Raw genomic sequence first — 115343 nt, 5'->3', positions numbered from 1 at the left:
GCCACTAGGGGCAGAAACAATATAAAGCGTGCCTTGAGCCATGAGAGTCTTTTGTATGTGTTAACGAAGAAGTCCTACATACGGGCTTATTATACACGTCGCCGCTGTGTGACGTAGCCTTTGTCACACTTTTTCCCCTGCATTATTGAATTTTGCGCGCCGTTTTCAGGTTTTACAGCTGTTTTGCAGCAATAAAAATAAACGTCTGACAACGCCTCGCAGAGTGAAAGATGGCCATTAGCACGGTTTTCCGCGTCGGGTTATACCTCCACCATTGCAAAGGAGGGGTGACAATGTGGCGATGGATGAGCGGATTAATGCTGTTGTGGTGCGGCTACGGTGCAGCGGTATGTCCCGTGTGGTCTCAGGCAAAAGCAGAGAAAGAGATTGCGACATTGAGTGCGCAAGTCAAACGCTGGGATGATGCCTACTGGAAGCAGGGCGTGAGCGAGGTGAATGACGACGTCTATGACCAGCTCAATGGCCGCTTAAAGCAGTGGCAGCGCTGCTTCGGCGATATACCTTCTGAGGAGGCCTTACCGGTTCTTACGGGGAGCGTAAGACATCCTGTTGCCCATACGGGAGTGCATAAAGCGGCCAGTAAAGAAGAGCTACGCCAGTGGATGCGTGGTCGTGACACTCTCTGGATGCAGCCAAAAGTCGACGGGGTGGCAGTGACGCTGGTGTATCGCGACGGAAAGTTAACCCAGGCTATCAGTCGTGGTGATGGGCTTAAAGGTGAAGACTGGACTGCACAAGTGTATTTAATTCCCGCAGTGCCCAAAAAAGTGACCGGAGCGCTGGCCAACAGCGTCTTACAGGGAGAGCTTTTTTGGTTACGCGACAACCATCTTCAGCGACAGATGGGGGGAATGAACGCACGGGCAAAAGTGGCGGGCGCGATGATGCGGCAAAAGGACAGTCCACTTCTGAGCCAGACAGGGATATTTATCTGGGCCTGGCCGGATGGGCCGAAAGTGATGTCGAATGCGCTGTCTGAGTTATCTAAAGCCGGCTTTTCCCTGACGGCGCGTTATACCCTGCCTGTACAGACTGTTGATGCTGTCGAGAAACAGCGCTCGACGTGGCACAACACGGCATTACCCTTTGCCACGGACGGCATTGTGGTGCGGTCCGCGGATGCTCCTCCCGGCGAAAACTGGTTGCCCGGAGAAGGCAGCTGGGTCGTCGCATGGAAATACCCCCCGGTCGCACAGATTGCCGAAGTAAGAGATATTCATTTTGCCGTGGGGCGCACGGGAAAAATCTCGGTCGTGGCGGCGCTGGTCCCTGTCCTGCTGGATGATAAGCAGGTACAACGGGTCAGTCTTGGGTCCGTTGAGCGCTGGCAAAGGCTGGATATTGCGACGGGTGATCAGATACAGGTCAGTCTGGCCGGGCAGGGTATCCCGCGGTTCGATAAGGTGGTCTGGCGGGGGGAAGAGAGACAAAAGCCCACACCTCCGGCCTCGCATTATCATGCGCAGAGCTGTTTTTACGCCTCGCCGGTGTGTATGGAGCAGTTCTTTGCCCGCCTGACGTGGCTTGGTTCAAAGCACGTGCTGGATATTGAAGGAGTCGGTGAGTCAGGCTGGCGGGCGCTGTATCAGGCGCATCATTTTGAACATATCTTCTCATGGCTGACATTAACGCAGGCGCAGCTGGAGTCTACCCCGGGGTTTTCCGCAGCACGCGGGCTGGCGCTCTGGCATCGCTTTAATCTGGTACGTGAGCGACCCTTTATTCGTTGGATCATGGCATTGGGTGTTCCGCTGACGCAGGCCTCGCTAAACGCTATGGGAGACCTGACGTGGCAGAAAATGCGTGAGCGTAACGCAGCAGACTGGCAGGCACTTCCCGGCACAGGAAAGGAGAAAGCCCGGCAGCTCGTTGCGTTTATTCATGATCCTGGCATTGCCGGCCTGGTTGCCTGGCTCGGCAAGCAGGGAGTGCAAGGATTCTGACATGAGCTTGCTGTCGCTTATCGCGAATAAACGCCGCTATCTTATCGGGGAGAATAGATAGCGGCCAGTCAGTGGGTGTCCTGAGTGTAATGAAACACGGGCAGTCCCAGTTTCAAGCGCAGCGCAAGCAAGCGAGCCGTGAAGCCAAATAACAAGGTGGCGATGACCACGACGTCATGGCTGGAAACATAATGCTGTAAAGCGATATACAGAACGGCTGATGCAAAGGATATCCCGGCGTAGAGCTCTTTTTGAAAGACCAGAGGAATGCGTTTGCAGAACATATCGCGCAGTACGCCGCCAAATACGCCCGTCACGACTGCGGCAATAGTGGCAATCACCGGGCTTTCGCCCATATCCAGCGCAATTTGTGCCCCGATGATGGAGAACACGACCAGGCCCAGAGCATCAAGCACTAAAAACAGACGTCGAAGATGGGGCATTACAGGAGCAAGGATAGTGGTCAGCACTGCGGCGACAGCCACAATGATGATGTACTCGGGGTGCTTAACCCAGCCGAGAGGGTAATGCCCCAGCAGGATATCGCGTACCGATCCGCCTCCCAGCGCGGTGGCGGTAGCAATAATGATGACCCCAAACGTATCCATACGACGGCGTCCGGCAGCGAGTGCACCGGTCATGGCTTCGGCAGTGATCCCGACGAGATAAAGGATATGTAGCAGCATGTGTTCCCCCGATAGTGAGGGCAACAGGGTAGCGTTTTGTGCGGTCTGCCACGATTTAGTTTTTCTTGTGTGAGGACATTATCCTTAATTTTGATAATGACTGAACGTTGTTTGGCTGGGTTTGATGGCGATAAACGGTAATTTTCACATTACAATTATTCATGTTATAGGCGTTTGCCGCCGATAGCCTGTTCCGATAAAAAAATGGCCCCTGAACGGGGCCATGATGAGAAAGCGGCTTGAATAAAGCGTTACTCGATATTCTGGATCTGCTCGCGCATCTGCTCAATCAGCACTTTCAGTTCAATGGCGGAGTTGGTCACTTCAGCATTGATCGACTTAGAGGCCAGGGTGTTCGACTCGCGGTTGAACTCCTGCATCATAAAGTCGAGACGACGCCCTACGGCTTCTTTCTTCTTCAGGATGTTGTAAGTCTCTTTAACGTGCGCTTCCAGACGATCCAGCTCTTCGGCGACGTCAATGCGCTGTGCCATCAGCACCAGCTCTTGTTCCAGACGGGTATTTTCCAGCTGAACTTCCGCTTCTTCCAGTTTGGCCACCAGGCGCTCACGCTGCCATTGCAGGACCGCAGGCATATGGGTACGGACTTTAGCCACTTCGGTGGTCACGCCTTCCAGACGCTGCTCAATCATCGCTTTGAGGGCCTGGCCTTCAGTTTCGCGGGCAATGATAAAGTCATCCAGCGTGCTGTCGAGGGCACTGAGAATTTCAGCGGCAATCGTGTCCAGATCCTGCTCACCGGCGGCCATGACGCCAGGCCAGCGCAGAATATCGACCGGGTTGATTTCCCCTTCATCGCTTTGCATCTTGACCCAGTTCGCTGCAGTGACGAGCTGTTTCGCCAGTTTTTCGTTGAGGATCAGCTCACCCTGGGCGCTGGCATCAGGCTCAAAACGCAGGTTACATTCCACTTTACCGCGCGTCAGACGAGCACGGATACGCTCGCGCACAACAGGTTCAAGGCTGCGGAACTGCTCCGGCATACGGAAATACGTTTCCAGGTAGCGCTGGTTTACCGAGCGCATTTCCCATGTGGCGCTACCCCAGCTACCCTTGATTTCACGCCGGGCGTAGGCGGTCATACTGCGGATCATAGACATTCCCGTTTTTAAAGGAGAGATGGGGGGATTATAGCTTTCGGGGGCTTCTCAGGATAGGAATAAGCGTCCTTTATCCGTATAATGCGCAGCCACATTCGTTTCAAGCCGGAGATTTCATCATGCGTCCAGCAGGTCGTAGCGCCAATCAGGTGCGTCCCGTCACCCTGACCCGTAACTATACAAAACACGCAGAAGGCTCCGTACTGGTTGAGTTTGGTGACACCAAAGTGCTGTGCACCGCGTCCATCGAAGAGGGCGTTCCACGCTTCCTGAAAGGTCAGGGCCAGGGCTGGATCACTGCGGAATATGGCATGTTGCCGCGTGCAACCCATACCCGTAACGCCCGCGAAGCGGCAAAAGGCAAGCAGGGCGGCCGTACCATGGAAATCCAGCGTCTGATCGCACGTGCGCTGCGCGCCGCCGTTGATCTGAAAACACTGGGTGAATTTACCATTACTCTGGACTGCGACGTCATTCAGGCAGACGGTGGTACGCGTACGGCGTCGATTACCGGTGCATGTGTGGCGCTGGCTGATGCCCTGAATAAGCTGGTTGCAGCCGGTAAGCTGAAAACGAATCCGATGAAAGGGATGGTCGCGGCTGTTTCCGTGGGTATCGTTAACGGTGAAGCGCTTTGCGATCTGGAATACGTCGAAGATTCCGCTGCCGAGACTGACATGAACGTGGTGATGACTGAAGACGGTCGCATCATTGAGGTGCAGGGCACGGCAGAAGGTGAGCCGTTCACCCATGAAGAGCTTCTTACCTTGCTGGCGTTGGCCCGAGGGGGAATTGAATCTATCGTAACGACGCAGAAGGCGGCGTTAGAAAATTGATTTTAAAGGCGACTGATGAGTCGCCTTTTTTTTGTTCGTACAAAAGCAAAAGTCGGAGGAGTAAGCCCATGAAATCCTGGCAGCGTGAGTTTATTGAGTTTGCGCTTAACAAGCAGGTCCTGAAATTTGGCGAGTTTACGCTGAAATCCGGGCGTAAGAGCCCCTATTTCTTCAACGCCGGACTGTTTAATACCGGGCGCGATCTGGCATTGTTAGGCCGTTTCTATGCCGAAGCGCTGGTGGACTCCGGCATTGATTTTGACCTGCTGTTTGGCCCGGCCTATAAAGGCATTCCGATTGCCACTACCACCGCGGTTGCGCTGGCGGAACACCACGACCGCGACGTACCGTACTGCTTTAACCGTAAAGAGGCTAAAACCCACGGTGAAGGCGGTAATCTGGTAGGCAGCGCGCTGCAGGGTCGCGTTATGCTGGTGGACGATGTGATCACCGCCGGTACCGCTATTCGCGAATCGATGGAGATTATTCAGGCCAACGGCGCTACGCTTGCTGGCGTGCTGATCTCTTTGGATCGTCAGGAACGCGGGCGTGGCGAAATCTCTGCGATTCAGGAAGTTGAGCGCGATTATTGCTGTAAAGTGACGTCGATCATCACCCTGAAAGACCTGATTGCGTATCTGGAAGAGAAGCCTGAGATGGCGGATCATCTGGCTGCGGTACGTGGGTATCGCGAAGCTTTCGGCGTGTAATATCAAGCCCGGTGGCGTTCTGCTTACCGGGCCTGAAGATTATTGCAGCTGTGCCGCCACTAACGGCCAACGGGCGTCAAAATCGTCCGTTGGACGGTATTTAAACTCGCTGCGAACAAAGCGGGAGAGCATGCCTTCGCAAAACGACAGGATCTGACTTGCCAGCAGCGTTTCATCGGTGCTGTAACCTTCACCCTCACGCATTTTTTTCTCGCGCAGTACCTGGCGCAGTTGTGCTTCAATACGCTCGAAGAGCTGGTTAATACGGCCCTGCAATCGGTCCTGCTCGAACATCAGCGCGTGGCCAGTCAGGATACGGGTTAAGCCCGGATTGCGTTCACCAAAGCCCAGAATGAGCTGCACAATCAGACGCAAGCGCGCAGTCGTGTCTTTTTCGTCTTTCAGAATCAGGTTGATGCGAGTGATCAGACTGTCTTCGATAAATTCGATCAGACTGTCAAACATCCGGGTTTTGCTCGGAAAATGACGATACAACGCCGCTTCAGACACGCCCACGGAGGCGGCCAGTTTTGCGGTGGTGATGCGTTGACTACCATCGCTGGATTCAAGCATCAGCGCCAGAGATTGAAGTATTTCTTCGCGACGGTTCCTTTTCGCGGTTTGTTTTTCTGCCATGTTACAAAATACCCCTGAAAATAAGCACTTGCCAGGCTGGCATCCACACAGCGACCGCAAACTGACGTTTGCGGTTTGTTATTGCATTATGGCGCTGTGAGATACGTGTTGGTCGGGCGGTTATTTGCGCCCGGAATGGCCGAAGCCGCCTTCGCCACGGTCGGTGGCGTCAAAGTCTTCCACCAGGTTAAATTCTGCCTGAACCACCGGTACAAAGACCATCTGTGCGATACGCTCGCCCGGTTCAATGGTGAAGCTGTCCTGACCACGGTTCCAGACGGAAACCATCAGTTGACCCTGGTAGTCAGAGTCGATCAGGCCGACCAGGTTACCCAGTACCACTCCATGCTTATGACCCAGACCAGAACGCGGCAGGATCACCGCTGCCAGCGACGGGTCAGCAATGTGGATTGCCAGGCCGGTTGGGATCAAGGTGGTTGCACCCGGAGCCAGCTCTACGGCGTCATCGAGACAGGCGCGCAGGTCAAGACCGGCAGAGCCGGAGGTGGCATAGGTTGGCAGCGCAAATTGCTTACCAACACGCGGGTCCAGAATCTTAACGTCGATTTTTTTCATCATAACGGGTAACGATCTCGTCCAGTAATTGTTGGCCCAGGAGTTCCTTGCGCTCAAGCGGTAAGACTTTATCTCCATCCTGCCAGAAAAGGTGCAGTGCGTTGCTGTCGCTGTTAAATCCTTGCGTGGCCAGCGATACGTCGTTCGCGCAAATCAAATCGAGGTTTTTGCGGGTACGTTTTTGCCGGGCATATTCTTCCACATTATTTGTTTCTGCGGCAAACCCAACAACGTAAGGACGATGGCTTTTCAGTGCGGCGACACCCGCAACAATGTCCGGATTTTTCACCATTTTTAGTGTTAATTCATCGCCTTGCTTTTTAATTTTTGACCCGGAAATGGTTTCGGCACGGTAATCTGCAACAGCCGCACAGCCGATAAAAATCTGCTGGTTCTGCGCATGCGCCTGTACGGCGGCGTCCATCTCCAGGGCGGTGGTGACATCAATACGCTGCACGAACGGTGGTGTCGGTAACGAGACCGGGCCGCTCACCAGCGTGACCTTTGCACCGCGTTTTGCCGCCGCGGCAGCAATCGCAAAGCCCATTTTACCGGAGCTATGGTTGGTAATGTAACGCACCGGGTCCAGCGGCTCGCGCGTTGGGCCCGCGGTAATCATGATGTTGAGATGTTGCAGATCGTTGACAGGCGAAAAATGGCCGGCGGCCAGCTCAACGATGGTCAGCGGGTCAAGCATACGACCAGGACCCACATCACCACATGCCTGGCTACCGCTGTCCGGCCCCCAGATGAGCAGGCCGCGTGAGGCCAGCGTCGTCAGATTATGTTGGGTGGCGGCGTTGCGGTACATCTGCTGGTTCATCGCGGGGACGACGGCAACAGGTGCGGGCGTGGCCAGGCAAATGGTCGAGACCAGATCGTTTGCCATGCCGGCTGCTACGCGGGCAATTAAATCTGCTGTGGCGGGGGCAAGGATAACCAGGTCTGCCCATTTTCCCAGCTCAATATGGCCCATCGCGGCTTCGGCGGCCGGATCAAGGAGGCTGTCAGAGACGGGGTACCCTGAAACGGCCTGCAGGCTCAGAGGCGTGATAAAGGCTTTGCCGCCTTCCGTTATCGCGACCCGCACATCCGCCCCGCGCTCGCGCAAACGACGCACCAGCTCCGGCGCTTTATAGGCAGCGATACCGCCGCTCACGCCAAGAACGATTTTTTTACCGGCCAGGCTCATCATGATTCTTTCCTGTTGGGTTTCACCAGAGAGCGGGCATTTTATCACAATCCCAAAAAGGGGGTGATTTTGTCCTTCGGCCAGTTTGCGAGGCGTTACGCAGGAATGAAAAGTGGGCGTCGAGCGCCGGGGGTGGCTGTGGCAGCATGATGGCAAACCGAAGGAGACAGGCATGGAAGAGACTGAACTGCTGCTACCGCGTGAAAAAATGCTGCGCTATGGCGTCACGTTGTTAAAGGACGACGAGTTGCTGGCACTCTTTTTACGCACCGGAACGCCCGGCAAAACGGTATTTACGCTGGCAAAGGAGCTCATCGACCATTTTGGTTCGCTGTATGGCTTATTGACGGCGGATCTGACGGAATTCAGGCACGTCGAAGGAATTGGCGTGGCGAAGTTCGCCCAACTGAGGGGGATTGCTGAACTGGCCCGCCGTTTTTACGACGTCCGTATGGAAGAGGAAGATCCCATACTCACCCCGGATATGACACGCGTATTTCTCCAGAGCCAGCTATCAGATTTGGAGCGCGAGATCTTTATGGTGATCTTTCTTGATAACAGGAACCGGGTACTAAAACATAGCCGTCTTTTTTCCGGAACACTGAGCCACGTTGAGGTTCATCCGCGAGAAATTGTGCGGGAAGCGATAAAAGTGAATGCAGCCGGCGTGATACTCGCGCATAATCACCCTTCTGGCTGTGCAGAACCAAGCAGAGCTGACAAAGAGATGACCGAACGCATTATCAAATGCTGTCAATTCATGGACATTCGTGTGCTCGACCATCTGATAATTGGTCGCGGCGAGTACATTTCTTTTGCAGAACATGGCTGGATTTAGGCTATTTCTCGCGATCCATCGGGATCTTTGTCTGTTCGGGACTTGAGCACACCGCCGAGTCAGCGTATACTACGCCACCTTTGAGAATCTCGGGTTTGGCATTTGGGCCTGGCAATCGAGAGTTCAATAGAACTATGCGATGACCGGGCTGTAAAGCCTGACGAGGCGCCGATACCCCATACGAAGCTCGAGCTAATTTGATTTTTGGAGAATAGACATGTCCCGAGTCTGCCAAGTTACTGGCAAGCGTCCGGTGACCGGTAACAACCGTTCCCACGCACTGAACGCGACTAAACGCCGTTTCCTGCCGAACCTGCACTCTCACCGTTTCTGGGTTGAGAGCGAGAAGCGTTTTGTCACCCTGCGCGTATCTGCTAAAGGTATGCGTGTAATCGATAAGAAAGGCATTGATACAGTTCTGTCCGAACTGCGTGCCCGTGGCGAAAAGTACTAAGTACTTAAAGAGGAAATAAATCATGGCTAAAGGTATTCGCGAGAAAATCAAGCTGGTTTCTTCTGCTGGTACAGGTCACTTCTACACCACCACGAAGAACAAACGTACTAAGCCGGAAAAACTGGAACTGAAAAAATTCGATCCAGTTGTACGCCAGCACGTACTGTACAAAGAAGCTAAAATCAAATAATTTTAGCCTCCTTGTATTGAAAAACCCCGCAACTGCGGGGTTTTTTGCATTCTGCATCTTACTCCGGAGGAACCATGCCTGAATTACCTGAGGTAGAGACCAGCCGCCGCGGTATTGAGCCGCATCTGGTCGGCGCGACTATTCTTCATGCTATCGTTCGCAACGGTCGCCTGCGTTGGCCGGTGTCCGATGAAATCCATGCGTTAAGCGATAAACCGATTCTCAGCGTCCAGCGTCGCGCCAAATATCTGCTGCTGGAGCTGCCCGACGGCTGGATTATCATCCATCTCGGTATGTCCGGTAGTCTGCGCATCCTTACCGAAGAACTGCCCGCGGAAAAGCATGACCATGTCGATCTGGTGATGAGCAACGGTAAAGTGCTGCGTTACACCGACCCACGACGCTTTGGCGCATGGCTGTGGACCAAAGAGCTTGAAGGACACAGCGTTCTGGCGCATCTGGGGCCAGAGCCGCTCTCAGAGGCGTTTAACGCGGAATACCTGAAAGCGAAGTGTGCAAAGAAGAAAACTCCGATCAAACCGTGGCTGATGGACAATAAGCTGGTGGTGGGAGTAGGGAATATTTATGCCAGCGAATCGCTGTTTGCCGCCGGGATCCATCCCGATCGGCTGGCCTCATCGCTGTCATCCCAGGAGTGTGAACTGCTGGTCCGGGTGATTAAAGCGGTGCTGCTGCGTTCGATTGAGCAAGGGGGGACCACCCTGAAGGACTTCCTGCAGAGCGACGGTAAACCCGGCTATTTTGCCCAGGAGCTGCAGGTATATGGCCGTAAGGGTGAGCCGTGCAGAGTCTGTGGGACACCGATTATTGCAACGAAGCACGCCCAGCGCGCCACGTTCTATTGCCGTCAGTGCCAGAAATAGGGCTACTTTAATTTTTCCATCAACGCCTGATGGACGTTAGCCGGCAGGAAATGGGTCACGTCACCGTGATGACGCGCCACCTCTTTGACCAGCGAGGAAGAGATAAACGACCACTCTTTGGAGGGCATCAGGAACACGCTCTCCAGCTCTGGCATCAGGTGGCGGTTCATGTGTGCCAGCTGCATTTCGTATTCGAAGTCAGCCACCGCGCGTAACCCGCGGATCAAAATGTTAGCCTGCCGGGCACGGGCGAAGTTGGCCATCAGATCGCTGAAGCCCACCACCTCGACGTTTGGCAGATGTGAGATAGCGTCAGTGGCAAGTGCAACGCGCTCATTGAGATCGAACATGGGTTTCTTACTGGGGCTGGCGGCGATCGCCAGAATCACCTTATCAAACATGCATGCCGCACGGGTAATGATGTCAAGATGACCGTTGGTGATGGGATCAAAGGTACCCGGATAAATCGCTTTTGTGCTCATGGCTCACGTTTTCTCTGAGTAGCCGCGGCAAAGCGCCCACAGCTCGGTGTATTTGTTGAAAGTATACTGGGCATTCACCACCGCCAGTAACCACCCCTGTTTACCGTCCAGCACGCCGCCTCGCAGCAGCAGTGTTTTCAGAAATGCCCCCAGAGTGTGGGTGAAAATGCCGGTCAGCGTGGCCTTCTTGCCGCGCAGGTGGCGCTCCTGTGCCCATGCGGTGGCATAGTTAAGCTGTTTGCGCTGGAAGCTGGCGAAATCCCGGCAGGTCAGATGCAGCAGATCGCCTGTCAGAGGAATGACGGGGGCACTGTCGCATGCCAGGGATTCATGGACCAGATTATCGTTGTACTGATATCGCTCACGCTCGTAGAGGCGCATTACGCGGTCTGGATACCAGCCGCTGTGGCGCATAAAACGGCCAAGGAAATAGTTGCGACGTGCAATGCTGTATACCGCGCCAGGCTGAGGTGCTGTCAGCACCGCCTGAATGGCCTGGCGGAGCTCAGGTGTGATGCGCTCGTCAGTGTCCAGCATCAGCACGTAATCGCCAGTAGCATAGCGCTGCGCGCGCTGTCGCTGGATGCCGTAGCCTTGCCAGTCGGTATCGATAAAGACCTTTGCACCCGCGGCACGGGCGACATCCACCGTGTTGTCCTCGCTGCCGGAGTCGAGAAGGACAATTTCGTCAGCCCAGGCGACGGAGGCCAGGCAGTCCGGAAGCAGGTCGGCGGCGTTTTTGGCGATCATCACGACCGACAGACGCGTTGACATTAGTGGCTCCGCTGAGGCAGATAAGGTTGCAGAAGTTGCAGCAGACGAGTGAGTGCGCCCTGGTTCTGATGCAGCACTTCGACAGCATGGCGACCATACCAGAGGCGGTAGTCTTCGTCGGTCAGAAGGGTTGAGACCTCTTTGACCACCGAGTCCGCGTCGGTCACGGTAATTAACCCGTCGGCTTGCTGCAATTTAGCGCAGATATCTTTGAAGTTAAACGTGTGTGGACCCATCAGCACCGGAATGGCGTGTGCGGCCGGCTCAAGCGGATTATGGCCGCCGCGCTCCACAAGGCTTCCGCCGACAAAAGCCAGATCGGCAATGCCGTAAAGCAGCATCAGCTCGCCCATTGTATCGCCAATCACCACCTGAGTGCTGCCGGAGGGGATCTCACCGCTGCTGCGCAGGGTAAAGCTGAAGCCGCCTTTCTGCACCATCTCACGCGCATCTTTAAAACGTTCGGGGTGACGGGGGACCAGAATCAGCAGCAAATCGGGGAATTTTTCCAGCAGCTTACGATGGGCCTGCAGGATAATGGCTTCTTCGCCGTCATGGGTGCTGGTTGCAATCCACACCTGACGACGCGGTGCCCACTGGCGACGTAGCGTAATCGCACGGGCGGCGAGTTCAGGCGTGACGGAGATATCGAACTTAAGGCTACCCGTCACCGCAAGCTGGTTGCGCTTCAGGCCCAGAGCGAGAAAGCGCGCCGCGTCTTCTTCGTTCTGCGCGGCAATCAGTGTAATTCGGCTGAGCAGGCGGCGCATAAATTTACCTAACTTGCCGTAACCTTTCGCCGAGCGCTCTGAAAGGCGCGCGTTGGCAATCACCAGCGGAATTTTACGGGCATGCAGGGCGGAAATCATATTTGGCCACAGCTCGGTTTCCATGACGATCACCAGTTTCGGGCGAACGGTATTCAGGAAGCGGTTCATGGCGCAAGGCAGGTCGTAAGGCAAATAGACGTGTTGAACGTCTTTACCGAACGCCGATAATGCGCGTTCAGATCCCGTCGGCGTCATGGTCGTGACCGTGATCGGCAGTGACGGATAGCGGTGACGAAGGGCGCGAACCAGCGGGATCGCCGCCAGCGTTTCGCCCACAGAAACGGAATGCAGCAAAATACCGTCCGGCACGACTTTATTGCGGCAGTAACCATAGCGTTCAGCCCAGCGTTTACGATACGCAGGCGCTTTACGGCTACGAAGCAACAGTCGCAGCCACACCAGTGGCTGGATGATGTAGAGCAGGGCGGTATACAACAATTCCAAGCGATTATCCGTTTTTTAGTTTCGGCGGGGAAATTCTAAGCATTTAAGCCGGGTAAAGCTATCTCTTATGCCAGATACCGTTTTAAACGGAAGTAGCGTCGGCCCAGGCGCCAGCGCAAACGGGGGCTTTTGGCACTTTTCCAGATAAGCCTCCAGATACCCGTGTCGAAGAACTCTTTTATTATCATCGACTTCTTCTGCACATCCTTCATATTGTCGAAGGTATGAATGATCCCAAGCCCCTCTTTGGCGATTTGCCAGTGGCAGGCGGGGATATCTTTCACTTTTTCCGGGTAACGCTGGTTGATGGCATCCAGCATCTGCAGAATTTTCATGTAATGGCGCGCCGAGCGAATCAGCGTGTCATCATTGTCCGGCATATGGGAAACCGATGCGGAGTGAATGTAATAGTCGTAAAAACGTTCACTGGTGTACTGCACGCGGTCAGCTGCGAGCAAGACTTCGGTAGTCCACGGGATATCCTGATGACGCAGGCCGGGCTCAAAACGAAAACCGTTCTGACGAATAAAGTCGTGGCGATAGATATTCAGCCAGGTCACATGCAGAAACTTGCGTGAGTCGAGCGCTTTTTTTAACCAGGCCGCACCGGTCATGACGTCTGTCGAGGCCAGCTTGTCTTCCGGGAAAATCGGCCGTGAAGGCTTCTTATTGTTTTCCCAGACGTAGTTTCCGTTGCAGGTGGCGACATCCAGATTCTGTGTGACGGCCATATCAAGCAAGCGCTGATACATGCCGGGCTTAAAGACATCATCAATATCCGGGAAAGAGAGATATTGGCCGGTAGCGACGGCCAGACCGGTATTGCGCGCAATGGATACACCCTGATTTTCCTGTTCGATAACCTGCATTTGTGGCAGTTTTTCACGCCAGGTTTCGACTATCTGCATCGAACTGTCCGTGGAGCCATCATTGACGATGATGACTTCCATACTGTCGATCTGTTGATTCGCAAGGCAGGTAAAGAACTGATCCAGGAAAGCTTCGCCGTTATAAACGGCAACCACTACGCTTAATAATGGCGCTGAATTTTGCATAAGAAACCTGATTATTATTGATTGTCTACCAACGCAACATATTGCTGGCAAATGGCATTTATCCCGAACGACGCGATCGTTGCGCTATCAACGACAGGCGGGGAGGTATAGAGATCGGCCAGTGTTTTCGCCAGTGATTCATCATTCATCTCCGACAGCCCGCGCGCCAGCGTACCCGTGAGGATTTCAGCAGGCCCGCCAGGACAGTTCGTACTGACAGGCGGCGTCTGGCAGATGATGGATTCTACCAGTACGTTACCAAAACCTTCACAGTCAGAACTTAACACTAAAAGCCGTGCGCCTTTAATCCACGGATAAGGGTTGGACTCGAAGGGGCGGAAAATAACCTTGTCTTCGATCCCGAGTTCTTTCGCTAACTGTTTAAGCTGTTGAATTTTGGTGTCAGAACCGTTGCCCATCATCACCAGCGATGCGTCTATTTTGCTCTGCGCATAGGCACGCAGAAGGCGGTCGTGGCGTTTATGTTCATGAAAACGACCCACGTGAATAATGTAATCCTGCCCCTGCATCTCAAAAGGCGCATCCGCCAGACGCTGGATTTCAGGAATATCAAAGGGATTATGGATAACCGCTTTGCGACGAAGGTCGATGGACAGCGTCTCTGAGAGATCTTTCAGCACGGCGGCGGAGACGGCGACAACGTTTCGGTTTTCGTAGGTATGACGAATTTTGTAATGCTTAAACCAGCGTGAAAGGCCGTGGCGATGACGCAGGTAGGAGAATGAGAACATGCCATGCACGCAGAACCAGACCTTATCGCGATCCAGCGCACGACTGTGCGCCACAATACGATCGGTTTTATGCAGGTGCGAGAATATGACGTCGAACTTCCCGCTGCGCTCAGCCTGTTCAATGGCATTGTCCAGCAGCTGCGCCCGGCGCGGGATCTCGGTGAGCTTTCTCCAGGGCTTTTTACACGTATCCTGAATGACCTGATAATCAATGCCTGCCGGGATGGCGTAGTCGCACACCTTTCGCAGGGAGAAAAGGGAGACCTGATGCCCCATTTCTATCAATCCGCTGGAGAGGGTGAGAACCGTTTTTTCGGCTCCTCCACCGGGCAAACCATCAATAATCATTAGGATGCGCATTTTTAATCCAGTAATTTTTGATAAAGCGAAATAAGCTGACTTGATAATTTTTCTGGGGTCGCTTCTTTTACGCGCTCACGCGCTGCCCGCCCCATATCGTTATTCTTATCCAAAGATGGAAGGGTCATGACTGCCTCCTTCAATCTGCTGATATCAAGTGCATCACAGTAAAAGCCATTCTGACCTTGCTCAATAAACTCTGCACCACCGCAACTCACTGAAGTAATGACGGGCAAACCGCAGGCCATCGCTTCAAGAATGACGTTTGGAAAAGGATCATACAGCGTTGGCAGCAGTAATCCATCGGATACCTGGTAAAATGGTAGTGTCTCTTTTTGCATCCCCAGGAAGCGAATTTGCCCCTCACAGCCCAATGAACGGGCGAGGTCACGGTAACGACTTTCTGCTTTATCCTGTCCAACCACAATCAGCCACGCGGGTGTGCCCGCAATAGCGCGGATAGCGCTGGCCAGTCCCTTACGTTCAAAACCTGACCCGACGAAACACAACACCACGGCATCGACAGGCAATCCGAGCTGCCGGCGCAGTGCAGCGCGCTGTCCTTCGGTTGCCGGAACGAAGCGGCTGGAATCAATTGAATTATAAATCACATGTATCTTTTTTGCGTCAATATCAAAGTCTTCGATGATTTCGCGTTTGATCATCTCCGCATTGCAGATAACGGCTTTCAATTCAGGAGCCTGATACATTTCACGTTCGGCGTGCATGACGTAGCGATGGTAGCGATCGTGCATCAGAAGTTGTGCACGCCAGGCAGGCAGAATGCGCGCACGCTGCAGCAGCCAACGCCGGTGCACGCCATCCCCTGCGCGGTAAATATCGCAGCCAGGAATACGCTCGTGGCTCTGCACAATGTCAAACTGCTGCTGTTCCCACAGTGCACGCGCAGCATGTGCAAACCCGCGTTCGCGACTGATTCGGCCCCATTTACGTGGGTCGCAAATATGGATATGCCAGTCGTCCTGCTTCTCCCCCTGCCACTCACGCGTGATGACGTTGAGTTCCAGGTTTTGGTTGCTCAGTGCGGTAAGTGCCCGGGAAACGAAGCGTTCCGCCCCGCCATCAGGACGGTATTTTTGGCGAACAATCGCCAGACGATGGTGTTTCATTACAGGTATCTCCTGGCGGCGGAGATCACGACATCAACGGGAATGGCGTCGAGATAGCGTTCAGTTGTTTTGGTATCAATGGCGTCCGGATCGGGAAGTGGGCCAAAATCGCCAGCCCAGATGACTTCACCGTTGACCTGCCATGGCGACCAGAACACCCGTTTTGACGGGCCGAAGAGAGCAATGCACGGCGTCTGAAGCGCGGCGGCCATGTGCATCGGAACGGAATCGACGCCAATAAAGAGGCGCGCATGATCGATAAGTGATGCCAGCTGGCGCAACGTGAGTTGGCCAGCCAGTGAGACTACGCCCGTTTTTGGCGCCGCGGCGAGAATGCGGTCTATCATTGCCAGCTCTTTTTTATCCGGGCCTGCGGTGAGAACCACAGTGTGGCCATCCTGCTGGAGTGCCGTGATGGTTTGCGCCATCTTGCCTTCGTCCCAGCACTTAAAGAACCAGCGTGACGTTGGCTGGATCACCACGTAGTTATCAGCCACACCCTGTTGTGTCAGTAGCTGGCGCGCGCGATCCCAGTCCTCTGCGCGATAGGCCATAGTGACGGCTGGCTGAGCCGGGACGGGCAACGGTGAAAGAATAGAAAGATTTTGCTCAACGGTATGGAGAGACGGGTGATTGGCGACGGAAACCAAATCGGTATGACAAAAACGCCAGAACGCGTTTTTTCGCTTGTTAAACGCGAACCCAAGGCGTACTGGCGCGCCGGTGAAACGGGTGACAATGGCGCTGCGCCACTGATCGGCGAGGTTAATCACCAGATGATAACGCTGCGCTCTTAAGGCACAGAGTAACTGCCACTCTTTTTGCAGATGTTTCAGGGTGCCGAGCTGCTTCCATTTACGATCTATACCGTAGATGGTGCCGATCGCCGGATGCGCGGCGAGCATATCGCGTGTCTCTTCATAAAGAAGAACATCGATTTGCGCCGTGGGCCATTTTTGACGTAACGAATTAATGACCGGAGTTGTGAGTAACATGTCGCCATGATGTCGAAGTTTGATAAGTAAAATACGTAAATCAGGCGTGTCGAGTAGGTTAATCATCATCATCTTATCAGCGGTATACTGTCAGCAATTCTAATAGACCTGATGGCGACTTGCACTCTTTCTCCATAATGTCAGGAATTTCCCTGGAAGGGTTTACTCCTGCTTCGCAGAGTGCGTAACATAGCCCTCACTCTTACGTCTTACGGACTCATTATGAAAAAACCAGCGTTTATCATCACCATTGATACAGAAGGCGATAATCTCTGGCAAAACCACCGTGTTATCAAAACGGAAAACGCACGTTACCTGGCACGATTTCAGGCGCTATGCGAGCGTTTTGGTTTTAAGCCGGTCTGGCTGACCAACTATGAGATGGCGATCGAACCGGTTTTCATTGAGTTCGCAAAAGATGTGATTGCCCGCGGCCAGGGCGAGGTTGGCATGCATCTTCATGCGTGGAACAGCCCACCTGAACATGACCTCACCGGTGATGACTGGCGCTGGCAACCTTATCTGATTGAGTTTTCAGATGAAATTATGCGCGAGAAAGTGCTTTTTATGACGCACTTACTGGAAGAGACCTTCCAGACCAAAATGCTGAGCCACCGTGCCGGGCGTTGGGCGTTTGATCGTCGCTACGCAAACTTGCTGATAGAGCTGGGTTATCAGGTTGACTGTTCCGTCACCCCACGGGTGAACTGGCGAAATGCCAAAGGGGCACCGCAGGGTCACGGAGGAACGAATTACCAGCATTTCCCTGACCATGCCTACTTTATCGATACAGAGGATATTTCCCGCCCGGGAAAGAGCCCTCTGCTCGAAGTGCCGATGAGTATTCAGTATAAACACCCGGCCTGGCTGAACACCGTTAAACAGGGCTACGATCGGCTGCGTGGGAAATATCGTTCCCCGTCAGTTAACTGGCTGCGTCCGTCCGGTGGAAATGCGTCTGAGATGATTAAGGTCGCACAACAGTGCTTGTCGCAGGGCAATGATTATGTGGAGTTTATGCTCCATTCTTCAGAATTTATGCCCGGCGGAAGTCCTACGTTCAAAGATGATGCGGCCATTGAAGGGTTGTACCAGGATTTGGAACAGTTGTTTACATGGCTGTCGGACAAGACGGTGGGGATGACGCTGGCGGAGTTTTATCAACACCAGAAATAATAATGCCCGCCAGGCGGGCATTATTTATCATCGTTGTTTTGTCTGAGAGAAAGGTGTACTCAGAGCAAACAGGATCATAAAGAATATCAATGCCTCTGAACTCAACAATATGACGTCTGTCAGGCCATAGAGCAATAATAGAAGCATGGCAGTCAATAGCAGACCATTTTTGTTTCTGATGGCGTAGCCCATCATCGACACGAAGAAAAAGAGCAGTATTGCCAGGCCAGGTATTCCTTGTAATGAATACTTTTCAATGAATTCATTGTGTAGATGCACTTTGATGTAAACGAGAGCCGTTGCGAGATGCGGATGCCCATTTTGAATATATTTTTTTGTCCATGTTTCTCTCTCTTCGACTGACTGACCTAACGGATGCGCCAGACCATTTTGAATACCGATAGTCCACATGGAAAAACGTGCGCCGAGAGAAGTGCGATCGTAACCTTTCTGATATTTATCGACTTCGATTTGCGTTTGCATAATCTTAGGTGAAATCAGAGGCTTGTAGCTTACGACTACAATACCCGCCACAATACATAAAAAGATCAGAGTCGATTTCAGATGAATTCTTCTGAAATGATAAAGCGTCATGACGATAGCAAGAAGTAAATAGAGCCCCATTGCAGCACGCGTTCCGGTTAAAAGAATAACAAAGAACGATACCAAAATGGTAAAACCGGCCAGAACATAGAGCTTTACATTTTTCTGAAGGTAAAGGCTGTACACAAAGGCAAGTGACAGCACGGAGTAAACATAGGCAGAGACCGTGGCTCGATTGATTGCCATTTCAACACGAGCCATACCTTGCGATGCCTGCCACAATCCATAACCGGTTGCGAGAGCAAATCCTGTCGCAGTCGCTAAAAGAAAATATTTCTTAAAGTTTTCTCTGTCGATATAATCTTTAAAACGGTCAATATAGAAAACGAGAATACTCGCCAAAAGTAATTTTTTACTTGCACCGAGATAATCGCTGTACATGTTTAAGCCTTCGCTATGGTACTCGTAGACCATATACCAGACAAAATTCAGTAATCCAATAAGAAGTATGGGTAGTGCTATTGAGAATGGTTTTAGCGTAATTTTTTTATATTCAAACGCTAAACCGAGAATAGCGATATAAATTGCAATATAGAAAAACTCACGTTGCTTCCCTGAATTGACTAATGCAAGCATCAAAGAGATGAAGCTCAGAAAAAGTGTCAGTTGATAAAGTCGAAGTTTTATTTTTTCCATAATGCCTCAATAACCCTTTTCTTATAACTAAACCGAATATGTGTGTCCATAAAGAACGAAATCGAATAAAGCTGGCTCACCCGATCTTTTACCAGATTTAAGTGTGGCGTCGAGAGATACTTTTTATGGTTACTGTATATATCAAACCAGTGACAATTGATGAGATGTTTAAAACTGCGCGGGAAGGTTTCTTCCATGCGAAGCGTGCAATCAACAAGTGAAGAGACTTTGCTGGCATCAAGTTCGCTGGATAAGCTTCCATGACGTTTGATGTAATAATAATGCCCCTGACGCTGATAAAATATTTTATGCGCTTGCATAATCATTCCGGGGAACACAGCGAAATCTTCGTAACAGACCATCGAAGGTATAGGGTTAGCTTTATATAGGTCTTTGTGAATAAATTGGCCGATCAGATGTGCCTGAAAGTCTTTATGTCGCAAAAAACGGGAGGTCGCGTCTTGTTGTGAGATTGCCACAGGGTCGAAACCCTGCCAGGTTGAGGTGATCTTTTGAATATCACGAATTTCACGTAAGCGCGTCAGTAGCATATCTGGACGCTGTGCTTGCAGAAAATCCACGGCATCCTGAATGCTGCCCGGTTTTAGCCGGTCATCGCTGTCCAGCATCGTAATATAGTCCCCTGATGCCAGCGTAACAGCACTGTTTCGGACCCGACCCACGTTACGGTAATCCACACATCGCGTTGTTGCATGAGGTAATTTTGGTAACCACGCTTCAATAATATCCTGTGTGCCATCATCTGAGCTGTCATTAAAGATGATGATCTCAACAGCATCGCCTGCACTCCCAATCGCATTCTGCAGGCTTTCTAAAGTGGCATGAAGGGTATCTTCGGCATTATGCGCGGCAATAATGATGCTTAGAAAAGCCATAAAAATTAGTTTCCCTGGGCATCAGTGAGAGATGTGATTGTGTTAGCTTTTGGTAATTCGCGAATAAAATCTTTAAGCTCACGTAGTGATTTGTCTGTCACAGCGAAAAGTTCTTCCCGCTCTTGAGAGAAATAATATCGTGTTTCAAACACATACGAGCAAATATGCGCATCATTCCCAATCAGCAATACTTTGCCAAGCGGACGTTGTTCATAATGGCAGCAAGGGCCAAACAGCAACACCACCGGGACGCCCACCGCATCGGCAATGTAGATATTCCCTGAATCTGACGCAATATAACAATCCATTTTGGATATCGCCCACGGCAGTTCTTCGAGCGATATTTTGCCAATGAGGTTGATAAAATTGGGAATTTCACCGTAAGTGCGGGTGATGTCATCCATCCACGGCTGTTCGTTCGGTGCGCCAAAAACATAAAACTCGCAGGGCAGGTCGGCAAGATGATCGACAATACGTTTCCAGATTGCCGGGGGAACCGTCTTTGCTTTGTTACCGGCAGAAATGCTGATACCAATTCGGATAACCCCGGGTTTATCGAGAATTTGCGGGTAAACCGCAGGCTTGAACAGGGGCTTTGTGGCGTGCTTGGGTGCGTCCTGCCAGGTGAGCGCGCGATCGGCGAGCTTGAGATAGTTAGTGACGGACAGCGTCTTTTTGCCATGCTCAACGGTACCATCAGCCGTGGCATAAAAAATTCCGTGATACCACCTGCGCGTATAAGTGCTTAAAAATTGTTTGTTTTTTGCATTACAGGCTGAGGCGAAAAAGAGATTCACACTGTTGGGCTGCAGCAGATAGACATTGTCGTAGCGATTCATGATCCGGCAGGCGAAGCAGAGCTTACGCCACAGGTTGCGCTTTTGCTGCTCCACAAAAAAGATCTCTTCGATACTGTCGTCATGCTGAGCCAATGCGTTAACGCTGCGGCTGATCAGCACATCGCTTTTTTGCAGATACGCCAGTAGAGGCGTTGCATTGATAAAGTCACCGATTTTGGCTGTCTGAATGACAAGGTTTCTGCCCGTGTCTTTGCGAAACAGCTTCCGGATGAGTTTCACCGGAAAAAGTAAAATCAGCAGAAATACATAACTCATGGGTTAAATATCCCTGTTAGAAAGCCGATGGCTGCCCTGTAAAAACGAAAAAATCGCATCTGCGGTAATGTCTCTCATCTGCTGCGTCGGACTGACCATTTGATGCTGGTTTTTACCGTACCCCCCGATCAGCCCCGGGTCGGTCGGACCGAAAAGGGTGATATTGGGGCGGTCCAGCGCTGCGGTTAAATGGCTTAATCCGGTATCCACGGATACGACGGCGCTGGCGCCTGCCAGTTGCGCGGCAACCTGAGCCAGCGTGAGTTTAGGTAACACTTCCACATTTGAAAAACCCGCGGCCAAACGCTCTGCGCGTTGCCTTTCGTGTTCTGCGCCCCACGGGAGTTTAATATAGATGCCGGTCGGTTGCATTAGCTCAATGAGTCTTCGCCAGTGTGATTCCGGCCAGTGCTTATCATCGCGCGTTGTGGCATGCAGAAAGACCAGATAGGGCGGTGTGTGCGTCTTCGCATCGCGCAAAAAATGCTGCGCAATAGCGTAATCACCCTGCGTGTCCGGTTTTGCATAGCCGAGGCTTTTCGCAAACAGCTCGCGGGTGCGCTCCACTGCGTGCTGCTGTTTCGCGATATGGTGGCGGCGATTATAGAACAGACTCGCCAGCGGCTCGCGGGCGGTTTGCCAGTCCATACCGTGCTTTACGCCGTGCGCCAGACGCGTGACCAGCGCGGCGCTTTTGACCAGACCCTGTGCGTCAATGATGGCATCGTAACGCTGCGCTTGCACCGCATCACGGAAGGCTTGACGTTCAGCCTTAATCGGTGCTGAGAACCACGCTTTACGCCAGCGGCGGATAGCAACCGGGATCACGCGGTCTACTGCTTCATGCCAGGTGGGGATCTGTGCGAAGCCCTCCTCCACCACCCAGTCAAAACGAATGCCGGGAATGGCCTGCATGGCGTCGGTGAGCGACGGCAGAGTATGCAGGACATCGCCCATGGAAGAGGTTTTAACGATCAATACCCGCATCCGTTATCCTTCTTCACTCAACAGCAGCTCGTTGAGCTCTTCAAGGACACGCTCGGGCGTGATGTCGATCAGGCTCTGGTGATAGCCTTCAGCCGCATCGCCTTTTCGCACCTTGTGATAACCGCTGATCAGACGTATGACGCGCGCTTTATGAGAAAGCGGTGGCGTAAAGTCAGGGCTGCTGGGGCCATACAGAGCAACCAGCGGCCGGTTGAGCGCAGCGGCGACGTGCATCAGGCCTGAGTCGTTGGTGACGACGGCTTTACAGGCGGCAAGTAAAACTACCGCCTGTTCCAGCTGGGTTTCCCCTGCCAGATTACGGCACCATGCCTGCTGTTCTATATTCAGCGAAGCCAGAATTTCGTTACCCGCCTCGTGGTCTTTCGCCGAGCCAAACAACACGACCTGATTACCTTCATCGATCAGCTGTTTTGCCAGCTCAGCGTAATGATAATGCGGCCAGCGTTTTGCCGGGCCGAACTCTGCTCCCGGGCAGAAACCGATCATAGGGCGTTCTGATGAAATTCCAAACGCGTTGCAGGTGTGGGATTTCTCACCATCGTTGACCTGGAGCTGGGGCCAGAGCAGCGGTTGCGGCAGATCTTTTGCGCTGCGCATCACGCCTTTGTCATAGGCCAGCGCGACGTAGCGCTCGACCATGAGTGGCCAGGCGTCTTTATCGAGCACGCGCGCGTCGTTCAGCAGACCGTAGCGCATTTCTCCACGCCAGCCGGTGCGATGGGGGACGCCCGCAAAGAAGGGTACCAGGGCGGATTTAAAGGAGTTAGGCAGGACATAGGCGCGGTCATAGCGCTTTTCGCGCAGGCTATGGCCGAGCTTGCGACGTTCACCAATTTCCAGCGCGCCGTGGCCGAGCGGCATTGGGATCGCCTCGTTAACTTCCGGCATACGCGATAACAACGGACGGCACCAGGCAGGTGCCATCACGTCAATTATCGCCTGGGGATAACGCGCCTTGAGCGTGCGATAGAGACTTTGCGACATCATCATGTCGCCCACCCATGACGGGCCGATCACCAGAATTTTCATACTTACGCGTCGCGGTTCAGCCAGGCCATATATTCCGTTACGCCTTCGGCAACGGTCTTGAACGGTTTGTCGTAACCCGCTGCACGCAGGTTGGTCAAATCCGCCTGCGTGAAGGCCTGGTAACGACCTTTCAGTTTGTCCGGGAACGGAATGTATTCAATGCTGCCTTTTTTGTGGTACGCCAGGGTGGCGTCCGCCACGGCCTGGAAGGATTCCGCACGGCCTGTCCCCAGGTTAAAGATACCGGAGACGCCGTTTTCCCAGAACCACAGGTTCACTGCCGCCACGTCGCCTACGTAGACGAAGTCACGCTTGAAGCCGTCACTGCCTTCAAACAGTTTCGGGCTTTCGCCATTGTTCAGCTGCGTGTTCAGGTGGAACGCGACGCTCGCCATGCTCCCTTTGTGGCCTTCGCGCGGTCCGTACACGTTGAAGTAACGGAAACCCACAATCTGGGAATTGGCTTCAGGCAGAACCTGACGCACGTATTCATCGAACAGGAATTTGGAGTAGCCATAGACGTTCAGCGGCTGCTCATATTCGCGGGATTCGATGAAGTCTGACGTACGGCCACCGTAGGTTGCTGCAGAAGAGGCGTACAGGAACGGAATTTCACGCTCCAGGCAGTAATGCAGGATCTCTTTGGAGTACTGATAGTTATTGTCCATCATGTACTTGCCGTCCCACTCGGTGGTGGAAGAGCATGCACCTTCGTGGAAGATGGCTTCGATCTCGCCGAACTCTTCACCTGCCATAATCTGGATAAGGAAGTCTTCTTTATCCATATAGTCAGCGATGTTCAGATCCACCAGGTTTACAAACTTGGTGCCGTCTTTCAGGTTGTCCACCACCAGAATGTCGGTGATGCCTTTGTCATTGAGGGCCTTAACAATGTTGCTGCCGATAAAGCCCGCGCCGCCGGTAACGATGATCATAACTGTAACCTTTGAAGTGTGGAGTCCGGGGACAATCCCGGACGCTAATGTTCTTATCATATCATTAGTATGGCTGCCCTTCAGCCATTCACCGACATAGCGCAAGGGTACACGTGATTTATGCTGCAAAAACGAGAAGAGATAATGTGTCATCTCGTCATGGCGGCCAGGGTTGGGTAATATGTGCCAAAATTTGCCGAGTCTGGAGAATTGCAATGCGTGGTGATTTTTACAAACAGTTAAACAGCGACCTCGACACCGCACGTGCGGAAGGGTTGTTCAAAGAAGAGCGTATTATCACGTCTGCTCAGCAGGCGGACATCACCGTTGCCGATGGCAGCCATGTGATCAACTTTTGTGCGAACAACTACTTAGGTCTTGCGAATCACCCTGAGCTGATTGCCGCGGCAAAACAAGGCATGGACACCCACGGTTTCGGTATGGCCTCCGTACGCTTTATCTGCGGTACGCAGGACAGCCATAAGCAGCTTGAGAAAAAGCTGGCGGACTTCCTGGGGATGGAAGATGCGATCCTGTACTCCTCGTGCTTCGACGCCAACGGTGGTCTGTTTGAGACGCTGCTCGGCGCAGAAGATGCCATTATCTCCGACGCCCTGAACCACGCTTCTATCATTGACGGTGTGCGCCTGTGTAAAGCGAAGCGCTTCCGCTACGCCAACAACGACATGGTGGAACTGGAAGCGCGCCTGAAAGAAGCGCGTGAAGCAGGTGCCCGCCATGTGCTGATCGCCACCGACGGCGTGTTCTCTATGGATGGCGTGATTGCCAACCTGAAGGGCGTGTGCGACCTGGCAGACAAATACGATGCGCTGGTGATGGTTGATGATTCACACGCCGTCGGTTTTGTTGGTGAGAACGGCCGTGGATCTCACGAATACTGTGACGTAATGGGTCGCGTGGACATTATCACCGGTACGCTGGGTAAAGCGCTCGGCGGCGCGTCAGGGGGTTATACTGCTGCGCGTAAAGAGGTGGTTGAGTGGCTGCGCCAGCGTTCCCGTCCATACCTGTTCTCCAACTCGCTGGCACCGGCGATCGTTGCCGCATCCATTAAAGTCCTGGAAATGGTGGAGTCTGGCGCTGAGCTGCGCGACCGTCTGTGGTCAAACGCCCGCCTGTTCCGTGAAAAAATGGGTGCCGCAGGGTTTACGCTCGCCGGTGCCGATCACGCCATTATCCCGGTGATGCTGGGCGATGCGGTTGTGGCGCAGAATTTTGCCCGTGAGCTGCAGAAAGAAGGAATTTACGTTACCGGGTTCTTCTTCCCGGTGGTACCAAAAGGCCAGGCGCGTATCCGCACCCAGATGTCTGCGGCGCATTCGCCTGAACAAATTGAACGTGCGGTGGAAGCCTTTACCCGCATCGGCAAACAGCTGGGCGTAATTGCCTGAGGACGTGTGATGAAAGCGTTATCCAAACTGAAAGCGGAAGAAGGGATTTGGATGACCGACGTGCCGGAGCCGGAAGTCGGTCATAACGATCTGCTGATCAAAATTCGTAAAACCGCCATTTGCGGCACTGACGTTCATATCTACAACTGGGACCAGTGGTCGCAGAAAACCATTCCGGTACCGATGGTCGTGGGCCACGAATATGTCGGCGAAGTGGTGGGCATGGGTCAGGAAGTAAAAGGCTTCAACATTGGCGACCGCGTCTCGGGTGAAGGTCATATTACCTGTGGTCACTGCCGTAACTGCCGCGGTGGACGCACGCACCTGTGCCGTAACACAATCGGCGTGGGCGTGAACCGTCCGGGCTGCTTCGCAGAATACCTGGTGATCCCGGCGTTTAACGCGTTCAAAATCCCGGACAACATTTCTGACGATCTGGCCTCTATTTTTGATCCCTTCGGCAACGCGGTACACACGGCGCTCTCTTTCGACCTGGTCGGTGAAGATGTGCTGGTTTCCGGCGCGGGTCCCATCGGGATTATGGCTGCTGCGGTGGCGAAGCACGTTGGTGCCCGCAATGTGGTGATTACCGATGTGAACGAGTATCGCCTGTCCCTGGCGCGCAAAATGGGCGTGACCCGCGCGGTGGATGTCTCAAAAGAGAGCCTGAGCGACGTGATGGAAGAGCTGGGCATGACCGAAGGTTTTGACGTGGGTCTTGAGATGTCCGGCGCACCACCGGCGTTTCGCACCATGCTGGACACCATGAACCACGGCGGACGTATTGCGATGCTGGGCATTCCACCGTCTGATATGTCTATCGACTGGAACAAGGTTATCTTCAAGGGGCTGTTCATCAAAGGTATCTACGGCCGCGAGATGTTCGAAACCTGGTACAAGATGGCGGCACTGATCCAGTCTGGTCTGGACCTGTCTCCGATTATCACCCATCGCTTCTCCATCGATGAGTTCCAGGAAGGCTTTGACGCGATGCGCTCTGGCCAGTCCGGGAAGGTTATCCTGAGCTGGGATTAGTCATAAAAAAAGGGGCCTCAGGCCCCTTTTTTTACTGATTCTTCTTCTCTTCGTCTGTCAGGTAACGCACCTTTCGCGTGTAATCCTGACCTTTGAACTGCAGCTTATTGTCTGGTGACTCAAGATACTTCTGCCATTCGGATAGCGGGAAACCGCCGTGTGCACCAATGACCTCTTTCGGTACCACAGCCTCTTGTCCGCCAATTTTCTTAGAGACCGGCCAGTTCATCCAGTCACCCAGATTGACCGTTTTCACATCCAGCATATCCAGAAGTGCGGCGAGCGGAAGCTGATCGGTTGGGGGCTGATTATCTTCCATTAGCTCCCAGGTATCCTGGAACAGGGTCAACCACAGCGGGCAAATGCGTCGCCACGTCTTTTGGGTTGCTGCGAGGAAAGCGCCGTTCACGTGATCGACAAGATAAGGGCGCACCGTCTCTTTGTAATAGGCGGGCACTTTCTCCGCGGGAGCGCCATCGAGTTTGGCGATCATCTTACCCTGACGGAAGCTGGAGTAGATATGCATATCGGCCATGTTGATCTCAGGCATTTTGAGCAGATTGAGATCGGAGTCGATCATCAAAACGCCTTCACCCCGGGCCTGTAGCGGCGCATTGAGCTTCACCAGACGGCTAAGATAGATCTGCTTGTAGCGGTAACTCTCTTCTCGTTTAGGAAGCGTGAGTGTCACTACGCGAGTTTTAGGGGGAAGCACCCCGAAAGCAGATTCTGGCTGATCGCTGACAATCACGATCTCGCTGACGCCGGTGGCATAACGCTCAGCAAAAGTTGCCGACAGTAACGCCTCTTCAACAAAATCAGCGCCGGTGCAAGGAATGACGATGGAGTCAACGGCAACAAGATTGCCCGTTACCGGCAGGGAACGGTACGGAATGTTATGTCGTCCGGTAATATGACGATAGCGAGCGTTAAGGAATTTAAACATGTTCATCTCGTGTGATTATTTTGCGCCAAGTACCGCTTCGACGCCGCTAACATACTGTTCAATGGCATAGGTTCGGCAGACATTCTGACGGGCAGCCAAAGCCAGGCGTGCGCGCAGATCGGCATCTTTCCAGATGCTCTCAAGATGCGCGGCAAGCTGTAAAACGTCGCCCCAGGGGAACAAGAGTCCCGTCGACCCTGGGTCAATTAATTCCGCTGTCCCGGTCACCTGCGAGCCAATGACAGGGATATTAAGCAACATGGCTTCCAGCACGACGCGAGGTAATCCTTCGCTCTGTGAGGCTAAAATAAAAGCGTCAAATGTCGCAAGGTAATCAAAGGGGGTATTCTGGAATCCCGTGAAGATGACCTGTTTCTCAATACCCAATGCGGTGGCCTGAGCAATTAATGCGTCGCGTTCGCCACCTTCACCGACTAACACCATCTTCCATTTTGCGTCAGGGTTCTTCTGACTGAACTGCGCCAGCGCCTCCAGAGTATGATGGTTTGCTTTGCGGGGGATCAGTGACCCCACGCTACCGAAAACGAAAGTATCGTCATCAATGTTCAGCCGCTGGCGCATTGCACGTCGGTCTGGCAGGGGCTGGTGGATGTCGATTGCATTGTTTACGGTTGTGCAGAGCTCAGGGCGAACCCCATTCTGAAGTAAAACACGCTCAACGCCGTGGGATACCGCGATGATTTTTGTGGCATGGTCATTAACCAGCCTGACCAGCGGCGGCGTCATGACAGGTTCGATGCGGCAGTGCTGAATTAACCGCACATGCTGTTTTGCACCGGCTAAATACCCTTCTTCATTTGAGCCAGGCTGATTGTTCATATACAGCGTATCGAATCCGCCTTCACTGAGCAGCGTTGCAATTCTGCGAACATTGGGCCGAATACGCCAGAGCGTGTCGATATGGCGCGTAAAGGCCTTACGCCCCCGGCGCGAGAAGAAAAGGAGACTGCGGCCCAGCTCTTTCGCAAGTTTCGCCCATACGGGCTGCCGTGGCTGAGGGATCACAATTAAGGGAATGCCGATACTGTCCAGCACCTGGCCGATCGTTTGCCCTTCGGCACGGCTGTAATCACTGTAAAAACAGCAGGTGATATCAAACTTCTCGCGGTCAATCCGCTTCAGAAGTTCGAGCATGCTGTTGGTGCCACCGCCCCACTCTTTGCCGGTATCGAGGAGCAGTATTTTGTGTCGTTGCAGCATCGTTCTACCTTAATTGCCTCTCACAGTCTGTTGCCGGGTAATATTCCAGCCCTGCCACTGGTGCTGGAAATATTGCACCAGTGTACTCTGGCTCACGCTCTCACTAAGCACGGCAAAGAACCGCGTCGCGTAGACGGGTTCCGGCGGGCGTTTCGTTTTACACAGCGTCACACCCCTGAATGGATTGCGCGGCTGCGTTACCGGTGGCTGTGCATTGCCAGGACGCGACGTATCAACCTGTGGCTCATTCAGCAGATCGCCTGGACGAACCAGCGTAATATCAGAGGGCAATGTCGGCAGCATCTGCTGCAGAACGCGAACGGTAGACGGGTGCGGGTGGCCGATAGCAATAGCCGAGCCATTGCGTCGGGCTAGCTGTACGGCGCGATTGAACTGTCCGCGGATATCCGCGTCGTTCTGGGTGTCATCGAGGAACACCTTGCGCTTTATTACCTTCACGCCTGTACCCTGCGCGGCACGCATCGCCTGGCTGTTGCCGATGGTCATGCTGTCGAGGAAATAGAGGTTATAGCGCTCCAGCGACTGCATCACTTTGAGCATCCCGTACAGGCTGGAGGTCATCGCGCTACCCATGTGGTTGTTCAGCCCGACGGCGTACGGCACTTTATTGTAAGCATCGCGAATGATGCGATCGATCTCATCGCTGCTCATATCAGGGCGCAAAGTATCTTTTTCCAGCGGCTGCTTGCTGAGCGGTGCCATCGGCAGATGGATGAGAACCTGATGGCCGCTGTTATGCGCTTTGATCGCCATTTCACGCGCGTGCGGCGCATTCGGGAGGACGGCGACAGAGATGGCGGCCGGCATAGCCAGCACCTGATTCTCGGTGTGCGGACGATAACCGAAGTCATCAATCACTATCGCGAGTTTGCCAGCGTAGACCGGTGCTGCCAGCGCCAGTGCACTGGCGAAGGAGAGAACAATTCGACGAAATTGAAGCAAAACTTATCTTCCCAACCACGGCTGTGGATTGACCGCCTGACCCTGGCGACGAATTTCGAAATAGAGTGACGGGCGGCCCTGACCGCCACTGCTGCCCACGAGGGCGATGGGTTGGCCGGCGCGCACCTGAGTACCAACGCTGACCAGTGCGCTCTGGTTGTAGCCGTAAAGGCTCATATCGCCTTTACCGTGTTCCACCACTACCACAAGCCCGTAACCCTGCAGCCAGTCGGCCAGAATCACACGGCCATCGGCGATGGCTTTTACTTCGCTACCTTCAGACGCACCGATAACTATCCCTTTCCAACGTAGTTCACCCTGCAGCTGTTCGCCATAGCGATGCAGAATTGTACCGCGCACGGGCCAGTAAGCCTGACCACGAGGGGAGCCTAAACCGCCGGTACGTGACATCAGGGAGCGTTCGCTTTCGCTTGGCTTGTAGGTCGTACCTTTGCGTGAGGCTTCCTGCTGCTTGTCGCGTACGGCCTGCGCTTCGCGGGCCTCTTTTTCGGCGCGCGCTTTCGCCGCCGCTTCCGCGCGGGCGATACTGTTACGCAGTTTCGATTCGTTGGCGCGCATTTCGCTCAGCTGGCTTTGGCCTTGCTGAATAGAGGACTCGAGACCGGAAAGGGTTTTCTTGCGCTCGTTGCGGGCCTGCTCGAGCTTCGCTTGTTGCGCCTGCTGTTCGTAGAGCAGCGTCTGTTGCTGGCTCTGCTTCTCTTCGAGCTCGGCTTTTTGCGTGGTGACCTCTTCGCGCGTCTGTTTCAGCTGCGCGATAGTCTCCTGACGCGCCTGGTTCAGATAACCAAAGTAGGCCTGCAGACGCTGACCGCGCTGGCTCTCTTCACCGCTGAGGATCAACTGAAGGCCCGTGTGCTCACCCTGGCGGAAAGCAGCATCAAGCTGTGCGGCAAGGTTGCGTTCCTGGGCATCACGCTGGCGTTCCAGTTTGGCAATCGACGCGTTCATTTCGTCGATCTGTTTATTCAACTGGGCGAGGGTGTTTTGCGTTTCACGTAATTTACGTGCGGCAGCGGAGATGGCTTCTTCCTGCTGCTTAAGCTGAGCGAGCAGAGCAGAGCGTTGCTGCTGTTGCTGGCGTACCGCACGCTCTTTCGCGGCGATATCGGCCTGAATGGATTTCAGCTGGTCACGGTCATCCGCGTGGGCGGATGCGGCGCACAGCAATACGCCAGCGCTGAGTGCGCTGGCGCAAAGCAGAGGTCTGACTGATAACCTAAGCGGCTTCACGACCCATGTGATTGAAAAAATCGCCTTTCCCCTCATGGGGAGCGATTATTCCACGATGAACAGCGGCTTACCAGTCATCTCTTCAGGGATCTCCATGCCCATCAGCGACAACATGGTTGGCGCGATGTCGGAAAGCTTGCCGCCTTCCACTGCTTTCAGTGATTTATCACCCACATAAATCAGCGGAACAGGCAGGTTGGTGTGAGCGGTGTGCGCCTGGCCGGTTGCCGGGTCGCGCATCTGTTCTGCGTTACCGTGGTCAGCGGTGATCAGCAGCTGGCCGCCAACGGATTCAACCGCTTTCGCGACCTGCTCAACACAGTGATCCAGCGCTTCAACCGCTTTTACGGCGGCTTCCATCACGCCGGTATGACCCACCATGTCGCCGTTCGGGTAGTTACAGATGATGGTGTCGTATTTGCCCCTTACGATTGCCGCAACCAGTTTTTCAGTCAGCTCGGCAGAGCTCATTTCTGGCTGCAGATCGTAGGTCGCTACTTTAGGTGAGTTAATCAGAATGCGATCTTCGCCTTTGAACGGCTCTTCAACACCGCCGTTAAAGAAGAAGGTGACGTGGGCATATTTCTCGGTTTCGGAGATACGCAGCTGTGTCTTGTCGTTCTTCGCCATCCACTCGCCGAAGGTATTGGCCAGTGATGCGGGTGGATAAGCGCATGGCGCATTGATGTCAGCGGCGTATTCGGTCAGCTGAATAAAGTCGATCTTCACCACTTTCTTACGGGTGAAACCGTCGAAATCATTGTTCACGAACGCACGGGTGATTTCACGCGCGCGGTCAGCACGGAAGTTCATGAAGATCAGCGCGTCGCCGTCTTCCATGGCGGCATCAGCCTGGCCTTCAGCACGAATGACGGTTGCTTTCACGAATTCATCGTTTTCATCACGTGCGTAAGCGGCTTCCAGACCTTCCACCGCGGTCGCGAACTGGAATTCACCTTTTGCCAGCGTCATCAGGTCATAGGCCTGTTCAACGCGATCCCAACGGTTGTCGCGGTCCATTGCGTAGTAGCGCCCGATGATAGAGGCCACACGTCCTTTGCCAAGCGCGGCGAATTTGTTTTCGAAGGAGGCCAGTGAACCTTTTGCGCTGCGTGGTGGCGTATCACGACCGTCCAGGAAAGCGTGCAGATAGATTTTTTCTGCGCCGCGCTCAGCCGCCAGTTCAACCATCGCCATGATGTGATCTTCGTGGCTGTGTACGCCACCGGCGGAGAGCAGACCCATGATATGAACTGCTTTACCGGCCGCCACGGCTCTGTCCACCGCGCCGCAAAGTACTGGGTTGTTGAAGAAGGTACGTTCTTTGATTTCAACGTCCAGACGCGTCAGGTCCTGATACACGATACGACCTGCACCCAGGTTTACGTGGCCAACTTCGGAGTTGCCCATCTGACGATCTGGCAGACCCACTTCCAGCCCGGACGCATCAATCAGGGTGTGGGGACGTTTTGCCCACAGCGCGTCCATCACCGGCGTTTTGGCGTTGAAAATGGCGTTATCCTGTTGATCTTCACGGTAGCCATAGCCATCCAGAATCACCAGTACCATAGGTTTTTTAGAAACCGACATTGCGACAACCTCATGCTCAAGAGTCAAAATTTGCGTAATTTTACTACAGCTGAATCGATCAAATAGCCGCAGAAGATCAAAGAAAGCGCAGGGGCAAGGTGCTTAGCGGACGCTTTTGAGGCAATTTTTTAGGTGGCAGGCCTCAGAAAATGGATTAGGTTATGGTCGCTGGCTGTATTTGCCACAACGCACAGGTATACTCCTGTCCTGGTTTTTTTTAATCACTAAGTCGGAGTAGTTACCCTCCATGCAAGAAATTATGCAATTCGTTAGCCGCCATCCGGTTCTGAGCATCGCGTGGATTGGCCTGCTGGCTGCTGTGCTGTTCACCACATTTAAAGGCCTGACGTCTAAGATTAAGGTTATCACCCGTGGTGAAGCGACGCGTCTGATTAACAAAGAAGATGCAGTCGTGGTCGATCTGCGTCAGCGTGACGATTTCCGTAAAGGTCACATTGCTGGTGCTATCAACCTGTTACCTGCTGAAATCAAAGCGAACAACGTTGGCGAGCTTGAGAAACATAAAGCCCAGCCGATTATCGTTGTTGACGCGACCGGTATGCAGGCGCAGGAATCTGCCAGCGCGCTGCATAAAGCAGGCTTCGAAAACGTAACGGTTCTGAAAGAAGGTATTTCCGGCTGGAGCGGGGAAAATCTTCCTTTGGTTCGCGGTAAATAAGGAGTTCAGTAATGGCCAATATCGAGATCTACACCAAAGCAACGTGCCCGTTCTGCCACCGTGCAAAAGCGCTTCTGAACAGCAAAGGCGTAGCGTTCAAAGAACTGCCGATTGACGGTGACGCGATTAAACGCGAAGAGATGATCCAACGTAGTGGTCGTACGACGGTTCCGCAGATTTTTATTGATGCGCAGCACATTGGCGGCTGTGATGACTTGTATGCGCTCGATGCCCGTGGTGGACTCGATCCGCTGCTGAGCTAAGAGACTTTAGGACAATTAAAAAGGGTTTTTCCATGTCAGAACAAAACAACACCGAAATGACTTTCCAGATCCAGCGTATCTACACCAAGGATGTCTCTTTCGAAGCGCCAAATGCGCCACACGTTTTCCAGAAAGATTGGCAGCCAGAGGTTAAACTTGATCTTGATACCGCATCTACCCAACTGGCGGATGACGTGTATGAAGTCGTACTGCGTGTGACTGTTACTGCCTCTCTGGGCGAAGAGACTGCATTCCTGTGTGAAGTTCAGCAGGGCGGCATCTTCTCCATCGGCGGCATCGAAGGCAACCAGATGGCGCACTGCCTGGGTGCATACTGCCCGAACATTCTGTTCCCGTATGCTCGCGAATGCATCACCAGCCTGGTTTCTCGCGGTACATTCCCGCAACTGAACCTTGCGCCAGTTAACTTTGATGCGCTGTTCATGAACTATCTGCAGCAGCAAGCTGGCGAAGGTACTGAACAATATCAGGATGCCTGATGAGCACTCTTAATGCGTCAATGACTGTGATCGGTGCCGGCTCATACGGCACCGCTCTTGCCATCACGCTGGCAAGAAATGGTCACGAAGTGGTTCTCTGGGGCCACGACCCAAAACATATCGCGACGCTGCAACGCGACCGTTGCAACGTGGCGTTCCTCCCGGACGTTCCGTTCCCAGACTCCCTGCACCTTGAAAGTGACCTTGCGACCGCGCTGGCGGCCAGCCGCAACATTTTGATTGTGGTGCCGAGCCATGTGTTTGGCGAAGTACTGCGTCAGATCAAGCCGCTGATGCGCCCTGATGCGCGCATTGTATGGGCCACCAAAGGGCTGGAAGCCGAAACCGGACGCCTGTTGCAGGATGTCGCCCGCGAAGCGCTGGGTGATGACATCCCGCTGGCGGTTATCTCGGGGCCGACGTTTGCTAAAGAGCTGGCCGCTGGCCTGCCGACGGCGATCTCGCTGGCATCAACCGATCAGGCCTTCTCCGACGATCTTCAGCATCTGCTGCACTGCGGCAAAAGCTTCCGCGTTTACAGCAACCCCGATTTTATCGGTGTACAGCTGGGCGGTGCGGTGAAGAACGTGATTGCGATCGGCGCCGGAATGTCCGACGGGATTGGCTTTGGTGCCAACGCACGTACCGCACTGATTACGCGCGGCTTAACCGAGATGTCCCGCCTTGGCGCAGCACTGGGTGCCGATCCGACCACCTTCATGGGCATGGCGGGCCTGGGCGATCTGGTGCTGACCTGTACCGACAACCAGTCCCGTAACCGCCGCTTTGGCATGATGCTCGGTGAGGGCATGGATGTGAAAGGCGCGCAGGAGAAGATTGGTCAGGTGGTTGAAGGCTATCGCAATACCAAAGAAGTTCGCGAATTGGCGCACCGTTTTGGTGTCGAAATGCCAATAACCGAGGAAATTTATCAGGTATTGTATTGCGGAAAAAATGCGCGCGAGGCAGCATTGACCTTATTAGGTCGTTCGCGCAAGGATGAGCGCAGCAGTAACTAGTCGCAGGGATTCTTGTTAGCACTATGACCCGGCCAGCACAGAACTGGCCGGTCATTAACATGTCGTCTGGAGTAAGCAATGCCGTGTGAAGAACTGGATATCGTCTGGAACAATATTAAAGCTGAAGCCCGGGCTTTGGCTGACTGCGAGCCAATGCTGGCCAGTTTCTATCATGCGACGCTACTCAAGCACGAAAACCTCGGCAGCGCCCTGAGCTATATGCTCGCCAATAAACTGGCTTCCTCGATTATGCCCGCTATCGCCATTCGTGAAGTGGTGGAAGAGGCCTATGCCGCTGACCCTGAAATGATCGCTTCTGCCGCCTGTGATATCCAGGCCGTGCGCACGCGTGACCCGGCGGTGGACAAATACTCTACGCCGTTGCTGTATCTGAAGGGCTTTCATGCCTTGCAGGCGTATCGCATCGGCCACTGGCTGTGGAATGAAGGCCGCCGCGCGCTGGCTATCTTCCTGCAAAACCAGGTTTCCGTGACCTTCCAGGTGGATATTCACCCGGCCGCGAAAATTGGCCGCGGGATCATGCTTGACCACGCCACCGGCATTGTCGTCGGTGAAACCGCGGTGATTGAAGATGACGTTTCGATTCTGCAGTCGGTCACGTTAGGCGGTACCGGTAAAACCAGCGGCGATCGCCATCCGAAAATCCGTGAAGGGGTGATGATTGGCGCGGGCGCCAAGATCCTCGGCAACATCGAAGTGGGTCGTGGTGCGAAGATTGGCGCCGGTTCGGTTGTTCTGCAGCCTGTTCCGCCGCACACGACTGCCGCTGGCGTACCGGCACGTATTGTCGGTAAACCAGACAGCGACAAACCGTCGATGGATATGGATCAGCACTTCAACGGTATTCACCATACGTTTGAGTATGGTGACGGTATTTAACTTCTGAGAATGGCGCCCGGGTATCCCAGCTGGCGCCATGCTTCATACACCACCACCGACACCGCATTTGACAGGTTCATGCTGCGGCTGTCCGGCATCATCGGAATACGAATCTTCTGCTCAGCGGGCAGGGCATCAAGAATGGTGGCCGGCAGGCCGCGCGTTTCCGGGCCAAACATCAGATAATCACCGTCCTGATAGCGCACGGCGCTATGTGCCGGCGTACCTTTGGTGGTCAGGGCGAACATGCGCTGCGGGTTTTCGCTTTCCAGAAACGCGGCGTAATCATGATGGCGAACCACGGCCGTAAATTCATGATAATCCAGCCCCGCGCGGCGCAGACGTTTGTCGTCCCACGTAAAACCCATCGGCTCGATGATATGCAGACGAAAACCGGTGTTGGCGCACAGGCGGATAATATTGCCGGTATTCGGCGGAATTTCTGGTTCGAATAAAACGATGTTAAGCATGCTGCCCCCTTAATTGCGGGGGCAGAATAGCAGAAACCGGGCCGCTTATGCGACGCCGAGATCCTGCGAGCGGCAACGCAGCATTTTGTAGAAGGTTGCCGCGGCCGCCAGCAGGGCGGGCAGGCTAAGGATCATCAAAATACTGTCTGCCTGCCACTGCATGGAGAGAAGCTGCGCGCTGGTCATGGTGCCCGCCACGCCACCAAAGCGGCCAATGCCCTGCATCCAGGCAATGCCCGTTGCGCGACACTCGGTAGGATAAAAGGTGGCTGCCAGCGTCTGCATTCCCGATTGCGCGCCGTTCATCGCGATCCCCATCAGGAAAATCAAGCCGCCAAACAGGGCGATATGGTTATGTTCAATGCCGAGCGCCAGAATGAGCAGCATGGTCAGGACAAAGCCACCTGCGACCACTTTGTGTGCCTCCCAGCGATCCATCATCCAGCCCGCGAGAAGGATGCCTGCGGTACCGCCGAAGGTGAACAGCGAGGTGAGCCATGCGGATTCCGCGAGGGGATAGCCCATCCCCAGCATCAGTGTCGGCATCCAGCTAAGCAGGACGTAATAAATCACCAGCCCCATAAAATAGGTTACCCATAGCATCAGGGTGCCGGGCAGCCAGGGCTGTGAGAACAGCTGTGCTACGCTCCCTTTTTTGGCGGCGACCCGATCCTCTGCGAGGAAGAAACCGGTGACGCCATCGAGGGTCGTGCGGGCGAAACGGCTGGCGATACGGCGGATCTGCATCATGTCTTTCCCGCGCTGCACCAGGTACTTTACCGATTCCGGTAAAAACAGCATCAGCAGCAGCGTTAATATCAGCGGTGCTATCGCGCCGGTCAGCAGTACGCTTCGCCAGCCATGATGCGGGATAAGCCAGGATGATATCGCCCCACCGCCGGCCGCGCCCAGCGGGAAGCCGCAGTACATGGTATTAATCGCCATGGCGCGACAGCGCTGAGGGGCAAACTCTGAGATGAGGGTGATGGCGTTCGGCATGGCGGCACCCAGCCCCAGACCCGTCAGAAACCGCCATAGCGTCAGGGTGTTAAGGCTTTGTGCCCAGGCCGTCCCCAGGCTTGAAAGGCCGAAGAACAGACAAGAAAAGACCAGTACGCGCTTGCGGCCTATCCGGTCCGATACCGGGCCTGCGACCAGCGCTCCCAGCGACAGCCCGAGCAGTGCTGCGCTCAGTACCGGTCCCAGATCCTGTTTGTGTATGCCCCATTCTGCCGACAGCGTGGGCGCAATGTAGCCCATTGCTGCGGTATCGAAACCATCGATCGCCAGCACCAGAAAGCCCAGCACGATGAGCACCCAGTGAAACCCGGAAAAGGGACTGTCGTCGATCACCTGCTGAATATCCACCTGACCTGAATATCTCATACGCTCCCCTCTGATGTGATGGTGTTTTTGTGTTCTTGTATTTGCTTGTCTATACAATTGCGTGCGGCACAGGTATGTCAAATTTTCTTATCCAATATGTTACCTGGATGTTATTTTTGACAAAAAAAAGCGCCCGAGGGGAGTTCGGACGCGAGGAGAGGGGAAGGGGTATCAGACGGGCGTCAGGCTGCGTCACCCTGGGCAAGCGGTGCCAGTGCGGCGGGTAATTTACCCAACTCCTGCACCAGGGAGTCCTTGCTGATTTCGCGAATCGTTTTTGCGCCGGTCAACGTCATCGCCACTTTCATCTCTTTTTCGATCAGGTTGAGCAGATTCGCCACCCCTGCCTGACCAGCCGTAGCCAGTGCATAAAGATATGCGCGTCCGAGCAATACGCTGTCTGCGCCAAGGGCAATCATACGCACCACGTCAAGCCCGTTGCGGATACCGCTGTCGGCGAGGATAGCGATATCACCTTTCACCGCATCGGCAATCGCCGGCAGTGCGCGTGCGGAAGAGAGTACCCCGTCAAGCTGACGTCCGCCGTGGTTAGAGACCACAATACCGTCAGCGCCAAAGCGCACGGCATCGCGGGCATCTTCCGGGTCGAGGATCCCTTTGATCACCATCGGGCCATCCCAGAATTCGCGGATCCACTCCAGGTCTTTCCACGAGATGGACGGATCGAAATTATTCGCCAGCCAGCCGATGTAATCTTCCAGCCCGGTGGGTTTACCGAGATAGGCCGAGATATTCCCCAGATCGTGCGGGCGACCATTCACACCGACATCCCAGGCCCATTGCGGGTGCGTTACCGCCTGCCAGTAGCGACGCAGGGCAGCATTTGGGCCGCTCATCCCGGAGTGGGCATCGCGGTAACGGGCGCCAGGCGTCGGCATATCAACGGTAAAGACCAGCGTTGAACAGCCCGCGGCTTTGGCACGCTCCAGCGCGTTGCGCATAAAGCCGCGATCGCGCAGGACGTACAGCTGGAACCACATCGGACGCTGGAGGGTCGGGGCCACTTCTTCAATCGGGCAGACGGAGACGGTGGAGAGGGTAAACGGAATACCTTTAGCATCCGCTGCCCCTGCCGCCTGGACTTCACCCCGGCGGGCGTACATGCCGCACAAACCGACTGGTGCAAGGGCCACCGGCATGGAAAGCGTTTCGTTAAACAGCGTTGTCTCAAGGCTCAGCTCAGACATATCTTTCAGCACGCGCTGGCGCAGCGCCACTTCCGACAGATCTTCCACGTTGCGGCGCAGGGTGTATTCGGCATATGCCCCACCGTCGATATAGTGGAACAGGAACGGCGGCAAAATGCGCTGCGCTGCGGCGCGATAGTCACTGGCTGCTGAAATAATCATGCTTTGTTCTCCCTGGAAATATCACTGTCGCCAGGCAGACGAGTAATACGCGCCTGTCGGGCCTGATCTTCATCGAATCGTTTAATGGTGGTGTGCACGAACCCCAGATGCGCCATCATCGCTTTGCGCGCGGCCTCTGCATCCCCGGCCAGAATGGCGTTGAGTACCGCCTCGTGCTGTTCGGTCAGTTGGGCAAATACCGGCGGGACCAGATACATACGCTGGCGGCTCTGCTTCACGGAGGATTGCAACAGGTCGAAGAAACCGCGCATGGTCTGGAGCAGAACGACGTTGTGCGACGCTTCAGCAATCGCCAGATGAAACCGCACGTCCGCCTGCGAGGCGATGTCCGGGTCGCTGCTTTGGGTGGCGTCAAAGCAGGCTTTGAGCTTCTCTTTGTCGGCTTCAGTGGCCCGCATGGCCGCATGCCAGGCGGTACTGGTTTCGATGGCGTGCCGCGCTTCAATGATGTCGAAGCTGTAGTCCGGGTCGTTTTCCATCAGTGTTTTAAGCGGCTGCACGATGTTTTGCTCGGACCAGTCATCGTGCTGCCAGCGGACAAAGGTGCCGCCGCCCCGACGGCTTACCAGTACCCCTTCGCTGACCAGCGTCGCCAGCGCCTCGCGCAGTGAGTTACGAGATACACCCAGTTGGGCGGCGAACTGGCGCTCGGCGGGCAATTTCATGCCCGCTTCCAGCTGTTGTTCTTCAATCAGCGCCCGTACGCGAGAGGTAATCTCGTCGGACAGGCGTCTGGGCATGACTATCATGGGATCATCCAGGTTAAGACATAGGCCTGCAGGGTCGTGATCACCCCGACCATACAGGTGAATATCAGGCTGTGTTTCACGGTAAAGCGGAACAGGTCCGACTCTTTACCGACCAGTCCCACCGCCGCACAGGCAATGGCGATGGATTGCGGTGAGATCATCTTGCCGGTCACGCCGCCGGTAGTATTGGCGGCCACCAGAAGGATGTCCGACACGCCAATCTGCTGGGCTGCCGTCGCCTGCAGGGCCGCAAACAGGGCGTTAGATGAGGTATCTGAACCGGTCAGGAACACCCCCAGCCAGCCGAGGAACGGCGAGAAGAACGTGAAGGCGTGGCCGGTATGCGCCAGCGCAAGCGCCAGTGTCGATGACAGGCCGGAATAGTTCGAGATAAACGCGAACGCCAGCACCATGCCGATGGAGTAGATCGGCAGCATCAGCTCCTTAATGGTAGCCGCAAAAGTCTGTACTGCAGCCGCTGGCTTCATGCGTAACCACACCACAGACAGGATAGCGGCAAACAGTATTGCGGTGCCGGTTGCTGAGAACCAGTCAAATTTATACACCGCGGCATACGGCGTGGCGGCGTGCACCACGGGCGGCATACGGGCGACCATCTTGTCGAGGAACGGCACGGAGATGTTAATGACCATCTCATACAGTGCGCCACCCGGTGCGAACAGGGCCTTAAACGGTGGAATACTCCAGAGCGTAACCGTGGCGGTCAGGAACAGGAACGGAGACCATGCGCGAATGATTTGTCCCGCGGTATAACCGGTACGTGCCAGGGTTTGATCGACGTGTGAAGCACCCATATCGGCGAAACGGAAGATGCGTACCGGCTGCCAGCGTTTCAGGAACAGCGTCAGGCAGACCAGCGACACCAGTGAAGAGATAATGTCCGGCAATTCGGGGCCGAGGAAATTCGAGCTGAGATACTGGGCAATGGCAAACGAGCCGCCAGCGACGACCACCGCAGGCCATGTCTCTTTCACGCCGCGCCAGCCATCCATAATCGCCATGATCCAGAACAGCACGATGATGGTCAGGAACGGCAGCTGACGGCCAACCATCTGGCCAATTTCAAAGCTGTCCAGACCGGTGACCTGCCCGGCGACCAGAATCGGGATCCCCATCGCACCAAACGCCACCGGCGCGGTGTTAACGATCAGACAAAGACCTGCAGCGTAAAGCGGGTTGAACCCCAGCCCGACTAACAGCGCCGCGGTGATGGCAACCGGTGCGCCAAACCCGGCCGCCCCTTCCAGAAAGGCCCCGAAGGAGAAACCGACAATCAGCATCTGCAGACGCTGGTCCGGGGTAATGGAAAGTATCGATGAGCGGATAATGTCGAACTGCCCGGTTTTCACCGAGATTTTGTAGACAAAGACCGCCGCGATGATGATCCACGCAATCGGCCACAGGCCGTAGAAGAAACCATAGACGACGGAGGCCAGCGCGCGATCGACCGGCATTTTATAGAAGAACAGTGCCACCATCAGCGCGATGGCAACGGTGTACGTCGCGGCCAGGTATCCCTTCAGCTTGAGCTTAATCAGCGCAAAGAAGAAGAACAGGATCGGAAGCGATGCGATCAGGCTCGACAGCCAGATATTGCCAGCCGGATCGTAGTTTTGTTGCCAGAGGCTCATGCAGGTCTCCTGAGGACCAGACAGTCGGCGTAGCGGGTGAGTCTCCGCTCATCTCTGCGTCACAAACTGTGTAAAAGTGGTCCTGCCAATATTGTGTTGTAGGGTGAATGACAATAAATGGTTAACCAGTTGTTATGAGTCGGCAATGATTTTGTGAGGGGAATTAGTGGAATTGTGAACCAGGAAAGTGATTACCGGGAGATTGGTTGGGCCAATTTTAAGCGGTGAGGGGGGCGACGCGGTGTGGTTTTCGCCCTCTCGCCTGGGAGAGAGGGCAGGGGACGATCAAAACGCGGTCTTACAAAAACCCGTCATCTCTTTCAGACCCATTTCGCGACCAAGCTCGGTCATGGGATGAACCACCACCAGGCCACGGACGCTTTTCTTCAGCTTGCCCATGTCGGCCTGCTCTTTTTTAGTGATGGCGCGACGGTGCGGCATGCTCAACAGCTTTTGGGCTTCGTTGCTCAGCTTCTGGCCTTTGACTTCGCGCAGACGCTCGATTTCCGCTTCAAGCTTCTCACTCTCTTTCTCCAGCTCGGCATACTTCTCGGCGGACTCAACCAGCGAGAGACCAGCCATCTGGTGGCGGATCAGATCCAGGCGGTCGCTCAGGCGTTTAATTTCGTTCTTTTCGACTTCTTTCATGACAAATAACTCTGAAAACGGGGAATTTACAGGGAAGGATACACCAATGTGAGCAGGCTTACTTCTGAAACGCTTTTTTTAAGCTGATTCGGGAAATCAGCTCAGTCAGGGAAAGGACCATTGTGGAACGGACAACCTGTTGATAACGCAGCTTTTGCATCGCGTACAGCTCAGGGTCACTGTTATCAAAATGGGGAGCAGGGGGAAGCGCGGTGACGCAGTGTAGTTCGCCGAAGGGGCCAAGGATCTCATCATCGGTAAAGGTGTACTCATTACCGTCATGATTTAACTCTTCGCGCAGCGCCATCAGCAGCTCGGCATCTTCATACTCTTGTCGGTTCAACACGCCAAGACCATAAATCAGCTTCAGACGTACCGATAAATCGCCCAGCGGTCCGTCTCCGTCCAGTAACGGTTCTACAGCATATTTTACCGCGTAGTCGTCTTTGCGAAACACCTGAAGTACCAGAATATTCACCGCCTCGGTTAGCAACTCGACGGCGGCAATCAGGAAACTTCGTACGGTTTTGCCAGCATTCAGACGCTCAAGCACACGATTTTCAAAGGCCTGGGTTTGTTCCATTATTGCCTGCATATCTGACAATCTGTTATTTGGGCGCAGGCTATCCTGCGCCGCACTCTGCATCATTTGATTGCGTTGTAAGCGTTCACCGCCTCCACAACCACGTCGCTGTTGGCATCCAGACCAGAGATCTGCGCCAGCGCACCCTGCGGGCCTTTATCGTTAATCAGCTGAGCCAGCTCCTGCGCCTGTGGATCCTGTTCGCTGCGGTAATGCATCGCGGCCGCAATCCCTTTCACCAGGTTGGCGTGCGCAAGATCATACTCCAGCGTGCCCAGCAGCGGTTTAATCAGGCGATCGCCCGCGCTCAGTTTACGCAGTGGCTGACGGCCTACGCGCTCAACGTCATCTTTCAGATACGGGTTTTCAAAACGACCGAGGATTTTCTGGATGTATGCTGCATGTTTCTCAGCATCAAAACCGTAGCGTTTGATCAGCACCGCGCCGCTCTCTTCCATTGCCCCTTTAACCACCGCACGGATGCTCTCATCGAGGATCGCGTCACGAATGGTCTGATGACCGGCCAATTTTCCGAGGTACGCGGTTATAGCATGCCCGGTGTTCAGCGTGAAGAGTTTACGTTCGACAAAGGCCATCAGGTTATCGGTTAATTCCATCCCCGGAATGGTTGGCAGCGCGCCTTTAAACTGGGTTTTATCAACGATCCACTCGCTGAAGGTTTCCACGGTCACTTCCAGCGGATCGTGGGTGGCGGATTCTGACGGCGGAACGATACGGTCAACGGCGGAATCCACAAAGCCGACGTGCGCTTCCACCCAGGCTTTATCTTCGTCCGCGACGGCGGCGAGCACATGGCCTTTCAGCTGCGTGGTGCCGCGCACCATGTTTTCACAGGCGATGATGTTCAGCGGTGTGTCGATGCCCTGCGCTTTACGTTTTGCCAGGCCTTTCGCCACCGCAGGGGCAATGCGCTCAAGCACCACCGGGCCAACGGCCGTGGTCACCAGATCGACACTGGCGATGAGGTCGATAACGTCTTCGCCAATGCTGCTTACCGCATTAACGCCAGACACCGTCTCAACCTGCTCGTTTTCGCCTACCACGTGTACCTGATAGCTATGACGGGCATTCAGGGCATCCAGGACTACCTGATTCACATCGGCGAATGTCAGCGTAATGCCTGCGTCTGCCAGCAGTTTACCGATAAAGCCACGACCGATATTACCTGCGCCAAAATGTAATGCTTTCATAGTATTAACCTTAATCAATGTTTTTACCCGAGAGGGCTGGGGTGAGGCTTGGCCCTCACCCTAACCCTCTCCCCACAGGGGAGAGGGAAGAGGTTCCGTTACTTGTTCAACAGCGCCAGCACTTCTTCCACGCTGGTGGTGTTGGCCAGACGTTCAATGACAGAGTCGTCATCCAGCGCGTTGGTCAGGCTGGTAATCACCTGGATGTGCTCGTTGTTGCGAGCGGCGATACCAATCACCAGGCGGGCGATGTCGTCTTCTTCTTCACCGAAGCGTACACCATCCGGATACTGGCAGAACACCACGCCGGTTTTCAGTACGCGGTCTTTCGCTTCAACCGTACCGTGTGGAACCGCAATGGATTCACCCAGATAGGTTGGAGTCAGCTTTTCACGCTCCAGCATCGCGTCAACGTATTCAGGCTGCACGTAGCCGCCTTTCACCAGCTGTTCACCGGCAAAGCGAATCGCCTCTTCCTTGTGGGACGCCGTGCGGCCCAGGAAGATGTTTTCTGCGCCCAGGCGGAACAGGTGGCTGTCGTTCGCGTCAAAGCTGTCTTTCAGGCTGTCGCGGACTTTGACTTCGTTATCTTCATGACGCTGTGCGGCCACCAGGCGTTCGGTCAGGTTGGTGTACAGGCCGCTGTCCAGGAAGTTGGTCAGCGAAATGTGCTGTGCCTGAGGAACCTGACGCATCGCACGTTCGGTCAGATCGCGGTGCGTAATCACCAGGTCAACATCTGCAGGCAGGCTGTTGATGGCGCTGTTGGTGACGGAGATGTTGGTCAGACCCGCATCCTGCACTTTCTTACGCAGCACGCCGGCACCCATGGCGCTGGAACCCATACCTGCATCACAGGCCACGATGATTTTACGTACGTGGCTCAGGTCGTTAGAGACATCGCCCGCCGCCAGCGGCGTGGCGCCTTTTGATTCGGCTTTCATGTCATGCATACGACGGGTTGCCGCTTCGATATCGTCATCTTCTTTCACTTTGCTGGTTTTCAGCAGGATAGAAGAGACCACGAAGGAGACGGCCATTGCCGCACAGATGGCTGCGATGTTAGCGAAATAGGCACCTTTCGGGGTCATCGCCAGGACCGCCAGGATGGAGCCTGGAGAGGCCGGAGAAACCAGACCACCGCCCAGCACGCTCAGGGTGAACACGCCCGTCATACCGCCGAGGATAACGGCCAGGATCAGACGTGGGTTCATCAGCACGTAAGGGAAGTAAATTTCGTGGATACCGCCCAGGAAGTGGATGATAGCCGCACCGCCCGCAGACTGTTTCGCACTGCCGCGACCAAAGAACATGTACGCCAGCAGAACACCCATGCCCGGGCCCGGGTTGGCTTCAATCAGGAAGAAGATGGACTTGCCGAGGTCATGAGACTGCTGAATGCCCAGCGGTGAGAAGATACCGTGGTTAATGGCGTTGTTGAGGAACAGGATTTTCGCCGGTTCAACAAAGATAGACGCCAGCGGCAACATGTCGTGCGCAACCATGAAGTTAACGCCTGCCGCCAGAACTTTGGACAGCACTTCAACCGCAGGGCCAATGCCGAGGAACGCCAGAATCGCGAGGATCATACCGATGATGCCCGCAGAGAAGTTGTTCACCAGCATTTCGAAGCCGGATTTGATCTTGCCATCAACCCAGACGTCGAATTTCTTAATTGCCCAGCCGCCCAGAGGGCCCGCAATCATTGCACCGAGGAACATCGGCATATCCGCACCGACGATAACCCCCATCGTCGTGATGGCACCCACAACGCCACCACGGTCTCCACCCACCAGACGACCACCGGTAAACCCGATAAGCAGCGGCAGCAGGTAGGTAATCATTGGGCCAACAAGTTTCGCCAGCGTTTCGTTAGGCAACCACCCTGTCGGAATGAACAACGCAGTGATGATACCCCACGCGATAAACGCGCCGATATTTGGCATCACCATATTGCTGAGGAAACGACCAAAGCTTTGAACTTTGATCTTGAAATCGGATGACATAAAACACCCCTTCTTCTGTTTACGCTTAGGCTTGCGGCCCGAGGTTTATTGTTAATGAGGCGGCAGAGGTAGCCGGGCCCTGTTCTGATGCTGTGAAATCTGGCACTGAATCGTTCAACTGTCCAGACGACGGAAATTTGTGTGATATGAATCACGTAAATGTAGGGGGTGCAGACATGAATGAAGTGATCTTCATCACAAAAATGGTGGATAAAAAAAATACGATGGCGATAAATAAAGCAAAAACCACCCACTTCTGTGATGTAAATCACATTTGGTTGTCGTGAGTTTGTTTCTGGATTGTGACTAATTTCACAAAAAATTTTTATGCAGAATTCTCCGGATGTGATCGGCGACAAATTCTGCCTGGCGATTCAACGCCAGGATGTCATGAAGTCACACATAAAGCTAAAAAATGACTTTTCATGTGTGGTATGGCGAAAAGCAATAAGGTACGTTACGCTCATATTGTAAGGTTAAGTCTATTATTATTCAGGATATATTTTGACACGCTTATAAACTTGCATGGAGATATTATAAAAAACGATACTCCCCGGCTCTGAAATATAAGTACACCTCGTATTTATAAAAAATTAATTAGGTTGCGTACCGTTTTATTAATTTAATGAGTTGACGTTGTTTAAGTGAGGAGAATATGTTTCTCAACTATTTTGCGCTGGGCGTATTGATTTTTGTATTTCTGGTTCTTTTTTACGGAATCATCGCCATCCATGATATTCCTTATAATATGGCCAAAAAACGGAATCATCCCCATGCGGATGCCATTCATACGGCGGGATGGATTAGCCTGTTTACGCTCCATGCGATTTGGCCGTTCCTGTGGATTTGGGCCACGTTGTACCGTGAAGATCGCGGCTGGGGGATGCAGAACCACATCTCAAAACCTGATGAGGTCCCGGGTATGGATGCTCTGACTAAACGTGTGGCCGAATTAGAACAAAAACTGGCAGCGGTACCTCCCACGGCTGACAAGAACACGCTGGAGCACTAATCATGGATCTGCTGATTATTTTGACCTATGTGGCCTTTGCCTGGGCCATTTTTAAAATATTCCGTATTCCGGTAAACCAGTGGACCCTCGCGACCGCAACATTAGGTGGGGTGTTTATTGTCGCCGGGCTTATCCTGTTGATGAACTATAACCATCCCTATACCTTTACGGCGCAAAAAGCGGTTATTTCCATTCCGATTACGCCGCAGGTTACTGGGGTAGTGAGTGAAGTTACCGATAAAAATAACCAGCTAATTAAAAAAGGCGAAGTGTTATTTAAACTTGATCCGGGCCGCTATCAGGCGCGCGTCGACAGACTGCAGGCCGACCTGGTCACCGCCACGCACAACATCGACAATCTCAAAGCGCAGCTTGCGGAAGCGGTCGCCAATACCACGCGCGTGTCTGCTGAACGTGATCGCCTGTATAAAGATTACCAGCGCTACCTGAAAGGCAGCCGCGCAAAGGTTAACCCGTTCTCTGAAAGCGATATCGACAACGCACGGCAAAACTATCTGGCGCAGGATGCGCTGGTAAAAGGCTCGGTGGCTGAACAGACGCAAATACAAAGTCAGTTAGACAGTATGGTCAACGGTGAGCAATCCCAGGTTGCTTCCCTGCGTGCTCAGCTTGCTGAAGCGAAATACAACCTGGATCAGACCGTGGTGCGTGCGCCGAGCAATGGCTATATCACGCAGGTGCTGATTCGTCCGGGGACCTATGCTGCCGCGCTGCCGCTGCGCCCGGTCATGGTCTTTATTCCTGAACAGAAACGCCAGATTGTGGCCCAGTTCCGTCAGAACTCGCTGCTGCGTCTGAAGCCGGGCGACGAAGCGGAAGTGGTCTTCAACGCGCTGCCGGGCCAGGTCTTCTCCGGCAAGCTCACCAGTATTCTGCCGGTGGTGCCGGGGGGGTCATACCAGGCGCAGGGTGCGCTGCAGTCGCTGACCGTGATCCCTGGCACCGATGGCGTATTAGGCACTATCGAGCTGGAGCCGAATGCTGATGTCGATGCGCTGCCCGACGGCATTTATGCTCAGGTGGCGGTCTATTCGGATCACTTTGCTCACGTCTCGGTAATGCGTAAGGTGCTGCTGCGTATGACCAGCTGGATGCACTACCTCTATCTCGATCACTAACCCCTTCAGGGCAGGAATGCGACACGCATACCTGCCCTTTTTTCATCGCTTGATCCATACTGACTTTTTTCGGCATCAAGGATCAGGCAATGAAACTTATCGGCAGCTACACCAGTCCCTTCGTGCGAAAAATCTCGATTCTCCTGCTGGAGAAAGGGATTGAATTCGAGTTCGTCAATGAACAGCCTTATCACGCTGAAAACGGTGTGGCGCAGTACAACCCGCTGGGAAAAGTGCCGGCGCTGGTAACAGACGAAGGCCAGTACTGGTTTGATTCCCCCATTATTGCGGAGTACATCGAGCTGCTCGGCGTGGCCCCGGCGATGTTACCGGCCGATCCAAACGCGGCGCTGGCAATGAAGCAAATTGAAGCGCTGGCCGACGGTATTATGGATGCGGCGTTAACGTCCGTACGCGAGCAGGCAAGACCCGCCGCCCAGCAGTCTGAAACGGAACTGTTACGCCAGCGTGAAAAAATCAGCCGCAGCCTGGACTGGTGCGAACAGCTTATCCGGGAGGGAAAAATTCAACCCGATAGTCTGAACCTGGCGACGATAGCCATTGCCTGCGCCATCGGTTATCTCAATTTCCGCCGCGTTTCCCCCGGCTGGTGCGTCGACCGTCCGTTGCTGGTGAAGCTTGCAGAAACACTCTTTCAGCGCGAGAGCTTTGCCCGTACCGAACCGCCAAAGGCTTGATGCGGGTTATAACACTTCGCAGCAGGAGGCGGTACAATCCCTTCTTATGTTGACTCCCTCTCCCGTCGGGAGGGGGGATGATATTTACTCGCCAGGCGCTTTCATGACCACTCATCACTCCCTGTACAGCCAGATCCCTGCAACCGACCGTCTTCTTCGCGAGCCGCGCGTGCATGCTGCCGTTGCGCGGTTCGGCCATACCGCGACGGTTGAAATATTACGTCTGCTTCAGGACGAAGCCCGCAGCCATATTCAGACAGAAAATGCATTGCCGGACTGGTGTGCGGCGTGGGGGCAGGAAGTGGAACTGAGGCTCGAGGAGAAAGCACAAAGCGCGTTACGCCCGGTCATCAACCTGACGGGAACCGTGCTGCACACCAACCTTGGTCGCGCTCAACAGGCAGAAGAGGCCGTCGCTGCAGTTGTGCAGGCCATGCGTTCCCCCGTGACGCTTGAGTACGATCTGGACGGCGCAGGGCGCGGACATCGCGATCGGGCGCTGGCAGACCTGCTCTGCGAGCTGACCGGCGCGGAAGATGCCTGCATCGTGAATAACAACGCGGCGGCGGTACTGTTAATGCTGGCAGCGACCGCCAGCGGTAAAGAGGTGGTGGTTTCCCGTGGCGAGCTGGTCGAGATTGGCGGTGCGTTTCGCATTCCGGATGTTATGCGCCAGGCGGGCTGTACCCTGCATGAAGTGGGCACCACCAACCGCACGCATGCAAAAGATTATCGCGCGGCAGTGAATGAAAATACCGGGCTGCTGATGAAGGTCCACACCAGTAATTACCAGATAGCCGGATTCACCAAAACCGTTGAAGAGGCGGAGCTGGCGGAGCTGGGCCGTGAGTTGGGTGTGCCGGTGGTGGCCGACCTCGGTAGCGGTTCGCTGGTCGATCTGAGCCAGTACGGTCTGCCAAAAGAGCCCATGCCGCAGGAGATGATTGCGGCGGGCGTCAGTCTTGTGAGTTTCTCCGGCGACAAACTGCTTGGCGGCCCGCAGGCGGGGATTATCGTGGGTAAACGTGCGCTTATTGCGAAGCTGCAGCAGCACCCGCTCAAGCGTGCACTGCGAGCCGATAAAATGACGCTTGCCGCGCTGGAAGCGACGCTGCGCCTTTATCTCCACCCGGAAAAACTGGCTGAACGTCTGCCCACGCTGCGCCTGCTGGCCCGTGATGCCGCCTCAATTCGCGCCCAGGGTGAGCTTCTCTTGCCACACATTGCGCCGCACTACCCCGATTTTGACGTGCGCCTTGAAGCTTGTCAGTCGCAGATCGGCAGCGGTTCACTGCCGGTGGACAGGCTGCCCAGCGCGGCGCTCACGTTTACACCCCGTGACGGGCGCGGCAGCCAGCTTGACGCTTTGTCGGCGCGCTGGCGTGCCTTGCCAGCACCGGTTATCGGGCGCATTTACGATGGCCGAATGTGGCTGGATCTACGCTGTCTTGAAGATGAAGCGCGATTTCTGGAGATGCTGTTGAAATGATTATTGCCACCGCCGGTCACGTAGACCACGGAAAAACCACCTTATTACAGGCCCTGACCGGGGTGAATGCCGATCGTCTGCCGGAAGAGAAAAAACGCGGCATGACCATCGATCTGGGCTATGCCTACTGGCCTCAGCCTGATGGCCGGGTGCTGGGTTTTATTGATGTACCGGGACACGAGAAGTTTCTTTCTAACATGCTGGCGGGCGTCGGTGGCATCGATCATGCTCTGCTGGTGGTGGCCTGTGATGACGGCGTGATGGCGCAAACGCGTGAACATCTGGCAATTTTACAGCTGACGGGCAACCCGCAGCTGACCGTTGCGCTGACCAAAGCTGACCGCGTCGATGAGGCGCGACTCAACGCGGTGCGTGAAACCGTGCAGGCGACCTTGCGGGAGTATGGATTTGCCGATGCGCCATTGTTCGTTACCGTGGCGACAGAAGGGCGCGGTATTGACGAACTTCGCCACCATTTGCAGCAGCTTACTTCACGCGAGCATGCCAGCCATCATCGTTTCCGTCTGGCGATCGACCGGGCTTTTACCGTTAAAGGCGCGGGGCTGGTGGTCACCGGTACCGCGCTGAGCGGTGAAGTGAACGTGGGCGATACCTTATGGCTCACGGGCGCCAACGCCCCGATGCGTGTGCGCGGTTTGCATGCGCAGAACCAGCCCGTAGAGCATGCCCATGCCGGGCAGCGGATCGCGCTCAATATTGCGGGCGATGCGGAAAAAGAGAAGCTTAACCGTGGCGACTGGCTGTTGGCCGGTGTACCGCCAGAGCCTTCTGAGCGGGCGATCGTCGCCCTGCAGACGCATGTGCCGCTGACCCAATGGCAGCCGCTGCATATCCACCACGCGGCCAGCCATATCACCGGGCGCGTGTCACTGCTGGAAAACGACCTTGCCGAACTGGTTTTCGATTCGCCACTGTGGCTCGCGGATAATGACCGTCTGGTACTGCGTGACATTTCGGCCCGGGAGACGCTGGCCGGGGCGCGGGTAGTAGCGCTCAACCCGCCGCGTCGCGGCAAGCGCAAGCCGGAGTATCTGCAATGGCTGGGAGCGCTGGCGCAGGCCGCGGATGATAAAGCCGCGTTGCTTGTTCATCTTGAGCGCGGTGCCGTCAACCTGAGCGATTTCGCATGGGCTCGTCAGCTCAGCGCGGAAGGATTACGCCTGCTGACCCAGGAGCCCGGTTTTATTCAGGCGGGTAACAATTTACTGAATGCCCCGGTCGCAGCATGCTGGCAGCGCAAGGTACTGACCACGCTCGCCACTTACCATGAACAGCATCAGGATGAACCCGGCCCGGGACGTGAACGCCTGCGACGCATGGCGTTGCCGATGGAAAACGATGCGCTGGTGCTGCTGCTGATTGAAAACATGCGCGAAAGTGGGCTGATAAAAAGCCACCACGGCTGGCTGCATCTGCCGGATCACAAAGCCGGGTTCAACGCCGGGCAAGAGGCGATATGGCAGAAAGTGGCCCCGCTGTTTGGCGACAAGCCGTGGTGGGTTCGCGATCTCGCACGTGAAACGAATACTGACGAACAGGTGATGCGTCAGGTATTGCGCCATGCGGCGCAGCAGGGGTTAATCGTCGCGATCGTGAAAGATCGTTATTACCGTAACGATCGCATTGTGGCGTTTGCAAACCTGATCCGCGAGCTGGATCAGGCGCGAGGCACGACTTGTGCAGCAGATTTCCGCGATCGGCTGAACGTCGGGCGCAAGCTGGCGATTCAGATCCTGGAATATTTCAACCGCATCGGCTTTACCCGTCGTCGTGGCAACGATCATTTATTGCGGGATTCGTTATTATTTCCTGAAACTCCGTGACCCCCGTCGTAAACACCGTTACCGGCTGGCGAGAAAATCGCCAGCCGGAACTACCCTTGTTGTACACCAACAGCAAGGAGACGGTCATGACAAACAATCCTCCCTCATCGCGTATCCAGCCTGGCGAGTATGGTTTTCCCCTCAAGCTGAAGCCCCGTTATGAAAACTTTATCGGCGGCGACTGGGTTGCACCCGTCGGCGGCGAATACTATTCCAATCTGACGCCCGTTACCGGCCAGCCGCTGTGTGAGATAGCCAGCTCCGGCAAGGGGGATATCGATCTGGCGCTGGACGCCGCGCACAAAGCCAAAGACAAATGGGGGCATACCTCTGTTCAGGACAGAGCGGCGATATTGTTCAAAATCGCTGACCGGATGGAACAGAATCTGGAGCTGCTGGCAACGGCGGAAACCTGGGATAACGGCAAGCCAATCCGTGAAACGATGGCGGCAGACGTGCCGCTGGCCATTGACCACTTCCGCTATTTTGCCTCCTGTATTCGCGCTCAGGAGGGCGGAATTAGCGAGGTAGACAGCGACACCGTGGCGTACCACTTCCACGAACCGCTGGGGGTGGTGGGGCAGATCATTCCGTGGAACTTCCCGTTGCTGATGGCGAGCTGGAAAATGGCGCCCGCCCTGGCGGCGGGTAACTGCATTGTGCTCAAACCGGCCCGCCTGACCCCGCTGTCAGTCCTGCTGCTGATGGAAGTCATTGGCGACCTTCTCCCGCCAGGCGTGATTAACGTGGTGAACGGGGCGGGGGGTGAGATAGGGGAATATCTGGCGACATCAAAACGGATCGCCAAAGTCGCGTTTACCGGGTCGACGGAAGTGGGTCAGCAGATCATGCAGTACGCGACCCAGAACATCATTCCAGTGACCCTGGAGCTGGGCGGTAAATCGCCGAACATTTTCTTCGCCGACGTCATGGAGGAAGAGGATGCCTTCTTCGATAAAGCCCTGGAAGGCTTTGCGCTGTTTGCTTTTAACCAGGGTGAAGTCTGTACCTGCCCAAGCCGCGCGCTGGTGCAGGAGTCTATCTATGAGCGCTTTATGGAGCGAGCCATTCGCCGCGTCGAGTCTATCCGCAGCGGTAACCCGCTTGATAACGTGACCCAGATGGGCGCGCAGGTCTCGCACGGGCAGATGGACACTATCCTCAACTACATTGATATCGGCAAGAAAGAAGGGGCGGATGTCCTGACCGGCGGTCGGCGTAAAATGCTGGGCGGCGATCTGCAGGACGGGTATTACCTGGAGCCGACGATCCTGTTCGGCAAAAACAACATGCGCGTCTTCCAGGAGGAAATTTTCGGACCGGTGCTGGCCGTCACCACCTTCAAAACGATGGAAGAGGCGCTGGAGATTGCTAACGATACGCCGTATGGCCTCGGGGCTGGCGTCTGGAGCCGCAACGGTAATCTGGCTTACAAAATGGGGCGGGGCATTCAGGCCGGGCGCGTGTGGACCAACTGCTACCACGCTTATCCGGCGCACGCGGCCTTTGGGGGCTATAAGCAGTCGGGCATCGGGCGTGAAACCCACAAGATGATGCTGGAGCATTATCAGCAGACGAAATGCCTGCTGGTGAGTTATTCCGATAAACCACTGGGGCTGTTCTAACCATCCAGCTCAGGCTGCCCCTGGGCAGCCTGAGCAATTTGCTGACGCAGGCAGTTCAGTACGCCGTCCAGAATGTACTGCACGCGCCAGGGCTGGTATTCACGTTTGCGGAATATCGCCGTCAGGTCGAGCCACCACTCTTCCTGATGGGGGAAGCAGGGAACCAGAGAACCACTCTTAAGCTCTTTTTTCAGGCTTTCTTTCGGCGCAAAAACAATACCGAGATTATTTCGTGCCAGTTCCAGCGCCGTCTGCGTATTGTCGCAAATATAATTTCCGGTCACTCTGTAATCATATACGGTCTCACTACCGTGGACGCGAAAACGCCAGATGTTCGCCTCATCCACCAGCATCGAGTCTATTAAAATACAGGAGTGATTCATTAAATCTTCAGGTCCGGTTAAGGGGTGGTTTTTCAAATATTCTTCTGTGGCAAATGCCGTGACGGAATATTTCGTTAACACACTGGCGACCAGACTTTCATCTTTCGGCTGAGCATAGGTAATGAGAATATCGCAATCATCGGGGAACGAGACCCCTTCGGAATATTCATTACGATCCAGGTTGTACGTTTTTAACGAGATGCGGATATCACCGATGTCCTCAATCTGATGGATCACGTGTCGCGCCAGATACATCACGATACCCGTTGGGGCGTAAATGGTCACTTTTCCGCGCTTCTCATGCTTATAATCAGCAATGAAATTAATGAGCTGGCTATTTTTATCCAGCGTGGCGTCAATGTAGGGGAGTAACGCTTCGCCAAACTGGGTTAGCGCCAGCTGACGGGTCGTGCGCTCAAATACCTTAAGACCGACACGCGTTTCAAAATCAGAAAGGTATTTACTGACGTTAGCCTGTGCCATGCCCAGCAGGGCGGCGGCATCGCCAATACTGTGGGTGGCTGCGATGACGGAAATAATTTTTAACTCGCGTGGCTTTAGCTGGAACTTATTCATCATGCGCACCCATCTATATGTTTTTATATATAATATTATATAAACTGCAGCGTTGCATTGGCAAATTTGTAACCATTATTATTCGCCTCGCTTGTTTGGCGTCTAAATGGATTACATGTAATGACTATTAAATACAATTTACTCATCGCAGCCACGTTATTTGCAACATCATCTGCAATGGCTGGTGACTTTTCACTTGGGGCGGGGGCTGTATTTAATGAGTCGCCTTATAAAGGATATAACGAAAATACCACGGCGGTACCGTTAATTAGCTATGAAGGCGACCGGTTTTATATTCGCCAGACCACCGGCGGATGGATCCTGTGGAAAGACGAAAAAAATGAATTCAGCATGACCGCATCGTGGATGCCACTGCGATTTGATCCTGAAGATAACGACGACGCTCAGATGAAACACCTCGATGAGCGTAAAGCATCAGCGTTTCTCGGCGGGGCGTACTACCGCCATGAACACTGGGGCTCGCTGAAAGTGGCGGTCTCGGGTGATGCGATGGATGAGAGCGGCGGCGTGATCGGTGAAATCTCATACTTCCGTCCGGTTCGGATGGAACGTCTGACGCTGACGCCATCGGTAGGTATTTTCTACAGCGACGAAAGCTATAACGATTACTACTACGGCGTATCCGGCAATGAGTCTCGCCGCTCAGGCCTCAATGAATACACCGCAGGTGATAGCTGGACGCCGTATGTGGGTCTCGCGGCTAAATATCAGTTAACCCAGAATCTGTTTATCAACGCCAGCGCGGTCTATACCGTGTTACCTGACGACGTGAAGAACAGTCCGATGATCGACCGCGAAGACAGTTTCGCGCTGATGACCGGCATGTCCTGGCGTTTCTGATCTAAAGCCGGGTGGCGATTGCCTACCCGGCCTCGGTTTTTATCTCCCGCGCCTGTGGGAAAGGGTTGGGGTGAGGCTGACAGGACAGATGTCTTCAGGCCTCATCCACCCAAATCCGCATTTCCCCTTCTCCCCGGTTTGCCCAGCTGAACCACGGAATAAAGGTCAACGTCCGGGGCTGGCGCTGCACCGGGGCGCGATCGTACTGCCACAGTGCCTGCGTGCCTTTCTCATCAGCGTGACGCGCGATGCCCTCCGCCTGAATCAGTATCTTGTGCGCAAAGATCCCTTTTCCTTCAAAGACCCGAAATTCGCTCTGCTCAGGCAGGGAGAGGTTATGCAGGTTCGCGCCATTGTCGGCCTCTTCCAGGCAGTAGACCAGCGGGCCACGCTGCAGCGCGACTTTGCCGGCCTGCTGGCGTACCAGCGGGTTACCGTACACGCGGCGGACCGGCATGGGTAAGGTCAGCGTAAGGGTATCTCCCTCCTGCCAGCGGCGGGTGAGGTACAGATACCCCCGGGAGACATCACCCGTGACCCTTTCGCCGTTCAGTGACACGGCCGGGCTTGTGCACCAGTCTGGTAAACGTAGTGCCAGCGTGTGGGTCACCGGAACAGGTGAGGTGATCTCGATGTTGACCTCTTCCTGCCATGGATAATCACCGCTAATCCGTAGCTGTAAGGTACCCTCATCTACCGGTATGGCGACGTCGTTCCCCACATAGAGGTTGATAAAGAGCGCGTCCTGACGAACGGTATAGAGATAGTGGCCCAGCGAAGTGAGCACGCGGGCGATATTGGGCGGGCAACAGGCGCAGCCGAACCAGCGCTGGCGAACCGGCTTAACGTGGTCGTAGACATGATTAAATGCCAGCGTTTTAGGGTGTACCTCCAGCGGGTTCACATAGAAGAAATGTTTACCGTCCAGCGCCATGCCGCCCAGTACCGTGTTGTATAAGGCACGCTCCATCACGTCGGCGTACTGGCTGTCCGCTTCCATCTCCAGCATCCGGCGGGCAAACATCATCAGGCCAATGGAGGCGCAGCTTTCGGCATATACCGTATCGTTAGGCAAATCGTAATCGCTGCTGAAGGCTTCGCCACTGCTTTGCGAGCCGATCCCGCCGGTAATATAGAGCTGTCGCTGGGCCATGTTATTCCACAGCCGCAGGCAGTCCTGGCGTTTACCCTCGTCATGACTCAGGCGAGCAAGATGCGCCATGCCCGCCATCAGATAGACAAATCGAACCGCGTGTCCGATGGCGGTGTGTTGTTCGGCAAGCGGTTGATGCGCCTGGCTATAGGCTTTGTCCTTGACCATCCACGCCGGGCCGTACGTGTTCCAGTACGATGTCCGGCCCCGTTTCTCATATTCGATATCGTAGAAATGAGGCTGCGTGCCGCGCGTGTCGATAAAATATTTCACAAGGGCCAGGTAACGTGGTTCCTGAGTGACGTCGTAAAGCCGCATAAGCGCCAGCTCAATTTCCGGATGGCCCGGATAACCGTGAAGCTGCTCCTCGCCGGGGCCAAAGACCCGGTCGATATGGTCCGCCAGTTTGCATACCACCTCCAGCAGACGGCGTTTTCCGGTCCCCTGAAAATAGGCCACGCCGGCTTCAATCATATGTCCTGCACAGTACAGTTCGTGGCATTCGGCAAGGTTCGTCCAGCGCTCGCCGGGTGCTTTCACCGTAAAGTAGGTGTTGAGATAGCCATCGTCACACTGTGCCGCCGCAATCAGCTCAATTACCTCATCGGCGGTTTTTTCACTTTCCGGGTCGGGCTTCTGGCACAACGACCACGCGACGGCTTCCAGCCATTTCGCCACGTCGCTGTCCTGAAACACCATTCCATAGAACTCCCCCTGTTCCAGCCCAGCCGCAATGCGGAAGTTGGTGATGGCGTGACTCGGTTCGGCTTCGGTAACGCGATCGTTTAGCGCATCCCACTGGTAGGGGATCACCACATCACGCACCAGCCGCTGATACTGGCCGAGAAACGGGTCGTTGATGTTCAGTGTGTGCAGGTCGGCTTCCATTATGGACATGTCATTCTCCTCAGGACGATACGTGACGCTGGCGCAGATCGCTGGCAATGCGCGACATCATGGGATTGTTGAGTCTGCACCAGCGGATTGAGACCGCCAGCAGCAGGTGGAAAAGGGCGGGGAGCAGTGTCTCCATCGCAGTAATTCCCTGCAACGAGGCTGGCGTCTGGTTGCCCGCGCCCGGCTGGTAGGCGACGGCGATAAACACCAGGCTGATGATCCCGGCGCTGGACGCCCAGGCGAGCTTGATGAAAAACAGATTAAAAGCGAAGTTCATGCCAGATGAACGTACCCCGTTTTTCCACTCACCATAGTCATCTGCAAATGCCATCAGCGAGAAGTGCAGGGGCAGGGTAAAACCGAGAATGACGCCGTTACTCAGAATAACGATCAGCCAGAGCGTCTGATGAGCCGGACCGCCTGGCAGAAACCACATTCCCGCCGCGAGCGCGGCCAGCACGAGGTTGGTGTAGTAATAGAGTTTGACGGTATCAATCCGGCGAGAAAGGGGATTCACGATCACCGCGCCGAGAATGGCGGCAAAGGTCACCATCGTGAAGAACAGCGAGGTATAAGCGGTACTGCCCTGGAGCACGTAGGTGATGAAGTACATGTAGCCGCCGCCACGAATGTTGAAGACGTTGATCAGCAGGAATGACATCACCAGCATCAGCAGGAGCTGATCGTTGTTGCGCAGGCCGGCCAGATGCTCGCGTAAGGTGAATTTGCCCATCAGCGCCAGCGGGACGCGCTCACGCACCCAGAAGAAGCAGCAGAGGAACATCACCACGGCGATGGCGCACAACACCCCAACGCCGAGCTGATAGCCTCGCGCGGCGTTGCCCTCGCCCAGCGCTGCGACCAGCCACGGCAGGCCAACAGAGACCAAAAAGCCCGCCACACCGCACAGCACAAAGCGCCATGACTGGCAGGAGATGACCTCGCTGTGGCGGGTGGTCATGGTGTTGATCAGCGCGCAGTAGGGCACGTTGATGGCGGTATAGCCCACTGACAACAGCAGATAGGTACCAAACGCCCAGGCGATTTTCACCCCCATGCTGGCGTCAGGCACGGTGAAGGTCAGTACACCGATAACCCCGACAGGAAGCGCCACCCACAGCTGCCACGGGCGAAAACGCCCCCAACGGCTTTGTGTTCGGTCGGCAATCACCCCCATCACCGGATCGGAAATGGCATCAAACACGCGCAGGGCAATAAACAGCGTGCCAACGAGCGCAGGCGTCAGACCAAAAACGTCGGTGTAGAAGAAGGTAAGAAAATTCATGATCAGGCAGGTAATGACCGTGCCACCCGCGTCACCCAGGCCGTAGCCAATTTTTTCGCGGACTGACAGGCGGTCATCCATTGCCCCTTGTACGACCTGTGATTCTGTAATCGGTGTGGAAGTCATGAGGTAACTCCTCGGTAATCGATTTTTATCGTATTTATGCAAGGTACCCCATTCATTCTGCACCGAACGCTCAGGCCAACAAGGGAAGGGAAAAGTATAAAAAGGTGACGATTCCGACCTGATGATAAATTTGTGATTTCGATCGGGAAGGCAGGAAGATATTCATTAATAATCAAAGCATAAGATGAATATTAATGGCAATCAGAGCGGAATGGTGAATATCCATGCTTGAATTATCCATAGCGCTTCCGATCAAAGTGCAAAATGGTGGGCTCTTTATTTCCCGGGGCGTGGGCCGGCATCCGGCGCGCAAATTAACCTCGTGGGAGATTATCTTCGTCAAAAAAGGGACATTAACGATCCAGGAAGAAAACACGCTCTTTGAAGTGAAAGCGGGAGAGAGCTTACTGCTCTGGCCGGCGCGTCGACACGTGGGGACAGAAGATTTCCCGGCGGACCTGCGGTTCTACTGGCTGCATTTTGAGGTCGAAGCACAATCGTCGCCTTTGCCACATGCTTTTCCGGTGGCCATTGAACAACATTGCTGCGTGCGCGATGCTCAATATGTGATTGCGCTATTCCGGCAATTCCTGAGTGAGCAGGAAAAATTACAGCGAAGCGTGGCGCTGGAAATGATTTTGCTGCTGATTTTACAGCAAGTGTCGATCTCTTCAGGTTATGAAGACAGAGCCGATGAAGCCGGCGCGGCCATGGCATGGAAGGCAAAACAGCTTATTCGCACGCAGTTTCATCTGCCGCTTTCCACATCGCAACTGGCAAAAGCCTTGCACTGCAATGCCGATTATCTGGGACGCGTATTTCGCCGGACCTTTCACTTAACCCTGACGGAGGCGATCCATCGCCAGCGCGTCAGGGCGGCAGAAAAGCTGTTGCTGAACGACTCCGCGTCCCTGACCGAAGTGGCAACCCGCTGCGGTTTTAATGATGTCGGGTATTTCCGGCAGATATTTTCAAAGCATACCGGCTTAACGCCCGCCGTCTGGAAACGGCGGTACTGTAAGGAGCATATTAATTCCGGGTGATCACTGCCCGTAGTAGGCATTTGCTCCATGCTTGCGCAGGTAATGTTTATCGAGCAGTTCCTGCTGCATCGTCGGTAGCTGTGGCGCAAGCTGGCGTGAAAACAGCCCCATAAAGGCGCACTCTTCCAGCACCACAGCGTTATGTACCGCATCGGCCGCATTTTTTCCCCAGGTGAACGGGCCGTGAGAATGCACCAGCACCGCCGGGATCTGCATCGGGTTTACGTCGCGCTCCTCAAAGGTTTTGATGATGACTTCGCCGGTCTGGTATTCGTATTCACCCGCAATTTCAGCCGGGGTCATCAACCGCGTGCAGGGGATCGCACCATAAAAATAGTCAGCGTGCGTGGTACCCCATGCCGGTAAATCCTGCCCTGCCTGCGCCCAGACAGTGGCGTGGCGGGAATGGGTATGCACAATGCCGCCAATTTCAGGGTAACGGCGATACAGCGCCAGGTGGGTTGGTGTGTCGGAAGAGGGTTTTTTAACCCCCTCGACCACCTGGCCCGTGGCAATGTCCACCACCACCATATCCTCTGCGGACATCACGTCATACTCCACGCCGGAGGGTTTAATCACCAGCAGGCCGCGTTCACGATCCACCTCACTGACGTTGCCCCAGGTGAAAGTCACCAGCTGGTGGGCGGGCAGCGCCAGGTTTGCCGCCAGGACCTCGGCTTTGAGTTGTTCTAACATGTCATCCCTCCTTCCTGCATCCGGGCTTCAATCCAGCGGCGTGCCTGGATGATTTCCAGTACCGGCTCTTTGGCTTTTTCAGTCCACATTTCAATCAGAAATGCGCCGCGATAATTGAGCTGATTCAGCGTGTTAAATATGCCCACGAAATCGACGCACCCCTCACCGAACGGTACGTCACGAAACTGTCCGGGGCTTTGTTCAGTCACGGGCTGGGTATCTTTCAGGTGGATGGCGGCGATGCGATCGATGCCCAGCGTCAGCTCGGCGGCCACATCGTTACCCCACGCGCTCAGGTTGCCGACGTCCGGATAAACGCTGAACCATGGCGAAGCAAGCATTTCGTCCCACTTTTTCCATTTGCTGATGGAGTTCATAAACGCGGTATCCATGATCTCCACTGCCAGCATGACCTGCGCGGCGGCGGCCTGCTCCACGGCCCATGCCAGCCCTTCGGCAAAGCGTTGCCGGGTACCTTCGTCATGTTCTTCGTAATAGACGTCATACCCGGCAAGCTGGATGGTGCGAATACCGAGATCGCGCGCCAGACGGATGGCTTTGGTCATGATGGCGCGGGCGCGCTCGCGGACGGTCTCGTCCCGGCTACCAAACGGGAAACGGCGGTGGGCTGACAGACACATCGACGGGATCGCGACCCCGGTTTCCAGCATCGCCTCAACCAGAGAGGCGCGCTGCGCGGTGTTCCATTCAAGGCGGGACAAACGCTCATCAGTTTCATCGATCGACATCTCGACAAAATCAAATCCGCAGCTTTTTGCCAGCACCAGGCGCTCTGGCCAGGTGAGCGCTTTCGGCAGCGCTTTTTCGTAGATACCTAACGGATGCTGACGCATGGTTACTCCCCCCAGATGTCGCGGATGTGTGAATGGAATGCATGGGCCACCTTCGGTGGGTTGGCAGCGCCTGTCAGTGCCCGTCCGGCAATAAACGCTTTCACATTGATCTGCTTAAACAGCGGCAGGTCGGCGGGGGTAATGCCGCCGGTGATCGAGAGCTGCAGGCCGATATCCGAGAGGGCTTTCATGCTGGCGAGATCCGCCTCGCCCCACTGCTGGCCGCTGGCCTGTGCGTCGCGCCCACGGTGATAAATGGCCTGTGTGACCCCGATACGGTGCCATTCTCGCGCATCATCCAGCGTCCAGTGACCAAACAGCTCCATCTGAATTTCCCCGCCGCAGCGCAGAGCCACCTCGTGACCCTTCTCGACGGTTGCCAGCGGCGCGGCGCAGATGATGGTCATCCAGTTCGCGCCTGCGCCAAACGCCTGTTCAGCCAGCGTTTCTCCGGCATCGGCCACTTTCCAGTCAGCCACGATCGTTTTTTTCGGACACTGCTGGCGCAGTGCGCGTACGGCATTAACCCCTTCGGTGAGACACAAAATGGTGCCTGCTTCGATGATATCGACGTGATCCGCAAGCCGCTCGACGTCGCGCTGTGCGGCCTGAAGTGAGGTATGGTCGAGCGCCAGCTGCAGTAATGGTCGGCTCATAGGTCGTGCTCCTTAACATGGGCGTGATAGCCCTGTAGTGCTGAAATCAGTAGCTGGTAGCGCTGATACTTGCGCTGGTAGGCCGCATGGGCATGCTTGTCGGGTGTGATGACGCGAATGTGATGTCTGACAGCCTGCTGCGCGGTGCGGAAATCGGGATAAACGCCGGTACCCACCAGCGCGGCCAGCGCCGCGCCGGAACAGCCGGTCTCTTCGACCTGGGGCAGTTCTATTGCCAGACCGCTGACGTCCGCGAGCATTTGCATCCACACATCTGAATGGGCAGGGCCGCCGGTTACGCGCAATGCCTGCACGTGCGTGAAGCGCGCTAGCATGCGGTTAAGATGGGTCATGTGGCTGAAGACCACACCTTCATAGACCGCCTGCAACAGATGTGCGCGGGTGTGCAGGGCCTGCATGCCGTAAAACCCGCAGGTCATCTCCAGCCCGGCGTTGCTGCCATAGAGGAACGGCAGGAAGAGCAGATCGCTTCCGGCTTTCGGCAGGCTGGCCACGGCCTGGTTGATCGCATCGAATGACATGTCGCCCCACTGTGTGGTCAGCCATTCGAGGTTACCGGACGAGGTGGGGCTGGCTTCGTGAACGATGTAGTGCTGCGGATGAACGTAGCGCCCATACACATAGGGATACGGCTCGTTATGGCCTATACCGTTGGCGATCCCGCTGGTGACAGCCCAGGTGCCCATCACGGCGTTGAGCGTGCTGTCGTCATGTAACCCGGCGCAGATCGCGGTGGAAACCACATCAAACAGCCCCCCTACAACGGGTGTACCCGCTGCGAGACCGGTCAGGGCGGCGGCCTGAGCGGTGATTTCCCCGCACATTTCTGCTGAACCGACGATCGGCGGCAGTGCGCCGTCAATTTCATCGATGCCGAGCCAGCGTGTGAGCTGCGGATCGTACTGCCCGGTGTTCATGTTGTAGAGATTGGATTCAGAGATGTTGCTCTCTTCACACCCTTTAACGCCGGTGAGGCACCAGCGCAGGTAGTCGTGCGCCATCATCACACAGCCAATCTGCTGATAACGGTGCGGTTCATTCTCTTTCACCCAGCGCAGGAGGGAGGCGGGATGCCCCGTCCATAGCGTCTGGCGCGTATGCGGATAAAGCTTTTCAGGAATACCGTCCTGCTGCCAGCGCTGTACAATCTCCAGCGCCCGGCGGTCAGAGGAGAGCATGGCGTTGCCGAGGGGCTGGTCATGCTTGTCCAGTAAAAACAGTCCTTTACCCTGAGCCGATATCCCGACGCCTTTGATTTGTGCGCCGCCGATGCCGGCCTTCTTAAGCAGCAGGGCGACGGTGGTGTGGCACTGCTGCCAGAGTTGGTGCATATCCCGCTCAGCGTGGCCTGCGTGTGGGCTGAGTGTGGCAACCGCGCGGCGCTCAATACAGACTTCCTGGCCCTGGCTGGTGTACAGACCGGCTTTCAGATACGTTCCGCCACAATCGATACCCAGCCAGAAGGGCTCTTTTTCACTCATCGTTGACTCTCTTGTCTTACGCCCTCTCTTCAGGAGAGGGCGGGGGGATCAGGCTGCGTGCTTATGCGGGTTCACGCCGGGGTTGGGTTCCGCTCCGGCATCGCATTTCGCCGGTAGCATCAGGGCGAGCAGCGAGGCCAGCGCCAGCGAAACCGCGAGGCAGTACACCCCGGCATCTTTGCTGTAGAGGGTAATCAGCACGCCCACCGCGTAAGGGCCGCAGAACCCACCGAGGTTACCCAGGGCGTTAATCACGCCGCGAGCGCCACCGGCCATCTCTGCGCTGAACAGGCGCGCCGGAATCGTCCAGAACACACCCGCAGCGGACTGCAGGAAGAAGCCACAGCCCACCAGCGCGGCATAGGCCAGCCAGATGTTCTCTTTCAACGCCACGGAGAGGAACATGCAGAGCGCGAAGCCAATCAGCGGCAGGGAGACGAACAGCTTGCGCTTGCCGGTACGGTCAGACAGTGAGGAGAACAGGAACATGCCCGCAATGGCGCCGACATAAGGCAGGATGGCGAGCATTCCCACCTGGCCGATGCTGGTATGCGTCAGCTCTTTGAGAATGGTCGGCAGCCAGAGGGTGTAACCGTAAATCCCGGTCTGGTAGAAGAAGTTCAGGGCAATCAGCTGCCACATGGTTTTGTCGGACAGAACCGCACTCAGCGAGGCATTTTTCACCGCTTTTCCGGCAATAGCCTGCTGTTCTGCGGCCAGCATTTGTATCAGATAATTTTTCTCGGCCTCGGAGATCCAGCGAGCCTCCTGCGGGTGGTCGTAGACGGTGAATACCCAGAGCACCAGCACCACAATGGACATCAGCCCTTCAATGATGAACAGCCAGCGCCAGTCGAGTGCGGTGATAATCCAGCCCGACAGGGGCGCGGTGATGATCCCCGCAATGGGAACAAACATGATGACAATCGCATTGGCGCGGCCGCGTTCGGCATCCGGGAACCAGTTACTGATCATCGTGAGCACCACAGGCAGCATCCCGCCTTCTGCCACACCGAGTAAGAAGCGCAGTGCCAACAGTTGATACTGGTTGGTCACAACGCCGGTCAGGACCGAAATCACCGCCCAGGCAACCAGTGACCAGCCAATAAACTTCTTACCGCTGCCATGCACGGCAATCTTGCCGCCGGGCACCTGCAGGAACAGATAACCGATAAAGAAGATCCCACCCGCCAGGCCTGCCATGGTGGCAGAGATACCTAACTCTTCATCCATACCGCCTGGCATCGCAAATGCGATATTCACGCGGTCCATATATGAAATAATACAGGCGATAAGAATAGGCGGAATGATTCTTAACCAGCGCTGACGCGGAATATCCGCTTGTAGAGCATGAGTAGAAATATTCATATTTAATATCTCAGTGAATGTAACCGGAATAAGATTTTTATTGTTATTGCGTTGCTTTTTTCATTTCACTAATGCCGTCGCGCAAAATAGCGATGCGATGACTGACGTTAGCATTAGCATTTATTTCCAGTAATTTAATACCGGAGAATTTCAATGTTGCGGCGCTCGCCGCAGTAAAAAGTGCTTTTACCTGTTCGGTGGTCATTAAACTGTCGGCGCAGAACGGGGAAAATGGCGCATGCAGATCCTGCCATTCGCCGTAGGCCCCGCGAGTGGAGGTTCCGGAGAACATCAGTGCGCCCAGCTTCCCGGCCTCAAGTGCCGCTTTAACATGTTCAGGCGGCAGCGTGGTATTGCGTCCTTCTATAGCCGACCGCGCCCAGTTAATGCATACGCTGATATCCGTTTCTTTCACCACCTCAAGCACCTGCGCTAAGGGCAAAAACCCCTTGCGTGGCGCGGGGCCGGTCATGGCATCGCAGTGTTCAAGCACCAGGTCGCATGACCAGTCCCATGAGGTGATTTCACGTACAGAACGGGAAAACGCAGCGGTAGCTTGTTCAACAGACGGGTTTCCCGCCTGCGGCGCGGCCTGCATCTCCAGGGCGATAATTTTGCCTGGAAAGCGAGTATTGATGGCATCAATCTTTCGCAGCAGATGGCGGTAATAGTCAACGCAGGCTTTGCGCTGTTCTTCATCGGCAGAGGCCAGGCCAAACGCGCCATTTGTGCCGCGGCGGCGCATGGCGGAACAGCCATACGTCACCCAACGGATGGAGATCCTCAAGACACGGTTGCTCCAGCCCGCGAATATCTGGCGTGTCGGAAAGCGCTCGCCAGAAGTCCCGCTCTTCTTGTTCCCCTTGCTGGTGAAACGAGGGTGCGCAGGGGTACGCACCAATTATAAAACCGGTGTTAGTCATTTCGCATTCCCAATAGAATTCAGAAAATTAATCTATTTCGCTGATTGCTACTTTCACCACAATTTTACGAATTGCCGATGCCTTATTTTTAATGCAGGCAGGACGGTGAACATCCTGCGGAAAAAATATGGCGTACGTGCCGGGCGTCATTTCTATAAAGGATTCATTTTCGCTGCCGTGATAAAAAATAATATCCCGCTGTTCCAGCAGTGATTCGCTTATTTCGTTATTGCCGGTATCAATGGCGACACCGATTTTCTCTTCACCCCATGCCAGAAACTGAATGTCCAGATAGCGACGGTGCACTTCGGGACGGTTTTCATCCCACGTCCGGGTGGTGAGGTCGAGCACCTGAGCAAAAATGTTACGTCCGTCAATGTCCACCACGCCAGGTGCCAGCGCCGTGAAATCCGTGGTGCGCAGAAAATCGAGTGCTTTCTCTATCGCCCGCGGCAGGCGACACGGATTTGGCTGCGAAATATGTCCTAAAATCATGACCCACTCCTTACAGAGACTGGATTTTCGCCCACACGCTGTCGTCAATGGTGATGCCGTTGCGGCGGTTCTCTTCGAGCAGACGTGTGAATTCATGACCCGGCAGTCGAACCGCGACGTTGTCATCAGCCCGCTCGGCGTTGATGATAAAATCCATGATGCGCTGCAGTTTGGCATCGCGGGTGGGTCCGTCGATCAAACGATCGACCTCGATGGCGATAAAGATTTGTGACACGCCATATTCGTCGCTGTTGTCCTGGGTCACTTCCGCAACGGAGGATCCGTTGGAGAGCAGGGTTGCGATCATGTCGAGGACGATGGATAAGCCCGATCCTTTCCAGTAGCCCATCGGCAGAATGCGGCGGTTTTTCTCGATCACACCAGGTTCTCTGGTGAGGTGCCCTTCATCGTCAAACCCCCCATCCACCGGCAACGTGCGTCCGGCCAGGCGATTCACTTCCAGCATGCCGTAGGAGAACATTGACATCGACATATCGACCATTGTGATCGGCGTAGACGGAATCGCCACGATCAGAGGGTTAGTGCCGATGCAGCACGCTTTCGAGCCCCAGGCTGGCATCACGGCAATGGAGTTAGTCCAGCAGATCCCGATGTACCCCTTCTCTGCAGCCTGCCAGCCGTAGCTGCCGCCGCGCATCCAGTGGTTGGCGTTTCGCAGTGCCACAAGGCCGATACCGTGGTCGGCGGCCAGTTCGGTGGCGCGATCCATCATCTTTTTCGCCGTCAGGTTGCCAATCGAACGTCGGGCATCCCACTGTTCGATGGCACCCAGCGAGGTCACCCGTGTTGGCTGGGCATCAGGAATGATGTCGCCGGCATCAAGCTGCTGAATGAAACGAGGGAAGCGGTTAACCCCGTGTGAATAGACGCCCGATTCCGTGGTGCGGGCAAACATCTCCGCGCATGCGTCGGCGGTGTCCGCTTTTACGCCGCGATCGACCAGGACCCGCCTGAACGCCGCTTTTAACTCTTCAAAGGTCACTTTCATCCCTGTTCTCCTGTTTTTGTCGGGGCAAGTGCGAGTGCTTTTTTATCGCTAAATTTCACTATGCGAAATTTGATTTCAAATATAGCGATCAAATTTTGCCAGATCAACGACATTCATGATTTTCAAAATCGATTAAAATCAACTGGTTGTGTTTTTTCTGTTGAGATCGTGAACTGAACCACACTTTGCGCTACCATCAGGACGCGATAAAAAGGAGCCATTGGATGAGCACGAAAGAGAGCGAAATGACGCAAGAAAAAGAGAGGCCAGCAGGTAGCCAGAGCTTGTTTCGCGGCCTGATGCTGATTGAGATCCTCAGCAACTACCCGAACGGGTGTCCGTTGGCCCATTTATCGGAACTGGCAGGGCTGAATAAAAGCACCGTGCACCGCTTACTGCAGGGGTTACAGTCGTGCGGGTACGTTACCCCGGCGCCTGCGGCGGGCAGCTACCGCCTGACCACCAAATTTATCGCCGTCGGGCAAAAGGCGCTGTCGTCGCTGAATATCATTCACGTGGCGGCCCCGCACCTTGAGACGCTGAATATCGCCACCGGTGAGACGGTGAACTTCTCAAGCCGCGAGGACGATCACGCCATTCTGATTTATAAGCTGGAGCCCACAACCGGTATGCTGCGCACGCGCGCTTACATCGGTCAGCATATGCCGCTTTATTGTTCGGCGATGGGCAAAATCTACATGGCGTTTGGTCATCAGGACTATGTGGCGAGCTACTGGCAGAGCCATCAGGAGCAGATCCAGCCGCTCACCCGCAACACGATTACCGAGCTGAGCGCGATGTATGACGAGCTGGCGGAAATCCGCGAGCACAGCATGGCGATGGATAAAGAAGAGAACGAGCTGGGCGTCTCCTGTCTTGCCGTACCGGTGTTTGATATTCATGGCCGCGTGCCGTACGCGATCTCCATTTCGCTCTCGACGTCCCGCATGAAGCAAATTGGTGAAAAAAACCTGCTGAAACCGCTGCGGGAAACGGCAGAGGCTATCTCAAAAGAGTTGGGTTTTAACGTGCGCGGAGCGTGACAGATGAACCGATTTATCCTGGCTGATACGGAAAAATGCATTGGCTGCCGTACCTGCGAAGTGGCCTGCGTGGTGTCGCATCAGGGAATGCTTTCTGCAGGCGCGTTTGCGCCCCGCATTCGGGTGGTCAAAGGCGGTGCATTCACTACGGCTGTGGGCTGTCATCAGTGTGAAGATGCCCCTTGTGCCACTGTTTGTCCGACACAGGCGATTCGCCACACCGCGGGTGCCTGGCGGGTGGAGCCGGCGCGCTGTATTGGCTGTAAAAGTTGTGTGGTAGCGTGCCCGTTTGGGGCAATGCAGGTTCAGCGAGTGGGGAACCGCGTTCAGGCGGTGAAATGTGATTTGTGCGCAGATCGCGAGGCTGGACCCGCCTGTGTGGAGGCGTGTCCAACCCACGCGCTGCGCTGCGTTGACCCCGCCAGATTACGCACCGAACGGCTGCATAATCTGGCGTAACGCGTTACTGGCTATCTTCGCGCCAGGCGTACTCAATCTCTTCGGCGAGAATTTTCACGCCCGCTTCGATTTTCTCCGGATCGGGCACGTAGTTCATGCGCATGCACTGATGCGTATGCGGCCACGGCTTATCCAGACCCGGGAAGAAGTAATCACCCGGCACCATCAACACGCCGCGCTTTTTCAGGCGCTGGTAGAGAAGCTCGGTGGTGATCGGCAGATCCTTAAACCACAGCCACAGGAAAATTGCCCCTTCAGGTTTGTGGATCAGGCAGCGTTCTTCCGGTAAGTAGCGGCGAAGAATGGCGATCGTTTCCTGTACCCGCTGGTAATAGAACGGCTTGATAACCTCGTTTGACAGGCGCAGCAGGTCATTACGTTTGATCATTTCGCACATCATCGCCGGGCCGATTCCCCCCGGGGAAAGGCTGATAATGCCGTTCATGTTGGTAATGGCGGTGATGATTTTTTCATTGGCGATGATAATCCCGCAACGGCTGCCCGGCAGACCCAGCTTGGAAAGGCTCATACACAGGACGATGTTAGGGTTCCACAGCGGACGTGCTTCGCTGAAGATGATCCCCGGGAACGGCACGCCATAAGCGTTATCAATCACCAGCGGGATGTCGTGCTGATTCGCCAGCGCATCCAGCTTCATCAGTTCGTCGTCGGTGATGACGTTGCCCGTTGGGTTGGTTGGACGTGATACGCAGATCATGCCCGTCTCTTCACCAATATGCAGATGTTCAAAGTCGACATGATATTTGAACTGGCCTTCTGGCAGCAGCTCAATATTCGGGCGCGCCGAGACGAACAGATCCTCTTCGAGGCCGGAATCGGCATAGCCGATGTACTCTGGCGCCAGCGGGAACAGCACTTTTTTGGTAGTGCCGTCGGCGCGACGGCCTGCGAACAGATTAAACAAGTAGAAAAATGCGCTCTGACTGCCGTTTGTCAGTGCAATATTCTGTGGTTCGATATCCCAACCCAGCTCTTTGCGCAGCATTTCAGCAAGCAGTGTCAGCAGTTCGGTTTTACCCTGCGGGCCATCGTAGTTGCAAAGCGCATCGGTTGCTTTCCCGCTTTCCAGCATCTGAGCCAGCAGCGTCTGAAAATAGGTGTTCATCTCCGGGATTTGAGCCGGGTTTCCGCCGCCGAGCATGATGGCGCCTGGTGTGCGCAGCCCGTCGTTGAGGTCCTCCATCAGGCGAGTAATGCCTGAATGGCGGGTGAATTTGTCGCCGAAAAGTGAAAACGTCATAGCAGGTGATCTGTCGAGCTTATTTTGAAAGTGGGTAACCATAACGCTAGCACCGTGCTGGTGCAAATCGAGAGATGCGGTCTGGATTGTTGTTTTATGTGGTGGGAAGGTATTTAGGTAGTGGATTGTTCTGGTGAAATATCCCTCTCCCGGAGGGGGAGAGGGAACCGGTTTGCGTCGTTATTGATTACCCGCCCACACCACCATGACCTTATCGCCATTGTGCTCGCGAACGAAGCCGTAGCCTTCTTTCAGCGAGAGCGTGGTTTGTTTGCCTTCACCTATTGCGGGATGACGGGCGCGGAACTGGCCCAGAACCTGCCAGTGGGCGACGGTTAATGCCTGCTTGCCCGTCACGTCCTGCCAGTTCATATCCGAGCGGGTGCCCTGTAATGGATCGGACCCTGTCGGTCCGAATGGCCGCTCGGATTCATCTCCGTAGTAAATTTGTACGCTGCCCGGGGCGAGCAGGAGCAGCTCTGCGGCACGCTGGCCGCCTTCACGGAAAAGGCGTGTGTCATGTGACGAGAGATAGCTCAGGACATTGAAGCTTTGCAGTTTTTCCGCCATCTGCTGCCAGGTCAGGTCGATGTCCGCCAGACAACCGACCGCTTTTGCTGCCTGCTCCTGATAATCAAAGTTGATCATCGCGTCAAACCCGTGGCGGTAATAATCGCTTTGCATCACGCCGTGGCCCCATGACTCGCCGGTCATCCAGAACGGGGTATTGTCGAGTTTTTTGGCGGGGTTCGCGCCTTTCCAGGCTGCCAGCGCCTGGCTTGCCTGATCTTTCAACTGCTGCCAGGCCTCGAGTTCCACGTGTTTTGCCGTATCCACACGGAAACCGTCAATGCCATAGTCACGTACCCACTGGCTGAGCCAGTGGGTCAGGTAATCACGCGGGGTGTAGCCCGAAATGGCCTTCGCGTGGGTATCGGGTTTATGTTGATAGAAATTAGGTAAACCGGAAGGGGTCGTCGACTCCGTTTTCAGGTCCGGCAGGAACGCCAGCGACAGGGTTAAATCGTCGAAGCCGGGATTGTCATAATCGCCAATGTCGGTGCGGATCCACTTTTTACCCCACCATTTTTCCCAGGCGGCTTTGTCGCTGAAGTTGATGTAATCGTTGAAGCTGTGCCAGCTTTGGCCTGCTCCCGGCTTCCAGTCCGTCCAGTGCTCGCCCAGCGTTTTTTTCAGTTCATCACCCTGCAGATAAAGGGCCCCAAACTGGAACGCCTGCATGTCTGCGAGCGTCGCGTAACCCGTGTGGTTCATGACGATATCAAACAGGATGCGGATACCGCGTTTATGCGCTTCATCGACAAGGTGGCGTAAATCATCTTCGGTGCCCATGTTGGCATCAAGCGTGGTCCAGTCCTGGGTGTAGTAGCCATGATAGGCGTAGTGGGGGAAGTCACCTTTGGTGCCACCGCCAACCCAGCCGTGGATCTGCTCCAGCGGGGAGCTTATCCAGAGCGCATTCACGCCCAGCTGCTGTAAATAATCGAGCCGGGTTGTAAGCCCCTTGAGATCGCCACCGTGGAAGGTGCCGATCTCCTCCAGGCCATCTTTGTGGCGTCCATAGCTGTTATCGTTAGAGGGATCGCCGTTGACAAAGCGGTCAGTCAGCACGAAATAGACGGTGGCGTTTTGCCAGCTAAACGGCGCAGGTTTGTCGGTTTCGGCGCGTTCAAGCAGCAGCAGGCCGTTGCTGTTGGCGGCGGGTTGCAGGGTGATTTTTCCATTCTGCACTGTTGCAGTCTGTTTGCTGTAGAAATCACGGACCACCGATCCTTCCGGGAAATCGTTGCCAACTTCAAGCGTCAGGGGCTTACCGTCCCACTTCGGACACTGGCGGGTAACGTTTGCAACCGACGGTTCCGCTGCGCTTTGAATAGTCAGCATCATTGTGGGCGTACCGGAGCGGGTATCGACACGCATCTGATACTCGCCGTCGCGGAACAGTCGCCACTGCGGCGGCGTGCCGTCACATTTTTTAAGCGACAGCATCTCATTGAGTTTTATCGCATCCGTTGGCTGCCAGCACGTGTTGTCAAAACTCAGCGTAAGAGGGCGAGTACCCTTCGCAAGCTTTGCCTGGCTGGTGAATATCCCGGTGCCTTCGGCGCTAAAGGCGTTGAAACCCGGTGATGACCAGTCAGCATGAGCCAGTGCGGGTAACATCAGAAAAGCTAATGCGGTGCGTTTCATTCCATTTTCCTGTCGCGGCATTTTTGACCAGTGTGCCATCAGGTGTTGGGTAAAAACTCATCCCCCGGGGCTTTCTGCAAGGATGACGCGTGAGGATGAGTGATCCCGCGCAAAATTAGGAAGTTATCTGCGAGTTCGCGCACAATTTTTCAGAATTGATGCTTATGTGAGCAGGTTTCAGGTGACATAGTTTCGGAATTGGACTATTTCTATACGTGCTCTTGCAGTCTATTTTTGTTATGATTTGAGATTCCGCTCTCAAATTTGTGAAAAAAATAAGGTGTTGGAATGTTTATATCCGACCAGGAGACCTAATGATATCGACTCCCATTCGACGATATGGGGCCGCGATACTCATGTTACTCACCATGGCATTTTCGGGTGAGGTGCTTGCGAAGACGCACACGGATACAACGAGTAAGAAAGCCCACGTAATAAAGACGACAAGTAGTAAGGTTAGCAGTAAACAAGAGTATTCTCGCAATAGTGCAAAGAGTAGTTCACTTCCTGATTTGCGAAAATACCCTTCCGGAACACCAAGGAAAAAAGCGTTTCTCCGGACGGTAATGCCTTACATCACAAGTCAAAACGCCGCGATTACTGCGGATCGTAACTGGTTGATTGCTAAACAGTACGACAGCCGTTGGTCGCCATCAGAACGCGCGCGTCTGAAAGATATCACCAAACGCTACAAGGTGAGCTGGAACGGTAACACGCGCCGTGTGCCGTGGAACTCTCTCTTAGAGCGTGTCGACATTATCCCGGGGAGCATGGTTGCGACCATGGCTGCAGCCGAAAGTGGCTGGGGTACCTCGAAACTGGCGCGTAACAACAACAACCTGTTTGGTATGAAATGTATCAAGGGTCGTTGTAACAATGCACCAGGTAAGGTGAAAGGTTATTCTCAGTTTGAATCGGTGAAAGATTCCGTGAATGCCTACGTGGTGAATCTGAACACGCATCCGGCCTACTCATCGTTCCGTAAATCGCGCGCTCAGCTGCGTAAAGCGGATCAGGAAGTGACGGCTAGCACGATGATCCACAAGCTGAAAGGTTATTCGACCAAGGGACAGAGCTATAACAACTATCTGTTCGCGATGTACCAGGATAACCAGCGCTTAATCGCCGCACATATGTAATTCAAAAAAACGCCTTCCATCGGAAGGCGTTTTCTTTTCTCTTTTTTCTACATCATCACTTCGCTGTGACGCTCCCGGTACTCTTTTGGCGTACTTTCATACTCCTTTCGGAACACCGAATAAAAATATTGCAGCGACGGGTAACCGCACATCTGTGAGATTTCGTTGATCGACAATGAGGTGGAGATCAGCAGGCTGCGTGCTTTCTCCAGTTTCTCGGCGTGGATGACGGCATGAATGGTTTCGCCCACTTCCTCTTTAAACCGCTTCTCCAGATTCGAACGGGAAATGCCCACCGAGTCCAGCACCTGATCGACCTTAATCCCTTTGCAGGCGTTGTTGCGAATGTAGTGCATGGCCTGAATAACTGCCGGGTCGCTTAAGGAGCGGTAATCCGTTGAACGGCGTTCGACTACGCGGACAGGGGGAACCAGTAAGCGCTGAAGCGGCAACGCTTCTTTATCCAGCAGACGATGCAGTAACTTTGCCGCCTGATAGCCCATCTGACGCGTACCCTGTGCAACGGACGAGAGCGCCACGCGAGAGAGGTAACGCGTCAGCTCCTCGTTATCGATGCCAATGACGCACAGTTTTTCCGGCACCGGAATGTGTAAATGTTCGCAGACCTGCAAAACGTGGCGGGCACGAGCATCCGTAACGGCAATGATGCCGGTTTGCGGCGGCAGGGTTTGCAGCCAGTCCGCCAGTCGGTTTTGCGCGTGCTGCCAGTTTTCCGGCGCGGTCTCCAGCCCCTGATAAACCACGCCGCGGTACTTCTCCTGCGCGACAAGCTGGCAGAAAGCATGTTCGCGCTCAACTGCCCAGCGCTTGCCGCTGGTTGACGGTAAACCATAAAACGCGAAGCGATGGACGCCTTTCTCTTTCAAATGCAGGAAGGCGGTCTCAACCAGCGCATGGTTATCGGTGGCGATATAGTGGACCGGCGGATAGTGTTCGGGCGCATGGTAAGACCCGCCGACGCCAACAATCGGAACGTCGACGTCAGTCAGCAATTGCTCAATGACGGGGTCGTCGTAGTCAGCGATGACCCCATCGCCCAGCCACTCTTTGATGTTTTCGAGACGGGTTCGGAAATCTTCTTCGATAAAAATATCCCACTCGGATTGCGACGCCTGCAAATATTCACCAACGCCCTCCACCACCTGACGGTCGTAGGCTTTGTTGGCATTGAATAACAACGTGATGCGGTGACGCTTTTCAAACATGGCTAACTTCCCAAATAAGTCACAATATTGTTATCAGGCTCGTCGCTTGGTTGCAGAGTCCATCCAGACTGCCAGCAAAAGAATGGCCCCCTTGACGATATACTGCCAAAACGTCGGGACGTCCATCATACTCATCCCGTTATCCAACGAAGCCATGATAAATGCCCCCATCACCGCGCCAGCCACGCTGCCGACACCGCCTGCGAGGCTGGTGCCGCCAATGACGCAGGCGGCGATAGCATCCAGCTCGGCGATGTTCCCGGCCGAGGGAGAACCCGCCCCCAGACGCGAGCTGAGGATCAACCCGGCGATAGCAACCATCAGGCCGTTAATGGCGAAGACGGCGAGTTTGGTGCGCTCGACGTTGATCCCTGAAAGGCGAGCAGCCTCAAGGTTGCCGCCGATGGCATAAATACGGCGACCAAACGCGGTACGCGTGGCCATAAACATCCCGGCCAGCAGCAACAGTGCCAGCAGCAATACCGGCGTCGGGACACCGCGATAGTCGTTCAGAAGCCAGATTGCGCCCAGTACAATGACCGCAGTGAGTGCCTGACGACCGACTGTGGACGTTGACGCTGGCGATGCCAGACCCAACGCCTGACGGCGCATTCGTCCACGCCACTGCCAGGCCACAAACGCCAGCAACCCAATCACACCGAACGTAAAGCCGACGCTATCGGCGAGGTAGCTCTGACCAATTTGTGACATGGCTGCGCTGGTAGGGGAGACGGTGGTGCCGTTGGTGATGCCAATTAGGATCCCGCGGAAGGCCAGCATCCCCGCCAGCGTGACAATGAACGACGGGACTTTACGGTAGGCAACCCACCAGCCGTTCCAGGCACCCAGCAGCAGACCCAGCACCAGCGTAACCGCAATGGTCAGCGGCAGTGGCCAGCCAAGCCAGACGTCAAAAATGGCCGCCACGCCACCGAGCAGACCCATCATCGACCCCACCGACAGGTCGATTTCCGCCGAGATAATCACGAATACCATGCCCACCGCGAGGATGCCGGTAATGGCAGTCTGACGCAGCAGGTTAGAGACGTTACGCGCGCTTAAGTACGAGCCATCGGTCATCCAGGTAAAGAACAACATGATGGCAATAATCGCCGCGATCATCACGAAAACCTGCAGGTTCAGCGCTTTTAGCCCGGCAAACGCGCCGGGCGTCGGAACAGCGACTTTAATATCAGACGGATTGCTTTTCGACATGACGTTCGCTCCTTAAAGCGGCTTCCATCACCTGCTCCTGCGTCAGGTTCTGGTTAATCAGATTGGCTTTCAGTTTTCCCTCGTGCATGACCAGCAAGCGATCGCTCAGGCCGAGCACTTCGGGTAACTCAGACGAGATGACAATGACGGCAATCCCTTGCTGTACAAGCTGATTAATCAGTTTGTAGATTTCGTACTTGGCGCCGATATCGATCCCACGCGTCGGCTCGTCCAGGATCAATATGCGTGGGTTGAGGAGCAGGCAGCGCGCCAGGATTGCCTTCTGCTGGTTGCCCCCGCTCAGACGTCCAATGGCCAGTTCCGGGGAGGATGTTTTGACCTTGAGTCTGGCGAGCGACTGGAGAATGCACTGTTGCTCAGCAGCATCATCGAGGCTGCTCAGCGCACCGGAGAACCTATCGAGCGCGGCAAGCGTGATGTTTTTACCCACTGCCATGACCGGGACGATGCCATCTTTCTTGCGATCCTCCGGCACCATGGCGATACCGTGGGCAATCGCCTGCTGGCAGTTCTCGATTTTTACCGGCTGTCCGTCGATAAAAATACGGCCTTCCCAGCGGCCCGGCCACACGCCAAACAGGCACTGGACGGCTTCAGTTCGCCCGGCCCCGACTAACCCCGCAATACCGAGGATTTCGCCGCTGTGAAGGGAAAACGAGACGTCATTAACGCGCTTGATGTGGCGGTTAACGGGATGCCACGCGGTGAGGTTTTCCACGCGTAACACTTCGTCACCCGTGGTGTGCGGTTCGTTTGGATAGAGCGCCGTGAGCTCGCGCCCCACCATCATGGTGATAATGTCATCTTCACTCATGCCGGCAGCTTCACGTGTGCCGATGTGCTGACCGTCGCGGATCACACAGATGGTGTCCGAAATGGCTTTTACCTCATTGAGCTTGTGCGAAATGTAGATGCACGCAATGCCGTGGTTTTGCAGATCGCGAATGATATTGAGCAGGACGGCCGTTTCCTGCTCGGTGAGGGAGGCCGTTGGCTCATCGAGGATCAGCAGCCTTACCTGTTTGTTCAGCGCCTTGGCGATTTCAACCAGCTGTTGTTGCCCGAGGCCAAGATCACCGACGCGCGTATCCGGGGAAATCGCGAGACTTACCTGGGCCAGCAGTTTTTCACAGCGTAGGGTCATGGTGTCGTAATCCAGTACGCCATGACGTGAAATATCGGCCCCCAGAAAAATGTTCTCCAGCACGGTGAGGTGCTTCACCAGCGCCAGCTCCTGGTGGATGATGGCGATGCCTTTGCGTTCGGTATCGCGAATGTGTGTCGCCTGAATCACTTCACCGGCAAAGACAATTTCGCCTTCGTAACTGCCGTGCGGGTAGATCCCACACAACACTTTCATCAACGTCGATTTGCCCGATCCGTTTTCGCCACACAGCGAGACCACTTCGCCGGGATTGAGCCGCAGACTGACGTTGTCGACCGCTTTCACCGCGCCAAAGCGCTTGGTGATGCTTTTCATTTCAAGTAAATAAGGCATAACTGCTCCACATGACCCGAGGGAAGAACAGTACAACTCGATGCGCCCCCGCAGAGCAGGGGCGCGCTGGATTACAGTTCACTCTTCTTGTGGAAACCGTCTTTAATGACGGTGGCGTCAATGTTCTCTTTATTGACTTCAATGGGGGTGAGCAGACGAGCCGGAACATCTTTAAGCCCGTTATTCAGCGTTGCGTCTGCCTTAGGTTGCTTACCATTTCCCAGCTCCACGGCAATTTCCGCCGCCGTATTCGCAAGCTGGGTAATCGGTTTGTAGACGGTCATGGTTTGTGTGCCTGCCATGATGCGTTTGACTCCCGCGAGGTCGGCATCCTGACCCGAAATAGCCACTTTTCCTGCCAGCCCTTGGGCGCTGAGTGCCTGGATTGCGCCCCCTGCGGTGGCATCGTTGGATGCGACGACAGCATCGATTTTGTTGTTGTTGGCGGTTAAGGCGTTTTCCATGATTTTCAGCGCGTTTTCTGGCAGCCAGCCATCCGCCCACTGATCGCCGACCACTTTAATCTTACCGCTGTCGATATACGGCTTCAGGACTTTCATTTGCCCTTCGCGGAACAGCTTGGCGTTGTTATCAACCGGCGAGCCGCCCATCAGGAAATAATTGCCCTGAGGTACTTTGTCGATCAGGCTTTTAGCCTGTAATTCACCCACTTTTTCATTGTCGAACGAAATATAATAATCGATATCCGCATTATTAATCATGCGGTCATAGGCTAAGACTTTTATGCCTTCTTGTTTGGCTTCTTTAACGACGTTACTTAATACCTGGCCGTTATAAGGGATAATGACCAGCACATCGACGCCGCGGTTGATCATATTCTCAATTTGCGACATTTGCGTTTCTTCGTTGCCGTTCGCGGATTGCACAAACACATTCGCGCCAAGTGATTCCGCTTTTTTCACAAAAATATCGCGATCTTTCTGCCAGCGTTCAAGGCGCAGATCGTCAATCGCCATGCCAATTTTGACTTCCTTGGCATGTCCGGCAAAGCTAGCAAGGAGGAGCGTAGTGCAGAGAGTAAGGGACAGGTTCTTTATCTTCATAATTATAGGGCCTTTTTGTAGGGGTATGTGTTGCTGAGATAAAAGAAACATTCACTGCTGGGACGCAGCAAATTTTTAACGGGGAAATGCGGGCTGGCAATTACAGATTTTTATCTTCGCATTATGATATTTGGTTTATTTCTGAATTTATGACCGCGATCGAATTTTAAAATACGTAACGTCTTAATTACATTTGATTATGGAAGAGGGACCGAAAAATAGTTTGCCTGCACATTATTTTGCGAGCCAGCGCACAGTTGTGCATTCTCTCAATAGCAGTGTGAAATAACGTAATTGAGCAAGCCAAAATGTCTATTCACTATTACTCCTGTATCAACGACTCGCCGCATACCCTGATTATGGAGCTCAATATGCAAGCTTATTTCGACCAACTCGATCGTGTTCGTTACGAAGGCCCGAAAACAACCAATCCTTTAGCATTTCGTCACTACAACCCGGATGAGCTGGTGCTGGGTAAGCGCATGGAAGATCATTTGCGCTTTGCCGCCTGTTACTGGCATACCTTCTGCTGGAACGGAGCCGATATGTTCGGCGTGGGTTCCTTTGACCGTCCATGGCAGCAGCCGGGTGAGGCCATCGAGCTGGCGAAGCGTAAAGCCGATGTCGCCTTTGAATTCTTCCACAAACTGAACGTGCCGTACTACTGCTTCCATGATGTGGATGTGTCGCCGGAAGGCGCCTCACTGAAAGAGTATCTGAACAATTTCGCGCAGATGGTGGATGTGCTGGCGGCTAAACAGCAGCAAAGCGGCGTGAAGCTGCTGTGGGGCACGGCCAACTGTTTTACCAACCCACGCTATGGCGCGGGTGCGGCAACCAATCCTGATCCGGAAGTGTTTAGCTGGGCGGCAACGCAGGTGGTTACCGCAATGAACGCCACGCATCAGCTGGGCGGCGAAAACTATGTGCTGTGGGGCGGTCGTGAAGGCTATGAAACCCTGCTCAACACCGACCTGCGTCAGGAGCGCGAGCAGATTGGCCGCTTTATGCAGATGGTGGTCGACCATAAACACAAAATCGGTTTCCGCGGTACGCTGCTGATCGAACCGAAGCCTCAGGAACCTACGAAGCACCAGTACGACTACGACGTTGCTACCGTGTACGGCTTCCTGAAACAGTTCGGCCTGGAAAAAGAGATCAAAGTTAACATTGAAGCCAACCATGCCACGCTGGCCGGCCACTCTTTCCATCACGAGATCGCGTCTGCTATCGCGCTGGGTATCTTCGGTTCTGTTGATGCTAACCGCGGCGATGCGCAACTGGGTTGGGATACCGACCAGTTCCCGAACAGCGTGGAAGAGAATGCGCTGGTGATGTATGAAATTATCAAAGCGGGTGGTTTCACCACCGGCGGGCTGAACTTCGATGCCAAAGTGCGCCGTCAGAGCACCGACAAATACGACCTGTTCTACGGCCATATTGGCGCAATGGATACCATGGCGCTGGCGCTGAAAGTCGCCGCCCGTATGATTGAAGACGGTGAACTGGATAAACGTGTCGCGAAACGTTATAGCGGCTGGAACAGTGAGCTGGGTCAGCAAATTTTGAAAGGCCAGTTATCGCTTGCGGACGTCGCGAAGTACGCTGAACAACATCAACTGGCGCCGCAGCATCAGAGCGGGCATCAGGAGCTGTTGGAAAACCTGGTTAATCACTACCTGTTCGATAAATAACAGCGAGTAGATAATCACGTAAGCCCGGTAAGCGTCACGCCACCGGGCATTTCTGTTAAAGGAGTCACCGAATGTATATCGGGATTGATCTTGGCACATCGGGTGTGAAAGCCATCCTGTTAAGCGAGCAGGGCGACGTGTTAGCAACGCAGACAGAAAAGCTGCAGGTCTCACGTCCGCATCCGCTATGGTCGGAACAGGATCCGGAGCAGTGGTGGCTGGCAACGGATCGTGCAATCAAAGCGCTAGGTGAACAGCACAGTCTGCGTGACGTAAAAGCCCTCGGCATTGCCGGGCAAATGCACGGCGCGACGTTACTGGACAGTCAGCATCACGTTCTGCGGCCGGCCATTCTCTGGAACGATGGTCGCTGTGCGGAAGAGTGCGCACTCCTTGAAGAGCGAGTACCCACCTCCCGCAGTATTACCGGCAACCTGATGATGCCCGGTTTTACCGCACCAAAGTTACTGTGGTTACACCGCCATGAGCCGGAAATTTTCCGTCAGGTGGCGAAAGTTTTACTGCCAAAAGATTATCTGCGTTTTCGCATGACGGGTGCTTTCGCCAGCGACATGTCTGACGCTGCCGGCACGATGTGGCTCGACGTGGCCAAGCGTGACTGGAGTGAGGCCATGCTCGATGCCTGCCACCTGACTCGCGAACATATGCCAGCGCTCTATGAGGGCAGTGAGATAACGGGTACCTTACAGCCTGCCGTCGCAGAACGCTGGAATATGCCCGCTGTCCCGGTGGTGGCTGGTGGCGGTGACAACGCGGCGGGTGCCGTGGGGGTCGGGATGGTGGAAGCCGGGCAGGCGATGCTTTCGCTGGGAACGTCTGGCGTCTATTTTGCGGTCAGCGATGGTTATCGCAGTAATCCTGAAAGTGCCGTTCACAGTTTCTGCCATGCGCTGCCGGGAAAATGGCATCTGATGTCGGTTATGTTGAGCGCCGCCTCTTGCCTTGACTGGGCCGCGAAACTGACCGGGATGGCTGATGTTCCGGCACTGATTGCTGCTGCACAGCAGGCGGATGAAAGTGCGGGTACCGTCTGGTTTTTACCCTATCTTTCCGGCGAGCGCACGCCGCATAACAACCCGGAAGCGAAAGGGGTGTTCTTTGGGTTAACCCATCAGCATGGCCCGGCGGAACTGGCTCGTGCCGTTCTGGAAGGCGTGGGATATGCCCTGGCGGACGGAATGGACGTGGTGCATGACTGCGGTGTGACGCCGGCGAGTATCACCCTGATTGGCGGTGGTGCGCGTAGCAGCTACTGGCGCCAGATGCTGTCTGATGTCAGCGGACTGCAGCTCGATTTTCGTACCGGTGGTGATGTGGGGCCTGCGCTCGGTGCAGCGCGACTGGCACAGATTGCCATGAACCCGGAAACGCCGCTTTCTCAGCTGTTACCGCAGCTTCAACTGGAACAGGCGCATCTGCCTGATGCGGCACGTCATGCGCGTTATGCGCAAAGACGCGAGGTCTTTCGCAAAATCTACCAACAGCTGCTGCCGCTGATGTCGTAAATACGGTTGTCTGTCAGAGGCACGAGGTTGTCCTTTTTTGGTCTGTGCGGGCCTTCATTTCCTTGCCAGTATGGTGTCATACCCACTGGCGAGGAGATTCAACATGTCACGTACTGCATTAATCAACATCGATACTCAGCAGTCTTTTCATCATCGTCATTACTGGCAGGAGGACGAGATTCCTGCCTTTCAGCAGGCGATGCTGGGGCTGATTGAGGGCTGCCAGGCGCGTGGCATTCCTGTCGTTGATATTTTCCATGTAGATGAAGACGGTCCGTTCACACTGCAAAGCGGCTATGTCAAACCGATGGCCTTTTTACGTCATCAGCCGGACGTGGTCTTCCAGAAACACGTCCATAATGCGTTCACGGATACCGGGCTTGACCGCTGGCTGCGTGAGCGAGACATTAATCAGCTCATCGTGTGCGGTATTCGCACGGAGCAATGCTGTGAAACCACTGCGCGGGTGGCATCCGATCTGGGCTATGCTGTGACCTTCGTTAGCGAGGCAACGCTCACGTTTCCAATGACGCACAAGGGGATAACCCTGAGCGCAGAGGAACTGCGCCATCGTACCGAGACGGTACTGGCCGGGCGGTTTGCCGACATTAAAACGGTTGCGGAGACGCTGGAGTCACTGTAATGAGCATCGACGTCTGGTTTGTGATGTTGCCCGGGGTGCTGTCATTAGACATGACGGGCCCGGCAGAGACCTTTGTGCTGGCAGGGGACGCGTTTCGCCTGCATTACATTGGTCCGCAGGCAGAGGTTCCGACGTCGATTGGTCTGATGATGGGCGGTATTCAGCCGCTGCCGGAAAGCCTGCCTGAGGGCAGTTTGCTGGTGCTGCCGGGGGTAAGCGACTCCCGCTTTCAGTTTTCAACGCCGCAGGCGCAGTTGATTCAGCACTGGTTAATGCGCCTGCAGCCAAAAATTCATCGTCAGGATATCACCGTCATGTGCGTCTGTTCAGGGGCGTTGCTGGCGGCAAAATCGGGCTTGCTGAATCACCGGCAGTGCACAACGCATCATGACGTTATAAGCCGTTTGCGTACGGCGGCTCCGACGGCAATCATCAAAGAAAACCGGATCTTCGTGCAGGATGAGAATATCTGGACCAGCGCCGGCATCACCTCGGGCATCGACCTGGCGCTGCATATGATTAACCGCCTGTGTGGCGCAGAAAAAGCGCTGGCCGTGGCGCGCGAAATGGTGGTCTGGTTTCGTCGCTCCGGGGACGATCCCCAGCTGTCGCCATGGTTACGCTACCGCAATCATCTTCACCCGGCCATTCATCGTGCGCAGGACGCGCTTACCACCGAGCCGCACAAAGCCTGGGCTTTACCCGAGATTGCCGCTCTGGCGCATGTCAGCCCGCGCCATTTAACGCGGCTTTTTCAGACGCATTTAGGGATAAGCGTTCGCGACTATCTGGAGCAGTTGCGTCTGGCGGTGGCTGAACAGTGGCTGTTGCAAGGGCGTGGCGTGGAACAGGCCTCACTGGCCGCGGGGTTTTCCTCCCCGCGCCAGTATCATCGTGCCCGACAGCGCAGCGTTAACTGACGAAGCGGCGGGTGTCGACCTTCTGCAGCAGCATTGACAGCAGCAGGCTCGCCATCAGCGTGACGGTGAAAATCCACAGGATATCCAGCACAGGCCAGCTTTTAAACTCGACCCCTCTCGTTCTCAGGGCGTGGATCACCAGCGCGTGAAAACCGTATATACCGAGCGAGTGCCGGGAGATAACGCTCAGCACCGGAAGAGGGCGTGCGTTCAGGGTGTTTTTGACGAGCGTAAGCAGGGATACGGCACAGATGAAGACCATCGGGCCGCAATACAGGTACCAGGTATCGGCAAAATTGCCGCGCCATTGCAGTTCATGCAGCGTTCCACGCGAAATCACGATCACGCCGATGATAAACAACGCTGCACATAGCCCGTTCATGCCGCGTTTTTGGGTGTCCATCATCCCGATAGCTCGCCCCAGCATGCCGTAGAGCACGTAGTAAAAGGTATCGCCGTTGATATAGAGATTGACCGGTAACCATTCAAAACCATCAATTTTCTGCGAGACCGTATTCGGGTTAGCTATGATGCCAATGACCACCATCAGCGCCAGCAGCATTTTCCCGCTCACGGTTTTCACCTGAATCAGTGGGGAAACCAGATAGATAACGATAATGGCGAAGAAAAACCACAGATGGTAGAAGACGGGTTTTTGCAGAAGGTATTTGAGAGATAGCCCGGCGTTAATCGAGGTGAACAGGGTGATATAGAGCAAGGCCACGGCGCTGTAGAAGCCCAGGCAGGCGGCGATACGGATAAAATGCCGCGGTTGCGCGCTACGCTCGCCAAAAAAGAGAAAGCCGGAAATCATAAAGAACAACGGCACACTGACCCGCGACGCGGAGTTAAGAATATTGGCTATATCCCAGTTAACAGGGCTGATACTGTGCGCATTGGTGACATACCAGGTCGTCGTGTGGATCATGACCACCATCAGACACGCTATTCCTCGCAGATTATCAATCCAGCTAATTTTTGACGACATCAGTTCCTCATCATCCCTTGTAAATTCAGTGTGACTGCGATTGTATTGAAGCCTCTCTCTGGAAAATTCTGAGTTTTATTGAGCAGCCTTGTTTGAAAGCCGCGAGGTTCGCAGAATGCCAGGGCATAATCTATAAAAGCTTTGCTACTAAAAATAACAGCCACTGAACAGGGCGGTAATAAAAATGATGATGAAGCGTGCGGCGTCACTCTTTCTGCTGTTTATCGTGGCAGGATGCAGTACGCCACCCCCTGCACCCGTGCAAAAAGCACAGCAGGGAAAAATCAGCCCGGAACGCTCCCTGAATATGGAGCAGTTCTGTAAGGATCAGGCTGCGCGCCGCTATAACTCGGATGCGCAGAACATTGATGTCACCGGATTTGAGCGATTCCAGGGGAGTTATGAGCTGAAAGGCCATACGTCCCGTAAAGAGGGCTTTGTCTGTTCGTTTGACGCAGACGGTCAGTTTTTACATCTCTCCATGCGCTAAGCCGCTCGCATAATCAACAGCCAGACGCCGGCAGCTGCCTGGCGTGGTGGCTTATTTCCCCAATTTTCCCTAAACAAACCCGTTTCGTACTGTATATCTTGCAGGCAGCGGGTATACTGGTCCCTTCCATTTAAAACCACACGTATCCAGCACGACATACTATGCAAAAGTTTGATACCAAGACCTTCCAGGGCCTGATCCTGACCTTACAGGATTACTGGGCTCGTCAGGGCTGTACCATTGTTCAACCTTTGGACATGGAAGTAGGCGCAGGCACTTCACACCCAATGACCAGCTTACGCGCGTTGGGGCCGGAGCCAATGGCGACTGCTTATGTGCAACCTTCACGTCGTCCGACTGATGGCCGTTACGGCGAAAACCCGAACCGTCTGCAGCATTACTATCAGTTCCAGGTGGTGATTAAGCCATCGCCAGACAACATTCAGGAACTGTACCTCGGGTCACTGAAAGAGCTGGGTATGGATCCAACCATTCACGATATCCGTTTTGTGGAAGATAACTGGGAGAACCCAACGCTGGGTGCCTGGGGTCTGGGTTGGGAAGTGTGGCTGAACGGTATGGAAGTGACGCAGTTCACTTACTTCCAGCAGGTTGGCGGTCTGGAATGTAAACCGATTACCGGCGAAATCACCTACGGTCTGGAACGTCTGGCCATGTATATTCAGGGCGTAGACAGCGTTTACGACCTGGTCTGGAGCGACGGCCCGCTGGGTAAAACCACCTACGGCGACGTGTTCCATCAGAACGAAGTGGAGCAATCCACTTATAACTTCGAATACGCGGATGTGGACTTCCTGTTCACCTGCTTCGAGCAGTACGAGAAAGAAGCGCAGCAGTTGCTGGCGCTGGAGTCTCCGCTGCCGCTGCCTGCTTACGAGCGTATTCTGAAGGCCGCCCACAGCTTCAACCTGCTGGACGCCCGCAAAGCCATCTCCGTGACTGAACGTCAGCGCTACATTCTGCGTATTCGTACCCTGACCAAAGCCGTTGCAGAAGCGTACTATGCGTCCCGTGAAGCCCTAGGCTTCCCGATGTGCAACCGAAACAAATAAGAGGCGGCCATGTCTGAGAAAACTTTCCTGGTGGAAATTGGCACCGAAGAGCTGCCACCAAAAGCCCTGCGCAGCCTGGCTGAATCTTTTGCTGCGAACGTGACTGCTGAGCTGGATAACGCTGGCCTGGCACACGGTAAAATTGAATGGTTTGCTGCTCCGCGTCGTCTGGCGCTGAAAGTGGCGAACCTGGCGGCGTCTCAGCCGGATCGTGAAGTTGAAAAACGTGGTCCGGCGATTGCTCAGGCGTTTGATGCTGAAGGCAAGCCAAGCAAAGCGGCTGAAGGCTGGGCGCGTGGTTGTGGTATCACCGTCGATCAGGCTGAGCGTCTGACCACCGATAAAGGCGAGTGGCTGCTGTACCGTGCACATGTGAAAGGTGAAAGTGCGCAAGCGCTGCTGCCTGACATGATTGCCACATCGCTGGCCAGGCTACCGATTCCAAAACTGATGCGCTGGGGCGCAAGCGACGTGCACTTCGTGCGTCCTGTGCACACCGTGACGCTGCTGCTGGGCGATACCGTTATTCCGGCTACCATCCTGGGTGTGGCGTCCGATCGCGTGATCCGTGGGCACCGCTTCATGGGCGAGCCTGAGTTCACCATCGACAATGCTGACCAGTATCCGCAGATCCTGCTGGAGCGCGGTAAAGTTATTGCTGACTACGAACAGCGTAAAGCCAAAATCAAGGCGGATGCGGAAGACGCGGCGCGTAAGATTGGCGGTAAAGCGGATCTGAGCGACAGCCTGCTGGAAGAAGTGACCTCTCTGGTTGAATGGCCAGTGGTACTGACCGCGAAGTTCGAAGAGAAATTCCTGGCCGTGCCGGCTGAAGCGCTGGTGTACACCATGAAGGGTGACCAGAAGTACTTCCCGGTTTACGCCAACGACGGCAAGCTGCTGCCAAACTTCATCTTCGTGGCGAACATTGAATCAAAAGATCCGATCCAGATTATCTCCGGTAACGAGAAAGTGGTGCGTCCACGTCTGGCGGATGCCGAGTTCTTCTTCAACACCGACCGTAAAAAGCGTCTGGAAGATCACCTGCCACGTCTGCAGACCGTGCTGTTCCAGCAACAGCTGGGTACGTTGCGCGACAAGACTGACCGTATTGCGGAGCTGTCTGGCTGGATCGCACGTGAAATCGGTGCGGATGTGAACCACGCAACGCGCGCGGGTTTACTGTCCAAGTGTGACCTGATGACCAATATGGTGTTCGAATTTACTGACACCCAGGGTGTGATGGGGATGCACTACGCGCGTCACGACGGTGAAGCGGAAGATGTGGCCGTGGCCCTGAACGAGCAGTATCAGCCGCGTTTCGCGGGTGACGCGCTGCCGTCTAATCCGGTGGCCTGTGCGGTCGCGATTGCTGATAAGATGGACACCCTTGCAGGTATCTTTGGCATCGGCCAGCATCCAAAAGGCGACAAAGACCCGTTTGCGCTGCGTCGTGCTGCCCTGGGCGTGCTGCGTATCATCGTTGAAAAGAACCTGAACCTGGATCTGCAGACCCTGACTGAAGAAGCGGTACGTCTGTACGGTGATAAGCTGACCAACGCCAACGTGGTCGATGATGTGATCGACTTTATGCTTGGTCGCTTCCGTGCGTGGTATCAGGACGAAGGTTACACCGTCGATACCATTCAGGCGGTACTGGCACGTCGTCCAACCCGTCCGGCAGATTTCGATGCGCGTATGAAAGCGGTTTCCCACTTCCGTACGCTGGAAGCGGCATCTGCACTGGCCGCGGCTAACAAGCGTGTCTCTAACATTCTGGCGAAATCCGACGAAACGCTGAACGAGCGTGTGAACGCTGCGACGCTGAAAGAGCCAGAAGAGATCGCCCTGGCGATGCAGGTTGTGGTACTGCGTGACAAGCTGGAGCCGTATTTCGCCGAAGGCCGCTACCAGGAAGCCCTGGTGGAGCTGGCGGAACTGCGTGATGTCATCGATGCCTTCTTCGAGAAAGTGATGGTGAACGTGGAAGATAAAGAGCTGCGTATCAACCGTCTCTCTATGCTCGAAAAACTGCGTGAGCTGTTCCTGCGCGTGGCGGATATTTCGCTGCTGCAGTAACGTGCATGTGCCCGGTGACGGGCCAGCAGTTGAGAAAAACCCGCTTCGGCGGGTTTTTTTATGTCTCGTTTTTTTGTGGACCAGCTAAGCGCAGTGCAATCGCCTAAAAATTCACCTTGAAATGGTCAGCAAATTACCGTTATCCTGTTTCTCGTTATATTTCTCCCTCAGGAGCGCATCCCGAAAATGAACAAACACGACTGATGAATTTCGATCCTTGCTAAACGCGACCGCGTCGGCAGGGGATGTTTTGATTTCATTCAGGAGTGCTTATGGCTCATTTTGCGCAATCCCCTTCTTTTATTTTGCATCAGGTGACCTGTCAGTTTGCGACGGGCGATACCCTTTTTGGTCCGCTGAATCTTTCTCTGGCGCCGTCACTGTGCGCGCTGGTTGGCCGCAACGGCAGCGGTAAAACACGTCTGCTACGTTTGCTGGCAGGGTGTGATGAACCTGCCAGCGGTCATATCGAACGTTTTGCAACGCACGCTTATGTGGCACAACAGCCCGATATCTCCCCGCGAACCACGCTTGCTGAGCTGCTGGGGTATGAGGCGATTTTTGCGGCGCGTAAGCGCATCGACAGCGGTGACTACCAGCCCGATGATTTGGCGTTACTCGACGGACACTGGGATGTAGCAGAACGTCTGAGCGAGGCGTTTTTCCACGCAAAACTTCCACCATTTGACCCGGATAAATCAGCCATGGAACTCAGCGGCGGCGAGCGCATTCGCGCGTTGCTCTGTGGCGCGTTTACGGCTGATGCGGATTATCTGCTGCTGGACGAACCCACCAACCATCTCGACCGGCAGGGACGTGAGTGGTTCTACGACCAGCTCGCCCGTTATCAGGGGGGCGTGCTGGTGGCCTCCCACGACCGTGAACTGTTGGCGAAGGTACCGCGTATTCTTGAACTGAGCGCCTCGGGTCTTCGCCACTACGGTGGCAGTTACGACGACTATACGCATCAGCGGGACGCCGAACAGCAGGCAGCCCGTGCGGCACTGGAACATGCGGCAACAGAACGCAAACGCACCCGCGCGCGGATGCAAAAAGAGCATGACGAAAGCCAGCGGCGTTCGGCGAAGACGTTACGTACGGTCGATAACCTTAATATCGCCTCGTTCGAGCGGGTCAGATACAAAATAGCCGCCAAAGAGCGCATTGGCGCCTGGAAAAAACAGCATGGCGATCAACATGAAGCGCTGAATGCCGCGGTGAACAAGGCCCGGGAGCGAGTTGAAGAGGAGAATCCGGTGATGTTCACGTTGCCTGGAAGCCAGATTGCTGAGGGGAAACAGGTGCTGGTGATGGAGGGGCTGGTGCTGCCACACGTCACTCTCCCGCCGACCAACTGGCGAATGGACGGACCGATGCGCGTGGCGCTAAAAGGACCAAACGGCTGCGGTAAATCGACGCTTTTAAAAGCCATTCTCGGCGAAGTGGCTCCGCTCTCAGGAACGTGTAAGGTATCGGTAAACTGCGCTTATCTCGATCAACATCTGTCGCAACTCGATCTTTCGCAGTCGGTGATGGCGCATCTCAATCTGAGTCATACACCTCTGGAAGAGGGTGTGCTGCGAACCCGTTTAGCGCAGCTTCAGTTGGGCGCTGACAAAGTGGCGCTTCCGCTGGCTGAGCTGAGCGGCGGGGAACGTCTCAAGGCTGCTCTGGCCTGTGTCTTGTGGCGTGAAGACGCTACGCAGCTTTTACTGCTGGATGAACCGACCAACCATCTGGATCTGGCCTCGGTCGAGGCGATTGAAGCCGCACTGGCCGGTTTCCCCGGGGCATTGCTGGTGGTTTCTCACGATGAGGCTTTTTTGCGGGGGTTAGCATTGACGCATGAACTGGTCTGGGAAGAGGCGGGTTGGCGGTGTGCCCCCCTTTAAAACACAAGCCCCCGCAAAGGCGGGGGCGGTAACTCACTTTACTGCATCATGCTATATGCTTGCTGAGTGCAGGGTTGGCCTGAATCAGGCGCATCAGCTTTAGCTCGGTTGGAGTGGGTTTTTCGCGTTTTGACTCCCACTCCTGCACCATAGCCACGCTGACACCCATCGCTCTGGCGAATTCTTCAGTTTTTAATCCAGTCCCTTTGCGCAATTGCTCATATTCTTTAAAGGGATTGGATCTTTGTTGCAGGGTTAACGTCTGCGGTACATCTTTAAAAATAATCTGTTCCAGGCTGCTCAGCAGCTCAAGCTCAGGATCTTTATATTCCATTGAGGACTCCTCTTAAATCACATACCGGGATCAAGAACATCAGAGAGCCTGTTAAGAATAGTCCCTAATACAAACGACGGATCGTCACGGATGTGATTAATCGTGCGGTAACGATCGCTTTATGCGTTTCAGCCGTTGCCAGGGTGAGACTAATTACCTGATTACGCTTATGTCGGCTTCGCCAGGTATTTTTTTGTAAATAGTAAGAAATAAAACGGCAATAGCCGTTTTGCATGAAAAGAGTATCTTGCAGGGCTGACCTGGACTATCCTTGTCAGCGTCGGGCACGCATGTGCCGGTGTGCGCTTTTTTGGGTGAAAGGAGTAATGAAATGGCGACAGGAAAGTCCTGCTCTCGCTGGTTTGCGCCTATTGCGGCGTTGTTGATGGTTGTTAGCCTGAGTGGGTGTTTTGATAAAGAAGGCGATCAGCGCAAAGCGTTTATCGATTTTCTACAGAATACGGTGATGCGCAGCGGTGAACGGTTGCCGACGCTGACTGCGGATCAGAAAAAACAGTTTGGCCCCTTCGTGTCTGATTACGCCATTCTTTATGGTTATTCACAGCAGGTGAGCCAGGCGATGGATTCCGGTATCCGTCCGGTTGTGGATAGCGTGAACGCTATTCGCGTCCCGCAGGATTACATGACGCAACGTGAACCGCTGCGCCAGTCCAACGGTGCGCTCGGCGTGCTGAGCCAACAGCTGCAGAATGCGAAAATGCAGGCGGACGCGTCACGTTCCGCGCTGAAGCAGGGCGACGATCTCAAACCGGTCTTCGACAAAGTGTATGAGAAAGTGGTGTCGAAACCTTCTGAAGCGATGCAACCGCTGATCCCGGCCGCGCAAATTTTCACGCAGCAGCTGGTTCAGGTGGGGGACTTCATCTCCCAGCAGGGCACTCAGGTGAGCTTTGTGGCCAACGGTATTCAGTTCCCGACCTCGCAGCAGGCAAGCCAGTATAATGCGCTGATTGGGCCACTGGCCTCCCAGCACCAGGCCTTTAGTCAGGCGTGGAGTGCAGCGGTCGCTGCCACAGAATAAATCGGAAAACCCCGCCTCAGGCGGGGTTTTTTATTCCGGGCGAAAATAACGCTTGTTATTCTTCTACCACATCGGTATAACTATACAGGTCGGTTTGTTACACAGACCTAAAGCAGTTTAGTAAAGCAGTCCAGATTGTTATCCATAGATACCCTTCGTAGTGACCCTTCCTTCATCGCTTAAAAATCTGTAACACAATCCATCAAGCCGGAAGGCACAATATATTTGTTAATTAAGGTAATTCTATGTCTGCTAAAATGACTGGTCTGGTAAAATGGTTCAACGCTGATAAAGGTTTCGGCTTCATCACTCCTGACGATGGCTCTAAAGACGTGTTCGTACACTTCTCTGCTATCCAGAACGAAGGCTACAAATCTCTGGATGAAGGTCAGAAAGTTTCCTTCACCATCGAAAGCGGCGCTAAAGGCCCAGCAGCTGGTAACGTTGTAAGCCTGTAAGCTTCCAACCCAGTAGCACAAATTTTAAAAACCCGCCTTCTGGCGGGTTTTTTCATTTCTATCGCTGTATCTGCGGGTTAACGCAATTGATTTCCACCTTTCCGCTAAGGGCAGCGATCAGGTTGTCTACCGCGGTCGCGGCCATGTTGTAACGTGTTTCATGGGTTGCTGAGCCGATGTGGGGCAGGGCCACCACGTTGGGCAATGAAAGCAACGGTGAGTCCACCGGTAGCGGTTCCTGTTCAAACACGTCAAGACCGGCAGCGTGGATCTCACCCTGTTGCAGAGCCTCAATTAACGCCTTCTCATCTACCACCGGGCCACGACCCGCGTTGATGAAAATGGCCGTTTTCTTCATTTTTTCAAACGCCTCTTTACCGATAAGATGACGGGTTTCGTCCGTCAGCGGCAGGATCAGACAGACAAAATCGGCTTCCTGCAGCAGCGTATCCAGCTCGCAGTAGCGGGCGTTAAAACGTTCTTCGGCTTCACTGTGATGACGACGCGCGTTATACAGAATCGGCATGTTAAAACCAAAATGTGCGCGCTGCGCCAGAGCCAGGCCAATACGGCCCATGCCAACGATGCCCAGCGTTTTGCCATGAACATCCACCCCAAACCAGTCCGGACCAATGCTTTTTGTCCATTCGCCAGCTTTGACGCGATCGGCCACTTCGACCACACGACGCGCCGTGCTGAGGACCAGCGCCATCAGCGTGTCGGCCACGGTCTCCGTCAGCGCATGTGGCGTATGCATCAACAGGATCTTGCGGGCATTAAGGGCATCCACGTCGAAGTTGTCATAGCCCACGGAAACGGTAGAGGTAGCACGAAGCTTCGGCATTTTCTCCAGCAGGGCGACATCCACTTTTTCGCTTGAACCCAGCAAACCTTCGGCGCTGGCGAACGCATCGGCGTGCTGTGCCACGGTTTCCGGGCTAAGGTTCTTCACCTGGGTAACGGTGAAGTGTTCCTCAAGGCGTTTCTGCAGATCTTCCGGCAGTGCTTTATACAAAATGACGGACGGCTTCATGCTAATCTCCGTTGATTTTTAAGGATTCAGGCGTGGCGTGCGCCGACAGGTAATTGTTGATTATTAGCAGGCTTAACAATCAGAGTAAGCCACACGGAGGCGAAAAGCGCTACCCCCATAAATATGTACGATGCGGACGGGCTGCCGGTTGCTCCGTTCAGGTAACCCACAAACCAGGAGCCGCAGAACGAGCCCAGCGCCCCCATACTGTTAATCAGTGCCATCGCGCCGCCTGCCACGTTACGCGGCAGCATCTCCGGGATGATCGCAAAGAACGGTCCATAAGGGGCGTACATTGCCGCACCCGCAATCACCAGCAGGGTGTAAGAGACCCAGAAATGGTTCGCGCCGACGGCCCAGGAACCAATAAAGGCAAAGGCAGCGATCAGCAGCAGCGGCCAGACAAACAGCTTACGGTTCTGCATTTTGTCCGATGCCCATGACGCAATGATCATGGCGATTGTTGCTGCGAGGTAAGGCACGGATGACAGCCAGCCCACTTCCACCATGCCAAGGTTTTCACCGGCATTGCGGAGAATCGATGGCAGCCACAGTACGAAACCGTACACGCCAATGCTCCAGGTGAAATACTGGGCGCAGAGCAGAATCACGTTACGTGAGCGGAATGCTTCGCCGTAGTTACGCACTGCTTTCAGGCCTTGCTGTTCTTTATCCAGCTGCGCCTGCAGAGCGGCTTTTTCATCTTCGGAGAGCCATTTCGCCTGCGCAGGTTTATCTTTTACCAGCATCCACCAGCAGAATGCCCAGATAACCGCTGGTACCCCTTCGATAATGAACATTTCACGCCAGCCGAAGGACTGGATCAGGTAGCCAGAAACCACCGACATCCACAGCACGGTGACCGGGTTACCGAGGATCAGGAAAGTATTGGCTCGTGAGCGTTCGGATTTGGTAAACCAGTTGCTGATATAAATCAGCATCGCGGGCATTACCGCTGCCTCAACGACCCCAAGAATAAAGCGAATGGCTGCCAGAGCAGGAATATTATTCACCACGCCGGTCAGTGAGGCGCAGGCACCCCACAGGATCAGGCAAACGAAAATCAATTTGCGGACGCTGCGACGCTCCGCATAGATAGCGCCGGGGATCTGGAAGAAGAAGTAGCCCAGGAAGAAAAGGGCACCCAGCAACGAAGAGATACCTTTGGTGATCCCCAGGTCTTCGGTGATCCCTGCCGCGGACGCGAAACTGAAGTTGGCACGATCAAGGTACGCCAGGCTGTACGTGATAAACACGATTGGCATGATGTACCACCAGCGTTTTACTGCATTGGTCGAACTGTTCATAGGCTTGCCTCTGTTGTTGAGGTTTGTACCGCCGTTGTATGTAGGGTACACGGTGGTTTGTTTTGTTTCCCCCTGGCCTACCTGAGGAGAGGGGGAGGGAAACGGAATTTATTCGTTCAGCTGCGCGCGGGTCGGTAATCCTTCACTGTCGCCCTGCACCTGGATTGCCAGCGAGCCAATTTTATTGCCCCGGGCGACGGCCTGCTGCAGCGGTTTGCCTTCCAGCAGGGCACTAATGACCCCCACGGCAAAACCATCGCCAGCGCCGACGGTATCAACCACGTTATCGACCTTCACGGCCGCGACTGCGCCTTGCTCGCCGTTAGCCGTTTTAAACCAGGCGCCATCGGCGCCAGTTTTCAGCACCACCGCTTTTACCCCTTTGTTAAGGTAAAAATCGGCAATCCCTTCAGGGGTGTTTTTACCGGTCAGGATCATTCCTTCTTTCACGCCCGGCAGAACCCAGTCAGCCTGAAACGCCAGACGATTCAGCTTCTCGACCATTTCCGCTTCGCTTTTCCACAGTACCGGGCGCAGGTTAGGATCGAATGAGATCGTTTTCCCCTGAGCCTTCATGGTGGTTGCGGCATGATCCAGTAAGGCATACGAGCTGGCTGAAAGCGCGGCCGCCACGCCGCTCAGATGCAGATGGCGTGCGGAGGCGAAATAGTGGGCGTGGTAATCCTCGACTGAGAGGTGGCTCGCCGCAGACCCTTTACGGAAATACTCCACAATGGGATCGGTTCCATTTTCGACTTTCGATTTAAGCTGGAAACCGGTCGGGAAGCGTCCATCGAGGGTGACGCCGGAAGCATCAATGCCCTCTTTTTTCAGCGAATCGAGAACGAAATGGCCAAAGCTGTCATCACCCACGCGGCTGACCCAGCCGACATTCAGACCCAGGCGCGCCAGGCCGGTCGCGACGTTCAGCTCAGCCCCCGCCACGCGTTTGATAAAGTGCTCCACCGTACTCAGGTCGCCCGTTTCGGTGGCGACAAACATCGCCATGGCTTCGCCGATAGTGATCACATCCAGCGTCTTGTGCATGGTTTACTCCTCACGCAGCAGGTTTACGTAATGACGGGTGACGGCGGTTAAATCCGCCCCTTCCAGCGGGAACTCGATACCACGCGGGGCATCGGCGGGCAGCTGACAAAGCAGATCCAGCCAGCGCGCATCGGCCCGATCCGGCGCCACGGCGCGGAAATTTTCTTTATGCGGCACGGCGGCTTTAACGTGGATATAGCTCACTGCGGAGGCCAGATGGCGCGCGGCTTCTTCCGGGGAGTCGCCCACCCACAGCCAGTTGCCCATGTCGAACGTCAGCGTGACGGGCAGCGCCATGTCCCGGCAGGCGGTTTTGAAGCGCTGCATCGGCGCAAGCTGGCCGCAGTCGGTCTGGTCGTTTTCCACCACCAGGGCCATACCGCTTTCATCGAGCAGGGCACGCAGGGCGTGAAGCGGCTGGGTGTCGCTGAAATGACCCAGTGAGACCTTGAGCCACAGCGCATTCAGGGTACTGGCTTCGCTGAGATAACGGGGCAGGTCAGGGTTGAGGGTGCCATCGGGCATAAACAGGGCCGCAGGGGCGGAGTAGCATGCCAGCAGGCCCAGCAGCTCAATGGATTCACCCAGCGCGGGCAGCGCCAGCAGCTCTTCGCTGTTGAATAGCTCGCGGCGGATCTCGACGCCGTCGGCACCCGCGCCCGCAATGACGGGCAGCATTGCCCGTTGACCACCTGCCTGTCGCACCTGTTCCGCGCCATACGCGGCGGTGACCACCATGATTTTTCTGCCCATCGTCGGACTCCATCGCAATACATCAATACTATTACGCTAGATGGAACCGGTTCCAAAGGAAAGGTCAGGATGTTGAATTTATGATCGGTATCACAAGGGGAAATTAACGGGCGGTGGAGCCGCGAACAATCAACTCGCCGGAAAATACCTGCTCGCGAACGGCATCGCTGGTGCCTTCAATACGACGAACCACTTGTTCAACAGCGGCATAGCCAATCTGCCAGGTGGGTTGTTTGAGGGTGGTGATCCCGACGCCAGCCAGTTCTGCCCACTCGAGTTCGTCGAACCCCAGCAGACCGATATCGCTTCCCCAGTGCAGGCCAATGCGCTTAAGCGAGCGGGCGACCTGCAGGGTCAGCGCCCCGTTGGCAGAGATAACGGCTTTACGCATTCCGCGATGGCGGGTGTGGAACTGCCGCAGGGTATTGTCGAGCTGATCGGCTTCATGAAGTGGCGTTTCGGCATTCTCGGCAATCACGCCGGGGTAACGCTCCAGCGTGGCACGAAACGCGCTCAGTCGCTCACGACGGGTGTTGACCATGCCCAGAGGTTCGCTCAGAAACAGGATGGCTTCAAAGCCCTGTTCAATCAGATGCTCAGTGGCGGTTGTCGCCGCCTGAGTGTTATCCAGCCCGACGACATCGCAGGCGAATTCCGGAATTTTGCGGTCGATGAGAACCATCGGCAGGGAGGATTGCTGCAGGCGGTTTAAACCTTCTTCACGCATGCCCACGGCATTTACCACAATCCCTTCGACCTGATAGCTGCGCAGCAGATCCAGGTAATGCAGCTCCTGATCGACTTCGTTGTTGGTGTTACAGACCAGCGGCGTAAAGCCCTTTTCGCGACAGGCGGCTTCAATTCCGCTCAATACGTTGACGGAGTAGGGGTTGGTGATATCGGCGATGATAAGCCCGATAAGACGGGTACGACCCCGTTTGAGCCCGCGCGCCATAAGGCTCGGGCGGTAGTCGAGATCGGCAATGGCCTGTTCAATACGAGCGAGCAACGCATCGGACAACAGGTGTTTCTCGCCGTTGAGGTAGCGTGAAATGCTGGTTTTACCGGTGTTTGCGGCTTTCGCCACGTCGCTGATTGTGGCCCGTGTTGGTTTGCTCATCGCTGAATTCCCTGAAGTGAGTGAGAACACCTTAGCGGGAAAATGAGCGATGGCAAGCGGTTCATGCCGACGTGGCGGCATGACACCCTATCCCCCTCTCCCCCTGGAAGAGGGGGGCAGCCCTTACTGAATTGGGCTTAAGGTAATCTCAACGCGACGGTTCTGCGCTTTGCCTTCCGCCGTGCTGTTGCTGGCGATAGGGTTTGCAGGGCCCATGCCGCTGGTGCGGATGCGGTTTGCTGCAACGCCCTGCGTGATCAGCGAGCTGGCCACAGAATCGGCACGCTGCTGAGACAGACGCATATTCAGATCCTGGCTGCCGGTGCTGTCGGTATAACCGATCACATTCACCGCGGTCTTGTTGTACTCTTTCAGCACCATTGCCACGCCGGTCAGGGTGTTCGCCCCTGCTGGTTTCAGCGTTGCGCTGCTGCTGTCGAAGGTGACGTTGTTTGGCATATTCAGGATGATGTTATCGCCGCTGCGCGTTACGCTCACGCCGGTGCCTTTCATTTTGTCGCGCAGTTTTGCTTCCTGCACATCCATGTAATAACCCACGCCGCCGCCCAGGGCTGCACCTGCCGCTGCGCCAATTAACGCGCCTTTGCCACGGTCTTTCTTGGAGGAGGAGAGTGCGCCCACACCGGCCCCTACCAGCGAGCCGAGACCCGCGCCGATACCGGATTTACCAGCTTCGCTTTCACCGGTGTAAGGGTTTGTTGTGCAGCCAGAAACAGCCAGTGCACCGCTCACCAGAGCGGCAATAACGAATACGCGTTTTTTCATCTTATTTCCTTAATCCTTTTTATTCTTTGCCACGACACGCGTGGCAGTTGATTATGACGTCCAGATACGGAGAAAATTCCGGGTATAACTCTGAAATTTGTGACAAACCATAAACTGCCTCACTAAGAAGGCCGTAAAACCTGCACGCAACCAGGAGCGCACGCTTGAGCACCTCAACAAAAACGATTCTGACCGCCGCCCACTGGGGGCCGATGCTGGTCGAAACCGATGGCGAAAATGTTCTGTCGTCTCGCGGGGCATTGCCAACACAACATCCCAACTCTTTACAGACCGTCGTTCGCGATCAGGTGCACAGCAAAACGCGCGTGCGCTGGCCGATGGTGCGTAAAGGATTTCTGGCGTCGCCAGACAAGCCGCAGGGTATTCGTGGTCAGGATGAGTTTGTCCGGGTGAGCTGGGATGACGCGCTGGCGCTGATCCATGCGCAGCACAAACGTATTCGCGACACGTATGGCCCGTCGTCCATTTTTGCCGGATCTTACGGCTGGCGTTCAAACGGCGTGCTGCATAAGGCTTCAACGTTACTTCAGCGCTATATGAGTCTGGCCGGGGGGTATACCGGGCATCTTGGGGATTACTCCACCGGCGCAGCGCAGGCGATCATGCCCTACGTGGTGGGCGGTAACGAAGTGTATCAGCAGCAGACCAGCTGGCCGCTGGTGCTGGAGCACACCGATGTGGTGGTGCTGTGGAGCGCCAACCCGCTCAACACCCTGAAAATCGCGTGGAATGCCAGTGACGAGCAGGGGATCCCGTATTTCGATGCGCTGCGTAAAAGCGGCAAGCGCATTATCTGCATTGACCCGATGCGCTCTGAAACCATGGACTTCTTCGGCGACAGCGCCGAGTGGATTGCCCCGCATATGGGCACCGACGTGGCGATGATGCTGGGCATTGCCCATACGCTGGTGGAGAACGGCTGGCACGATACCGGGTTCCTCGCACGCTGTACCACCGGTTTTGACAACTTCGCCGACTATCTGACGGGCAATACAGACGGTATGGCCAAAACGGCAGAGTGGGCGGCAGAGATTTGTGGGGTTCCTGCGTCCAAACTGCGTGAACTGGCGGCGTTATTCCACCAAAACACCACGATGTTAATGTCCGGATGGGGTATGCAGCGCCAGCAGTTCGGTGAGCAGAAACACTGGATGCTCGTGACGCTGGCCGCGATGCTCGGGCAAATTGGTACGCCGGGCGGTGGGTTTGGTCTCTCTTATCACTTCGCCAATGGCGGCAACCCGACCCGCAAAGCGGCAGTGCTGGCTTCTCTGCAGGGCTCGATTCAGGGCGGTGTAGATGCCGTGGATAAAATCCCGGTGGCGCGCATTGTTGAAGCCCTGGAAAACCCGGGCGGGTTTTATCAGTACAACGGTCTGGATCGCCACTTCCCGGATATCCGGTTTGTCTGGTGGGCCGGCGGCGCGAACTTTACTCATCACCAGGACACGAATCGCCTGATCCGCGCCTGGCAGAAGCCAGAACTGGTGGTTATCTCAGAATGCTTCTGGACCGCCTCAGCCAAACATGCCGATATTGTGCTGCCGGCGACCACCTCGTTTGAGCGTAACGACCTCACCATGACCGGTGACTACAGCAATCAGCATATGGTACCGATGAAGCGCGTCGTGGCGCCGCGTGATGAGGCGCGTGATGATTTTGAGGTGTTTGCTGAGCTGAGCGAGTTGTGGGAAACGGGGGGGCGCGAGCGTTTTACCGAGGGCAAAACGGATTTGCAGTGGCTGGAGACGTTCTACCAGATTGCAGGTCAGCGCGGGGCCCAGCAGGGCGTGACGCTGCCGCCATTTGCGCAGTTCTGGGAAGCGAACCAGATTATTGAGATGCCGGAGAGCGAACAGAATGCGCAGTTTGTTCGCTTCGCCGATTTCCGCCGCGACCCGGAGAACCATCCGCTGAAAACCGAGAGCGGGAAGATTGTGATCTACAGCGAGCGTATCGCCCAATTTAAGTATGCCGACTGTCCGGCGCATCCAACGTGGCTTGAGCCGGACGAGTGGCACGGTAATGCCCAGCCGGAACAGTTGCAGGTGTTATCGGCCCATCCTGCCCATCGCCTGCACAGCCAGCTTAACTATTCATCACTGCGCGAGCGGTATGCGGTTGCCGGACGGGAGCCCGTGACCCTGAACAGCGCAGATGCACACGCGCGTGGGATCGTTGACGGTGACGTGGTTCGCGTCTGGAATCAGCGTGGCCAGGTGCTGGCAGGGGCGGTAGTGAGCGACGGGATTAAACCTGGCGTTATCTGCATTCACCAGGGGGCATGGCCAGACCTGGAGCCGAGCGAAGGCGGTATTTGTAAAAACGGTGCAGTAAACGTTCTGACCAAAGATCTCCCCAGCTCGAAGCTGGGGAATGGCTGCGCGGGGAACACGGCGCTGGCCTGGGTCGAGAAATATCAGGGACCCGAGCTTACGCTCACGGCGTTTGATCCGCCTGCCAGCTCATGATCCACGTTGGGTGCTGAGTGTCATCCTGCCAGGCGCTGTCTTCAATGCGAAAACCCTGTGCATGATAGAAATTCACCGCCCGGACATTTTTCTGGTAGACCTCCAGGCTTAAATACGGGAAGCGCTGTTGAACATGGTTCAGCAGCGCACGCCCAATCCCCCGACCAATAAAGTCAGTTGAGACAAACAGCGCGCCTACAAACTGGGACTGCATGACGCTGATAAAGCCGCGCGGCATTCCATCCTCTTCCCATACCCAGGTTTCGGCGGCGGGCAGGTAAACATCCCGCACCATACCTTCGTTCTCTTTCCAGTAGCTCGCGCTGATAAACGGGTGCGCCTCCGTGGTGCTTTCAAGCCACAGACTCAGGAGTGGCCCGGCATTATCACTTTCCCATTTGCGGATCATGGTGCCTCCCTGGATGACAGACGCAGCCGGTAACGTGGTCGTTGACCAGGCCACAGGCCTGCATAAAGGCGTAACAGATGGTGGAGCCGACAAATTTAAAGCCGCGTTTTTTCAGCGCTTTAGAGAGCGCATCCGACGCCGGGGTGGAGGCCGGAATCTCCGCGAGCGTGGCGGCCTGGGTAATTTGCGGCGTGTTGTTCACAAACGTCCAGACAAATTCTGAGAACGGTTCTCCGTTTTGCTCCATCGCCAGATAAGCGCGCGCGTTACCAATGATGGCCTGGATCTTACCGCGATGGCGGATGATGCCTGCATCCTGGACCAGCCGTTCAACATCGTCCTCGGTCATGGCAGCGACGGCGACCGGATCGAACTGATGGAAAGCATTACGATAGTTTTCCCGTTTCTTAAGCACCGTAATCCATGACAAGCCCGCCTGTTGACCTTCCAGGCAGATCATCTCAAAAAGCTTTTTCCCTTCTGTCTCCGGTACGCCCCATTCCCGATCGTGATAGTCGATATAAAGCTGATCCTGGCTTACCCAACCGCAACGCTGCATCGGTTATCTCCCTTAATGAAACGGTTATCGCAAAATTTTCATTCTGTCAGGCTTGACGTGTCTACTATAAAGACAATAGTTAATACAGGGCCATATGCCCGCAAAACTCTTCCTAAACAATGACAAATATCGCCGAATTCGGCTCTCTCTGGAGTCGCTTTGATGATGATAAAAAAAATCAGTGGTCGCCATGCTGTTTCTGGCCTGGCGGGGATTTCAGCCTGTCTGTTTTTTTGTAATACAGCATTTGCCTGGCAACAGGAATATATCGTTTCAGACGCCCAAAGTAATACGGCGGAACGCTATACATGGGATGCGGATCACCAACCGCGTTATGAGGATATTCTCGCCGAGCGGATTCAGTCCTCACAAAATGCCCCCGGGCTTGCCCTGAATTTACCGTCGGGTTCCACGCCGGCAGGGGCCATGAGCGTGGGCTGGAACATTCCGGTGTCAGGGCGTATCACGACCGGTCCGGTGATGGCGTGGCGTTATGACGGCACGGCACCGATGATGATCAACGAATTTGGTGACAGCGCGACGACGCAGGGGCTTACCGACCCACTCTGGCATGCCAGCGTCAGCACGCTTGGCTGGCGCGTGGATACACAGTATGGCGAGCTTCGCCCGTGGGCGCAGATAAGCTATAACCAGCAGTTTGGTGAAAACCAGTGGAAATCCCAGTTTGGGATGCCACAGACGCCGGCACCGACACAAAGCGGCAACTGGATGGATGTAACCGTCGGAACGGATATTCCGTTTAACACGCATATGGCGGCCTATGCGTCGCTGGCACAAGGGGAATACACCACCACGGGTGAGGAGTTTATGTACACCCTGGGTGTGAGCGCTAATTTTTAAGGTTGTTACTTTTTTAAACGTGCCGATAACATCCTGAATACAATAGCCGTGGGGGTTGTAGCGATAGCAGTCACTAACACGCTGTCGCTTCATTCCCCGGCAAGGTCATTCATTCCCGATTTATGGCATTTCATTCCATTCCTCCTGCATTTCATGCCGTTTTACCCCAGGCATATTAAGGTTTTGTTTATCGTTGTCCTCAGCGAATTCCCTTACTTTCTCTTGCAGGACAACTGCCATGAACACATCAACTTACAACCGTACGCGCTGGCTAACGCTTTTTGGCACCATCGTGACCCAGTTTGCGCTGGGGTCGGTCTATACCTGGAGCCTGTTTAATAGTGCGCTTTCCGATAAGCTTGGTGCACCGGTCAGCCAGGTGGCGTTCTCCTTCGGCTTGCTGAGCCTCGGGCTGGCGCTTTCATCTTCCGTCGCGGGAAAATTGCAGGAGCGATTCGGCGTGAAGCGGGTGACGATGGCATCCGGTATCCTGCTGGGCGTGGGCTTTTTCCTGACGGCGCATTCCAGCAACCTGATGATGCTGTGGTTGAGCGCCGGGGTGCTGGTGGGACTTGCCGACGGTGCAGGCTATCTGCTGACCCTGTCAAACTGTGTGAAGTGGTTCCCGGAACGTAAAGGTTTAATCTCTGCGTTTGCCATCGGGTCCTATGGCCTGGGGAGCCTTGGTTTTAAATTTATTGATTCCCACCTGCTTGCTTCCGTGGGGCTCGAAAAAACGTTCATGATCTGGGGCGCTATCGTTCTGGTCATGATCCTGTTCGGCGCCACGCTGATGAAAGATGCGCCGCAGCAGGAGGTGAAAACCGTTAACGGTGTGGTGGAGAATGATTTCACCCTCGCGCAGTCTATGCGTCAACCACAGTACTGGATGCTGGCGGTCATGTTCCTGACAGCCTGCATGAGCGGTCTGTATGTGATTGGGGTGGCGAAAGATATTGCTCAGGGAATGGTGAAACTGGATGCGGCAACAGCGGCGAATGCGGTCACCGTCATCTCCATTGCCAATCTCTCTGGCCGTCTGGTGCTCGGGATTCTGTCTGACAAAATTGCCCGTATCCGCGTGATTACTATCGGGCAGGTTGTTTCGCTGGTGGGGATGGCGGCGCTGTTGTTTGCCCCACTGAACGAAGCCACGTTCTTCGCCGCAATTGCCTGTGTGGCCTTTAATTTCGGCGGCACGATTACCGTCTTCCCGTCGCTAGTCAGTGAGTTCTTCGGCCTGAACAATCTGGCGAAAAACTACGGCGTTATCTATCTGGGCTTTGGCATCGGCAGTATCTGCGGCTCGTTAATCGCTTCGCTGTTCGGTGGGTTCTATGTGACCTTCTGCGTGATATTTGCTTTGCTGATAATCTCGCTGGCCTTGTCGACCACCATTCGGCAGCCGCAGCGTGAAGTCTTTAACGAAGCGCATGCCTGATTATCGCTAAGAGGCCTTTACGGCCTCTTTTTTATGGTCGTCCAAAGTATGCCTGGTCGTGTTATTTTGTAAAAAAATGCACCGATCACATTCTCTGCTGCCACTTTTCTCTCCCGCTGTGGTCTACTTAACGCGCTTGTAGACGTTTCTGATAACGGTTTCTTACGCACTTACTTACTCTGTCTGCTTTCTCATCGAGATTAAGCGGGTCTCTATACCCCTTTCCCCAGGGTTGTTTGCATGAAATACATTAGGTCTCTTACCCAGCAAAGATTGTGTCTGATGCTGGCTGTCTATATCGGTTTATTTCTGAATGGCGCGGTGTTGTTCAGAAGAGTGGAAGGTTATTTAGAACATCTCACCGTAAGAAATGGAATTTTTGCCGCAATTGAAGTGTTCGGTTCCGTTCTCGCCACATTCTTCCTGTTACGCCTGCTCTCACTCTTCGGCCGACGCACCTGGCAAATTTTGGCCTCACTGGTGGTAATTATTTCCGCCGCTGCCAGTTATTACATGACCTTTATGAATGTCGTTATTGGCTACGGCATCGTCGCGTCGGTAATGACAACGGATATCGACCTCTCGAAAGAGGTGGTTGGAAAAGGGTTTATCGTCTGGACGGTATTAACCTGCCTGATCCCGCTCTTCTTTATCTGGAGTAATACCTGCCGCTATACGTTGCTGCGCCAGCTCCGCACCCGTGGGCAGCGAATCAGGAATATCGCCGTCGTTATCCTGGCGGCCTTGCTGGTATGGGCACCCATCCGCTTGATGGAAAAACAGCAAAAACGAATCGAAAAAGCGACGGGCGTGGATATGCCAAGCTATGGCGGCGTGGTAGCAAACTCCTACCTGCCCTCCAACTGGATTTCAGCGCTGGGTCTTTATGCCTGGGCGCAGGCGGATGAATCAAGTGATGTGAAATCGCTCATCAACCCAATGAAAAAATTCAGTTACGAAGCGCCGGGTAACCAACTCGATGATACCTATGTTGTCTTTGTTATTGGTGAAACGACGCGCTGGGATCATATGGGCATCCTCGGTTATGACCGGGATACCACGCCAAAACTGGCGCAGGAAAAGAACCTGGTGGCTTACCGGGGGTATTCTTGCGATACCGCAACCAAGCTCTCGCTGCGTTGTATGTTTGTTCGTGAAGGCGGTGCCAGTGATAACCCACAGCGTACCCTGAAAGAGCAGAACGTATTTGCGGTACTGAAGCAGCTCGGTTTCAGCTCCGATTTATTCGCGATGCAAAGTGAGATGTGGTTCTACACCAACACGCTGGCGGACAACATCTCGTATCGCGAGCAGATTGGCGCCGAACCACGTAACCGCGGCAAGAACGTGGATGACATGTTGCTCCTTGAGGAGATGTCACAGTCCCTGAAGAGCCATCCGCAGGGTAAACATCTGGTTATCCTGCATACTAAAGGCTCCCATTACAGCTATTACCAGCGTTACACGCGTGATTTTGCGAAGTGGCAGCCGGAGTGTGTAGGCATCAATAAAGACTGCAGCAAGCAGGAACTGATCAATGCCTATGATAACTCGGTTCTGTATGTGGATACGTTCCTGAGCCGGGTGATTGACCAGCTTCGTGATAAGAAAGCGATTGTTATTTATGCTGCTGACCACGGAGAGTCAATCAACGAGAAAGAGCATTTGCACGGTACGCCGCGCAAGCTGGCACCGCCTGAACAATTCCGTGTACCGATGATCATGTGGATGTCGGACAAGTACCTGGAAGACCCAGAGAAAGCGAAGATGTTTGCCCACCTGAAAAAAGAGGCAGACATGAAGGTGCCGCGTCGTCATGTTGAGCTGTATGACACCATTTTGGGTTGCCTGGGTTATACCTCTCCTGACGGCGGTATCAACGAAAATAACAACTGGTGCAAACTCCCTGAGAGTAAGGCGAAAGCCGCGCAGTAACGCGTCTGGCGAGAATATCGCCAGTTGAAGGGCTTTTTTAATTTAAGGGATTGACGGGGGCGCACCTCAGCAGTAAGATGCGCTCCGCATTCGGCGAGTAGCGCAGCTTGGTAGCGCAACTGGTTTGGGACCAGTGGGTCGGAGGTTCGAATCCTCTCTCGCCGACCACATTTAAAAAAGGGCTAACCGCAAGGTTAGCCCTTTTTGCATTAGCAGCTTACTCATCCTGATTCACCAAAACGCCCCTTATCCCGCCTTCTTCCTGTCTGTTAACGATTTTGTGACATAATCCATTGTATTTTTTTATATATAGATTGATCTTTTTTCGCGTTGCTTATGGATAACCTCAGCATTTTTCGCTGTGCGTTTTAACGTTCGCGGTATTTAGTGCTCAGATAATCACCGTTCTGCAAGAAAATTTACCCGATCTGAATAAAAGTTAATCACTGATTGTTGCGAAATATGAAGATAATTGTGCTGCAACATAGCGAGTAGCATAAATTTCCCTGCTGAAAACTGGCATACATAGTTTTTTTAATCTTTGTTTGCGGTTTCTCACACTCAGCGTAAATCCCCGTCACCTGTATTGACGTTTTCACATTCTGTTGACAGATTGTAGGGCATGAGGGGCATTTCAGGGACGATCTGCGCTGCAACTCAAACGCTCTTCTGAAAGGATTCTCCATCCCTTAAACGCCTTCGGGCATCACCGACCGGACCGGGTAAAAAATAAATAAAGGTCTGGCGGCGTAACACAACAAAGCAAAACATCACATTGGAGCAGAATAATGAGTATTTCCTTGAAGAAGTCAGGGATGCTGAAGCTTGGTCTGAGCCTGGTGGCTATGACCGTGGCAGCAAGCGTACAGGCAAAAACCCTGGTTTACTGTTCTGAAGGCTCGCCGGAAGGCTTTAACCCACAGCTCTTTACCTCTGGTACGACTTACGACGCAAGCTCTGTGCCTATCTATAACCGTCTGGTTGAATTCAAAACCGGTACCACGGAAGTGATCCCAGGTCTGGCGGAGAAGTGGGACGTCAGCGAAGACGGTAAGACCTATACCTTCCACCTGCGCCAGGGCGTGAAGTGGCAGGACAACAAAGAATTCAAACCAACGCGCGATTTTAACGCCGATGACGTTGTGTTCTCCTTCGACCGTCAGAAAAACGCTCAGAACCCGTATCACAAAGTGTCTGGCGGCAGCTATGAATACTTCGAAGGGATGGGCCTGCAGGACCTGATCGCTGAAGTGAAAAAAGTGGACGATAAAACCGTTCAGTTCGTGCTGACGCGTCCGGAAGCACCATTCCTGGCTGACCTGGCCATGGACTTCGCCTCTATTCTGTCTAAAGAGTACGCGGACAACATGCTGAAAGCCGGCACCCCGGAGAAAGTGGACCTGAACCCAATCGGTACCGGTCCGTTCCAGCTTCTGCAGTACCAGAAAGATTCCCGTATTCTGTATAAAGCCTTCCCGGGCTTCTGGGGCACCAAGCCGCAGATCGATCGTCTGGTCTTCTCCATCACGCCTGATGCTTCTGTGCGTTACGCAAAACTGCAGAAAAATGAATGCCAGGTCATGCCATACCCGAACCCGGCTGACATCGCGCGCATGAAGCAGGATAAAAACATCAACCTGCTGGAGCAGGCTGGTCTGAACGTGGGTTACCTCTCCTTCAACACCGAGAAGAAACCGTTTGATGACGTGAAAGTCCGTCAGGCGTTGACCTATGCGGTGAATAAAGAAGCGATCATTAAAGCGGTCTATCAGGGCGCGGGTGTTGCCGCCAAGAACCTGATCCCACCAACCATGTGGGGCTATAACGACGACGTTAAAGACTACACCTACGATCCTGAGAAAGCGAAAGCGCTGCTGAAAGAAGCAGGCCAGGAGAAAGGCTTTACCGTTGAGCTGTGGGCGATGCCAGTACAGCGTCCGTATAACCCGAACGCACGCCGTATGGCTGAAATGGTTCAGGCTGACTGGGCTAAAGTGGGCGTTCAGGCCAAGATTGTGACCTACGAGTGGGGCGAGTATCTGAAGCGTGCCAAAGCGGGTGAGCATCAGGCGGTGATGATGGGCTGGACCGGTGACAATGGGGATCCGGACAACTTCTTCGCTACCCTGTTCAGCTGTGCAGCTGCGAAAGACGGTTCTAACTACTCTCGCTGGTGCTATAAGCCGTTTGAAGACCTGATCCAGCCGGCGCGTGCGACCGACGATCACAACAAACGTATCGAGCTGTACAAACAGGCTCAGGTTGTGATGCACGATCAGGCTCCGGCTCTGATTGTGGCTCACTCCACCGTGTACGAACCAGTGCGTAAAGAAGTGAAGGGCTACGTGGTTGATCCACTGGGCAAACACCACTTCGAAAACGTCTCTGTTGAATAATAAGTAGGGTGTTCACCCTCTCCTTCACGGAGAGGGCAGGGGTGAGGGCGTGCATGCATTCCCTCACCCTAATCCTCTCCTGAAGAGAGAGGGAATTTACATTTGTGAGCAATACAGACGTCACGCCAACTGGTTGTACGTCATCAGAGAGAATCCGGGTTATGTTGCAGTTCATCCTCCGACGTCTGGGACTTGTTATCCCCACGTTTATCGGTATCACCCTTCTCACTTTTGCCTTCGTCCATATGATCCCCGGCGACCCGGTAATGATTATGGCGGGCGAGCGTGGTATTTCACCTGAACGCCATGCACAGCTGCTGGCTGAGCTTGGCCTGAACAAACCACTGTGGCAGCAATACCTCAACTATATCTGGGGCGTGTTGCACGGTGATTTAGGGATTTCGCTGAAAAGCCGTCTTCCGGTGTGGGACGAGTTCGTGCCGCGTTTTAAAGCGACACTGGAGCTTGGTGTCTGCGCCATGATTTTCGCCACTGCGGTGGGTATCCCTGTTGGGGTCCTGGCTGCCGTGAAACGTGGCTCTATTTTCGACCATACGGCTGTTGGCCTGGCGCTGACGGGTTACTCCATGCCTATCTTCTGGTGGGGCATGATGCTGATCATGCTGGTCTCGGTGCAGCTAAACCTGACGCCGGTCTCCGGACGCGTCAGCGATATGGTCTTCCTGGATGATACGAATCCTCTGACCGGTTTCATGCTGATCGATACGGCTATCTGGGGCGAAGAGGGTAACTTCATTGATGCGGTGGCACATATGATCCTGCCTGCGATGGTGCTCGGTACCATTCCTCTGGCGGTTATCGTGCGTATGACCCGTTCTTCAATGCTGGAAGTGTTGGGTGAGGATTACATTCGCACCGCACGCGCCAAAGGTCTGACGCGTATGCGCGTCATTATCGTTCACGCCCTGCGTAACGCCATGCTGCCGGTGGTGACCGTCATTGGTCTGCAGGTGGGGACGTTGCTGGCGGGGGCGATCCTGACCGAAACCATCTTCTCCTGGCCGGGCCTCGGACGCTGGCTGATTGACGCACTGCAACGCCGTGATTATCCGGTAGTGCAGGGCGGGGTATTGCTGGTCGCGACGATGATTATTCTCGTCAACCTGCTGGTCGATTTGCTCTACGGCGTGGTGAACCCGCGTATTCGTCATAAGAAGTAAGGGGCCATCATGTCACACGTTTCTGAAAATAAAGTGGTTACTGCACCGGTTCCCATGACGCCGCTGCAGGAATTCTGGCACTACTTCAAGCGCAACAAAGGCGCGGTGGTGGGGCTGGTTTATGTCTCTGTCATGATCCTGATTGCGGTGTTTGCCAACGTGCTCGCACCGTATAACCCGGCGGATCAGTTCCGTGATGCGTTGCTGGCACCGCCAGCATGGCAGGACGGCGGTAGCCTGTCGCACCTGCTGGGTACCGATGACGTGGGCCGCGATGTGCTGTCGCGTCTGATGTACGGTGCGCGTCTGTCGTTGCTGGTCGGCTGCCTGGTGGTCGTGTTGTCGCTGGTTATGGGGATCGTACTCGGTCTGGTTGCCGGCTACTTCGGCGGCATTATCGATAACATCATCATGCGTATCGTCGACATCATGCTGGCGCTGCCCAGCTTGCTGTTGGCGCTGGTACTGGTGGCGATTTTTGGTCCGTCGATCAGTAACGCCGCGCTGGCATTAACCTTCGTGGCGCTTCCCCACTATGTGCGACTCACGCGCGCGGCGGTGCTGGTGGAAGTAAACCGCGACTACGTAACGGCCTCCCGCGTGGCGGGTGCTGGCGCGATGCGTCAAATGTTCGTCAACATCTTCCCGAACTGCCTGGCGCCGCTGATTGTTCAGGCGTCGCTCGGTTTCTCTAACGCCATTCTTGATATGGCCGCTCTTGGCTTCCTGGGCATGGGTGCGCAGCCGCCAACACCGGAGTGGGGCACCATGCTCTCCGATGTGTTGCAGTTCGCCCAAAGCGCCTGGTGGGTTGTGACCTTCCCGGGTCTGGCAATCCTGCTGACGGTGCTGGCATTTAACCTGATGGGTGATGGCCTGCGTGATGCACTTGATCCCAAACTGAAGCAGTAAGAGGCACGAGATGGCGTTATTAAATGTAGATAAATTATCGGTGCACTTCGGAGACGAAGGCACTCCGTTTCGCGCCGTGGACCGCATCAGCTACAGCGTAAATCAGGGCGAAGTGGTCGGCATTGTGGGTGAGTCGGGGTCCGGTAAGTCGGTCAGTTCACTGGCCATCATGGGGCTGATTGATTATCCCGGCCGTGTGATGGCCGAAAGTCTGGAGTTTAACGGTCAGGACCTGCAGCGTATCTCCGAAAAGCAGCGCCGCCAGCTGGTCGGTGCGGAAGTGGCGATGATCTTCCAGGACCCAATGACCAGCCTGAACCCTTGTTACACCGTGGGATTCCAGATTATGGAAGCCATCAAGGTGCACCAGGGCGGGAATAAAAAGACCCGGCGTCAGCGTGCGATCGATCTGCTAAATCAGGTCGGTATCCCTGACCCGGCATCGCGTCTGGACGTTTACCCGCACCAGCTCTCCGGTGGGATGAGCCAGCGTGTGATGATCGCCATGGCGATTGCCTGTCGGCCAAAACTGCTGATCGCGGATGAACCGACAACGGCACTGGACGTGACTATCCAGGCACAGATCATCGAGCTGCTGCTGGAACTGCAGCAGAAAGAGAACATGGCGCTGGTGCTGATTACGCATGACCTGGCGCTGGTGGCCGAAGCGGCGCACAAAATTATCGTGATGTATGCAGGTCAGGTGGTCGAGACTGGACATTCGCACGATATTTTCCGCGCGCCGCGTCACCCGTATACGCAGGCGCTTTTGCGTGCGCTGCCGGAGTTTGCCCAGGACAAAGCGCGTCTGGCATCACTTCCGGGCGTCGTACCGGGTAAATATGACCGACCGCAGGGCTGCCTGCTTAATCCGCGTTGTCCGTATGCTACAGACAAATGTCGTGCAGAAGAGCCAGAGCTCAACCTGCTTGCTGACGGTCGTCAGTCGAAATGCCACTACCCACTCGATGATGCCGGGAGGCCAACACTATGAGTACGCAACAGGCCACCAAGCAACAACCGCTGTTGCAGGCTATCGACCTGAAAAAATACTATCCGGTGAAAAAGGGGCTGTTTGCGCCTGAACGCCTGGTGAAAGCGCTGGATGGCGTATCCTTTACCCTTGAACGCGGCAAAACCCTGGCGGTGGTCGGTGAGTCAGGCTGTGGCAAATCGACGTTGGGTCGTTTGCTGACAATGATTGAAGTCCCCACCGGCGGTGAGCTCTATTATCAGGGACAGGACCTGCTCAAGCACGATCCACAGGCACAGAAACTGCGCCGTCAGAAAATACAGATTGTGTTCCAGAACCCGTACGGATCGTTGAACCCGCGTAAAAAAGTGGGACAGATTCTGGAAGAGCCCCTGCTGATTAACAGCAATCTGAACAAAGAGCAGCGTCGTGAAAAAGCGCTGGCGATGATGGCGAAAGTGGGCCTGAAGACCGAGCATTACGATCGTTATCCGCATATGTTCTCTGGCGGCCAGCGCCAGCGTATCGCGATTGCGCGTGGTTTGATGCTCGACCCTGACGTGGTCATCGCCGATGAGCCGGTATCAGCCCTCGACGTTTCTGTGCGTGCGCAGGTGTTGAACCTGATGATGGATCTGCAGCAGGACATGGGGCTGTCGTACGTGTTTATTTCGCACGACCTGTCGGTTGTGGAGCACATTGCCGACGAAGTGATGGTGATGTATCTGGGGCGCTGCGTGGAGAAGGGGACAAAAGAGCAGATCTTTACTCATCCTCGTCACCCGTACACCCAGGCGCTGCTGTCTGCGACCCCGCGTCTGAACCCTGACGATCGTCGTGAGCGTATCAAGCTGACGGGTGAATTGCCCAGCCCGCTGAATCCGCCTCCAGGCTGTGCATTCAACGCCCGCTGCAGTCGCCGTTTTGGCCCGTGCACCCAGTTGCAGCCACAGCTCAAGGATTATGGCGGTCAGCTGGTTGCCTGCTTCGCGGTCGATCAGGATGAGAATGGCGAAAAGCCGGTGGCGTAATCCATCAATAAAAAAACCGGCGCTAAGCCGGTTTTTTTATGTCTGCGTGATTACTTGCGCAGACGGATCTGGTCGACAGCGTGTTTCTCACTCTTGGTGAGGATCAGACTGGCGCGCTCACGGGTGGGCAGGATGTTCTCTTTCAGGTTCACGTAGTTGATCTCATTCCACAGCCCTCTCGCCACATTAATGGCTTCTTCTTCAGAAAGCTGGGCGTAGTGGTGGAAATAGGAGTCAGGATCGGTGAACGCCCCTTCACGGAACTTCAGGAAGCGGTTGATATACCAGTTCTGCAGCAGGTCTTCCGGCGCATCGACATAAATAGAGAAATCGACGAAGTCAGAGACAAACACATGATGGGGATCGTGAGGATAATCCATCCCGCTTTGCAGGACGTTTAACCCTTCGAGGATCAGGATATCCGGCTGAACCACCGTTTTGTCTCCACCCGGGATGCGATCGTAGATCAGGTGCGAATAGACCGGAGCCGTCACGTTAGGCGCGCCCGATTTCAGGTCAGAGACAAACTTCACCAGACGGTGCATATCATAAGAGAGCGGGAAGCCCTTCTTCTTCATAAGCCCGCGTTCCTTTAACACCTCATTCGGGTGCAGGAAACCGTCAGTGGTGATGAGCTCCACGCTGCGGTGCTCTGGCCAGCGGCTCAGTAACGCCTGCAATACGCGTGCGGTGGTGCTTTTACCGACGGCCACGCTGCCTGCAATGCTGATGATATAAGGAATGCGTTGGCCGTTCGTCCCGAGGAACTGCTCCAGCACCGCCTGACGGCGCAGGTTGGAGCTGATATAGAAGTTAAGCAAGCGCGAGAGTGGTAAATAGATTTCTGCCACTTCTTCCAGCGACAGATCTTCGTTTATCCCCTTTAACCGTGCGATTTCGCCTTCCGTCAGCGTCATCGGGACGGAGTCACGCAGTGCAGCCCACTGGCTACGGTTAAACTGAAGATAAGGTGTCATTAACGTTTGCTCTTTTTTGCTCATAAGCATGCTTCAGTGAGCCAGCACAACACAGCGCGTCCGGGCTCAACATAGTTAATTTTGGACAATGGGCAGGAGGTTAACACCAGATGACAGGAATAATAAGAAAAAATATGGGGAAGCGATGCTTTACGCGGGAGTCATCACGATACGGTATAAGTGGTGTAAATCGGGCGCTGATGTTGAATTTTTGACCTTGAGTGGATGAATTTACAGCGGTTAACCCTGGTTTCGAATAAAATGTGAGCGAAAGAACGTTTTATGCAATTTTTTAGTTGCATGACTGCGCATGTCTCCATAGAATGCGCGCTACTTGATGCCGACTTAGCTCAGTAGGTAGAGCAACTGACTTGTAATCAGTAGGTCACCAGTTCGATTCCGGTAGTCGGCACCATCAAGTCCGGTGGGGTTCCCGAGCGGCCAAAGGGAGCAGACTGTAAATCTGCCGTCACAGACTTCGAAGGTTCGAATCCTTCCCCCACCACCACTTTCTGGCAGCGTTAAGCCGCCGGAGCTGGTTTGAAAATTGAATCAGCTCGAACCTAAAAAGAGAGAAATCTCTTTTTTTGTTACAGAAAGAACTGGGTAGCCGAGTTTCAGGATGCGGGCATCGTATAATGGCTATTACCTCAGCCTTCCAAGCTGATGATGCGGGTTCGATTCCCGCTGCCCGCTCCAATACGTGCTGATATGGCTCAGTTGGTAGAGCGCACCCTTGGTAAGGGTGAGGTCCCCAGTTCGACTCTGGGTATCAGCACCACTTCACTTCTCCTTCCCGTTTCTCTCTGTTTCAATTTTACTGTATTCAACAATTCAGGCATTTCGCCTGGTTGATGTGGTGATATCACCGATTTATCCGTGTCTTAGAGGGACAATCGATGTCTAAAGAAAAGTTTGAACGTACAAAACCGCACGTTAACGTCGGTACTATCGGCCACGTTGACCATGGTAAAACAACGCTGACCGCTGCAATCACTACCGTTCTGGCTAAAACCTACGGTGGTTCTGCTCGTGCATTCGACCAGATCGATAACGCACCAGAAGAAAAAGCGCGTGGTATCACCATCAACACTTCTCACGTTGAATATGACACCCCGACTCGCCACTACGCACACGTAGACTGCCCAGGCCACGCCGACTATGTTAAAAACATGATCACCGGTGCTGCGCAGATGGACGGCGCGATCCTGGTTGTTGCTGCGACTGACGGCCCAATGCCTCAGACTCGTGAGCACATCCTGCTGGGTCGTCAGGTAGGCGTTCCTTACATCATCGTGTTCCTGAACAAATGTGACATGGTTGATGACGAAGAGCTGCTGGAACTGGTAGAGATGGAAGTTCGTGAACTGCTGTCTCAGTACGATTTCCCAGGCGACGACACCCCAATCGTTCGTGGTTCCGCGCTGAAAGCGCTGGAAGGCGAAGCAGAGTGGGAAGAGAAAATCATCGAACTGGCTGGCTTCCTGGATTCTTACATCCCAGAACCAGAGCGTGCGATTGACAAGCCGTTCCTGCTGCCAATCGAAGACGTATTCTCCATCTCCGGTCGTGGTACCGTTGTTACCGGTCGTGTTGAGCGCGGTATCATCAAAGTTGGCGAAGAAGTTGAAATCGTTGGTATCAAAGAGACTGCTAAGTCTACCTGTACTGGCGTTGAAATGTTCCGCAAACTGCTGGACGAAGGCCGTGCTGGTGAGAACGTAGGTGTTCTGCTGCGTGGTATCAAACGTGAAGAAATCGAACGTGGTCAGGTACTGGCTAAGCCAGGCTCAATCAAGCCACACACCAAGTTCGAATCTGAAGTGTACATCCTGTCCAAAGACGAAGGCGGCCGTCATACTCCGTTCTTCAAAGGCTACCGTCCACAGTTCTACTTCCGTACAACTGACGTGACCGGTACCATCGAACTGCCAGAAGGCGTTGAGATGGTAATGCCAGGCGACAACATCAAGATGGTTGTGACGCTGATCCACCCAATCGCGATGGACGACGGTCTGCGTTTCGCAATCCGTGAAGG

Annotated in this window: 106 protein-coding genes, 5 tRNA genes and 1 pseudogene (1 of these 112 running past the window's edge); 51 read left to right on the top strand and 61 right to left on the bottom strand. The window is 54.7% G+C overall.

Annotated elements, in window-relative coordinates; all coding sequences use genetic code 11:
• Positions 1-42: the beginning of a guanylate kinase gene (gene gmk, locus F8561_RS05040; protein WP_014168044.1), read on the bottom strand. 582 nt of this gene lie to the left of the window's left edge; only the first 42 of its 624 coding nucleotides appear in the window; its start codon is at positions 40-42; its stop codon lies beyond the left edge, outside the window.
• A 251-nt stretch (positions 43-293) separates the two neighbouring features.
• On the opposite strand from gmk, the gene ligB reads away from it, so the two are divergent.
• The gene (gene ligB / locus F8561_RS05035; RefSeq protein WP_151887209.1) at positions 294-1964 is read left to right on the top strand and encodes an NAD-dependent DNA ligase LigB; all 1671 of its coding nucleotides are present in this window, start codon (positions 294-296) and stop codon (positions 1962-1964) included.
• Positions 1965-2032: 68 nt separating this feature from the next.
• On the opposite strand, the gene F8561_RS05030 is transcribed toward ligB, so the two are convergent.
• Positions 2033-2650 carry a trimeric intracellular cation channel family protein gene (locus F8561_RS05030; protein ID WP_020882694.1) on the bottom strand — a complete coding sequence of 206 codons (618 nt, stop codon included), beginning with the start codon at positions 2648-2650 and terminating at the stop codon, positions 2033-2035.
• Positions 2651-2901: 251 nt separating this feature from the next.
• Entirely contained in the window at positions 2902-3765 is an 864-nt protein-coding gene (locus F8561_RS05025; protein WP_020882693.1) for a YicC/YloC family endoribonuclease, read from the bottom strand.
• 125 nt (positions 3766-3890) lie between these two features.
• Between F8561_RS05025 and rph the strand changes: the two genes are divergently transcribed.
• Together rph and pyrE are read left to right on the top strand one after the other, a co-directional pair.
• Positions 3891-4607, top strand: a complete 717-nt coding sequence (gene rph, locus F8561_RS05020) for a ribonuclease PH (protein WP_013094888.1) — start codon at positions 3891-3893, stop codon at positions 4605-4607.
• Positions 4608-4675: 68 nt separating this feature from the next.
• On the top strand, positions 4676-5317 hold the full coding sequence (gene pyrE, locus F8561_RS05015; protein ID WP_151887208.1) for an orotate phosphoribosyltransferase: 642 nt from the start codon (positions 4676-4678) through the stop codon (positions 5315-5317).
• Between the two features lie 39 nt (positions 5318-5356).
• Here pyrE and slmA read toward each other — a convergent pair whose 3' ends face one another.
• From slmA to coaBC, 3 genes are all read right to left on the bottom strand, one after another.
• Positions 5357-5953, bottom strand: a complete 597-nt coding sequence (slmA, locus tag F8561_RS05010) for a nucleoid occlusion factor SlmA (RefSeq protein WP_020882692.1) — start codon at positions 5951-5953, stop codon at positions 5357-5359.
• A 120-nt stretch (positions 5954-6073) separates the two neighbouring features.
• Positions 6074-6532, bottom strand: a complete 459-nt coding sequence (gene dut / locus F8561_RS05005) for a dUTP diphosphatase (protein ID WP_014168052.1) — start codon at positions 6530-6532, stop codon at positions 6074-6076.
• Positions 6510-7721, bottom strand: a complete 1212-nt coding sequence (gene coaBC, locus F8561_RS05000; RefSeq protein WP_025206464.1) for a bifunctional phosphopantothenoylcysteine decarboxylase/phosphopantothenate--cysteine ligase CoaBC — start codon at positions 7719-7721, stop codon at positions 6510-6512. Before coaBC ends, dut begins: the two co-directional genes overlap by 23 nt.
• A 172-nt stretch (positions 7722-7893) precedes the next feature.
• Here coaBC and radC point away from each other — a divergent pair, with 172 nt between their 5' ends.
• The 4 genes from radC (at position 7894) to mutM (ending at position 10087) form a co-directional block, all read left to right on the top strand.
• Complete coding sequence (radC, locus tag F8561_RS04995; RefSeq protein WP_020882690.1) at positions 7894-8559, top strand: RadC family protein; 666 nt, start codon at positions 7894-7896, stop codon at positions 8557-8559.
• Between the two features lie 217 nt (positions 8560-8776).
• Positions 8777-9013, top strand: a complete 237-nt coding sequence (gene rpmB / locus F8561_RS04990; RefSeq protein WP_002436699.1) for a 50S ribosomal protein L28 — start codon at positions 8777-8779, stop codon at positions 9011-9013.
• A 22-nt stretch (positions 9014-9035) separates the two neighbouring features.
• Positions 9036-9203: a 50S ribosomal protein L33 gene (rpmG, locus tag F8561_RS04985; RefSeq protein WP_003024094.1), complete on the top strand. Its 168-nt coding sequence runs from the start codon at positions 9036-9038 to the stop codon at positions 9201-9203.
• Positions 9204-9277: 74 nt separating this feature from the next.
• Positions 9278-10087 (top strand): bifunctional DNA-formamidopyrimidine glycosylase/DNA-(apurinic or apyrimidinic site) lyase, encoded by an 810-nt coding sequence (gene mutM / locus F8561_RS04980; RefSeq protein WP_032679319.1) that lies wholly within the window; start codon positions 9278-9280, stop codon positions 10085-10087.
• 2 nt (positions 10088-10089) lie between these two features.
• Here the strand turns inward: mutM and coaD are convergent, their stop codons facing one another.
• The 7 genes from coaD to rfaQ all read right to left on the bottom strand — a co-directional run bounded on the left by coaD (position 10090) and on the right by rfaQ (position 16981).
• The gene (coaD, locus tag F8561_RS04975; RefSeq protein ID WP_014168056.1) at positions 10090-10569 is read right to left on the bottom strand and encodes a pantetheine-phosphate adenylyltransferase; all 480 of its coding nucleotides are present in this window, start codon (positions 10567-10569) and stop codon (positions 10090-10092) included.
• A gap of 3 nt (positions 10570-10572) precedes the next feature.
• A complete protein-coding gene (locus F8561_RS04970; RefSeq protein ID WP_047954874.1) occupies positions 10573-11343 on the bottom strand; it encodes a glycosyltransferase family 2 protein in 771 nt (256 codons plus the stop codon).
• Complete coding sequence (waaA, locus tag F8561_RS04965) at positions 11343-12617, bottom strand: lipid IV(A) 3-deoxy-D-manno-octulosonic acid transferase (RefSeq protein WP_014168058.1); 1275 nt, start codon at positions 12615-12617, stop codon at positions 11343-11345. Before waaA ends, F8561_RS04970 begins: the two co-directional genes overlap by 1 nt.
• A gap of 65 nt (positions 12618-12682) precedes the next feature.
• The gene (locus F8561_RS04960) at positions 12683-13672 is read right to left on the bottom strand and encodes a glycosyltransferase (protein WP_044858677.1); all 990 of its coding nucleotides are present in this window, start codon (positions 13670-13672) and stop codon (positions 12683-12685) included.
• Positions 13673-13686: 14 nt separating this feature from the next.
• A complete protein-coding gene (locus F8561_RS04955) occupies positions 13687-14784 on the bottom strand; it encodes a glycosyltransferase (RefSeq protein WP_032679322.1) in 1098 nt (365 codons plus the stop codon).
• Positions 14785-14786: 2 nt separating this feature from the next.
• Positions 14787-15914 (bottom strand): glycosyltransferase family 4 protein, encoded by a 1128-nt coding sequence (locus F8561_RS04950; RefSeq protein WP_050737642.1) that lies wholly within the window; start codon positions 15912-15914, stop codon positions 14787-14789.
• Positions 15914-16981 carry a putative lipopolysaccharide heptosyltransferase III gene (gene rfaQ, locus F8561_RS04945; RefSeq protein WP_134179758.1) on the bottom strand — a complete coding sequence of 356 codons (1068 nt, stop codon included), beginning with the start codon at positions 16979-16981 and terminating at the stop codon, positions 15914-15916. The genes F8561_RS04950 and rfaQ overlap by 1 nt, the downstream gene beginning before the upstream one ends.
• A 150-nt stretch (positions 16982-17131) precedes the next feature.
• On the opposite strand from rfaQ, the gene F8561_RS04940 reads away from it, so the two are divergent.
• Positions 17132-18085 carry a polysaccharide deacetylase family protein gene (locus tag F8561_RS04940; protein WP_059305848.1) on the top strand — a complete coding sequence of 318 codons (954 nt, stop codon included), beginning with the start codon at positions 17132-17134 and terminating at the stop codon, positions 18083-18085.
• 27 nt (positions 18086-18112) lie between these two features.
• Here the strand turns inward: F8561_RS04940 and F8561_RS04935 are convergent, their stop codons facing one another.
• Genes F8561_RS04935 through rfaD form a run of 6 tightly spaced genes read right to left on the bottom strand, consistent with a single transcriptional unit; the run spans position 18113 to position 24307 of the window.
• Positions 18113-19324 carry an O-antigen ligase family protein gene (locus F8561_RS04935; RefSeq protein WP_086533099.1) on the bottom strand — a complete coding sequence of 404 codons (1212 nt, stop codon included), beginning with the start codon at positions 19322-19324 and terminating at the stop codon, positions 18113-18115.
• Positions 19312-20220, bottom strand: a complete 909-nt coding sequence (locus F8561_RS04930) for a glycosyltransferase family 2 protein (RefSeq protein WP_086533100.1) — start codon at positions 20218-20220, stop codon at positions 19312-19314. Before F8561_RS04930 ends, F8561_RS04935 begins: the two co-directional genes overlap by 13 nt.
• A gap of 5 nt (positions 20221-20225) precedes the next feature.
• Complete coding sequence (locus F8561_RS04925) at positions 20226-21335, bottom strand: glycosyltransferase family 9 protein (RefSeq protein WP_151887207.1); 1110 nt, start codon at positions 21333-21335, stop codon at positions 20226-20228.
• A gap of 3 nt (positions 21336-21338) precedes the next feature.
• Positions 21339-22322, bottom strand: coding sequence for a lipopolysaccharide heptosyltransferase RfaC (gene rfaC, locus F8561_RS04920; protein WP_151887206.1), 984 nt, complete (start codon positions 22320-22322; stop codon positions 21339-21341).
• A 3-nt stretch (positions 22323-22325) separates the two neighbouring features.
• Complete coding sequence (gene rfaF / locus F8561_RS04915) at positions 22326-23372, bottom strand: ADP-heptose--LPS heptosyltransferase RfaF (RefSeq protein WP_151887205.1); 1047 nt, start codon at positions 23370-23372, stop codon at positions 22326-22328.
• 2 nt (positions 23373-23374) lie between these two features.
• Positions 23375-24307 (bottom strand): ADP-glyceromanno-heptose 6-epimerase, encoded by a 933-nt coding sequence (rfaD, locus tag F8561_RS04910; protein WP_008502707.1) that lies wholly within the window; start codon positions 24305-24307, stop codon positions 23375-23377.
• Positions 24308-24522: 215 nt separating this feature from the next.
• On the opposite strand from rfaD, the gene kbl reads away from it, so the two are divergent.
• Complete coding sequence (gene kbl, locus F8561_RS04905; RefSeq protein ID WP_020882676.1) at positions 24523-25719, top strand: glycine C-acetyltransferase; 1197 nt, start codon at positions 24523-24525, stop codon at positions 25717-25719.
• 9 nt (positions 25720-25728) lie between these two features.
• Positions 25729-26754 carry an L-threonine 3-dehydrogenase gene (gene tdh, locus F8561_RS04900; protein WP_020882675.1) on the top strand — a complete coding sequence of 342 codons (1026 nt, stop codon included), beginning with the start codon at positions 25729-25731 and terminating at the stop codon, positions 26752-26754.
• 31 nt (positions 26755-26785) lie between these two features.
• On the opposite strand, the gene F8561_RS04895 is transcribed toward tdh, so the two are convergent.
• The 5 genes from F8561_RS04895 to gpmM are packed head-to-tail and all read right to left on the bottom strand — an operon-like array spanning position 26786 to position 32725.
• Entirely contained in the window at positions 26786-27700 is a 915-nt protein-coding gene (locus tag F8561_RS04895; protein ID WP_020882674.1) for a hypothetical protein, read from the bottom strand.
• 15 nt (positions 27701-27715) lie between these two features.
• Complete coding sequence (locus tag F8561_RS04890; RefSeq protein WP_086462918.1) at positions 27716-28921, bottom strand: glycosyltransferase; 1206 nt, start codon at positions 28919-28921, stop codon at positions 27716-27718.
• Positions 28922-28930: 9 nt separating this feature from the next.
• The gene (locus F8561_RS04885; RefSeq protein ID WP_151887204.1) at positions 28931-29884 is read right to left on the bottom strand and encodes a divergent polysaccharide deacetylase family protein; all 954 of its coding nucleotides are present in this window, start codon (positions 29882-29884) and stop codon (positions 28931-28933) included.
• Positions 29885-29887: 3 nt separating this feature from the next.
• Positions 29888-31147, bottom strand: a complete 1260-nt coding sequence (envC, locus tag F8561_RS04880) for a murein hydrolase activator EnvC (RefSeq protein WP_025206449.1) — start codon at positions 31145-31147, stop codon at positions 29888-29890.
• Between the two features lie 33 nt (positions 31148-31180).
• Positions 31181-32725, bottom strand: a complete 1545-nt coding sequence (gpmM, locus tag F8561_RS04875) for a 2,3-bisphosphoglycerate-independent phosphoglycerate mutase (protein WP_151887203.1) — start codon at positions 32723-32725, stop codon at positions 31181-31183.
• Between the two features lie 247 nt (positions 32726-32972).
• On the opposite strand from gpmM, the gene F8561_RS04870 reads away from it, so the two are divergent.
• From F8561_RS04870 to cysE, 5 genes are all read left to right on the top strand, one after another.
• Positions 32973-33404: a rhodanese-like domain-containing protein gene (locus tag F8561_RS04870; protein ID WP_014168077.1), complete on the top strand. Its 432-nt coding sequence runs from the start codon at positions 32973-32975 to the stop codon at positions 33402-33404.
• 11 nt (positions 33405-33415) lie between these two features.
• Positions 33416-33667 (top strand): glutaredoxin 3, encoded by a 252-nt coding sequence (grxC, locus tag F8561_RS04865; protein WP_014168078.1) that lies wholly within the window; start codon positions 33416-33418, stop codon positions 33665-33667.
• A gap of 32 nt (positions 33668-33699) precedes the next feature.
• On the top strand, positions 33700-34167 hold the full coding sequence (gene secB, locus F8561_RS04860; protein ID WP_151887202.1) for a protein-export chaperone SecB: 468 nt from the start codon (positions 33700-33702) through the stop codon (positions 34165-34167).
• On the top strand, positions 34167-35186 hold the full coding sequence (gene gpsA / locus F8561_RS04855; RefSeq protein ID WP_014168080.1) for an NAD(P)H-dependent glycerol-3-phosphate dehydrogenase: 1020 nt from the start codon (positions 34167-34169) through the stop codon (positions 35184-35186). Before secB ends, gpsA begins: the two co-directional genes overlap by 1 nt.
• 78 nt (positions 35187-35264) lie before the next feature.
• On the top strand, positions 35265-36086 hold the full coding sequence (gene cysE, locus F8561_RS04850; protein ID WP_008502718.1) for a serine O-acetyltransferase: 822 nt from the start codon (positions 35265-35267) through the stop codon (positions 36084-36086).
• Here cysE and trmL read toward each other — a convergent pair.
• The 9 genes from trmL to F8561_RS04805 form a co-directional block, all read right to left on the bottom strand.
• Positions 36083-36556, bottom strand: coding sequence for a tRNA (uridine(34)/cytosine(34)/5-carboxymethylaminomethyluridine(34)-2'-O)-methyltransferase TrmL (gene trmL / locus F8561_RS04845; RefSeq protein ID WP_014168081.1), 474 nt, complete (start codon positions 36554-36556; stop codon positions 36083-36085). The genes cysE and trmL overlap by 4 nt on opposite strands.
• A 45-nt stretch (positions 36557-36601) precedes the next feature.
• Positions 36602-37942: an MFS transporter gene (locus tag F8561_RS04840; protein ID WP_025206448.1), complete on the bottom strand. Its 1341-nt coding sequence runs from the start codon at positions 37940-37942 to the stop codon at positions 36602-36604.
• A 182-nt stretch (positions 37943-38124) separates the two neighbouring features.
• Complete coding sequence (gene lldD, locus F8561_RS04835) at positions 38125-39312, bottom strand: FMN-dependent L-lactate dehydrogenase LldD (protein WP_014168083.1); 1188 nt, start codon at positions 39310-39312, stop codon at positions 38125-38127.
• On the bottom strand, positions 39309-40082 hold the full coding sequence (lldR, locus tag F8561_RS04830; protein WP_151887201.1) for a transcriptional regulator LldR: 774 nt from the start codon (positions 40080-40082) through the stop codon (positions 39309-39311). Before lldR ends, lldD begins: the two co-directional genes overlap by 4 nt.
• Complete coding sequence (gene lldP / locus F8561_RS04825) at positions 40079-41734, bottom strand: L-lactate permease (protein ID WP_032680001.1); 1656 nt, start codon at positions 41732-41734, stop codon at positions 40079-40081. The genes lldR and lldP overlap by 4 nt, the downstream gene beginning before the upstream one ends.
• A gap of 285 nt (positions 41735-42019) precedes the next feature.
• Complete coding sequence (locus tag F8561_RS04820; RefSeq protein ID WP_014168086.1) at positions 42020-42382, bottom strand: YibL family ribosome-associated protein; 363 nt, start codon at positions 42380-42382, stop codon at positions 42020-42022.
• A gap of 58 nt (positions 42383-42440) precedes the next feature.
• A complete protein-coding gene (gene mtlR, locus F8561_RS04815; protein WP_025206446.1) occupies positions 42441-43028 on the bottom strand; it encodes a mannitol operon repressor MtlR in 588 nt (195 codons plus the stop codon).
• Complete coding sequence (gene mtlD, locus F8561_RS04810; RefSeq protein WP_044858417.1) at positions 43028-44176, bottom strand: mannitol-1-phosphate 5-dehydrogenase; 1149 nt, start codon at positions 44174-44176, stop codon at positions 43028-43030. Before mtlD ends, mtlR begins: the two co-directional genes overlap by 1 nt.
• A gap of 98 nt (positions 44177-44274) precedes the next feature.
• Positions 44275-46182, bottom strand: a complete 1908-nt coding sequence (locus F8561_RS04805; RefSeq protein WP_014168089.1) for a PTS mannitol transporter subunit IICBA — start codon at positions 46180-46182, stop codon at positions 44275-44277.
• A gap of 655 nt (positions 46183-46837) precedes the next feature.
• Here F8561_RS04805 and F8561_RS04795 point away from each other — a divergent pair.
• The 6 genes from F8561_RS04795 to F8561_RS04770 all read left to right on the top strand — a co-directional run bounded on the left by F8561_RS04795 (position 46838) and on the right by F8561_RS04770 (position 53989).
• On the top strand, positions 46838-47194 hold the full coding sequence (locus F8561_RS04795; protein ID WP_014168090.1) for a DUF3302 domain-containing protein: 357 nt from the start codon (positions 46838-46840) through the stop codon (positions 47192-47194).
• 2 nt (positions 47195-47196) lie between these two features.
• Positions 47197-48333 (top strand): HlyD family secretion protein, encoded by a 1137-nt coding sequence (locus F8561_RS04790; protein ID WP_014168091.1) that lies wholly within the window; start codon positions 47197-47199, stop codon positions 48331-48333.
• Between the two features lie 89 nt (positions 48334-48422).
• On the top strand, positions 48423-49031 hold the full coding sequence (locus tag F8561_RS04785) for a glutathione S-transferase (RefSeq protein WP_032679336.1): 609 nt from the start codon (positions 48423-48425) through the stop codon (positions 49029-49031).
• Between the two features lie 103 nt (positions 49032-49134).
• Positions 49135-50520: an L-seryl-tRNA(Sec) selenium transferase gene (selA, locus tag F8561_RS04780; protein WP_032679337.1), complete on the top strand. Its 1386-nt coding sequence runs from the start codon at positions 49135-49137 to the stop codon at positions 50518-50520.
• Positions 50517-52364: a selenocysteine-specific translation elongation factor gene (gene selB / locus F8561_RS04775; RefSeq protein WP_151887200.1), complete on the top strand. Its 1848-nt coding sequence runs from the start codon at positions 50517-50519 to the stop codon at positions 52362-52364. The genes selA and selB overlap by 4 nt, the downstream gene beginning before the upstream one ends.
• 86 nt (positions 52365-52450) lie before the next feature.
• A complete protein-coding gene (locus F8561_RS04770) occupies positions 52451-53989 on the top strand; it encodes an aldehyde dehydrogenase family protein (RefSeq protein ID WP_020882663.1) in 1539 nt (512 codons plus the stop codon).
• Here F8561_RS04770 and F8561_RS04765 read toward each other — a convergent pair.
• Positions 53986-54951, bottom strand: coding sequence for a LysR family transcriptional regulator (locus F8561_RS04765; RefSeq protein ID WP_071820419.1), 966 nt, complete (start codon positions 54949-54951; stop codon positions 53986-53988). The genes F8561_RS04770 and F8561_RS04765 overlap by 4 nt on opposite strands.
• A 117-nt stretch (positions 54952-55068) precedes the next feature.
• Here F8561_RS04765 and F8561_RS04760 point away from each other — a divergent pair, with 117 nt between their 5' ends.
• Positions 55069-55809: a MipA/OmpV family protein gene (locus F8561_RS04760; protein WP_014168097.1), complete on the top strand. Its 741-nt coding sequence runs from the start codon at positions 55069-55071 to the stop codon at positions 55807-55809.
• 94 nt (positions 55810-55903) lie between these two features.
• On the opposite strand, the gene F8561_RS04755 is transcribed toward F8561_RS04760, so the two are convergent.
• Positions 55904-57859 carry a glycoside hydrolase family 127 protein gene (locus F8561_RS04755; protein ID WP_151887199.1) on the bottom strand — a complete coding sequence of 652 codons (1956 nt, stop codon included), beginning with the start codon at positions 57857-57859 and terminating at the stop codon, positions 55904-55906.
• Positions 57860-57869: 10 nt separating this feature from the next.
• The gene (locus F8561_RS04750; protein WP_151887198.1) at positions 57870-59270 is read right to left on the bottom strand and encodes an MFS transporter; all 1401 of its coding nucleotides are present in this window, start codon (positions 59268-59270) and stop codon (positions 57870-57872) included.
• Positions 59271-59494: 224 nt separating this feature from the next.
• Here F8561_RS04750 and F8561_RS04745 point away from each other — a divergent pair, with 224 nt between their 5' ends.
• Entirely contained in the window at positions 59495-60313 is an 819-nt protein-coding gene (locus F8561_RS04745; protein WP_151887197.1) for a helix-turn-helix domain-containing protein, read from the top strand.
• Here the strand turns inward: F8561_RS04745 and araD are convergent, their stop codons facing one another.
• The 8 genes and pseudogenes from araD to yiaK form a co-directional block, all read right to left on the bottom strand.
• On the bottom strand, positions 60314-61009 hold the full coding sequence (gene araD, locus F8561_RS04740) for an L-ribulose-5-phosphate 4-epimerase (RefSeq protein WP_151887196.1): 696 nt from the start codon (positions 61007-61009) through the stop codon (positions 60314-60316).
• On the bottom strand, positions 61003-61863 hold the full coding sequence (locus F8561_RS04735; protein ID WP_014168102.1) for an L-ribulose-5-phosphate 3-epimerase: 861 nt from the start codon (positions 61861-61863) through the stop codon (positions 61003-61005). The genes araD and F8561_RS04735 overlap by 7 nt, the downstream gene beginning before the upstream one ends.
• A gap of 2 nt (positions 61864-61865) precedes the next feature.
• Positions 61866-62519: a 3-keto-L-gulonate-6-phosphate decarboxylase UlaD gene (ulaD, locus tag F8561_RS04730; RefSeq protein WP_047954891.1), complete on the bottom strand. Its 654-nt coding sequence runs from the start codon at positions 62517-62519 to the stop codon at positions 61866-61868.
• On the bottom strand, positions 62516-64021 hold the full coding sequence (locus tag F8561_RS04725) for an FGGY-family carbohydrate kinase (RefSeq protein ID WP_047954892.1): 1506 nt from the start codon (positions 64019-64021) through the stop codon (positions 62516-62518). Before F8561_RS04725 ends, ulaD begins: the two co-directional genes overlap by 4 nt.
• Positions 64022-64069: 48 nt before the next feature.
• Complete coding sequence (locus tag F8561_RS04720; protein ID WP_151887195.1) at positions 64070-65389, bottom strand: MFS transporter; 1320 nt, start codon at positions 65387-65389, stop codon at positions 64070-64072.
• Between the two features lie 145 nt (positions 65390-65534).
• Positions 65535-66312: pseudogene (locus F8561_RS04715) on the bottom strand (DUF4862 family protein); the annotation flags it as partial.
• A gap of 27 nt (positions 66313-66339) precedes the next feature.
• Positions 66340-66807: a YhcH/YjgK/YiaL family protein gene (locus F8561_RS04710; protein WP_025206436.1), complete on the bottom strand. Its 468-nt coding sequence runs from the start codon at positions 66805-66807 to the stop codon at positions 66340-66342.
• Between the two features lie 10 nt (positions 66808-66817).
• A complete protein-coding gene (gene yiaK / locus F8561_RS04705; protein ID WP_014168108.1) occupies positions 66818-67816 on the bottom strand; it encodes a 3-dehydro-L-gulonate 2-dehydrogenase in 999 nt (332 codons plus the stop codon).
• Positions 67817-68040: 224 nt separating this feature from the next.
• Between yiaK and yiaJ the strand changes: the two genes are divergently transcribed.
• Complete coding sequence (gene yiaJ, locus F8561_RS04700; protein ID WP_020882654.1) at positions 68041-68859, top strand: IclR family transcriptional regulator YiaJ; 819 nt, start codon at positions 68041-68043, stop codon at positions 68857-68859.
• A 3-nt stretch (positions 68860-68862) separates the two neighbouring features.
• Complete coding sequence (locus F8561_RS04695) at positions 68863-69318, top strand: 4Fe-4S binding protein (protein ID WP_047742808.1); 456 nt, start codon at positions 68863-68865, stop codon at positions 69316-69318.
• Positions 69319-69322: 4 nt separating this feature from the next.
• On the opposite strand, the gene avtA is transcribed toward F8561_RS04695, so the two are convergent.
• Both avtA and F8561_RS04685 read right to left on the bottom strand, forming a co-directional pair.
• The gene (gene avtA, locus F8561_RS04690) at positions 69323-70579 is read right to left on the bottom strand and encodes a valine--pyruvate transaminase (protein WP_020882652.1); all 1257 of its coding nucleotides are present in this window, start codon (positions 70577-70579) and stop codon (positions 69323-69325) included.
• A gap of 180 nt (positions 70580-70759) precedes the next feature.
• Positions 70760-72790, bottom strand: a complete 2031-nt coding sequence (locus F8561_RS04685; protein WP_151887194.1) for an alpha-amylase — start codon at positions 72788-72790, stop codon at positions 70760-70762.
• 314 nt (positions 72791-73104) lie between these two features.
• Here F8561_RS04685 and F8561_RS04680 point away from each other — a divergent pair, with 314 nt between their 5' ends.
• The gene (locus F8561_RS04680) at positions 73105-73929 is read left to right on the top strand and encodes a protein bax (protein ID WP_020882650.1); all 825 of its coding nucleotides are present in this window, start codon (positions 73105-73107) and stop codon (positions 73927-73929) included.
• Positions 73930-73976: 47 nt separating this feature from the next.
• Here the strand turns inward: F8561_RS04680 and xylR are convergent, their stop codons facing one another.
• The 4 genes from xylR to xylF form a co-directional block, all read right to left on the bottom strand.
• Complete coding sequence (gene xylR / locus F8561_RS04675) at positions 73977-75155, bottom strand: D-xylose utilization transcriptional activator XylR (protein ID WP_020882649.1); 1179 nt, start codon at positions 75153-75155, stop codon at positions 73977-73979.
• Between the two features lie 33 nt (positions 75156-75188).
• Entirely contained in the window at positions 75189-76370 is a 1182-nt protein-coding gene (gene xylH / locus F8561_RS04670; RefSeq protein WP_014168116.1) for a xylose ABC transporter permease XylH, read from the bottom strand.
• Positions 76348-77889, bottom strand: coding sequence for a xylose ABC transporter ATP-binding protein (locus tag F8561_RS04665; protein WP_151887193.1), 1542 nt, complete (start codon positions 77887-77889; stop codon positions 76348-76350). The genes xylH and F8561_RS04665 overlap by 23 nt, the downstream gene beginning before the upstream one ends.
• A 71-nt stretch (positions 77890-77960) precedes the next feature.
• Positions 77961-78953 carry a D-xylose ABC transporter substrate-binding protein gene (gene xylF, locus F8561_RS04660; RefSeq protein WP_020882647.1) on the bottom strand — a complete coding sequence of 331 codons (993 nt, stop codon included), beginning with the start codon at positions 78951-78953 and terminating at the stop codon, positions 77961-77963.
• A gap of 371 nt (positions 78954-79324) precedes the next feature.
• Between xylF and xylA the strand changes: the two genes are divergently transcribed.
• From xylA to F8561_RS04640, 4 genes are all read left to right on the top strand, one after another.
• A complete protein-coding gene (gene xylA / locus F8561_RS04655; protein WP_086462926.1) occupies positions 79325-80647 on the top strand; it encodes a xylose isomerase in 1323 nt (440 codons plus the stop codon).
• Between the two features lie 71 nt (positions 80648-80718).
• A complete protein-coding gene (xylB, locus tag F8561_RS04650; protein WP_149376841.1) occupies positions 80719-82173 on the top strand; it encodes a xylulokinase in 1455 nt (484 codons plus the stop codon).
• A 103-nt stretch (positions 82174-82276) separates the two neighbouring features.
• Positions 82277-82816 (top strand): isochorismatase family protein, encoded by a 540-nt coding sequence (locus F8561_RS04645; protein WP_020882645.1) that lies wholly within the window; start codon positions 82277-82279, stop codon positions 82814-82816.
• Entirely contained in the window at positions 82816-83736 is a 921-nt protein-coding gene (locus F8561_RS04640) for a GlxA family transcriptional regulator (RefSeq protein WP_063925755.1), read from the top strand. The genes F8561_RS04645 and F8561_RS04640 overlap by 1 nt, the downstream gene beginning before the upstream one ends.
• Here the strand turns inward: F8561_RS04640 and F8561_RS04635 are convergent.
• Positions 83729-84724, bottom strand: coding sequence for an acyltransferase (locus F8561_RS04635; protein WP_020882643.1), 996 nt, complete (start codon positions 84722-84724; stop codon positions 83729-83731). The two genes, F8561_RS04640 and F8561_RS04635, sit on opposite strands and share 8 nt — an antisense overlap.
• A gap of 184 nt (positions 84725-84908) precedes the next feature.
• Here F8561_RS04635 and F8561_RS04630 point away from each other — a divergent pair, with 184 nt between their 5' ends.
• From F8561_RS04630 to F8561_RS04615, 4 genes are all read left to right on the top strand, one after another.
• Positions 84909-85214, top strand: coding sequence for a YsaB family lipoprotein (locus F8561_RS04630; protein ID WP_151887192.1), 306 nt, complete (start codon positions 84909-84911; stop codon positions 85212-85214).
• A 161-nt stretch (positions 85215-85375) separates the two neighbouring features.
• A complete protein-coding gene (gene glyQ, locus F8561_RS04625; protein ID WP_014168125.1) occupies positions 85376-86287 on the top strand; it encodes a glycine--tRNA ligase subunit alpha in 912 nt (303 codons plus the stop codon).
• Positions 86288-86296: 9 nt separating this feature from the next.
• Positions 86297-88366, top strand: coding sequence for a glycine--tRNA ligase subunit beta (glyS, locus tag F8561_RS04620; RefSeq protein ID WP_014168126.1), 2070 nt, complete (start codon positions 86297-86299; stop codon positions 88364-88366).
• Positions 88367-88638: 272 nt separating this feature from the next.
• A complete protein-coding gene (locus F8561_RS04615) occupies positions 88639-90258 on the top strand; it encodes an ABC-F family ATP-binding cassette domain-containing protein (RefSeq protein ID WP_151887191.1) in 1620 nt (539 codons plus the stop codon).
• A 46-nt stretch (positions 90259-90304) separates the two neighbouring features.
• Here the strand turns inward: F8561_RS04615 and F8561_RS04610 are convergent, their stop codons facing one another.
• Complete coding sequence (locus F8561_RS04610; protein ID WP_014168128.1) at positions 90305-90592, bottom strand: HTH-type transcriptional regulator; 288 nt, start codon at positions 90590-90592, stop codon at positions 90305-90307.
• A 331-nt stretch (positions 90593-90923) separates the two neighbouring features.
• On the opposite strand from F8561_RS04610, the gene F8561_RS04605 reads away from it, so the two are divergent.
• Together F8561_RS04605 and cspA are read left to right on the top strand one after the other, a co-directional pair.
• A complete protein-coding gene (locus tag F8561_RS04605; protein ID WP_020882641.1) occupies positions 90924-91634 on the top strand; it encodes a DUF3053 domain-containing protein in 711 nt (236 codons plus the stop codon).
• A 245-nt stretch (positions 91635-91879) separates the two neighbouring features.
• Positions 91880-92092, top strand: a complete 213-nt coding sequence (cspA, locus tag F8561_RS04600) for an RNA chaperone/antiterminator CspA (protein ID WP_014168131.1) — start codon at positions 91880-91882, stop codon at positions 92090-92092.
• Between the two features lie 58 nt (positions 92093-92150).
• Here cspA and ghrB read toward each other — a convergent pair whose 3' ends face one another.
• The 6 genes from ghrB to F8561_RS04570 all read right to left on the bottom strand — a co-directional run bounded on the left by ghrB (position 92151) and on the right by F8561_RS04570 (position 98138).
• Complete coding sequence (ghrB, locus tag F8561_RS04595) at positions 92151-93125, bottom strand: glyoxylate/hydroxypyruvate reductase GhrB (RefSeq protein ID WP_151887190.1); 975 nt, start codon at positions 93123-93125, stop codon at positions 92151-92153.
• A 26-nt stretch (positions 93126-93151) separates the two neighbouring features.
• Entirely contained in the window at positions 93152-94432 is a 1281-nt protein-coding gene (locus tag F8561_RS04590) for an MFS transporter (RefSeq protein ID WP_020882640.1), read from the bottom strand.
• A 108-nt stretch (positions 94433-94540) separates the two neighbouring features.
• The gene (locus F8561_RS04585; protein WP_014168134.1) at positions 94541-95479 is read right to left on the bottom strand and encodes a sugar kinase; all 939 of its coding nucleotides are present in this window, start codon (positions 95477-95479) and stop codon (positions 94541-94543) included.
• Between the two features lie 3 nt (positions 95480-95482).
• Entirely contained in the window at positions 95483-96232 is a 750-nt protein-coding gene (locus tag F8561_RS04580) for a sugar phosphate isomerase/epimerase family protein (RefSeq protein ID WP_020882639.1), read from the bottom strand.
• 103 nt (positions 96233-96335) lie between these two features.
• Positions 96336-97352 carry a LacI family DNA-binding transcriptional regulator gene (locus tag F8561_RS04575; protein ID WP_014168136.1) on the bottom strand — a complete coding sequence of 339 codons (1017 nt, stop codon included), beginning with the start codon at positions 97350-97352 and terminating at the stop codon, positions 96336-96338.
• Between the two features lie 123 nt (positions 97353-97475).
• Complete coding sequence (locus F8561_RS04570; protein ID WP_014168137.1) at positions 97476-98138, bottom strand: OmpA family lipoprotein; 663 nt, start codon at positions 98136-98138, stop codon at positions 97476-97478.
• Between the two features lie 212 nt (positions 98139-98350).
• Between F8561_RS04570 and F8561_RS04565 the strand changes: the two genes are divergently transcribed.
• Positions 98351-100630: a molybdopterin guanine dinucleotide-containing S/N-oxide reductase gene (locus F8561_RS04565; RefSeq protein WP_264291728.1), complete on the top strand. Its 2280-nt coding sequence runs from the start codon at positions 98351-98353 to the stop codon at positions 100628-100630.
• Here the strand turns inward: F8561_RS04565 and F8561_RS04560 are convergent.
• Together F8561_RS04560 and tag are read right to left on the bottom strand one after the other, a co-directional pair.
• Positions 100599-101039 carry an N-acetyltransferase gene (locus tag F8561_RS04560; RefSeq protein ID WP_044858831.1) on the bottom strand — a complete coding sequence of 147 codons (441 nt, stop codon included), beginning with the start codon at positions 101037-101039 and terminating at the stop codon, positions 100599-100601. The genes F8561_RS04565 and F8561_RS04560 overlap by 32 nt on opposite strands.
• The gene (tag, locus tag F8561_RS04555) at positions 101017-101598 is read right to left on the bottom strand and encodes a DNA-3-methyladenine glycosylase I (RefSeq protein ID WP_014168140.1); all 582 of its coding nucleotides are present in this window, start codon (positions 101596-101598) and stop codon (positions 101017-101019) included. The genes F8561_RS04560 and tag overlap by 23 nt, the downstream gene beginning before the upstream one ends.
• A 162-nt stretch (positions 101599-101760) precedes the next feature.
• On the opposite strand from tag, the gene F8561_RS04550 reads away from it, so the two are divergent.
• From F8561_RS04550 to dppF, 9 genes are all read left to right on the top strand, one after another.
• The gene (locus F8561_RS04550) at positions 101761-102459 is read left to right on the top strand and encodes an autotransporter domain-containing protein (protein WP_059305629.1); all 699 of its coding nucleotides are present in this window, start codon (positions 101761-101763) and stop codon (positions 102457-102459) included.
• Between the two features lie 238 nt (positions 102460-102697).
• Positions 102698-103900, top strand: coding sequence for an MFS transporter (locus F8561_RS04545; protein ID WP_025206420.1), 1203 nt, complete (start codon positions 102698-102700; stop codon positions 103898-103900).
• A 240-nt stretch (positions 103901-104140) separates the two neighbouring features.
• Complete coding sequence (gene eptB, locus F8561_RS04540; RefSeq protein WP_151887188.1) at positions 104141-105835, top strand: kdo(2)-lipid A phosphoethanolamine 7''-transferase; 1695 nt, start codon at positions 104141-104143, stop codon at positions 105833-105835.
• A 91-nt stretch (positions 105836-105926) separates the two neighbouring features.
• Positions 105927-106003 (top strand) — tRNA-Pro (locus F8561_RS04535).
• Between the two features lie 620 nt (positions 106004-106623).
• Positions 106624-108231: a dipeptide ABC transporter periplasmic-binding protein DppA gene (dppA, locus tag F8561_RS04530; RefSeq protein ID WP_014168145.1), complete on the top strand. Its 1608-nt coding sequence runs from the start codon at positions 106624-106626 to the stop codon at positions 108229-108231.
• 161 nt (positions 108232-108392) lie between these two features.
• Complete coding sequence (gene dppB / locus F8561_RS04525; protein ID WP_020882632.1) at positions 108393-109412, top strand: dipeptide ABC transporter permease DppB; 1020 nt, start codon at positions 108393-108395, stop codon at positions 109410-109412.
• Positions 109413-109421: 9 nt separating this feature from the next.
• Complete coding sequence (dppC, locus tag F8561_RS04520) at positions 109422-110324, top strand: dipeptide ABC transporter permease DppC (RefSeq protein ID WP_014168147.1); 903 nt, start codon at positions 109422-109424, stop codon at positions 110322-110324.
• A 10-nt stretch (positions 110325-110334) separates the two neighbouring features.
• Positions 110335-111318 (top strand): dipeptide ABC transporter ATP-binding protein, encoded by a 984-nt coding sequence (gene dppD, locus F8561_RS04515; RefSeq protein ID WP_014168148.1) that lies wholly within the window; start codon positions 110335-110337, stop codon positions 111316-111318.
• Positions 111315-112328 carry a dipeptide ABC transporter ATP-binding subunit DppF gene (gene dppF / locus F8561_RS04510; protein WP_040018430.1) on the top strand — a complete coding sequence of 338 codons (1014 nt, stop codon included), beginning with the start codon at positions 111315-111317 and terminating at the stop codon, positions 112326-112328. The genes dppD and dppF overlap by 4 nt, the downstream gene beginning before the upstream one ends.
• A gap of 50 nt (positions 112329-112378) precedes the next feature.
• Here the strand turns inward: dppF and coaA are convergent, their stop codons facing one another.
• Complete coding sequence (gene coaA, locus F8561_RS04505) at positions 112379-113329, bottom strand: type I pantothenate kinase (RefSeq protein ID WP_025206418.1); 951 nt, start codon at positions 113327-113329, stop codon at positions 112379-112381.
• Between the two features lie 315 nt (positions 113330-113644).
• On the opposite strand from coaA, the gene F8561_RS04500 reads away from it, so the two are divergent.
• From F8561_RS04500 to tuf, 5 genes are all read left to right on the top strand, one after another.
• Positions 113645-113720: transfer RNA gene (locus F8561_RS04500), tRNA-Thr, on the top strand.
• An 8-nt stretch (positions 113721-113728) separates the two neighbouring features.
• A tRNA-Tyr gene (locus F8561_RS04495) sits at positions 113729-113813 on the top strand.
• 116 nt (positions 113814-113929) lie between these two features.
• Positions 113930-114004: transfer RNA gene (locus F8561_RS04490), tRNA-Gly, on the top strand.
• Positions 114005-114010: 6 nt separating this feature from the next.
• Positions 114011-114086: transfer RNA gene (locus F8561_RS04485), tRNA-Thr, on the top strand.
• Between the two features lie 118 nt (positions 114087-114204).
• A partial coding sequence (tuf, locus tag F8561_RS04480) for an elongation factor Tu (RefSeq protein WP_063934462.1) occupies positions 114205-115343 on the top strand: 1139 nt, incomplete at its 3' end.

The organism is Enterobacter sp. 198, from assembly GCF_009025585.1.
GTDB classification, from domain to species: Bacteria; Pseudomonadota; Gammaproteobacteria; order Enterobacterales; family Enterobacteriaceae; genus Enterobacter; species Enterobacter ludwigii.
Note: the sequence above shows the minus strand (reverse complement) of the source record. Positions and strands in the feature narration are given on the sequence as shown.

What these genes read in the sequence shown, in the direction of transcription:
- eptB (WP_151887188.1), top strand. Translation starts at nt 104,141, where the DNA reads ATGAAATACATTAGGTCTCTTACCCAGCAAAGATTGTGTCTGATGCTG.
- F8561_RS04710 (WP_025206436.1), bottom strand. Translation starts at nt 66,807, where the DNA reads ATGATTTTAGGACATATTTCGCAGCCAAATCCGTGTCGCCTGCCGCGG.
- secB (WP_151887202.1), top strand. Translation starts at nt 33,700, where the DNA reads ATGTCAGAACAAAACAACACCGAAATGACTTTCCAGATCCAGCGTATC.
- coaD (WP_014168056.1), bottom strand. Translation starts at nt 10,569, where the DNA reads ATGAGCACAAAAGCGATTTATCCGGGTACCTTTGATCCCATCACCAAC.
- F8561_RS04970 (WP_047954874.1), bottom strand. Translation starts at nt 11,343, where the DNA reads ATGTCAACGCGTCTGTCGGTCGTGATGATCGCCAAAAACGCCGCCGAC.
- F8561_RS04545 (WP_025206420.1), top strand. Translation starts at nt 102,698, where the DNA reads ATGAACACATCAACTTACAACCGTACGCGCTGGCTAACGCTTTTTGGC.
- F8561_RS04630 (WP_151887192.1), top strand. Translation starts at nt 84,909, where the DNA reads ATGATGATGAAGCGTGCGGCGTCACTCTTTCTGCTGTTTATCGTGGCA.
- mtlD (WP_044858417.1), bottom strand. Translation starts at nt 44,176, where the DNA reads ATGAAAGCATTACATTTTGGCGCAGGTAATATCGGTCGTGGCTTTATC.
- pyrE (WP_151887208.1), top strand. Translation starts at nt 4,676, where the DNA reads ATGAAATCCTGGCAGCGTGAGTTTATTGAGTTTGCGCTTAACAAGCAG.
- trmL (WP_014168081.1), bottom strand. Translation starts at nt 36,556, where the DNA reads ATGCTTAACATCGTTTTATTCGAACCAGAAATTCCGCCGAATACCGGC.
- slmA (WP_020882692.1), bottom strand. Translation starts at nt 5,953, where the DNA reads ATGGCAGAAAAACAAACCGCGAAAAGGAACCGTCGCGAAGAAATACTT.
- F8561_RS04725 (WP_047954892.1), bottom strand. Translation starts at nt 64,021, where the DNA reads ATGAGTGAAAAAGAGCCCTTCTGGCTGGGTATCGATTGTGGCGGAACG.
- F8561_RS04805 (WP_014168089.1), bottom strand. Translation starts at nt 46,182, where the DNA reads ATGTCATCCGATTTCAAGATCAAAGTTCAAAGCTTTGGTCGTTTCCTC.
- F8561_RS04645 (WP_020882645.1), top strand. Translation starts at nt 82,277, where the DNA reads ATGTCACGTACTGCATTAATCAACATCGATACTCAGCAGTCTTTTCAT.
- dppB (WP_020882632.1), top strand. Translation starts at nt 108,393, where the DNA reads ATGTTGCAGTTCATCCTCCGACGTCTGGGACTTGTTATCCCCACGTTT.
- F8561_RS04745 (WP_151887197.1), top strand. Translation starts at nt 59,495, where the DNA reads ATGCTTGAATTATCCATAGCGCTTCCGATCAAAGTGCAAAATGGTGGG.
- F8561_RS04610 (WP_014168128.1), bottom strand. Translation starts at nt 90,592, where the DNA reads ATGGAATATAAAGATCCTGAGCTTGAGCTGCTGAGCAGCCTGGAACAG.
- F8561_RS04720 (WP_151887195.1), bottom strand. Translation starts at nt 65,389, where the DNA reads ATGAATATTTCTACTCATGCTCTACAAGCGGATATTCCGCGTCAGCGC.
- F8561_RS04575 (WP_014168136.1), bottom strand. Translation starts at nt 97,352, where the DNA reads ATGAGCAAACCAACACGGGCCACAATCAGCGACGTGGCGAAAGCCGCA.
- glyS (WP_014168126.1), top strand. Translation starts at nt 86,297, where the DNA reads ATGTCTGAGAAAACTTTCCTGGTGGAAATTGGCACCGAAGAGCTGCCA.
- F8561_RS04665 (WP_151887193.1), bottom strand. Translation starts at nt 77,889, where the DNA reads ATGCCTTATTTACTTGAAATGAAAAGCATCACCAAGCGCTTTGGCGCG.
- F8561_RS04925 (WP_151887207.1), bottom strand. Translation starts at nt 21,335, where the DNA reads ATGAGTTATGTATTTCTGCTGATTTTACTTTTTCCGGTGAAACTCATC.
- rpmG (WP_003024094.1), top strand. Translation starts at nt 9,036, where the DNA reads ATGGCTAAAGGTATTCGCGAGAAAATCAAGCTGGTTTCTTCTGCTGGT.
- rfaQ (WP_134179758.1), bottom strand. Translation starts at nt 16,981, where the DNA reads ATGATGATGATTAACCTACTCGACACGCCTGATTTACGTATTTTACTT.
- rfaC (WP_151887206.1), bottom strand. Translation starts at nt 22,322, where the DNA reads ATGCGGGTATTGATCGTTAAAACCTCTTCCATGGGCGATGTCCTGCAT.
- F8561_RS04750 (WP_151887198.1), bottom strand. Translation starts at nt 59,270, where the DNA reads ATGACTTCCACACCGATTACAGAATCACAGGTCGTACAAGGGGCAATG.
- dppD (WP_014168148.1), top strand. Translation starts at nt 110,335, where the DNA reads ATGGCGTTATTAAATGTAGATAAATTATCGGTGCACTTCGGAGACGAA.
- yiaJ (WP_020882654.1), top strand. Translation starts at nt 68,041, where the DNA reads ATGAGCACGAAAGAGAGCGAAATGACGCAAGAAAAAGAGAGGCCAGCA.
- xylR (WP_020882649.1), bottom strand. Translation starts at nt 75,155, where the DNA reads ATGTTTGAAAAGCGTCACCGCATCACGTTGTTATTCAATGCCAACAAA.
- F8561_RS04605 (WP_020882641.1), top strand. Translation starts at nt 90,924, where the DNA reads ATGGCGACAGGAAAGTCCTGCTCTCGCTGGTTTGCGCCTATTGCGGCG.
- araD (WP_151887196.1), bottom strand. Translation starts at nt 61,009, where the DNA reads ATGTTAGAACAACTCAAAGCCGAGGTCCTGGCGGCAAACCTGGCGCTG.
- F8561_RS04950 (WP_050737642.1), bottom strand. Translation starts at nt 15,914, where the DNA reads ATGAAACACCATCGTCTGGCGATTGTTCGCCAAAAATACCGTCCTGAT.
- F8561_RS04635 (WP_020882643.1), bottom strand. Translation starts at nt 84,724, where the DNA reads ATGTCGTCAAAAATTAGCTGGATTGATAATCTGCGAGGAATAGCGTGT.
- F8561_RS04960 (WP_044858677.1), bottom strand. Translation starts at nt 13,672, where the DNA reads ATGCAAAATTCAGCGCCATTATTAAGCGTAGTGGTTGCCGTTTATAAC.
- rfaF (WP_151887205.1), bottom strand. Translation starts at nt 23,372, where the DNA reads ATGAAAATTCTGGTGATCGGCCCGTCATGGGTGGGCGACATGATGATG.
- F8561_RS04870 (WP_014168077.1), top strand. Translation starts at nt 32,973, where the DNA reads ATGCAAGAAATTATGCAATTCGTTAGCCGCCATCCGGTTCTGAGCATC.
- lldD (WP_014168083.1), bottom strand. Translation starts at nt 39,312, where the DNA reads ATGATTATTTCAGCAGCCAGTGACTATCGCGCCGCAGCGCAGCGCATT.
- rpmB (WP_002436699.1), top strand. Translation starts at nt 8,777, where the DNA reads ATGTCCCGAGTCTGCCAAGTTACTGGCAAGCGTCCGGTGACCGGTAAC.
- F8561_RS04770 (WP_020882663.1), top strand. Translation starts at nt 52,451, where the DNA reads ATGACAAACAATCCTCCCTCATCGCGTATCCAGCCTGGCGAGTATGGT.
- F8561_RS04760 (WP_014168097.1), top strand. Translation starts at nt 55,069, where the DNA reads ATGACTATTAAATACAATTTACTCATCGCAGCCACGTTATTTGCAACA.
- dut (WP_014168052.1), bottom strand. Translation starts at nt 6,532, where the DNA reads ATGATGAAAAAAATCGACGTTAAGATTCTGGACCCGCGTGTTGGTAAG.
- cysE (WP_008502718.1), top strand. Translation starts at nt 35,265, where the DNA reads ATGCCGTGTGAAGAACTGGATATCGTCTGGAACAATATTAAAGCTGAA.
- lldP (WP_032680001.1), bottom strand. Translation starts at nt 41,734, where the DNA reads ATGAGCCTCTGGCAACAAAACTACGATCCGGCTGGCAATATCTGGCTG.
- yiaK (WP_014168108.1), bottom strand. Translation starts at nt 67,816, where the DNA reads ATGAAAGTGACCTTTGAAGAGTTAAAAGCGGCGTTCAGGCGGGTCCTG.
- F8561_RS04615 (WP_151887191.1), top strand. Translation starts at nt 88,639, where the DNA reads ATGGCTCATTTTGCGCAATCCCCTTCTTTTATTTTGCATCAGGTGACC.
- F8561_RS05030 (WP_020882694.1), bottom strand. Translation starts at nt 2,650, where the DNA reads ATGCTGCTACATATCCTTTATCTCGTCGGGATCACTGCCGAAGCCATG.
- F8561_RS04565 (WP_264291728.1), top strand. Translation starts at nt 98,351, where the DNA reads ATGCTGGTCGAAACCGATGGCGAAAATGTTCTGTCGTCTCGCGGGGCA.
- F8561_RS04840 (WP_025206448.1), bottom strand. Translation starts at nt 37,942, where the DNA reads ATGAGATATTCAGGTCAGGTGGATATTCAGCAGGTGATCGACGACAGT.
- F8561_RS05025 (WP_020882693.1), bottom strand. Translation starts at nt 3,765, where the DNA reads ATGATCCGCAGTATGACCGCCTACGCCCGGCGTGAAATCAAGGGTAGC.
- F8561_RS04940 (WP_059305848.1), top strand. Translation starts at nt 17,132, where the DNA reads ATGAAAAAACCAGCGTTTATCATCACCATTGATACAGAAGGCGATAAT.
- F8561_RS04685 (WP_151887194.1), bottom strand. Translation starts at nt 72,790, where the DNA reads ATGAAACGCACCGCATTAGCTTTTCTGATGTTACCCGCACTGGCTCAT.
- gpsA (WP_014168080.1), top strand. Translation starts at nt 34,167, where the DNA reads ATGAGCACTCTTAATGCGTCAATGACTGTGATCGGTGCCGGCTCATAC.
- F8561_RS04570 (WP_014168137.1), bottom strand. Translation starts at nt 98,138, where the DNA reads ATGAAAAAACGCGTATTCGTTATTGCCGCTCTGGTGAGCGGTGCACTG.
- dppA (WP_014168145.1), top strand. Translation starts at nt 106,624, where the DNA reads ATGAGTATTTCCTTGAAGAAGTCAGGGATGCTGAAGCTTGGTCTGAGC.
- xylF (WP_020882647.1), bottom strand. Translation starts at nt 78,953, where the DNA reads ATGAAGATAAAGAACCTGTCCCTTACTCTCTGCACTACGCTCCTCCTT.
- xylA (WP_086462926.1), top strand. Translation starts at nt 79,325, where the DNA reads ATGCAAGCTTATTTCGACCAACTCGATCGTGTTCGTTACGAAGGCCCG.
- F8561_RS04695 (WP_047742808.1), top strand. Translation starts at nt 68,863, where the DNA reads ATGAACCGATTTATCCTGGCTGATACGGAAAAATGCATTGGCTGCCGT.
- lldR (WP_151887201.1), bottom strand. Translation starts at nt 40,082, where the DNA reads ATGATAGTCATGCCCAGACGCCTGTCCGACGAGATTACCTCTCGCGTA.
- F8561_RS04820 (WP_014168086.1), bottom strand. Translation starts at nt 42,382, where the DNA reads ATGAAAGAAGTCGAAAAGAACGAAATTAAACGCCTGAGCGACCGCCTG.
- mtlR (WP_025206446.1), bottom strand. Translation starts at nt 43,028, where the DNA reads ATGCAGAGTGCGGCGCAGGATAGCCTGCGCCCAAATAACAGATTGTCA.
- F8561_RS04930 (WP_086533100.1), bottom strand. Translation starts at nt 20,220, where the DNA reads ATGGCTTTTCTAAGCATCATTATTGCCGCGCATAATGCCGAAGATACC.
- F8561_RS04680 (WP_020882650.1), top strand. Translation starts at nt 73,105, where the DNA reads ATGATATCGACTCCCATTCGACGATATGGGGCCGCGATACTCATGTTA.
- xylB (WP_149376841.1), top strand. Translation starts at nt 80,719, where the DNA reads ATGTATATCGGGATTGATCTTGGCACATCGGGTGTGAAAGCCATCCTG.
- kbl (WP_020882676.1), top strand. Translation starts at nt 24,523, where the DNA reads ATGCGTGGTGATTTTTACAAACAGTTAAACAGCGACCTCGACACCGCA.
- F8561_RS04560 (WP_044858831.1), bottom strand. Translation starts at nt 101,039, where the DNA reads ATGATCCGCAAATGGGAAAGTGATAATGCCGGGCCACTCCTGAGTCTG.
- grxC (WP_014168078.1), top strand. Translation starts at nt 33,416, where the DNA reads ATGGCCAATATCGAGATCTACACCAAAGCAACGTGCCCGTTCTGCCAC.
- rph (WP_013094888.1), top strand. Translation starts at nt 3,891, where the DNA reads ATGCGTCCAGCAGGTCGTAGCGCCAATCAGGTGCGTCCCGTCACCCTG.
- F8561_RS04550 (WP_059305629.1), top strand. Translation starts at nt 101,761, where the DNA reads ATGATGATAAAAAAAATCAGTGGTCGCCATGCTGTTTCTGGCCTGGCG.
- selB (WP_151887200.1), top strand. Translation starts at nt 50,517, where the DNA reads ATGATTATTGCCACCGCCGGTCACGTAGACCACGGAAAAACCACCTTA.
- F8561_RS04765 (WP_071820419.1), bottom strand. Translation starts at nt 54,951, where the DNA reads ATGATGAATAAGTTCCAGCTAAAGCCACGCGAGTTAAAAATTATTTCC.
- rfaD (WP_008502707.1), bottom strand. Translation starts at nt 24,307, where the DNA reads ATGATCATCGTTACCGGCGGCGCGGGCTTTATCGGCAGCAACATTGTT.
- F8561_RS04890 (WP_086462918.1), bottom strand. Translation starts at nt 28,921, where the DNA reads ATGCTGCAACGACACAAAATACTGCTCCTCGATACCGGCAAAGAGTGG.
- F8561_RS04785 (WP_032679336.1), top strand. Translation starts at nt 48,423, where the DNA reads ATGAAACTTATCGGCAGCTACACCAGTCCCTTCGTGCGAAAAATCTCG.
- F8561_RS04755 (WP_151887199.1), bottom strand. Translation starts at nt 57,859, where the DNA reads ATGTCCATAATGGAAGCCGACCTGCACACACTGAACATCAACGACCCG.
- dppF (WP_040018430.1), top strand. Translation starts at nt 111,315, where the DNA reads ATGAGTACGCAACAGGCCACCAAGCAACAACCGCTGTTGCAGGCTATC.
- F8561_RS04895 (WP_020882674.1), bottom strand. Translation starts at nt 27,700, where the DNA reads ATGTTTAAATTCCTTAACGCTCGCTATCGTCATATTACCGGACGACAT.
- F8561_RS04955 (WP_032679322.1), bottom strand. Translation starts at nt 14,784, where the DNA reads ATGCGCATCCTAATGATTATTGATGGTTTGCCCGGTGGAGGAGCCGAA.
- F8561_RS04585 (WP_014168134.1), bottom strand. Translation starts at nt 95,479, where the DNA reads ATGCACAAGACGCTGGATGTGATCACTATCGGCGAAGCCATGGCGATG.
- F8561_RS04735 (WP_014168102.1), bottom strand. Translation starts at nt 61,863, where the DNA reads ATGCGTCAGCATCCGTTAGGTATCTACGAAAAAGCGCTGCCGAAAGCG.
- F8561_RS04640 (WP_063925755.1), top strand. Translation starts at nt 82,816, where the DNA reads ATGAGCATCGACGTCTGGTTTGTGATGTTGCCCGGGGTGCTGTCATTA.
- ghrB (WP_151887190.1), bottom strand. Translation starts at nt 93,125, where the DNA reads ATGAAGCCGTCCGTCATTTTGTATAAAGCACTGCCGGAAGATCTGCAG.
- ligB (WP_151887209.1), top strand. Translation starts at nt 294, where the DNA reads ATGTGGCGATGGATGAGCGGATTAATGCTGTTGTGGTGCGGCTACGGT.
- tdh (WP_020882675.1), top strand. Translation starts at nt 25,729, where the DNA reads ATGAAAGCGTTATCCAAACTGAAAGCGGAAGAAGGGATTTGGATGACC.
- coaA (WP_025206418.1), bottom strand. Translation starts at nt 113,329, where the DNA reads ATGAGCAAAAAAGAGCAAACGTTAATGACACCTTATCTTCAGTTTAAC.
- F8561_RS04935 (WP_086533099.1), bottom strand. Translation starts at nt 19,324, where the DNA reads ATGGAAAAAATAAAACTTCGACTTTATCAACTGACACTTTTTCTGAGC.
- cspA (WP_014168131.1), top strand. Translation starts at nt 91,880, where the DNA reads ATGTCTGCTAAAATGACTGGTCTGGTAAAATGGTTCAACGCTGATAAA.
- F8561_RS04580 (WP_020882639.1), bottom strand. Translation starts at nt 96,232, where the DNA reads ATGGGCAGAAAAATCATGGTGGTCACCGCCGCGTATGGCGCGGAACAG.
- ulaD (WP_047954891.1), bottom strand. Translation starts at nt 62,519, where the DNA reads ATGAGCCGACCATTACTGCAGCTGGCGCTCGACCATACCTCACTTCAG.
- glyQ (WP_014168125.1), top strand. Translation starts at nt 85,376, where the DNA reads ATGCAAAAGTTTGATACCAAGACCTTCCAGGGCCTGATCCTGACCTTA.
- selA (WP_032679337.1), top strand. Translation starts at nt 49,135, where the DNA reads ATGACCACTCATCACTCCCTGTACAGCCAGATCCCTGCAACCGACCGT.
- F8561_RS04795 (WP_014168090.1), top strand. Translation starts at nt 46,838, where the DNA reads ATGTTTCTCAACTATTTTGCGCTGGGCGTATTGATTTTTGTATTTCTG.
- avtA (WP_020882652.1), bottom strand. Translation starts at nt 70,579, where the DNA reads ATGACGTTTTCACTTTTCGGCGACAAATTCACCCGCCATTCAGGCATT.
- gpmM (WP_151887203.1), bottom strand. Translation starts at nt 32,725, where the DNA reads ATGTCGGTTTCTAAAAAACCTATGGTACTGGTGATTCTGGATGGCTAT.
- mutM (WP_032679319.1), top strand. Translation starts at nt 9,278, where the DNA reads ATGCCTGAATTACCTGAGGTAGAGACCAGCCGCCGCGGTATTGAGCCG.
- radC (WP_020882690.1), top strand. Translation starts at nt 7,894, where the DNA reads ATGGAAGAGACTGAACTGCTGCTACCGCGTGAAAAAATGCTGCGCTAT.
- F8561_RS04790 (WP_014168091.1), top strand. Translation starts at nt 47,197, where the DNA reads ATGGATCTGCTGATTATTTTGACCTATGTGGCCTTTGCCTGGGCCATT.
- xylH (WP_014168116.1), bottom strand. Translation starts at nt 76,370, where the DNA reads ATGTCGAAAAGCAATCCGTCTGATATTAAAGTCGCTGTTCCGACGCCC.
- F8561_RS04590 (WP_020882640.1), bottom strand. Translation starts at nt 94,432, where the DNA reads ATGAACAGTTCGACCAATGCAGTAAAACGCTGGTGGTACATCATGCCA.
- dppC (WP_014168147.1), top strand. Translation starts at nt 109,422, where the DNA reads ATGTCACACGTTTCTGAAAATAAAGTGGTTACTGCACCGGTTCCCATG.
- tag (WP_014168140.1), bottom strand. Translation starts at nt 101,598, where the DNA reads ATGCAGCGTTGCGGTTGGGTAAGCCAGGATCAGCTTTATATCGACTAT.
- coaBC (WP_025206464.1), bottom strand. Translation starts at nt 7,721, where the DNA reads ATGAGCCTGGCCGGTAAAAAAATCGTTCTTGGCGTGAGCGGCGGTATC.